The following is a 109,769-nucleotide window of genomic DNA, read 5'->3' as shown; positions in this document are numbered from 1 at the left end:
AACGCGATCAGCGCGCGGTCGGCAAGCTGCTCGATCACGCAGGCGTCGGACAGGTTCGCGCGCAGATGCGCCTCGTCCTGGGCTTTGCAGGCGGCGTTGACGACCAGGAACAGGTGATCGCCGAAATTGGCGACCATCAGGTCGTCGAGAATGCCGCCGTCGTCATTGGTGAACTGGGCGTAGCGCTGCCGCCCTGCGGCGATCGCCACGATGTCCTGCGGCACCAGCCGCTCCAGCGCGCGGGCGGCGTCCTCCACATTGCCGGATTTCGGCCGGAGCGCGAGCTGGCCCATGTGGGAGACGTCGAACAGGCCCGCTTTGGTGCGGGTATGGAGGTGCTCTTTCAAGACGCCCGCGGGGTACTGCACGGGCATGTCATAGCCCGCGAACGGCACCATCTTGCCCCCTAGGGACACATGAAGGTCGTAGAGGGGGGTGCGTTTCAGGGAGTCTTGGTCGTGCGCTAGCATCTTGAGGGCCCTCGGCGGTTCCCCCGGGGAGGATTCCCCGATGGACACCAGTCGAAGCCCCATCTGTCGCTGTGCCTGAGAGTATTATCCCGTCGGCGGACGCTGTCCGGGCCTAGACCCGTCGGCGCCTCTTTCCAGATGCTGTCAAAGCCACGCGGTCCTTTTGCCTGAGAGTTTCCGGGGCGGTTGCTCCTTCGGCGCCGGCTACCAAGTGCCGGTCTCTCCCGACGTGGCCGTACGATACAGATGGGTAGAGACCACAGGGGAGCCAAGCCTGTCAACGCGTCCGCGCGCCCTATCCAACGGGATTGCAAGGGGATTGAGCGCCTGCGGCAACCCTCTGATCTCTCTGCACAGTTTCTGGACAGCGAAGCTGGCCTTGTCTAAAAGCGCTTTGGCCCGCAGATATCAGCCTTAACGGTCCGGTTTGGACCGCGAAAAGCGGGCCCAAGCATACCCGATTGGATGAACATGAGCGGCGTCAACGAGATCAGGTCGACCTTTCTGAACTTCTTTGCCGAGAACGGCCACGAGATCGTGCCGTCCTCGCCACTCGTGCCGCGCAACGACCCGACGTTGATGTTCACCAATGCCGGCATGGTGCAGTTCAAGAACGTCTTCACCGGCGTCGAGAAGCGGCCCTATCAGCGCGCCACCACCTCGCAGAAATGCGTGCGCGCCGGCGGCAAGCACAACGACCTCGACAATGTCGGCTACACCGCGCGCCATCTCACCTTCTTCGAGATGCTCGGCAATTTCTCGTTCGGCGATTACTTCAAGGAGCGCGCGATCGAGCTCGCCTGGAAGCTGATCACGAGCGAGTTCGGGCTGAAGAAGGACAAGCTGCTCGTCACCGTCTACCACACCGACGACGAGGCGGCCGGCCTGTGGAAGAAGATCGCCGGCTTCTCCGACGACCGCATCATCCGCATCCCGACCTCGGACAATTTCTGGGCGATGGGCGACACCGGGCCGTGCGGCCCGTGCTCGGAGATCTTCATCGACCGCGGCGAGCACATCTGGGGCGGTCCTCCGGGATCGCCGGAAGAGGACGGCGACCGCTTCCTCGAATTCTGGAATCTCGTGTTCATGCAATACGAGCAGGTGACGAAGGAGGAGCGCGTGAATCTGCCGCGTCCCTCGATCGACACCGGCATGGGCCTGGAGCGCATGGCCTGCATCCTCCAGGGCGTCGAGAGCGTGTTCGAGACCGACCTGTTCAAGAACCTGATCGACGCGACCTCGTCCGCGCTCGGCAGCGGACCGAACGAGCAGAACGTCGGCTCGTTCCGCGTCATCGCCGATCACTTGCGCTCGTCCGCCTTCCTGGTCTCGGACGGCGTGCTGCCCTCGAACGAGGGCCGCGGCTATGTGCTGCGCCGCATCATGCGCCGCGCGATGCGCCATGCCCAGCTCTTGGGCGCCAAGGAGCCGTTGATGCACCGGCTGGTCTGGGCGCTGGTGCGCGAGATGGGACAGGCCTATCCGGAATTGATGCGCGCGGAAAAGCTGATCGAGGAAACGCTGCGGCTGGAAGAGACCCGCTTCCGCAAGACGCTGTCGCGCGGCCTTGCCATCCTCGACGAGAAGAGCGCCGGTCTGAAGAAGGGCGACATGTTCGACGGCGACGTCGCCTTCACGCTGTACGACACCTACGGCTTCCCGCTCGACCTGACCCAGGACGCGCTGAAGTCGCGCGGCATCGGCGTCGACCAGGCGGCGTTCACCGACGCGATGGAGCGTCAGAAGGCCAAGGCGCGCGAGTCCTGGAAGGGCTCGGGTGAGGCGGCATCCGAGGCGATCTGGTTCCCGCTGCGCGAGAAGCTCGGCGCCACCGAATTCCTGGGCTACGAGACCGAGAGCGCCGAAGGCGTGGTCTCGGCGCTGGTCAAGGACGGCGCCGAGGTCACGAGCCTCAAGGCCGGCGAGACGGGCGCGATCGTGCTGAACCAGACGCCGTTCTATGCGGAGTCCGGCGGCCAGGTCGGCGACACCGGCGTGCTCTCGGGCGAGGGCGGCATCAAGGTCCGCGTCACCGACACGCAAAAGAAGCTCGGCGATCTCTTCGTCCATATCGGCACGGTCGAGAGTGGCGAAGTGAAGCTCGGCACCGCGCTGCAGCTCGAGGTGGATCACGCACGCCGCTCAACCATCCGCGCCCATCACTCGGCGACCCACATCATCCACGAGGCGCTGCGCCAGGTGCTCGGCGATCACATCGCCCAGCGCGGCTCGATGGTCGCGCCGGACCGGCTGCGCTTCGACTTCGTGCATCCGAAGCCGATCACGGCTGAGGAGCTCGCCCGGGTCGAGGACATCGCCAACGACGTGGTGTTGGAGAACGACGAGGTCACCACGCGCGTCATGGGCGTCGACGAGGCCCGCGAGGCCGGCGCGCGCGCGCTGTTCGGCGAGAAGTATGGCGACGAGGTCCGCGTCGTCTCGATGGGCAGGACCGCGCGCGAGCGCGGCGCCAACGCGCTCGGCTGGTCGGTCGAGCTCTGCGGCGGCACCCATGTGAAGCGCACCGGCGATATCGGCCTGATCACGGTCACGAGCGAGAGCGCGGTCGCCTCCGGCGTGCGCCGGATCGAGGCGCTGACGGGCAACTACGCGCGAAAACATGCCAACGACACCATGGCGCTGGCGAAGATCGCGGCGAACGAGCTGCGCACCTCGCTCGACGACGTGCCGGCGCGCATCTCGGCGCTGATGGAGGAGCGCAAGAAGCTCGAGCGCGAACTCTCCGATGCCCGCAAGAAGCTCGCAATGGGCGGTGGCGCCTCCGCCGGCAACGGCGCAGCGTCGGGCGTGCGCGAGGCCGGCGGCGTCAAGCTGATGGCGCGCGCGGTCGAAGGCATCGAGATGAAGGATCTCAAGAGTCTCGCCGACGACGGCAAGAAGCAGATCGGCTCGGGCGTCGTCGCCATCGTCGGCGTCACCGGGGACGGCAAGGCCGGAATCGTGGTTGGCGTCACGCAGGACCTCACCGCGCGCTTCAACGCGGTCAATCTGGTCCGCATCGCCTCCGAGGCGCTCGGCGGCAAGGGCGGCGGCGGCCGGCCCGACATGGCCCAGGCCGGCGGCCCCGATGGCGCCAAGGCGTCCGAGGCCCTGAGCGCGATCGAAAAAGCGATGGCGGGCGCTTAGCTCAATGTCTACCGGACTGCTGAACGCTCAGCCCTTGTTCAGGAAGACGTAGTCGGCGGAGTAGGGCGCGCTCCTGAACTCGCCGGCCTTGTCGCAGGCACGTCGAGCTTGCCGCCATGGGTGTTGATGCGCTGGACCGTGGTCACGGGCGTGAGTGCGCCGCTGCCGCGATGCGAGGTGACGTCTAGTTTCAGCCAGGGAATGTCGGCTGCGGTCGCGCCCGGCGCATTGCCGGCGGCTTTACCCGTCACCGCGCTGCCGTCGGCGAGCTCCCAGTTCGGCCCGGCATAGTGTGATCGGCATGGTCGCATCTCCGCGCGAGGGCCACAGAATTGAAAAAGGGCCGCGCTTTGGCGCGGCCCTTGATCATGTCTGGCCCAGTCGGGCGAAATTGCGGACAGCTTACGCCGCCAGCTCTTTCGTCAGGTTCTCGGCGACCTTGTCGAGGAAGCCGGTGGTCGAGAGCCAGCGCTGGTCGGCGCCGACCAGCAGCGCGAGGTCCTTGGTCATATAGCCGGCCTCGACGGTGTCGACGCAGACCTTCTCCAGCGTGCTCGCGAACTTGGCGAGCTCGGGGTTGTTGTCGAGCTTGGCGCGGTGCGACAGGCCTCTCGTCCAGGCGAAGATCGAAGCGATCGAGTTGGTCGAGGTCTCCTTGCCCTTCTGGTGCTCGCGGTAGTGGCGGGTCACTGTGCCGTGGGCAGCTTCCGCCTCAACGGTCTTGCCGTCGGGGGTGAGCAGCACCGAGGTCATCAGGCCGAGCGAGCCGTAGCCCTGCGCGACCGTGTCGGACTGCACGTCGCCGTCGTAGTTCTTGCAGGCCCAGACATAGCCGCCGGACCATTTCAGCGCCGAAGCGACCATGTCGTCGATCAGGCGGTGCTCGTAGGTCAGGCCCTTGGCGTCGAACTCCTTCTTGAACTCGCGGTCGAAGATGTCCTGGAAGATGTCCTTGAAGCGGCCGTCATAGACCTTGAGGATCGTGTTCTTGGTCGACAGGTACACCGGGTAATTGCGGAGCAGGCCGTAATTGAAGGAGGCGCGGGCGAAGTCGATGATGGAATCGTCGAGATTGTACATCTCCATCGCGACGCCGGCGCCGGGCGCCTTGAACACTTCCTTCTCGATCACGGTGCCGTCCTCGCCGACGAACTTCAGCGAGAGGGTGCCCTTGCCGGGGAACTTGATGTCGGTGGCGCGGTACTGGTCGCCATAGGCGTGGCGGCCGATGATGATCGGCTTGGTCCAGCCGGGAACCAGGCGCGGCACGTTCTTGCAGATGATCGGCTCGCGGAAGATCACCCCGCCGAGGATGTTGCGGATGGTGCCGTTCGGCGACTTCCACATCTGCTTGAGATTGAACTCCTTCACCCGGGCTTCATCCGGGGTGATGGTGGCGCACTTGACGCCGACGCCGACCTTCTTGATCGCCTCGGCCGCGTCGATCGTCACCTGATCATTGGTGTGGTCGCGGTATTCCATGCCCAGGTCGAAATAGAGCAGCTCGACATCCAGGAACGGGTTGATCAGCTTGTCCTTGATGTACTGCCAGATGATCCGGGTCATCTCGTCGCCATCGAGCTCGACGACGGGATTGGATACCTTGATTTTTGCCATGATCGGGGAAGCCTCTTGGGAACGGCGCTTTCGGCGCGCCACGGGAATATCCGCCGCCTCTTAGCACCTGATAGCAGCGGGCGAAAGCCAAGGGATTATGCACTTTTAGCTCATCCAGCTTGCGCAGGCGGGAAGCGGCCGGCCGGCCCTCGGCCAGGCCTTCGGGGCACGTTCCAGGCGAGACTCAAAAGTCGAATCCAACCCGTTATTTCCCTTGAGAATTTTGTCAGGACAGGCAAACGACAGGCGGGCAGCGCCCGAGCCGGCCGGTCGCCGACTTGAATCGATTCCTAAGAACGGCCTCGCCAAGGCCTTGAGAGACAGTGTGAAAGCAAAGAGAGATGTCGGGGACTGACAAAAGCAAGGCCGGCCTTTCCCTCGACGGTCCCATCGTGATCCTGGTCGAGCCGCAGCTCGGCGAGAATATCGGCATGGCCGCGCGCGCCATGGGCAACTTCGCCCTCGACCGGATGCGCATCGTCAATCCCCGGGACGGCTGGCCCAACATCGCGGCCCAACGCGCCGCCGCCGGTGCGGACCATATCCTGGAGAAGGCGCAGCTGTTCGACACGGTCGAGCAGGCGGTTGCCGATCTCGACCTCCTGTTCGCCACCACCGCACGCCCCCACGACCAGGCCAAGCCCGTGGTGGGGCCGGAGGCGGCTGCCGCCGAGATCGCGGGGCACGTCGCGACGGGCGGCAAGGCCGGCATCCTGTTCGGCCGCGAGCGCTGGGGGTTGACCAACGAGGAGGTCGGGCTCTCCAACCGCATCATCACCTTCCCGGTCAATCCGGGCTTTGCCTCGCTCAACCTCGCCCAGGCCGTGCTCTTGGTCGGCTATGAATGGTTCAAGCGTGCGACGTCGGGCGCGCTGCCGCACGCCATGCCTGAAAGATCCGAGCGCGCCTCGCAGCACCAGGTGCAGGCCTTCTTCGACAATCTCGTGCGCGAGCTCGACAAGGTCGAGTTCCTGCGGCCGGCCGAGAAGCGCGACACCATGCTGGTGAACCTGCGCAACATCTTCACCCGGATGGAGCCGACCAAGCAGGACATGCACACGCTGCACGGCGTGATCATGGCGATCGCCGAGGGGCGCAAGGGTCCGGCCAAGGGCGGTGTACTCGACGGCGAGCAGGCCACGCGCCTGCGCGCGCTGCTGGCCGAGCACGGGCAGGGCCGCGGCGTCCCCGACAGCGGCTCGACCGTGCGGGGCCTTGCCCGCCTGCTCCGCCGCAACCCGACCGACGCCGAACGCCTGCTCTGGCAGGCGCTGACGCGTGATCGCCGCTTCGCAGGTGGGTTCAAGCGGCAGACTCCCGTGGGGCGCCACATCCCCGACTTCGTCTCATTCCCGCACCGGATCGCGATCGAGCTGGTGAACCCGGGCGAGGGGGAGGCGATTGCGGCCGATCGCGCGGGACGGCGGACTTGGCTCGAGGCGCGCGACTATCGGGTGCTCGACATCCGGGCAGTGGATGTGGAGCGCGATCTCGAGGCGGAGCTGGTGCGGCTTGCCGGGATGTTGGGACAGTAGAATCTCAGCGGGCTGGGGCGTCATCGAAGCGGGCGGATGCGGCGATGATGGCGGCAAGCAGCGCGGCGATCAGGATGATGGCCAGTGCGGCTGTCCACCCATAGGCTTCAACGGCACTTCCGACCGCGACAGGCCCGGCCACCTGGCCGAGATTGCTGCCCTGCATCACCAGACCGGTGACAACAGGAATGAGTGCGGCGGATGGCGCGAGCAACGGGATCGATGAGATCAGGACGGCCGGCATCAGGCCACCAACCGCCGCGAACAGGATGCACAGCAGAAGCGTCGGCGTATCGCTGAACATCTGCAAGAAGATGCCAGGACCTGAAAAGCCCATGGCCAGACAGGCCGCGACGAGCAGCACTGAACGCCGGGCGCCGCGCGCGAGCAGGTAGCCGGCAGCGACATTGCCGATGATGTTGCTTGCGGTGGCGAGAGCACTGAGCGTGCCGGCGGTGCCATGGGGGATGTTCATCCGCTCCATCAGCAGCACCGGGAGGAAGCTGAACAGCGCGAAGAACATCAGGCTGTAGAGGACAAAACATCCGGCCAGCAGAAGCGGGCCCTTGCTTGCCGCCACGCGCATGGCATCCGACATCGTGCGCCTCCACGATGCCGAGATGCGCCTCGGGGCAGCCGGAATACTTGTCCACGCGGCCACGATGGCGATCGCTGCAGGACCGGCGCTGCCCCACCACAGTGCGCGCCAGTCGCTGAAGAACGTCCCGACGAGCATCGCGAGCGCAATGCCGGCCGGCATGAAGCAGCTCCACAGGGCAAGCGGAACGTCTTGCTGCCCCGACGGGACGGCTCTGTTCAGGATCGCCGGACCCGCAACAATGATCAGAAGAAATCCTGAGCCTTCTACGATGCGCGATGCGAGAAGCACCGCATAGTCGGTTGCGAGCGCGCCGATGATGGCGCCAAGGATGAGCAGCCCGAGGCCGAGAATGAGACTTCGCCGATCTCCGGCGCGGGCGACGAGGGAGCCGGCAGGGATACCGCCCAAAAGGCCGAGAACAGCGATGATCCCGGTCAGCCAGCCGGCAGCGGCGAGGTCAAGGCCCAGATCCTTTTGCAGCATGGGCGTGGCGATCGCAGCCTTCCCCACCTGGATCGCGGCGACGGCGCCGGAGCCCACGACGATGCTCACCACATGCCAATGCCGATCTCGCAAGGACGAGGCAGGTGCTGCCGCCGCCATCAGGCCGCCTCCGTGAGCCGCCCAGCGGCCAGGGCGCGAGCGATCTCGGCGACATGGCGTCCCTGAAAGCGTGCCCCGGCCAGTTCGTTGGCGCTTGGACGACGATCCCCGCCGCTGCCGTCGTCGGCGAGGGTCGATGCGCCGTAGGGCGAGCATCCGGTGACCTCGTCCATGCGCATCTGTCCCTTGAATGTGTAGGGCAGCCCGACCACGACCATGCCGAGGTGCAGCAGCACGCTGTGCACGGACAGAATGGTGCTTTCCTGGCCGCCATGCTGGCTGCCCGTCGATGTGAAGACGCTGCCGACCTTGCCCACGAGCTTGTTCTCGAACCACAGGCCGCCGCACTGGTCGAGGAAGTTCTTCATCTGCGCGGCCATGTTCCCGAAACGCGTCGGGGTGCCAAGGATGATCGCGTCGTAGTCCGGCAATTCGGCCACGGCGGCGGTGTCGGCGCGTTGATCGACCTTGTATCCGGCCCTCTGCGCGACGTGGTCGGGAACAATTTCCGGCACGCGCTTGATGGCGACTTCGGCTTCGGCCTCCCGTGCACCCCGGGCCATCTCTTCAGCCATCGTCTCGATGTGACCGTAGGACGAGTAGTACAGCACCAGGACCTTCGTCATTTTGCTTCCTCGCTCTTAGGTGGGGGCTAGCAGCCAAAATAGGTCTGTGCTTGATCAGCGGTAGCGCGATAAGATCGATGAGTTCGATCGATTGGATAGATCATGCTGGACGTGCTGACGCTAGATCAGTTGCGAACATTCGTGACGGTGGCGGAATGCGGGAGCTTCCGGGCGGCCGCGGCTCGGCTGTCCCGTGTTCAGTCCGCCATCAGCCATGCCATCGCCAATCTGGAGGCCGAACTGGGTGTTGCGCTGTTCGATCGCACGGGTCATCGGCCGGTCCTGACGCCCGAGGGGCAGTCACTGCTCGCCAACGCGCGTGACATTCTCCTCAGGGTCGATGCGATGCGGGCGCGAGCCCGGGGCCTTGGCGAGGGAGTCGAACTCGAGCTTTCCCTGACAATCGACACGTTGTTTCCGATCGGCATGGTCGGCGCAGCATTGACGAAGATGCGCGCTGCCTATCCCTCGGTTTCAATCAGGCTTGCGGTCGAGCCGCTGGGTGGACCGATCGCCTCGCTGATCGACAAGCGCAGTTCGCTTGCGATCGTGGTCGGCGAGGATTTTCGCGATCCGCGGATCGCACTCGAGGCGATCTCGTCGGTCGAGCAGGTTGCCGTCGTTTCCGTCGATCACCCATTGGCGAGGCGGCAATCGCGCAACAGGATCAGCCTTCAGGATCTGGCCGATCATCTGCAGATCGTTCTGTCCGATCCGACGCCGCTGACGGAAGGGCGCATGTTCGGTGTGCTTTCGCCCCAGACCTGCCGGGTCACCAATCAGGACACCAAGCATGCGATGATTCTCGCCGGTCTCGGCTGGGGCCGCCTGCCGTTCTGGCTGGTGGAGCGCGATCTGAGGGAAAGGCGCCTCGTGCGCCTTGCCACCACCGCCCTCGGACGGCGCAGCCAGGTTGCCGCAGAAGCCTATCTCGCGCACCGGCTGGACCAGCCGCTCGGACCAGCCGCGCTGGCTTTTCGCGAGGCCTTGTTGCAGATCGTCGAGGCGTAGGCGGACACGGCTCGAGGCGCGTCGCGTGCTCGACATTAGGGCAGTGGATGTGGAGCGGTGATCTGGAGGCGGAACTGGTGCGGCTTCAGGGGATGATGGCCAAGTCGGCCTGAGCATCGGGCCGCACGGACCCGTCGCCTGCAAGTGCGCAACCAAGGGCTGTGCATAGACAAGATTGGTTGCTATGAAGTCTCTGGAAATTGAGTGGGGACTGCATGTTTGGAAGGATCGGCCGCGCAGGAGTTCGTGCGGCAGCAAGCGTTGGTGTTTTGGCGCTGACGGCCTTGCTCGAAATGTCAGGCGCTCGCGCGGAAATGCCGTTGGCTTCCAAGTGTAACGCGGTCGGCAATTTCAGCCTCGATGACAGGATCGCAGGCTGCACCGCGATCATTCAGGCGGCGGGGAAGGACATGCAGCAAGGTGTGGTCATGGCGCGCTTCCGCCGCGCCATGTTCTACCGCCAGAAGGGCGAGATCGACCTTGCGATAGCGGACTACAACGAGATCATCTCGCATTATCCAGACAATCCGAGCGCCCGATTCGAGAGGGCTTCTGCGTTTCTGCAAAAGCGAGATTCCGACGCCGCTCTATCGGATTACGACAAGGCGATTGTGCTCGATCCCAAAAATACCCAGGCATATCTGGGGCGCGCGCGAATCTACGGAGAGAGAGGCAACTTCATCCGCGCTATCGCAGACTACGATCAGGCCCTGCTGATCCATCCGGACAATGTCCAAGGGCGTGTCGAGCGAGGTCTTGCTCACCTCCGCAATGGGGATGCCGATCGTGCCATGGCCGACTGTGATCGAGTGGTCGGGATCAGCCCGCAAGACGGCGGTGGCCAGCTATGCCGCAGCCGAGTTTACTTCGCCAGGGGGCACAGAGAGCGGGCATTGGCCGAACTCGAACAAACCATCCAGAACAAGCCAAGGAACGATTCTTTCTATTACTTTCGTGCCGAATCCTTTCTTCAACTGGGCGAGTTCGACCGGGCCATTGCGGATTATGACGAGATCATTCGGCTGGCACCAAGAGAGCAGCGCGCATACTACAGTCGCGGGGTTGCGTACGTAAGAAAAGGCGATCTCGATCGCGCGATTGCCGACTATACCAAGACGATCGAGTTCAATTCCGATCCGTCCCAGCGGGCGCGTAGCACGGAAGCTCACTACAGGAGCGAGCTGGCTCCAGCCCCGTCCAATCAGGCTGTTCAGCTCAATCCAATGTACAAGGCCGCTTATCTGGCGCGCGGAGAAGCGCACAGCAGGAAGGGCAATGCCGATGGAGCAATGTCGGATTTTGCTCGGGCGATACAGATCGATCCGGCCTATCGGGCTGCGTACGTCTACCGTGCGGCCGAATACAGGGCCGCGCGTGATCTCACGCGGGCGATGGCCGATTGCGACCGCGCAGCGTCGCTTGACCCGAAGGATGTATATCCTTACGTCTGTCGTAGCTTGACCTACCTGGCTATGGGCGATTCGGAGCGCGCCGTTGCGGCGTGTGACCGGGCAATCGAGCTCGCTTCGAAGGCAGCCGGCATCTATCGTCCCTGTGCCATGGTACAGCTTCAAGCCGGTTTTCCGGCAAAGGCGGTCACCTATCTGGATCGGTCGAGGGAGATTGATCCCAAGGACAGCTACACCGCGTTGTGGCGCGAGATTGCGGCCCGGCGCGGGAATGCGGCGAGTACGCTCTCGGATGCGACTGGCAAGCTCGACATGACTAAATGGCCTGCGCCGATAATCCGACTATTCTTGGGAACGACTTCGGCCGACGACGTGCTGCACGTGGCCGACGATCCCGATCCGATTAAGAAGAAGGGCCAGATTTGCGAAGCGAATTTCTTCACCGCTGAACTCGCTTTGCAGCGTGGGTTGAAGGAGGAGGCGCGGCGGCTGTTCGGACTGGCGCTTGTAGATTGTCCGCCGATGTTCGTGGAAGCACAGGCGGCCGCAGCTGAGGTCAAGATGCTCGGTGGGAGCCCCTAGCAGCATTTGGGCACAATGTAGTCCAGTTTGAACGACATCTTAGGACGGACAAAGCGTAGCTTGCCGCCATGCTTTGAGCGATCAACTGAGGCGGTAATGGTGGGCACGGCGTTGCGCGCCTTTGCCCACGATATTTTCGTAGCCCGGATGGAGCGGAGCGCAATCCGGGACGGTGTCTCCGCATTCCGCTGCGCTCCATGCGGGCTACAAGAAAAGCGCGATCACACCGCCTCGAGCTGCTCCGCCGCGCGCTTCTTCTTCGCCTTGGCCTGGCCGAGCAGGGGGCCTGCCGTAAGCGCCGCGGTATCCGCGACGGCCGGGTCGCGCGAGATCATCGCGGCGACGATGGCGCCGTCGATGATGAGGCCGAGCTGGTGCGCCAGCACTGCAGGCTCGGCCGAGCCGAGCTCGCCGGCGAGCTTCTCGATGTGGCCGAGCACGATCTTCTTGTGCTTCAGCGCGATGTTGCGGAATTGCTTGGCATCCTTGTCGTGCTCGCCGACGGCGTTGATGAAGGGGCAGCCGTAGAAGCGCTCTTCGGCGAACCAGCTCTTCAGCGCGGGGAAGATGCGCGTGAGTTTCGCCTGCGCATCGCCGCCGCCTTGCTCCATGGCGCCGATGAACCATTCGCGCCATTGCTTGCCTTCGCTCTCCAGCACCGCGTTGACGAGGTTGGTCTTGGAGCCGAATAATTTGTAGAGCGTGGTCTTGGCGGTGCCGGCCTCTTCGATGATCGCATCGATGCCGGTGGCGTTGATGCCGTTCTTGCAGAACAGATGCGTTGCGGCGCTGAGCAGGCGCCCTCGTGCGGATTCGTCGTCGCCGGCAGCGGCGCGGGGCGGATTCTTCTTCGATGACGGCTTTGCCATGAGCGACAACTTAATCGCAGCCGCCTCGCATCAGCAAGCCGCATCTGTTCGGCGCCGAAAAGATTCGCATCCGCGCGCGCGTCTGCTCCGCCTTTGAGCAGGAGTGGGCTGACCAATCTGCAGGCAGCGACGCTTAAGCGGCTCCAAAGCCTCGCCTTTTGTTTTTCGCGAGATCTGGCACGCTCCATGCAAGGAAACAGACCGTTCGGTATCCTGCCGATTTCCACTTCTGCCAGGGAGAAGATTGATGACTGCCGTCGTTCAGAAGACAGTGCTGACGGGGTGCCTCGCGCCCATCGACAAGAACGGGCTCGAGCAACTGATTGCCAACGGCAAGGCAAACCCGAAGGTCATCAAGACCTTGAAGTGCAAGACGGTCGCGGAGGGCAAATTCCGCCACGCCAACTATATCCGCAACCTGCCGCCCTACATCGTCGACGAGCCGCCGGGGCTTTTGGGTGACGACACCGCGCCCAATCCGTCGGAAGCCTCGCTCGCCGCGCTCGGCTCGTGCCTTGCGGTCGGCCTGCATGCCAACGCCGTGCACCGCGGCTGGATCGTCAACAAGCTCGAGCTCGAGCTCGAAGGCGATCTCAACATCACCGCGGTCTGGGGCACCGGTGACACCTCCGACAAGCCGGTCGGCTTCACCGATGTCCGCGTCAAGGTGGACATGGAATGCGAGGGCATCTCGCCGGACGAGATCAACGCGCTGGTCGCCCATGTGAAGAAATGGTCGCCGGTCGCCAACACCTTCACGCGGCCGGTCAATCTCGAGGTCGGCATCTAGCAGACGGCAATCAGGACAGGGTGCGGGAGACGATCATGGGTTCACTGGCTTTATCGCGGGCCGACGTTCTGGATCAGCCCGCACCGTCCATTGCGGACGAGGTGGCGCGGATCGCGCGCCAAGAGCTCGCGCCGCTGGCCGCCGGCATCGACGACGGTTCGGTCTATCCAGCCGAGGTGCTGCGCAAGTTCGGCGCGGTCGGGGCGTGGGGCAGCCACGTGCCGCACGAAGGCCCCGCCGATTTGCGCTGCGCGATCCAGGCGATGGCGGCGATCGGCGAGGTCTGCGGTGCCACGGCCTTCATGGCGTGGTGCCAGAACACGCTGGTCTGGTACGCGGCGAACTCCACCAATGTGAAGCTCGCAAAGCGCTTCGGAGATGCCTTCTCGACCGGCCGCGTGCTTGGCGGCACCGGGCTCTCCAATCCCATGAAGAGCTTCTTCGGCATCGAGAAGCTCAAGCTGAAGGGCCGCAAGGTCGAGGGCGGCTATATCGTGCGCGGTGCGTTGCCCTGGGTCTCCAACCTCGGGCCTGATCACTACTTCGGCACCATCTTCGAGCGCGAGGATGATGCGGGCATCGCAAGTGGCGAGCCCGGCACTGTCATGTTCCTGGCCGATTGCTCCGACCCCGCGATCACGCTGACGCCCTGCAAGCCGTTCCTCGCGATGGACGGCACCGGCACCTATGGCGTGCAGTTCCGCGACGCTTTCGTGCCCGATGAGCTGATCCTGGCCGATCCCGCCGCGCCCTTCGTCAAGAAGATCCGCGCCGGCTTCATCCTGCTGCAGGCCGGCATGGCGCTGGGGGTGATCAAGGATTGCATCAACATCATGGACGAGGTCGACAATCCCCTCGGCCATATCAACCGCTATTTGCCGCAGCAGCCGGTGCATTTCCGCGAGCTCGCCGCCGAGCTCGAGGCCGAGACCATGGCGCTGGCGCGCGATCCCTACAACGAGGAGGAGACCTACTGGCGCAAGGTGATTGCGCTGCGGCTGCGCGCCGGCGAAGCCAGTGTCGCGGCGGCGCATGCGGCGATGCTGCATTGTGGTGCCCGCGGCTACCTCAAGAGCCACCGCGCGCAGCGGCGCCTGCGCGAGGCCTATTTCGTCGCGATCGTCACGCCGGCCACCAAGCAGCTGCGCAAGATGCTCGCCGATTTCTGAGTTCCAAGTTCTTGAGTTCTACGAGTCCACCCCCACCAACCTCAACGGAGAGGCTGCCATGACTGACGTTCTGATCACTGCCGTCGAACTCGCCGATCTCTTGAAGACCGAGCCGTGTGTCGTCATCGACACCCGCAATCCCGACGCCTACGCCGCCGGCCATCTGCCGGGCGCCGTCAACGTGCATGAGATCTTCACGTTCCTCGCGACCTCCACGCCCGAGGGCATGGCCGAGCTCAAGACCAAGTTCGCCGATGCGTTCGGCAGCGCCGGTCTCTCCGGCAAGGAGACGGCGGTGATCTACGAACAGTCGATGAACTCCGGCTTCGGCCAGTCCTGCCGCGGCTATTACCTGCTCACCATGCTCGGCTATCCCAAGGTGAAGGTGCTGCATGGCGGCTTCGACGCCTGGTCGGCCGCGGGCTTCCCGGTGACCAAGGATGTGCCCGCGCCTGAGAAGGCCTCGTTCTCGATCGTGCCTGAAGCGGGCGAGATCCTGATCGACGCCAAGACCATGCTCGCCGCCGTCGGCAAGCCCGGCATCGCGATCCTCGACGTCCGCGACGTCGACGAGTGGATTGGCGACAGCTCGTCCCCGTACGGCAAGGATTTCTGCCCGCGCAAGGGCCGCATTCCCGGCGCCGTGTGGCTGGAATGGTATCGCATGATGAAGCCGACCGCCGAAGGCCCGCGCTTCAAATCGAAGGATGAGATTCTGGCCGAATGCGCCACGGTCGGCATCTCGCAGACTACGCCGGTCTATCTCTACTGCTTCAAGGGGGCGCGCGCCTCGAACACCTTCCTGGCGCTGAAGAACGCCGGCGTAAAGGACGTGCGGATGTATTTCGGCTCCTGGAACGAATGGTCACGCGATCCGTCGCTGCCGATCGAGCAGGGCCTGCCGATCGCATCGGACGTCACCACCAAGGCAGCCTGAGCGCGCGCCTCGTCCTTCGAGACGACCGCTTCGCGGTCTCCTCAGGATGAGGCTAAGCGGCACCGGTGTCTGTCGATACTGTGGCCGCGCACTCCGACCTCATCCTGAGGAGCCCGCCTAAAGCGGGCGTCTCGAAGGATGGGCCCCTTGCGGACGATGTGCGATTCCCAGCGCCTTGATCCGTGAGGCCAGCGTGGTCGGCTTGATGTCGAGGATCTCGGCGGCGCCGCCGGGGCCGAAAACTTTTCCGGCACAGGCCTCGAGCGCGGCGAGAATGTTGGCGCGCTCGTGGTCGCGCATTTCCGACGACGTCATGATTGCGGGGCGCGCGTCGGGCCTATGGCGGGTGGCGCCGCTAGGCGCTTGTGCGCCTGAAGTATCGGGCAGATCGATGCGCAGGCGGCCGTTCTGCGCCAGGATCGCAGCGCGCTCGATCACGTTCTGCAGTTCGCGGACATTGCCGGGCCAGTCGTAGCGGGTCAGCCGCCGCGCATCGCCCTCCGACAGACGGAGGTTCGATTTCAGCGCCTTGCTCTCGCGCGTCAGGAAATGCTGGGCCAGCAGGGGAATGTCCTCGCGGCGTTCGCGCAAGGGGACGGTCTCAATCGGAAACACGTTGAGACGGAAGTAGAGATCCTCGCGAAAGCGGCCGCGCTGGACCTCCTGCTTGAGATCGCGATTGGTCGCGGCGATGACGCGAACGTCGACGGCGCGGGTGCGCGCCTCGCCGACACGCTCGAAATGGCCTTCCTGCAGCACGCGCAGCAGCTTGCCTTGCAGCTCGAGCGGGATCTCGCCGACCTCGTCGAGGAATAGCGTGCCGCCGTCGGCGAGCTCGAAGCGGCCGATGCGGTCGCGCGTTGCGCCGGTGAAGGCGCCGCGGACATGGCCGAAGAACTCGCTTTCGAACAATTCGCGCGGGATTGCGGCGCAGTTGACACGGATCAGCGGCCGGTCGCTGCGGGTGGAATCCTCGTGGATGGCGCGCGCGATCAGCTCCTTGCCGGTGCCGGATTCCCCGGTGATCATTACCGCCGCGGTGGTCGGCGCCACCAGCTTGACCTGGCGCAGCGTCTTCTGGATCGCCTCGCTGCCCCCGATGATGCCGCGCGGATTGGTCTCGATGCGGATTTCCTCCTGGAGATAGGCGTTCTCCAGCTCGAGCCGCTCGCGCAGACGGTCGACCTCGGCAAGCGCCGCGTGCAGCTTCTCGGCGGCCTCGCGGCGCTGGCTGACGTCGCGAAACACCACGACGGCGCCGACCACGACGCCGCGATCGCGGATCGGCGTCGATGTGTATTCGACCCAGGCGGGCGAGCCGTCCTTGCGCCAAAACACCTCGCCGTCGACCTGGTGCACGGCGCCGTCGCGGAACGCCGCATAGATCGGGCAATCGTGGTTGTGATAGTGCCGGCCATCGTGGTGGGTGTGGTGGACGATCGGGTGGATCTCCTTGCCGACCAGCTCCTCGGCGGTCCAGCCCAGCATGCGCTCGGCCGCGGGATTGACGAAGGTGGTCTTGCCTTCGGCGTTGACGCCATAGATGCCTTCGCCGGCGGCGCGCAGGATCAACTGGTTCTCGCGCTCGATGTCCTGGAACACGCGCTCGACCCGCTGCCAAGTCGAGATGCCGCCGCGCATATGGTCCTCGGCGGCGGCATCGACATTGCGCCGGCGGCGGGCTTCGAGATCGGTCAGCGTCAGCAGCAGCAGCGTGCGGCCGTCATGCGGCAGCAGGCAGCCGGCATATTCGAGCTTGAGATCTTGCCCGGTCGCATGGCGTGGATTGAGCGCCGTGGTCCAGTAGGCGCCCTTGTGCAGCACGGCCTGGGTGAAGACGGTGAGGGCGGCAAGCTCGCCGGCGTGGAGCGTGCTGGCCCTGGTCTGCCGCAGCAAAGCGCGGTCGTAGCCGAGCAGGGCGCAGGCGGCGGGATTGGCATCGACGATCTGGTCGCCGTAGGGATCGACCAGCAGCATCGCCTCGACCGAGGATTCGAAGGCCGCGATGCGCGGGTCGATGACGGAGGCCACCTCGTCGTGGACGGGCATTGGCGTCGTTGCCATTGCGAAATCTCGTAATTGAACTACGAAATCTCGTTTATCACGAGTTTTCGTAGCGGCCAAGCGCGGGTGAAAATGCTGCGTCATCAAGGCAATGCCTGCCTATTCGTCGGTGGCATGCTCCTTGCGTAATTCCTTCTCGCATTGACGCGCAGGAGGGCCGATGTCCACGTTCGACAATCCGTTTGATCCCGATCGCAAGCTTCGAGCCGGCTGTGTTTGCGGCCAGCATGGTTCCGACGCAGAGCATGAGCAGGCCACGGCGCTGTATTGCGAGCCGGTCGCAAGCGAAGAGAAGCGCTACGAGGGCGTGGTCGCCTCCGCATTGATGCGCGCAATGTTTCCGCAGGACGTGGCGCGGCGTGCGTTCTTGAAGTCGGTCGGCGCCTCGACGGCGCTGGCGGCGCTGTCGCAATTCTTCCCGATTCAGACGGCGACCGAGGTCTTCGCGCAAGCCGGCGCGCCCGAGAAGAAGGACCTTAAGGTCGGCTTCATCCCGATCACCTGCGCCACGCCGATCATCATGGCCGCGCCAATGGGCTTCTATGCCAAGCACGGCCTCAACGTCGAAGTGGTGAAGACCGCCGGCTGGGCCGTGATCCGCGACAAGACCATCAACAAGGAATACGACGCTGCGCACATGCTGGCACCGATGCCGATCGCGATCTCGCTCGGCCTCGGCGCCAACGCGATTCCCTTCACCGTCCCGGCCATCGAGAACATCAACGGGCAGGGCATCGTGCTGGCGAGCAAGCACAAGGACAAGCGCGATCCGAAGGACTGGAAGGGGCTGAAATTCGCCATCCCCTTCGACTACTCCATGCACAATTACCTCTTGCGCTATTACCTCGCCGAGCACGGTCTCGATCCCGATACCGACGTGCAGCTGCGCTCGGTGCCGCCGCCGGAGATGGTCGCGAACCTGCGTGCCGACAACATCGACGGCTTCCTCGCGCCCGACAACATCTGCCAGCGCGCAATCTATGACGGCGTCGGCTTCATGCATCTCCTCTCCAAGGAGATCTGGGACGGCCATCCCTGCTGCAGCTTTGCCGCCAGCCGCGAGTTCATCACGTCAGCGCCGAACAGCTTCGCGGCGCTGACGCGGGCGATCGTCGATGCCACCGCCTTCGCCTCGAAGGCCGAGAACCGCAAGCAGATCGCTGAGGCGATCGCGCCTGCGAACTACATCAACGCGCCTGTCACCGTGCTGGAGCAGGTCCTGACCGGCACCTATGCCGACGGCCTCGGCGGGGTGAAGACCGATCCCAAGCGCGTCGATTTCGATCCATTCCCCTGGCAGTCCTTTGCGGTTTGGATGCTGACGCAGATGAAGCGCTGGGGCCAGATCAAGGGCGACGTCGACTACAAGGCGGTGGCCGAGCAGGTGTATCTGGCAACCGATACCAAGAAGCTGATGACCGAGATGGGCCTCACGCCGCCGGCGAGTGCCTACAAGTCGTTCGCGGTGATGGGCAAGAATTTCGATCCGGCCAAGCCCGAGGACTATCTGGCGAGCTTCAAGATCAGGAAGGCGTCGTGATGGCCAGCGCTCTATCTTCACCTCGCCCAGCTTGCGGGGAGAGGTCGGGGGTACAGGTCCCTCGACAATCTCACGTGTCGAGGGAGGCCCCTCACCCCGACCCTCTCAGCGCGAGCGAAGCTCGTCGCGCCCCCGTAAGAACGGGGAGAGGGAGATGACCGCCTCCCTCCGCCTCCGCGCTGGCCTCGTCTCTCTCGTGCTGCTCGCCGCCTTCCTCGGCATCTGGCATCTCGCCACACGCTCGACTGGCACGACGGCGACGATGAGCCCGGAATACGCCAAGCTGATGGGGCTCACGGCGACGCAGGGCAAATCGGCGATGCCCGGGCCGCTCGATGTCGGCGCAAAGCTCTGGGAGCATCTGAAGCGGCCGTTCTACGACAACGGGCCGAACGACAAGGGGCTCGGCATCCAGCTCGGCTATTCCATTGCGCGCGTCGGCACCGGCTATCTGCTGGCCGTGCTGGTGGCGATCCCGCTCGGCTTCCTGATCGGCATGTCGCCGCTGCTGAGCAAGGCGCTCGATCCGTTCATCCAGGTCTTGAAGCCGATCTCGCCGCTCGCCTGGATGCCGCTCGCGCTCTACACCATCAAGGATTCCTCGGTCTCCGCGATCTTCGTCATCTTCATCTGCTCGATTTGGCCGATGCTGCTCAACACGGTGTTCGGCGTCGCGAGCGTGCGCAAGGAATGGATCAACGTCGCGCGGACGCTCGAGGTCGGCACCGTCAGGCGGGCCTTCACCGTGATCCTGCCGGCAGCGGCCCCGACCATCCTGACGGGCATGCGCATCTCGATCGGCATCGCTTGGCTCGTGATCGTCGCCGCCGAGATGCTCGTCGGCGGCACCGGCATCGGCTACTTCGTCTGGAACGAGTGGAATAATTTGTCGATCACCAACGTCATCATCGCGATCCTCCTGATCGGGGTCGTCGGCATGCTGCTCGACCAGATCCTGGCGCGCTTCACGCGCATGGTCACGTTTCCGGAGTAGAGGCGATGACCGACAAGTTCATCTCGATCGAAGGCATCGCCAAGCGCTATCCAGGTGCGGGCGGCGCGACGACCACCATCTTCGAGAACCTCTGGCTCTCGATGGCGCGCGGCGAGTTTTGTTGCGTGATCGGCCATTCCGGCTGCGGCAAGACCACGGTGCTCAACATCCTCGCCGGGCTCGATGCGCCGAGCGAGGGCGCGGTCATCGTCGACGGTCAGGCGATCTCGGGCACCAGCCTCGACCGCGCCGTGATCTTCCAGAGCCATGCGCTGCTGCCCTGGCGCACGGTGCTCGGCAACGTCGCCTATGCCGTCAGCTCGAAATGGCGCAGCTGGGACCGCGCCAAGGTAAGGGCGCATGCGCAGAAATTCATCGATCTGGTCGGCCTCTCCGGCGCCGAGCACAAGCGTCCCTCAGAGCTGTCGGGCGGCATGAAGCAGCGCGTCGGCATCGCACGGGCGCTGTCGATCACGCCGAAGATGATGCTGATGGACGAGCCGTTCTCGGCGCTGGACGCGCTGACGCGCGGCACGCTGCAGGACGAGGTGCGGCGGATTTGCCTGGAGACCGGGCAGACCGCGTTCATGATCACCCACGACGTCGACGAGGCGATCTATCTCGCCGACAAGATCTTCCTGATGACCAACGGTCCCGGCGCGGTGCTGGCGGAGGTGGTCGAGAACCCGCTGCCGCGGGACCGCGGCCGCACCGACCTGCACCGCCATCCGCTGTACTACGCGCTGCGCAACCACATCATCGATTTCCTGGTGACGCGCAGCAAGACTTTTACCACTGAAAAGCCGGATCACGATCCGCGCAATGTGCCGACGGTGCAGATCGGCAAGCCCGGGCTCTCGATCGCATCAAGCGGCGAAGAGCCGCGACAGACCTGGATGCCGGGGACAAACCCCGGATTGAGCGCCTAGCAAGGAGACCCTAATGAAACGCGAAGACCTCACCGAAAAACTGCTCGACATCAAGCGCGAGAAGGGCTGGAGCTGGAAGCACATCTGCGAAAAGATCGGCGGCTATTCCGAGGTGCTGATCGTCGGTGCGATCATGGGCCAGATGAAGCTGACGAAGCCGCAGGCTGCCAATGCCGGCGAGCTGTTCGGCCTGTCGAAGGCGGAAGTTGCCATGCTCAACGAGGTGCCGATGCGCGGCACCGGCACGCCGATGCCGCCGACCGACCCGCTGATCTACCGCTTCTACGAGATGGTTATGGTGAACGGTCCGGCCTGGAAGGCGCTGATCGAGGAGGAGTTCGGCGACGGCATCATGTCGGCGATCGACTTCGACATGGGCATCGAGCGCGTCGCCAACCCCAAGGGCGACCGCGTCAAGATCACCATGAGCGGCAAGTTCCTGCCGTATAAATATTACGGCGCCAGCGGCAACGTGCCGGAGTACGGCTTCAAGGAGGAGTGACCGCGGCGAAGGCGGCGCGCAGCTCGCCGACCGGCGCCATCTCGCGGATGTAGGTGAAGGACCCCTTGTCCTTCATCTCGCGCGCGCAGTTCAGGAACGCTGCGAGCGCGTAGCGCGACATGGCTCCGCCGACGCTGATGCGCTTGACGCCAGCGGCGGACAATTGGTCGACGGTTAGCGTCGGGTCGGCAAAGCCCATCACGTGGTTGAAGGGCTTGCCCAGCGAGGACACCACCGTCCTGATCGTGGCGAGATCGTACAGGCCCGGCGCATAGAGGACGTCGGCGCCAGCGGCCTCGAAGGCCTGCAGGCGGCGGATCGTATCGTCGATGTCCTTGCGGCCGTGCAGGAAGTTCTCGGCCCGCGCCGTCAGCGTGAACGGAATGGGCAGCGCGCGTGCCACCTCCACCGCGGCCTGGACGCGCTCGACGGCGTGGGAGAAGTCGTAGATCGGGCGATCGCGATCGCCGCTGAAATCCTCGATCGAGCCGCCCACCGCGCCAGTGTCTGCGGCACGCCGAATAGCTTCGGCGGCGCGTCTCGGCTCATGTGCGCCGCAATTCTCGAGGTCGACGCTGACGGGCAGGTCGGTCGCTTCCACGATCGTGCGTGCGTTGGCGAGGATGACGTCGAGGCTGACGCCGCTGCTGCCGAGCATGTTGGCGACCCCGAGGCTCGTAGTGGCCAGGGCTTCGAAGCCCATCGCCGCGAGCAGCTTCGCGGTGCCGGCATCCCATGGATTGGGAATGATGAAGGCACCGGGCCGCTCGTGCAACGCGCGAAAGGCTCTCGCCTTGTCCAACTGGCTCGTCATGGCTCGTCTCCATTGTCTGTCCCAACGAGCTTTAGGCGCACTTCCGTCATCCGCCAAATTTGTTATTCTGTGAGATATCATCAGCTTTTTGCATGAGGTCGCGATGGACAGTGACGCCCTCAACACCTTCCTGACGGTTCATCGCAGAGGCGGGATTTCGCATGCCGCGAAATTCCTGCACCGCTCGCAGCCGGCGATTTCGCGCCGTATCGCTCTATTGGAGCAGGAGCTCGGCGTTCCCCTGTTCGAGCGGGTGGCAGGCCGCACGCGACTCAGCGATGCCGGGCGCGTGCTGATCCCCTATGCCGAGCGCGCAGTGGCCGCGGCGCAGGATGCCGAACAGGCGATCCGCGCACTGACCAAGCAGAATGCAGGGCCGGTTTCGCTGGCCGTGACCGGGACGCTCGCTGACAGCCGCCTCTCGACCATCATGAAGCGGTTTACCAAGGAGCATCCCGCCGTCGTGCTGAGCTTGCGGACGGCGACCAGCGCGGAGGTCAGCGATCTCATCCGGCGCGGCGAGGCCACGATTGGCCTGCGCTACAACGCCGACCGCTCCGGCGATCTCGCCTGCGAGCAGATCCTGCGCGAATCGTTGCAAGTGGTCTGTGCGCCCGACCATCCTCGCGCCGGACAGCGGGTGAAACGCCTCGCCGAGCTTGATGGCGAGCGCTGGATCGCATTCCCCGAGATTCGCGGCCGCCGCGAGATTGCCGCGGCTCACGTGTTCGCGCTGTTTCTGACGCGGGGACTTGGCGAGGTGGAATGGACGGCCGTGGACAGCCTCACTGCGCAGAAGCGGCTGGTGGAATCGGGCTTCGGTCTTGCACTGCTGGCAAAAAGCCACGTGGCTGAGGAGCTGCGTGCGGGCTCGATCGCGACCGTCGCCGTGGGCGACCTTGATGCGCACCAGGATATCGTCCTCGTCACGCGTCGTGGCGGGTTTTTGAGCGCTGCCGCAGAGCGCCTGCTCGAAACCATCCGCCGCAACTATGCCGGGCCGAATGTCTCGACCACGCGGGAAGGCAGAAGAAGAACGCCGGCGCGCAAGGCTATTGCGCGCCAGCGGGTCGGTTGACTCGATTATTTCCCCGCCTTCACCTCGGCGGCGGCAACTGCGAGCAACTCGCTCATCTTGGCGCGAATCGCCTGCTCGGTGACGACAACGTTCTTGGCGGCGAAATCGGCCGTCAGCTTGCGCACGACGTCGGCATCGCCGGCCTCCTCGAAATCGGCCGCGACGACCTCCTTGGCATAGGCGATGGCGGCATCACCCGTGATGCCGAGCTTCTCGGCTGCCCACAGGCCGAGCAGCCGGTTGCGGCGGGCCTCCGCCTTGAACTTCTGCTCCTCGTCGAGGGCGTACTTCTTCTCAAAGCCTTCCTGGCGTTTGTCGAACTCGCTCATGCCTGTTCCAAATCCTCGCTGAATGGAGCGGGAGCCTTCCGTTGCGGCGACCCGGCTGCATGCCTACATAGATAGCACGAATCGGCAAAACAACGGGCCGTTAAGCCGCAGGCAAGACGGTATAAGTTGGTGCCGGACGGCCGGATCGATTGTGCTCGGACAGCCAATCGGATAGGTTGCCTAAGGCTTGGTTCCCGTTCTGTTTCCAACGGGTTATAGATGGGTTCCTGGCCGTTCACGGCAGCTCCGCTGTGGGTCGTAATCCTAGTCAACCGGAGCACACCAAATTCATGGATTTCAACAAAACACGGTACATCCCCATGAGCCGTCGGCGTCGCATTTATGAAGGCAAGGCAAAGGTTCTTTACGAAGGCCCCGAGCCCGGTACCCTGATCCAGCACTTCAAGGACGACGCCACCGCGTTCAATGCGAAAAAGCATCAGGTGATCGAGGGCAAGGGCGTCCTCAACAACCGGATCTCGGAGTACCTGTTTCAGCACCTCAACGACATCGGGGTGCCGACCCATTTCATCCGCCGCCTCAACATGCGCGAGCAGTTGATTCGCGAGGTCGAGATCGTGCCGCTGGAGGTGGTGGTGCGAAACGTCGCCGCTGGCTCGCTGTCGCAGCGCCTCGGCATCGAGGAGGGCACACAGCTGCCGCGCTCGATCATCGAGTTCTATTACAAGAACGACCAGCTCAACGACCCCATGGTGTCGGAAGAGCACATCACAGCCTTCGGCTGGGCGACGCCGCAGGAGATCGACGACATCATGGCGCTCGCCATCCGCGTCAACGACTTCCTCACCGGCCTCTTCCTCGGCATCGGCATCCGCCTCGTCGACTTCAAGATGGAGTGCGGGCGCCTGTTCGAGAACGAGATGATGCGCATCATCGTCGCCGACGAGATCTCGCCGGACAGCTGCCGGCTGTGGGACATCAAGTCGAACGAGAAGCTCGACAAGGATCGTTTCCGCAGGGATCTCGGCGGCCTGCTCGAGGCCTACACCGAAGTTGCAAAGCGTCTCGGCATCCTCATGGAGAACGAGCGTCCCCAGGGCACCGGCCCGGTGCTGGTGAAGAGCTGAAGAGGACTTTTGACGTGAAGGCACGTGTCACCGTTACCCTGAAGACGGGCATCCTCGACCCGCAGGGCAAGGCCATCGAAGGCGCGTTGAAGTCGCTCGGCGTCGACGGCGTCGCCAGCGTCCGCCAGGGCAAGGTGTTCGACATCGAGCTCGCCGGCGCCGACAAGGCCAAGGCGGAGGCGGCGCTGAAGGAGGCCGCCGACAAGCTCTTGGCGAACACCGTGATCGAGAATTATGCGATCGAGATGAAAGGCTGAGCGGAGTGGCGGATATCGGCAAAGAGCTGATTTTCGAGCTGCTGAATCAGGTCGAGCAAACGCTCGGTGATGTCGAATACAAGATCGACGAAATCAGGTCTGAGCTGAGCGCCTGTCGAGAAGAGCAGCTTCTCATGCTGCACGACCTTCAGGTGGCGCAGAGCACGTGGTCTGGCAGACGAGGCATGTAACCAGTCTGAGCGTCTGGACTCACAGCCACCCGGCCCGCCGAAAACGCCAGTACAGCGAGCCGCATGCCGTCAGCATCACGCCCAGCAGCATGAAATAGCCGTACTCCCATTCCAGCTCCGGCATGTGCTTGAAGTTCATGCCGTAGATGCCGGCGAGCGCGGTCGGGACCGCGATGATGGCGAGCCAGGATGCGAGCTTCTTGGATACCGCCGTCTCCTGGGCCTGGCCGACCAAAAGGCTTGCCTCGAAGGCGAACGCCAGCACCTCGCGCATGGAATCGATGCGCTCCTGGATGTTGCGGACGTGGTCGGTGACGTCGCGGAACAGCGGCTGCATGGCCTGCCGCACCATCGAGAGGTCGTCATGCTCCAGGCGGCGGCAGACCTCCACCAGCGGGCCGATCGCGGTCCTCAGCCGCAACAGGTCGCGGCGCAGCATGTAGAGCCGCTCGATCTGCGCCTTGCTGATCTGCTTGGAGAGCACGTCATCCTCGATGCTCTCGACCTCGTCGTGGATGCTCTCCAGCACGGGCGAGTAATTGTCGACGATGAAATCGAGGATGGCATAGAGGATGTAGTCCTCGCCGCGCGCGAGCGCCCGCGGACAGCTCTCGCAGCGCTCGCGCACCGGCGTGTAGGAGGTCGAGGCGCCGTGGCGCACCGAGACCAGATAGCCTTCGCCGACGAAGATGTGGGTCTCGCCGAAGGCAATGCGCCCCTCGATCAATTGCGCGGTGCGCGCGACGATGAACAGGGCCTCGCCATATTGCTCGATCTTGGGCCGTTGATGGGCGTGGTTGGCGTCCTCGATCGCGAGGTCGTGCAGGTCGAACTGCTTCTGCACCGCGCCGAGCAGCGCCATGTCGGGCTCGTGCAGCCCGATCCACACGACATGGCCGGGCTTGGCTCGCCAGCTCGAGGCCTCGCTGATGGCGATATTGGCGACCCGGCGGCCGTCGACATAAGCGCCGGCGGCGACCACGCCCTCGGCGGATACTGCTTCGGCGAGAGATGCGGGCAGCGACGGGACGTTCATGGCTTCAATCCCGGGCAAATCGAGCGGCCAAAGGCGCGTGGCTATGGCCTGTGTACAAGGGCGCTCCGCAACGCTAGCACTGGTAAAATCTCCGTCAAATGGTTATGTCTGTTCACGAATTGGCCCGTTGGCCAGCCTCGATTCCCAGCCGCGTCGGAACCTCTGCCATGAAAGCCGCCATCCTCGTCTTTCCCGGAATCAACCGCGAGCGCGACATGGCGCGCGCGTTGAGGCTGATCTCCGGCAGCGAGCCCGCGATGGTCTGGCACGCCGAGACCGCGCTGCCTGCGGGCACCGATCTCGTCGTCGTGCCCGGCGGCTTCTCCTACGGCGATTACCTGCGCTGCGGCGCGATTGCGGCGCGTGCACCGGTGATGGATGCGGTGCGCGACTATGCGGCCAAGGGCGGCCTCGTGCTCGGTGTCTGCAACGGTTTTCAGATCCTCTGCGAGTCCGGCCTCTTGCCGGGCGTGCTGATGCGCAACGCGCGGCTGAAATTCATCTGCCGCGACGTGCATCTGCGCGTCGAGCGTTCCGACACGCCGTTCACCCGCGGCTACAATGCCGGCCAGGTGATCCGCGTGCCGGTCGCCCATGGCGAGGGCAATTACGAGGCGGACGAAGAGACCATCAAGCGGCTCGAAGGCGAGGGGCGGGTGCTCTATCGCTATTGCTCCGCTGCCGGCGAAGTCGACGATTTCAACAACATCAACGGCGCCGCGCATTCGATCGCCGGCATCGTCAACGACCGGGGCAACGTGCTCGGCATGATGCCGCATCCGGAAAACCACGTCGAAGACATCATGGGCTGCACCGATGGTCGCGGCTTGTTCGCCGGTCTCGCCCAGCATCTGGAAAAAGCCGCGTGATCTCGTTCGTGGTGAAGCGTGCGCTCGCCGCGATCGCGGCGCTAGCGTTCGCGACATTTTCGATCGCCACTTGCGCATCCGCGCAGGATTATCCCAAGCGTCCCATCACCATGATCGTGCCGTTCGCGGCCGGCGGCACCTCAGACGTGATCGCGCGCGCGGTGGCCGAGCAGATGGGCATCGCGCTCGGCCAGACCATCGTGATCGAGAATGTTGCGGGGGCCGGCGGCTCGACCGCGCTGGCGCGGGCCTCCCGCGCCGAGCCGGATGGTTATACGATTGCGATCGGCAATGCCGGCACCAATGCCGCGACCTACACGATCTATCCAAAACTGCCGTTCACGCCTGATTCCTTCGTGCCGATCGCGATGGTGGCGAAGACGTTCGGCAGCATCGCGCTGCGCAAGGACTTTCCGGCGAAGGACCTGAAAGAGTTCATCGCCTATGCCAAGGCCAATCCGGGCAAGATCAATCTCGGCCATGCCGGCGTCGGCTCCTCGAACTACCTGATCTGCAAAAGCTTCGTCACATCAGGCGGGATCGACGCGACGCTGATCGGCTATCGCGGCGCCGCGCCGGCCCTGACTGACGCGGTCGGCGGCCAGATCGACGGCGTCTGCGACGCGGCCGCCTCGGTGTCGCAGTCGATTAACGACAAGCTGGTGAAGGGCCTCGTGGTCGGCTCGACCGTTCGGCTCTCAACGCTGCCGGATCTGCCGACCTCGGCAGAAGCGGGCCTGCCCGAGTTCGAGGCACAAGGCTGGAACGGCCTGTTCGCGCCCAAGGGCACGCCGCCGGCCGTGATCGCCAAGCTGAATGCCGCGGCGCGCACGGCCGTCGAGACCGAAGCGGTGAAGAAGCGCTTCGCCGACCTGTCGACCGTCGCGCCCGATGCCGACGAGCACGCGCCCGACGTGCTGCAAAAGCTCGTGACGCGCGACGTCGAAAAGTACCGCAAGATGCTGGCGGACGACGCCAACAAGTAGCCAGGCCAAGTTGTCTGCTGGCGGCCGGCGTATGGCCGCCCGGAAGCTTACTGGAGCACAGGAATGCGGGCGATGACCTTGATCTCGAAGTCGAAGCCGGCAAGCCAGTTCACGCCGACGGCCGTCCAGTTCGGATAGGGAGGATCGCCGATCTCCTCGGCGCGAACGGCCATCACCGTCTCGATCTGGCTCGCCGGATCGGTGTGGAACGTGGTGACATCGACGACATCGTCCAGCGTGCATCCACCAGCGGCGAGCACGGCACGCAAATTGGCGAACGCGCGCCGGACCTGGTCCTCGAACACCGGTTCGGGTGAGCCGTCCTCGCGGCTGCCGACCTGCCCCGACACGAACAGCAGGTCACCGGAGCGGATCGCTGCCGAGTAGCGATGCACTTTGTAGAGCGCGTGGCGGTTGGCGGGGAAGATTGCCTCTCGCTGGGGCATGGCAGGGCCTTTCGGTTGATGGGCGTGAGCGGATCGTGGGTGTTCCATGGCTGGCGCGTCACGGCAATTTCAGATACGTTTCGTATGTGAGATATCGCTCACATACGAGGCGTATGTCAAGGGGGCAGGGCATGGCAAAGGGGAAGCGCGCCGCGGCCATGGCGGAAAATCGGGCCAGCCTCATCCGCGCCGCACGCGCGGCATTTGCCACGCAGGGCTATGCAGACGCGTCGATGGACGAGCTCACTGCGGCCGTCGGTCTGACGCGGGGCGCGCTGTATCACAACTTCGAAGACAAGAAGGGGCTGCTCTGGGCCGTCGTCGAGCAGATCGACGGTGAAATGGCGGAGCGGCTTCGCATCGTTCGGGAGCAAGCGCCCAACCCGTGGCTGGGCCTGCTCGCCGAGGGAAGCGCCTATATCGAAATGGCGCTCGAACCTGAGATCCAGCGCATCATGCTCCTGGATGGACCTGCCGTGCTCGGCGATCCCTCCAAATGGCCCGGCGAGAACGCCTGTCTCGATATCACCATGCGAACGATCCGTGCGCTGATCGAGGAGGGAATCGTGAAGCCGGTCGATGTCGAAGCGGCGGGGCGGTTGCTGAACGGGGCTGCGCTCAGCGCCGCCTTGTGGGTCGCGGCGGCCGACGATCCCAAGAATGTGCTGAGCAAGGCCGTCGACGCGTTTCGAGTGCTGGCGAGTGGATTGCTACGCGAGGCGCGTGAACCTGCATAGGTTTTGCGGCGACTGACTCCTCGTCACCATTACGGCGCGCGTTCGGGTTCGCTGATTCTTGCCGGTTGCGGCAACTCAAAGTTGTTTCATCGGTTCGATTGCGATATCAGGAGGCCGGCTGTCGTTGTGCTTTCCGGATGTCACATGCCCGTTGCTTTGGTCGTTCTGCTGCTCGATATCACGCTGATCTATCACGCCTCGCGAACCGGACGGTTGCGGCCCTGGGCCTTCATCATCCTGCTGGTGCCGATGATGGGCGCGATCGCCTATATCGCGGTCGAGCTCATTCCTGAATGGTTTTCCAGCCCCGGTGCCCGGCAGGCGCGCCAGCGTGTCGCCAATCGCCTCGATCCCGAGAAGCGCTATCGCGAGCTGTCCGACCAACTCGCCGGCACCGACACCATCGCCAACCGCGCGGCGCTGGCGGAAGAGTGCGCGAATATCGGCCGGTTCGGCGAAGCTGAAGCGCACTATGATCACATCCTGAAGCTGCCGATGGGCCACGATCCTGCCTACGCGCTGCGCAGGGCGCAGGCGCAATTTGCCGCCAGCCGCCCGGCCGATGCGCTGGCGACGCTGGACGATCTGCAGAAGCAATGGCCCGATTTCGATTCCGCCGACGCGCATCTGCTCTATGCCCGCGCGCTCGCCGAGGTCGGACGTGTCGACGAGGCGCTGGAGGAATATCACGTGCTCGCCGGCTACTTCCCCGGCGCCGAGGCGCGTGTGCGCTACGGCATGCTGCTGCAAACGGTCGGCCGCACCGTAGAGGCGCGCATGGTCTTCAACGAGTTCCTGATCCAGATGCGGCGCGCGCCGAAATATCTGCGCAAGGCGCAGGCGGAGTGGCTGTCGATCGCGGAGAAGCAGTTGTCGGCGTGAGGAGTCCGGCCCGCGTGAGTTGTTTTGATGCCTTGGGCGCTTCCTTTTGATTGTTCGGCCCACGTTTGAGAGATACGTTCCTGCCCGTTGACGTCGCCGAGCGGCGTCGTCATTCGCAGCAACGCCAGGAAGCATGCCACATGGTGAGTGACACAAACGTCCGGGCTGGTCAGTGCCATTGCGGAGCGGTGCGTTTCGAGGCGTCGCTGAGCGACGGTTTCAATTCGATCCGCCGCTGCACTGCTCTTACTGCCGGATGCGCGGTGCGGTCGTCGTCATGGCGGAGATGGGCGGCATAAAGTTCCTGAAGGGCGAGGATGCGCTGACGAGCTACCGCTTCCATACCGGATCAGCGCAGCATTTCTTCTGTTCCCGCTGCGGAATCTACACGCATCATCAGCGTCGATCGGACCAGAATCTGTATGCTGTCAACGTGGCTTGCCTCGACGGGGTAAGTCCGTTCGATTTTCCTGAGGTGCCCGTCATGGACGGTGTCAATCACACCAACGACACAGGAAAACTGACGCGCCGTGCAGGTACCCTCCGCTTTATTTTGGCGGATTGACCATCGCCGTCGGCTACCGCCACTTCAACCGCTCCGCCGGCACCGTCATCGCCGCAACACCGGCCATCACCAGCAATAACCCCAGTGCGAGGTTCGACGGCACGCTCTCGCCGAGCAGCAGCACCGAGAGGCCGACGCCGATCGGAATGCGCAAATAGCCTTGGGCGTTGGTCGTCAGCGTGCCGAGCCGGCCGAGGCAGACGTAGAACAACATCAGGCCGAGCGCGCTCGAGACGATGCCCATGATGATGGTGGCGACGATCGCGGTCGGCGTTGGTTGCAGCGTCCAGGGCTGGTCGATCAGCAGTGAGGGCGGCAGCAGCACGAGGCCGCCGAACAGTAGCGATCCCGCCGCGACCACCATCGGATCGTATTCGGACAGGCGAAGGCCGAAGATCGTCGCGCAGGCAAAGGAGATGGTGGCGAGCAGGATCGCGATCTCTGCCACGATCTCGCTACCGAGCCCGCGCAGTGCGTCGAGGCCGACGATGGCGACGGTACCGGCAAGGCCGAGGATTGCACCGGTGAGCTTGAGCAGCGTCGCCGGCTCGTGCCGCGTGATCAGCGAGGTGATCAGGAAGGCGAAGATCGGCGTGGTCGAGGCCAGCACCACCGTGTTCGAGGCCGGCACATATTGCTGCGACCAGGTGATGATCAGGAACGGGAAGGTCGAGTTGATCAGCTGCTGGGTCGCGAACAGCTTCCATGCTTTCGCGTCGGTCGGGATCCTGGTGCCGCGCATCCACAGGATCGCGAACAGGAAGGCGGCGGCGATCAGCGAGCGCGCCGAGATGAAGGTGATGGGTGGGATCGTGGGAAGCGCCAGCTTGGTCAGCGGATAGGTCGAGCTCCAGCAGCAGGCGAGCGCCAGCAGCAGCGCATAATCGCGCCAGTTGCGTGCGCCGGTGGCGATGGACGGCAACGGCGTTGATGCGGCCGCCGTCGCGCGACCCGCCTCGGATGTGCTCTGCGGCACCTTGTTCTTGCTCCCCGGCGCCAAAGCGCTTGGTGGGAAGTCTGGGCGAGGGCGCGCGAAAAGGGAAGGCGTCGAGCTATGCGTTTGGCTGAGGGAGTGCCTTCCGCTTCATCCGCTTGATCGTTCCGGAAAAGGTCAGCAGCAGCCGCTCGCCCGACACCATCTTGCCGCGCAGGAAGATCAGCGAGCCGCCGGCGCGGGTGACCTCGCCGGTGCATTCGATCAGCTCGCCCTCGCGTGCCGCATCGAGGAATTCGCAGGCGAAATTGGTCGTCACCGCCCGGCTGTCCAGGACATGGGTGGCGATCGCAAACAGCGAATAGTCAGCAAAGGCCATGTAGCAGCCGCCATGGACGTTGCCGGAGCCGTTGAGGTGTTTCCTCTCGACGCGGAAGGCGCTGCGGACGCTGCCGTCGGCCTCGATCCGGTGCCAGAACGGGCCGACATGGGACTCAAAACTGTCGCGAATCCAGGTCCGCCAGCCCACAAATTCGCCCTCGGTGGCGACATGGAGGTCGGGGCGGCGGGGCGGGGGCGCTTTGGTCAATTCGTGCAAGGAAATAGGCCTTCAATTGCGGGTCTTTAGACCTTAAATCCGATCCGACCGCGCCGTGCAATTCCCGTTCCCGCCGGCCCTGCCGGCGCAAAACGTGGGACAGCGGGAAAATGCGCCATAAAGGGCTTTTCGAAGCCGTCCGATGTTCCTAAGAACGGCCAAACCGCCGCCGAAAGCCTCGAATCCATGAAGAACGAACCCAAGATCACCCCGGAACTGGTTGCCGCCCACGGGCTCAAGCCCGACGAGTATGAGCGCATCCTGAAGCTGATCGGGCGGGAGCCGACCTTCACCGAGCTCGGCATCTTCTCGGCGATGTGGAACGAGCATTGCTCGTACAAGTCCTCGCGCATCCATCTGCGCGGCCTGCCGACCAAGGCGCCCTGGGTGATCCAGGGCCCCGGCGAGAATGCCGGCGTGATCGACATCGGCGACGGCCAGGCCGTGGTCTTCAAGATGGAGAGCCACAACCATCCGAGCTATATCGAGCCTTATCAGGGCGCGACCACCGGCGTCGGCGGCATTTTGCGCGACGTCTTCACCATGGGCGCGCGCCCGATCGCCTGCCTCAATGCGCTGAGCTTCGGCGCGCCCGAGCATCCGAAGACGCGGCATCTCGTCTCCGGCGTCGTGGCGGGCGTCGGCGGCTACGGCAATTCCTTCGGCGTGCCGACGGTGGGCGGGCAGGTCCGCTTCCACACCCGCTACGACGGCAACATCCTCGTCAATGCCATGGCGGTCGGCCTCGCCGATGCCGACAAGATCTTCTATGCGGCGGCCTCCGGCGTGAACATGCCGATCGTCTATTTGGGCTCCAAGACCGGCCGCGACGGCATCCACGGCGCCTCGATGGCCTCGGCCGAGTTCGACGACAAGTCCGAGGAGAAGCGCCCGACCGTGCAGGTCGGCGATCCCTTCGCCGAGAAGCTGCTGTTAGAGGCCTGCCTCGAGATCATGGAGAAGGGCTGCGTCATCGCGATCCAGGACATGGGCGCGGCGGGCCTGACCTGCTCGGCGGTGGAGATGGGCGCCAAGGGCGACCTCGGCGTCGACCTCGACCTCGATGCGGTGCCGACCCGCGAGGCCGGCATGAGCGCCTACGAGATGATGCTCTCGGAGAGCCAGGAGCGCATGCTCATGGTGCTCAAGCCCGAGAAGGAGAAGGAAGCCGAGGCGATCTTCACTAAGTGGGGGCTGGATTTTGCGATTGTCGGCTACACCACGCCGAGCAAGCGCTTCGTGGTCAAGCATGGCGGCGACGTCATGGCCGATTTGCCGATCAAGGAGCTTGGCGACGAGGCGCCGGTCTATGACCGCCCGCACGTCCCGTCCACAGCGCTGCCGGTCGTGCATGCCCGCGACGTGCCGGCGCCGATGGGCCTTGGAGCTGCGCTGGAGAACCTGATCGGCACGCCGGACATGTGCTCGAAGCGCTGGGTCTGGGAGCAGTACGATCACGTCATCCTCGGCAACACCATGCAGCGTCCCGGCGGCGACGCCGCCGTCGTGCGCGTGCAGGACGGGCCGAAGGGCCTCGCGCTCACTGTCGACGTCACGCCGCGCTATTGCGAGGCCGATCCTTATCAAGGCGGGATGCAGGCGGTCGCGGAAGCCTGGCGTAACATCACCGCGGTCGGCGGCAAGCCGCTCGCGATCACCGACAATCTCAACTTCGGCAACCCTGAAAGGCCCGAGATCATGGGCCAGTTCGTCGGCTGCCTCAAGGGCATCTCGGAAGCCTGCCGCACGCTGGACTTCCCGGTCGTGTCCGGCAACGTCTCGCTCTACAACGAGACCAACGGCCGCGCGATCCTGCCGACGCCCTCGATCGGCGGTGTCGGCCTGCTCGACGATTTCACCAAGTCGGCGTCGCTCGCCTTCAAGGCCGAGGGCGAGGCGATCCTCTTAATCGGCGAGACCCATGGCTGGCTCGGCCAATCCGTCTATCTGCGCGACATCTGCGGCCGCGAGGAGGGCGCGCCGCCACCGGTCGATCTTGCGGCCGAGAAGCGCAACGGCGATTGCGTGCGCGGCATGATCCATGCGGGCACCGCGACCGCCGTGCATGATTTGTCGGACGGCGGCCTCCTGATCGCGCTCGCCGAGATGGCGATGGCGGGCGGCATCGGCGCCAAGCTGCTGGCGGCGCCGACTGCGCTGGTGCCGCAGGCCTACTGGTTCGGCGAGGACCAAGCGCGCTATCTCGTCACCGTGCCGGAAACCGAAGCCGGCCGCGTGCTCGCCAAGATGCGCGGCTGCGAGGTGCCCTGCGTGCGGATCGGCACCACCGGCGGCGATGCCATCGCGATCGCCGGCGAGGCGCCGGTTACGATCGACAGCTTGCGCAAGTCGTTCGAGCGCTGGCTGCCGGAATATATGAGCGGCAAGGCGGCGTAAGGCGCTGCCACAAATCAGATCTGTAGCCCGGATGGAGCGTAAGCGTAATCCGGGACCGCTATCACTTGTGGCGAGGTCCCGGATTGCGCTGCGCTCCATCCGGGCTACGGACCGAGGGACCGCGCCTCACAACACGCGTGACGCGCCCGGGATCTGCCGCAACGCGCGCGTCAGCGCCCAGCTCGCCGCGACAGTCAGTACAAAGCCGATCGTGGCCTTGACGATCGCCGGCAGGTCATAGTCGAACAGCCAGTATTGCAGCCACAGCGCGATCGGATAGTGCACAAGGAACATGCCGAACGCGTCGCCCTGCATTGGATCGAGCAGCCTGGCTGAGCCTGATTGCTTGAATCTCTGGAAAAGGGCCAGGATCAGAAACATGATGGCCACGCTGAAGACGGTGAAGCAGATGGCATAAAGCGCTTCATACCAGTCCGGCAACGGCGACGGGTTGCCCAGTATTTCGCGCTTGATGAAGATCAGCCCCCACAACAGGCAATACGGAACGATCGCCAGGACCATCCAGTCCCAGCTGACCTTCGCCATGCGGCCGTCGACAGAGAGCAGCCCACGATCCATTTGCGCAACGCCGATGCCGGCACCGAAAAAGAAATAGGTCGCGTACAGCATCACGCGCCCGTGCTGGACCGAGAACGGCCCGAACTCGAACCAGCTGCTGTGTCCGTAGTGAACCAGCCCGGGAATGTAGAACGCGGCGGTGACGGCCAGCATGACCGCGAAGAACACGGCGGGCCGGCGGCGACCGTGTAGCGAGAGGCGATTGATCGGATCGAGCAGGTTGGGTGACAGCCGGTACAAAAGACAGGCCACCAGGTCGAAGGCAAACAAGACCCAAAGGAACCAAATCGGTCCGCTCGGCCACGGGCCCTTCGTGACCATATTCCACCAGAATTCCGCAAAACCGATCTCGGGATGGTGCCGCAGAGAGATCGCGTAATAGGCGAGCGGAATGACTGTAAAGGCGCAGATCGCGAAGGGTAGGCCAAGCCGAAGCAGGCGATCTGCCAAATAGCTCCGCACTCCCTTCCGAGCGATGCCAGACCAGGCGAACAGTCCCGACAGGAAGAAGAACATCGCCATGAAGAAACTGTCGGTGGCGAGCACGATCATGTCGAAGCCGAAGAAATAACTCGGATCGGTATGACCGAAATAGGTATAGGGGATCACCGCGTGATGCAGCAGCACCACCAGAGTGAGGAAGGTGCGGGCGCGATCGATCGCCAGATTGCGCACCTTGCTCGTGGGCGCGGCATGCACCTCCGCGCCGATCGTCGCTGAATGTGACATCGTCATCGTGGCCGCCCCGATCCTGACCTCGGCTGGACTCTGCCGCCGGGAACTCGATTCAGCAAGGGCCGTTTGTTTCGGAGGTCGCCCCCGACCACCTCTAGGAACCAGTTCCTCGCAGCGATGTTAGCGTTCGCCGAAAACAGCGTAGGCCGTGAGACGCGGCAGTTCGGAGCTGGCGATGACGATCCTGAAATGGGCCCTGATCTTCCTACTTGTCTCGATCGTGGCCGGCGTGCTCGGCTTCACCGGAATCTCGGCCGCCTCCGCCGATATCGCGCGCTTCCTGTTCTACGTCTTCGTGGCGATCTTCCTGGTGCTGCTGATACTGGGACTCACGATCTTCAGGACGTAGCTGATTCAGCCCTCTCCGCCGTCATGGCCAGGCTTGACCCGGCCATCCACGCCTTACCGCGTACAGAACGTGGATGCCCGGGCCTTCGCCTCGCCGGAGCGGCTTCGACCGCGCAGGCGGGACAAGCCCGGGCATGACGGTCGTGGGTTGCGGCGCTTATCCCACTTCCTCGATCTTCACCTTGTCCGGATAGAACGCGAGATGGCCTGAAATCTCCGTCATCGCGGGGAAGGGTGTCTCGTAGGTCCAGATCGCGTTGTCCAGCGTCTTGCCGTCGGCCTTGACGCTGTAATAGTTCGCGTCCCCCTTGTAGGGGCAATGGGTGACGCGGTCGGTACGCTCCAACAGGGCCATGTTGGCGTCCTCCCGCGGTACATATTGCACTGCCGGATATCTGGCCTCCTTCAAGGTCAGCGCCTTGCTGGTCTCGGCGATCACGATGTCGCCCGCCGTGACGCGGACGCGCCGGGGATTTGGGGTGATGGTGATCGGGTGGTCGGGCCCTGGAAGCTTCATGATTTCACGCCTTTTCGATCAATCTGCCGCGCGCGGCACTTTGTCGTGCCTTTGTCCTGATGGGATCAGGGATATAGTGCCGGAAAGCGTGACGTAGAAGGCCGTTCACGCTAAGTTTGACCTTGCCGGCGAGGGGACCCCCGGCAGCGATTCGATGATGAGGCTGCTTTGCAGCCGAGATAAGGAGCAAGACCCGAATGCCCATGGACGCCCACGATATCGAGGCGATGATCAAGGCAGCGATCCCCGATGCCGAGGTGACCATCCGTGACCTCGCCGGCGACGGCGACCACTATGCCGCGACCGTGATCTCGGAATCCTTCCGTGGCAAATCGCGCGTCCAGCAGCACCAGATCGTCTACCAGTCCCTGCGCGGCCAGATGGGCGGCGTGCTGCACGCGCTGGCGCTGCAAACCGGTGTGCCAGGTACTTGACGAAGCTGCACCTGACCTGACCAGCGCCACGAGGGGACGATGATGGCTGCGGACAATCCGCACGGCGCGATGTTCCGCGTCATTGTGCCGAACCAGCACAGCCGCGTCACTTTCGTCGAGCTGTTCTTCGACCTTGTCTTCGTCTTCGCCGTCACGCAGATATCGCACACGCTGCTGCACCATTTCACGCCGCTCGGCGCCGTGCACGTCGCGGTGCTGTTTCTCGCGGTGTGGTGGCTGTGGGTTTTCACCGCCTGGGTTACCAACTGGCTCAATCCCGAGCTGACCCCGGTCCGGCTCCTGCTCTTTGCGATGATGTTGGGCGGCCTCGTGCTGTCGACCACGATCCCGACCGCCTTCGAGGGCCGTGGCCTGTGGTTCGCGATTGCCTATGCGGCCATGCAGGTGGGGCGTACCGCGTTCTGGCTGCTCGCAACGCCGCTGCATCGAACAGCGGTGCGGCATAACGCAATCCGCATCCTGACCTGGCTGTCGATCTCCGCGGCGTTGTGGATCGCGGGCGGCCTGGCCGAGGGCGAGAGGCGGCTATGGCTGTGGATCGCGGCGGTTACCTGGGAATACATCTCGCCGGCCGCGCGGTTCTGGGTGCCGAAGCTGGGCTTTTCTTCCGTTGAGGCCTGGGCGGTCGAAGGCGGCCATATGGCCGAGCGTTGCGGTCTATTCGTCATCATCGCGCTCGGCGAGGCCATTATCGTCAACGGCGCGACCTTCGCTGAACTGGAGTGGACCGCGAGCAACATTCTCGCCTTCGTCTCAGCGCTGGTCGGCGCCATCGCGATGTGGTGGATCTATTTCCACAAGGGCGCGGAGGCCGGCTTGGAGCGGATCTCGAAGTCAAGCGAGTCCGGCCGCCTGGCGCGGCTCGCCTACACCTATCTGCATATGCCGATCATCGCCGGCATCATCCTGACCGCGGTCTCGGACGAACTGGTGCTGAAGCATCCGTCCGGCCATTCCGACGCCCGCACGGTTCTGAGCACGATCGGCGGCCCGCTGGTGTTTCTGATCGGCACCATCCTGTTCAAGCACGCGGTCCGCGGCTTCCTCCAGCTCTCGCACGGCATCGGCATCATCCTGCTGCTGGTGCTGTGGTGGTTCGCGTCGGAACTGTCGCCGCTGTGGCTGTCAATGGCGACGAGCGCCATCTTAATCGTAGTGGCGGTGTGGGAGTCGGTGTCGCTGGGGTCGAAGGTGGAGGAGGCCGGGGAGCATTGAAGCCCGGCCTTACTCCGCGACCTCCAGCGCGTGCACCGAGAACATCTTCGCCGCATCCGTCCAGCTCTCGCGGACCCGCCAGCCCGCGCCCTGGGCCAGCGCGGCAAAACGCGCGATGCTGTATTTGTAGCTGTTCTCTGTGTGGATGCTTTCGCCCGGGCGGAACGAGAAGCTGGTGCCCAGCAGGCGCACGGTCTGGCTCTTCCTGCTGATCAGGTGCATCTCGATGCGGTGCCGCTCGCGGTTGTAGATCGCGCGATGGGTGAAGGCGGACAGGTCGAAATTGCCGCCGAGCTCGCGGTTGATGCGCACCAGCACATTGAGGTTGAAGCGCGCGGTGACGCCGGCCGCATCGTTATAGGCGTCGAAGAGGATCCGCTCGTCCTTCTCGAGATCGGCGCCGATGATCATCTGCGCGCCCTTGCCGAGGATCTTGCGCGCGCTTCTCAGGAAGGCCTGCGCTTCCTGCGGCTCGAAATTGCCGATGGTCGAGCCGGGGAAGAAGCCGACCTTCGGCATGGATGCAACCTGCTTGGGCAGCTCGAACGGCGTCGTGAAATCGGCCGCCACCGGATAGATGCCGAGCGCCGGGAAATCCCGCTTCAGGCCGCTCGCCTGTGCCTTCAGGAAGTCGCCGGAGATGTCGACGGGGACATAGGCTGCGAATTTGCAATGATCGAGCAGCAGGCGCACCTTCGTGGTCGCGCCGGCGCCGAACTCGACCAGCGCGGCGTGCTCCGGGATGATGCTTGCGATCTCGCTTCCGCGCTCCTTCAGGATCGATAGCTCGGTGCGCGTCGGATAATATTCCGGCAGAGTGGTGATCGCCTCGAACAGCTCCGATCCGGTCGCGTCGTAGAAGTATTTCGGCGACAGCTTTTTCGGCTGCTGCGAGAGGTCCTCGATGGCCTCGCGGGCAAAGGCGGTGGTCTGCTCGTCGGGAAGATGGGCCTCGGCCAAAGCGCTGGCGTGCACATTCATGATACTCTCCTGAACGCGCTGTCCGGCGCGCATCTGTCGTCGGAATACTTAGTCGTAATCGGCAAGCCGCAACCCGGTGAACTGCCAGCGGTGGTGCGGATAGAAGAAGTTGCGATAGGTGGTACGACTGTGGCCCTGCGGAGTTGCAAGCGAGGAGCCGCGCAGCACCAGCTGGTTGACCATGAACTTGCCGTTGTACTCGCCGAGCGCGCCTTCGACGGCGCGATAGCCGGGGTAGGGCGCGTAGGAGCTGCGGGTCCATTGCCAGACGAGGCCGAAGGCGTCGTTGAGCTGGCCAGCGCGGGCCGCGACCTCCCATTCCATCTCGGTCGGCAGGTGTTTTCCGGACCAGCGCGCGAACGCATCCGCTTCGTAATAGCTGATGTGGCAGACCGGCGCGTCCGGATCGACCGGCTTGAGGCCGGCCAGCGTCATCACCTGCCATGCGCCGTCGACCTCGCGCCAATAGCCGGGGGCTTGCCAGTCTTCCTTGCTGGCCGCGGCAAAGCCGTCCATCAGCCACAGGGTTGCGGTCCGGTAGCCGCCGTCCTGCATGAAGGCGAGCCACTCGGCATTGGTGACCAGATTGCGGGCGATCCTGACCGGACCGACCAGGGCGCGGTGCGCCGGCTTCTCGTTGTCGAAATGAAAGCCGTCGTCGACATGGCCGACGGTGTGGATGCCTTCGTTCAGCGTCAGCCAGTCATCGCCGCCGCGCGTTGCGGCCGGGAAGCGCCAGGCCGGGTCATACGCCGGATAGATCGGGTTCTGCGCAAAGGCATGCAGGATGTCGGTGAACATCAGCTCCTGATGCTGCTGCTCGTGATTGAGCCCGACCTCGACCAGCGGCGCGATTGCGCGGAGCTTGTCCGCGCCCGCCTCGCGGAAGAATTTGCTGACGGCCGTATCGACGTATTTGCGATAGGCGCCGACCTCGTCGGCGCTGGGGCGGGTGATGTCGCCGCGATGATTGCGAGCATGTCGCGGGCCGGCGCTGACGTAGTAGGAATTGAACAGGAACGCGAAATCGGGGTGGAAGGGCCGGTAGCCCGCAGCATGCTCGCCGAGCAGGAATTGCTCCCAGAACCAGGTCGTATGGGCCCGGTGCCATTTGGTCGGGCTGGCATCCGGCATGGACTGGATCTGCTGGTCCTCGGGCGATAGCGGTGCGGCCCGGCGTTCGGTCTCATTGCGGACAGTCGAGAACGCCGCTTCCAGCCGCTGGGCGAGTTCGTCCTCGCGGGAGGACGGTGACGAACGCAGGGAGGCCGTGGCTGAGGCTTGTTTCGTCACGTTTTTCTCCAGACAGGACAAGAGAACGTTGTTCGCACGACCCGGTTCCATGAACAGGGTTCGTCCTAGATAGGGGCTCCGTTACGGTATGAAAGTCCTCTGCGGCGATGATATTGATGTCATCAGCCTATGGACCCGGCTGGGGTCAATCCGGCCGCCGGGGACCCGTCGCCGCCATTTTACTTTGGATGCACAACGGTTTGGGCTACATATATGGGCAGGTATCGGGTTAAATCGGCTGAGCCCGCCCGAAGCAATTGGTGAGGGCTCTGCCCCAGAAGGACACGGATATGAGCATCGCGGAATTCATCGACAATGAAGTGAAGTCGAACGACGTGGTTCTGTTCATGAAGGGGACACCGCAATTTCCGCAGTGCGGTTTCTCCGGCCAGGTGGTCCAGATCCTCGACCATATCGGTGTCGGCTATAAGGGGCTCAACGTTCTCGAATCCGCCGAGCTGCGCAACGGCATCAAGGAATATTCGAACTGGCCGACCATCCCGCAGCTCTACGTGAAGGGCGAGTTCATCGGCGGTTGCGACATCGTCCGTGAGATGTTCCAGGCCGGCGAATTGCAGCAGCTCTTCTCCGAGAAGGGCGTCGTCGTCGCGGCCTGACACGTGACCGTGCTGACGCGCCGGATTGGCGGCGCGGAGCTCGAGGTCATCGTCGCCGATATCACCACACTCGGCGTTGACGCCATCGTCAACGCCGCGAACACGTCGCTCCTTGGCGGGGGCGGCGTGGATGGCGCGATCCATGACGCCGCTGGTCCCGAGCTTCTCGCCGAATGTCAGACGCTCGGGGGATGCCCGACCGGCGATGCCAAGATCACGAAGGGCTATCGTCTGCCCGCCCGATACGTGATCCATGCCGTCGGTCCGGTCTGGCACGGCGGCACTCGCGGCGAGGCGGCGGCACTTCGTTCCTGTTACCGCCGTGCGCTGGAGCTCTCCCAGGCCAATGGGCTGACTTCGCTGGCGTTCTCCGCGATCTCGACCGGCGTATATCGTTTTCCTGCCGACCAGGCGGCAAAGATCGCGGTCCATGCCGCCATCGAAGCCCTGCCTGCTGCGCCGCTGGTTGCGCACGTCATATTTTGTTGTTTCTCGGAGGCAAGCGCCGCCCTCCATTCGGATGTCTTGGCGCGGTACGGCAGCCCTTGTGCCTGATGACGCGGTCGGTACACTCCGAAGCGCCATGTTCCGGGGAGGGGATATGATTTCACAATTTGGACTGCGTGCGCTCGCCTGCGGCGTGTTGGTGTCGCTTGCCGCGATGTCGCCGGCGCACGCGGAGGGCACTTACGAGATTCCGGCCGGCGCGCATTTCAATCAGGAGAAGCTCGGCAGGATCACCGACTTCTTCAAGAACGAGGTCGCGACCGGCAAGATCGCCGGTGCAAACGTGCTGATCCAGCAGCATGGCAAGCCGGTCTATCACGAAGTCTTCGGCGTGCAGGACGTGGTCAGCAAGGCTCCGATCACGGACAAGACCATCTTCCGCCTGTCGTCGCTAACCAAGGTGATCACCTCCGTTGTGGCGATGCAACTGATCCAAGACGGAAAGATCAAGCTCGACGATCCCGTTTCGAAATACATTCCCTCCTTTGCAAATGTGAAGGTCGGTGAGGAGAAGAAGGCCGAGGACGGCACCAAGACGCTCGAGCTGGTACCACTGGCCCGGCCCATTACCATTCTCGATCTGATGCGCCATACCTCCGGGATAACCTACGGTTTCTACGGCGATAGTCTGGTTCGCAAGGCCTATCGCGACGCTAGCATCTACGCGGGCGAATTCGATCTCGCCGAGTTCGCCGAGCGGATCGCCAAGCTGCCGCTGCACAATCAACCCGGCGCACTCTGGCAGTACGGCCATTCCACTGACATTCTGGCGCGGATCATGGAAATCGTGTCCGGAAAGACATTGTTCGAACTCGAGAAGGAAAAGCTGCTCGATCCGCTCGGTATGACCGATACAGGCTTCTTCGTCACCGAACCGGAGAGACTGAAACGGCTCGCCCAGCCGCTGCCGAACGACAGCAATTTCCGGGTCGGCCGCGAGTACAGGACTGAGGTTCGCCAGAAGTGGGAATCCGCCAGCGGCGGCATGGTTTCGACTATGGCGGACTTTTCCCGCTTTGCGCAGATGCTGGTCAATGGAGGAACGTTCGAGGGCAAGACCTATCTCAGCCCGCAGACGTTTGAGCTAATGGCATCGGACCATGCAGGCAAGGACTCCGGCGTTGAGCGGGACTACTTCTATTTTCCCGGTGACGGTTTTGGCATGGGACTTGGGTTTGCCGTGCGCACCGATCCCGGTAATGCCAAACCTCCGCCGCCCGGAGATCTCGGGGAATTGAAATGGGACGGCGCCAGCGGTTGCTATTTGGTGGTTGATCGCAAGCAGGACATGTTCTTCCTGGTGCTGCAGCAGACCCCGAGCGAGCGCCAGCGCGTGCAGCGGACATTGAAGCAGCTGGTTTATGAAGCCATGGAGAAGTGACATGAACGGGCGCCGCGCGCTGTTCGCGGCGCTCGTTCTTTTGTTCGGCGCCGTAAGTGCGCGTGCGGGCTCGGAGGGCCGCGCGCACAGATTCACGCCCGAAGGCCTGGCAAAAGTCTCCGACTACATCAGGAACGAGATCGCGACCGGCAAATTTCCGGGGGCGATTCTGCTGCTCCAGCAACACGGCAAGCCGGTCTACTGCGAGAATTTCGGCGTCCGCGACATCGCGACCCAACTTTCAATGAGCGCGGACACGATCTTCCGCCTCTATTCGATGTCCAAGCCGATCACCTCGGTCCTGGCGATGATGCTGGTCGAGGAGGGTAGGCTTGCGCTCAGCGATCCCGTCTCGAAATACATTCCGGCCTTTGCCGGCATGAAGGTCGGCGTCGAGAAGAAGGCCGAAGACAACAAGGTCTCGCTGGAGCTGGAGCCGCTCAAACGTCCGGTGACGATCGAGGATTTGATGCGGCATACCGCCGGGATCCCTTACGGCTATTATGGCGGGGACCTGGTGAACAAGCTCTATGCCGACGCCGGACTGTTCGACAGGAATTCGACCAACGCCGAACTGGTCGCGAAGATCACCGCGCTGCCGCTCGCCGAACAGCCCGGAGCGATCTGGGACTACGGTCACTCCACGGACGTGCTCGGACGCATCATCGAACTGATCTCGGGGACATCGCTGCTCGAGTTCGCGAAGACGCGGCTGCTCGATCCACTCGGGATGAAGGACACGGCGTTCTACGTCGCCGATCCCGCCCAATGGCCGCGTATCGCCGAGCCGATGCCGCAGGATCGGGCGATCAGCCCGATCACGCAGGTTCGCGATATCAGGAAACCGCTGCGATGGGAGTCGGGCGGCGGCGGCCTCGTCGGCACGGTCGGCGATTATGCCCGCTTCTCGCAAATGCTGCTCAACGGCGGCACGCTTGAAGGTCGACGTTATCTGAAGCGGGAAACCATCGCCTTGATGGCGAGGGATCATATCGGTCCCGAAACCCGCGTCGAGCGCGACAAGCACTACTATCCGGGTGAGACCAGCGGCTACGGCCTCGGCTTCGCCGTGCGTATCGCGGTGCCGCCGGGCACGAACTGGCCGCTTGGCGAATATCGCTGGGACGGCGTTGGCGGCACCTTCTTCTTCATCGATCCCGAAGACGACCTGTTCGGAATCTTCATGGTGCAGACCCCCTCGCAGCGCGGCCGGATCCAGCTCGAGCTGAAGACGCTGATCTATCAGGCGATGGGGCGGTGAGACCTCGCCCCCTTTGCGTAGCCGGATGGAGCGAAGCGCAATCCGGGACGTCCTCACCGCGTGTATAGATCCCCGGATTTCGCTGCGCTCCATCCGGGCTACGGGGCTGAGCTTTACGCCCCGCGCACGATCTCTCGCACGTAGCCGATCGTCTCCTCGATCTGGCTCGCATTGACGTCCAGATGCGTGCAGGCGCGGATGCGGCCGTCCATCATCGCGAGCGTCACGCCGCGCTGACGGAGAGCGGCGACCATCTTGTCGCCGGGAATGCCGGCGCCGTCGGGCTTGAAGAACACGAGATTGGTCTCGGGCTCCTGCACCTCCATGCCCGAGATCTGCGACAGGCCGCGGGCGAGCGCGCGCGCATTGGCGTGGTCGTCGGCCAGGCGCTCGACGTGGTGGTCGAGCGCGTAGATGCAGGCTGCGGCGCAGATGCCGGCCTGCCGCATCGAGCCGCCGAGCCGCTGCTTCCACTGCCAGACCGCGTCGATGAAGGCGCGCGAGCCTGCGAGCACGCCGCCGATCGGTGCGCCCAGGCCCTTGGAGAAGTCGATCCAGGCCGAGTCCCAGCCTGCGGTCATGTGGCGTGGCGAGATGCCGCTCGCGACCGTGGCGTTGAGCAGGCGCGCGCCGTCCATATGGGTGACGAGGTCGTGCTGCCTGGCGATCGCGACGATCTCGTCGAGCACCGCCTTCTTCCAGATCGTGCCGCCGCCGATATTGGCGGTCTGCTCGACGCTGACGACGGTCTGCGGCGGCTGGTACCGCGTGCGCGGATGCAGCGCCTTGCGAAGAGTCTCCGGCGTGAACTGGCCATCGGGGCCCTTGAGCTGGGTGACCTGGAAACCGCCGATCGCGGCATGCGCGCCGCCTTCGCGCGCGATGATATGCGCGGTCTCATGGGCGAGGATCTCGTCGCCGGGGCGGCAATGCACCAGCGTGGCGGTGACGTTGCACATCGTGCCCGAGGGCATGTAGACCGCAGCTTCCTTGCCGAGCAGATCGGCCACGCGCTCGCACAGCGCGTTCACGGTCGGATCGTCGCCGACCTGTTCGTCGCCGACTTCCGCCCGCGCCATCGCCTCCCGCATCCCTGCCGTCGGCTTGGTCTGCGTGTCCGAGAGCAGATTGATGCGCACCGGCGGCGCCTTGGGATCGACGGGGGGAGGGGTGTAGAGCATGGCGTGTCTCATCTCTAGTCGAACAATTGCGACGTATTGCGTGCGTGCCCCGATGACCTGTACTAGCCACGAGAACGTTGAGCGACGCGCTGTCGCGCGGCGAGGAGGATGTCGTCTGGCGTGTCTGCTGTGAAGATATTGCAATCGGGCAGAGCGAACAGCCCCTGATATCGGCAGATCTGCTCGGCGCGGGAGAGGGCCTCCCACGCGCGAAGCGCCGCTTCAGTCGGCGTTGCAGAAGGCAGAGTGTTGGCGAACTGGTCGGCCGCGCGAGACATCGATGACATGCTACCAAACAAAAAGGCCCCGGAGAACCGGAGCCTTTTGAATGTCGATCTGCCGAAACTTATCAGCGCGAATAGAATTCGACGACCAGATGCGGCTCCATCTGCACCGGGAACGGCACGTCGGAGAGGCCGGGGATGCGGGCGTACTTCGCGGTCATCTTGCCGTGGTCGACTTCGAGATAGTCGGGGACCTCGCGCTCGGGAAGCTGGCTGGCTTCGAGCACGTGGGCGAGCTGCTTGGAGGCTTCCTTGACCTCGACCACGTCGCCGACCTTGAGCTGATAGCTCGAAATGTTGACCTTGCGGCCGTTCACCTTGATGTGGCCGTGGTTGATGAACTGGCGTGCGGCGAAGATCGTGGAGACGAACTTGGCGCGGTACACGACCGCGTCGAGACGACGCTCCAGCAGGCCGATCAGGTTCTCGCCGGTGTCACCCTTGAGGCGGCTGGCCTCGACATAGATGCCGTGGAACTGACGCTCGGAGATGTTGGCGTAATAGCCCTTCAGCTTCTGCTTGGCGCGCAGCTGCACGCCGAAGTCGGAGAGCTTGCCCTTGCGGCGCTGGCCATGCTGGCCGGGGCCGTATTCGCGGCGGTTGACGGGACTCTTCGGGCGGCCCCAGATGTTCTGGCCCATACGGCGATCGATCTTGTACTTCGCCTCACTGCGCTTAGTCATCGCGTCCTCTTCAGGTCATGGTTTGAGGAAACGCGCCCTCCTGTGTGACGGGATGATCCCGGCACCGACAGGTCCGATCCCCAAAGCTTAAGGGAGAGGACCACGGGTCGCGAAACGCTTCGCGGGCCGAAATCGGCCCGCGAGCAGGCGGCTTTTAGGGGACTTTGGGGTTGGCTGTCAATTCTTTAGCCTGTCATTCCGGGACCTGCGACGACGGTATTGTTATGTCCTGACCGCCCGGACCGGCTTTGACCCCGCCGCCCGCAATTCGGCAGCAATTTCAGTGTTCAGGACCTGTTCCAGCCGGGTCAGGACCCGCGCGATCGGGGCGGCGTCGGTGACGCGGTGGTCCCAGCGGATCACGACATGGATGGTCTGATCTGGCTCGACCAGCCCATAGCTCAGGACAAAGGGGCCCGGCGTGATCGGGTGGAGCTCGCCGCCGCCGTAGGCGGCGACCGAGCTTACCGCAAAGCTGCCGAACCAGTTACCGCGCTGACGGCCGAAATTCAGACCGATGGCCAAGGACAGGCGCCGCAATGGCAACGGCAGGCGGGTCGCCCGCATGATCTTGCGGTACATCGGAACATCCTCGATCGGGGCCGTCTTGCCGCGTCGGATTTCCGCATCGACTTCTGCCAGCGAAAGAGCCTCGGGACCCGCGATTCGCTGCAGCAGCACGCATTCCTCGCCATCCTCGACCCGCGCGATCGCGACCGTCGCCACGCTCTTTGGAAGCTCATACAGAGCCGGCCAGGGCCATTTGACGTAAAGGGTGCGCAGGATCGGCTCGTCCTTTGCAACCAGGGCGAAAGCCTTGACGAACATCGCGGCCCAGCCGGCGGGCGCGGCCGCGTCCGCGCGGGCCTCCAGCAGGGGGCGGATATTGAGCGAACGGGCCAATGAAACGAAAGGTACGCCCTTCGAGGCGTGCATGAGGTCGCAGATCACACGACGACGCAGCGAAATGGTCTTGGGCGTCCCGCGCATAGGCCTCCGGTTCCAAATCAAAAGATCAAAATATGTGCAACGAGCGGGGCCCGCCTGCTCGCTCTAGCACGAACCAACCCGCTTGGGGCCGGTCGGTTCGCCGCACCGAGCAGCGCCAAAGATGGACCCCCTTTAGACCAAAAAATCATCCATTTTCAATGATTTATATCTCGATCAGGCGCTCTTGGTCGCGTCGGTCGGTCATGCGTCGATCGGCCCGATCAGCGCCTGACCCCCTCGTAGGCCGCCATGATGCCGCGCTGGAACAGCGACCAGTCGAAGCCCAGCGCAATCGCGCGGTAGCCGCGGTCGATCAGCGCATTGGCCTGATCGGCGGTGCGCGCCACCCCGCCGATCGGCACCCCGCTCTTGAGGATGCCCGCCTCGGCGCGCGCGATCAGGTCCAGCAATTGCGGATCATCCATCTGGCCGCGCTTGTTGATGGAGGTGGCGAGATCGCCGGGACCGATGACCGCGACGTCGATACCGGGCGTTGCCATGATCTCGTCGATGCGATCGACCGCATCGACGTGCTCGATCGTGATCATACAGATCATCTCGTCGTCGGCAGAGGCCATGTAATCAGGCATCGACTGGCCCCAGCGGAACGGCGCGTGGAAGGGACCCCAGAGCCGATCGCCGCGCGGCGGGTAACGCACGCTGCGCACCGCTTTCTCGGCATCCGCGCGGCTCGTGATCATCGGGAAGTTGATGCCGAAGGCACCGATGTCCATCGGCGCTTTCGCCAGCCACGGCTCGTTGGCGGCGATCCGCACCAGAGGCGTGCACGGCGTGCCCGTGGTCGCGGCGATCATCGCGTGGGCTTCGGTCAATCCGATCGGGCCGTGCTCGAGATCGACGATGATCCAGTCGAGCGAGCGCGCCATGATCTGCACCATCTGCACGCTCGGGATGGTCGCGATCGCACCGAAGGCGGGGCGACCCTCGCGCCAGAGCTGGCGGAGGCGGTTCAGCGGCTTTGCGGGGACCGACATGGAAAATCTTGCGGGACGATGGCGACGGCAAAGCCTAGCAGCGCGCCGCCAGTGCGCAAGCTCAGGCCACCGCGCGTCCGCCGAAGAACGGCGTCAGCGTGGCGCTGAGACCATGCACGCGGTTCGATGTAAAAATCATCTCGGCGCCGGACTGCGCGATGCCGCCGGTCGGCGGGCCGAGCAGGTCGGAGACGCGACGGGCGATCGCGGGCGCCGGATCGATCCAGTCGACCGGCCAGGGCGCGAGCTTCTTCATCCGGTCCAGCAGAAGCGGGTAGTGCGTGCAGGCGAGCACCACAGTGTCGGTGCGCGCGCTCGCATCCGAGGCGTCGCCGACGAAGCAGGGAGCGAGCTCGGCGAGGATGGCTTCGTCGCTGATCGGGCTACCGCCGAGCGCGGCTTCGGCCAGCGAAGCGAGCTCGGGCGAGCCGACCAGCGTCACCTCGCATCCTTGTGCGAAATCGCGGATCAGCGCCTTGGTGTACTCGCGCTTCACCGTGCCCTTGGTGCCGAGCACCGAAACGCGGCGGGTCCTGGACTGCGCACAGGCCGGCTTGATCGCCGGCACCGTGCCGACGAAGGCTACGGAATAGGTGGCGCGCAAGTGAGACAGGACCAGGGTGGACGCCGTGTTGCAGGCGATGACGACGAGGTCTGGACTATGCCGGCCGATCAGCTCCCCCATCAGCGGCACGACGCGGGCGATGATCTCGTCCTCGCTGTGGTGGCCATAGGGGAAGAAGGCGTCGTCGGCGACGTAGACGTAATGCGCGTCGGGCCGCGCCGCCACGACCTCGCGGAGCACCGTGAGCCCGCCAAGGCCGGAATCGAACACCAGGATCGTCGGAGAATTGGTCACGTCGCCACCCTAGCCCGGCATGGTTACCATTCGGTTTTTAGGGCGATTTTGCGGCGATCCCGCAAAGACCCGGGGGCGTCTCGTGTCACGGACGCGCTGCGTCGTCATCCCCGGCGTCACATTGGCCGCGCGGCGCTCACGCGATCCTGTTGGTGGTGGTCCCGCGCTCGGTTGCCAGCTGCTTCTGCAGGCGATCGATGTTCTGCAACAGGCGCTGGCTGGTCAGCACCAGGAAGTAATAGCCGAATTGCGGATCCTGGAAGTAGATCTCGAGCAGCCGGTCATAGGTGATGGTCAGCACCTGGCCGTCCTCGATGCATTCGACCGTCCCCGTGCGCCGGTTGTCCGGCGTGAGGAAGCCGAGCTCGCCCATCAGCGCCCCGGGGCCGATCTCGACGTTGATCTCCTTGACCAGGAACTTGCCGGTGACGGTGAGGAACATTTCGTTGGCTGGGTCACGCATCTTGAAGAGGATGTCGCCGCGCCGGTATCTGCGCTCGGTCATGAATGGCTTGAGCCATTCGATCGACATGTCCCCTTCGGCCGCATGGCGCGCCTTCTTGACCAGCTTCAGCATCTGCCGCAGGCGCAGCGCGTTGATCGGAAGCATCAGGAGATAGAGCAGGAACGTCGCGACGTTGGCGGAGAGCGCGCCGAAGAGAGCGAAGAACGCGCAGCCGATCATGTTGGCGACGCGCAGCGGCACCATTGTCCGCATCAAGAGGGTGGCGACGAAGAAGACCGCCCCGACCACGGCGAACAGATTGGCGAGCGTGATGTTGTGGACGAAGATCTCCAGGAGCCGGTTGAAGATCGCCTCGTAGGTGACGCTGTCGGGATCGAGCCCCATCTGGACCAGGATTTTCGCGATCCTGAGGTTGTCCGTGGCCGCTTCGAGGATGCGGTCGAGGATCGACGAAACGTCTGCGCTGCCGGACGGCATGGTACTAACCCCACGTAAGGCATTCAGTCCTGGTCGGCACCCGTATAGCCGAAATCGAATGACGACCGCTTGAATGACGCTTCCGGCCATCGTGCCGCAAGGGGCAAATTTTAGCCTGATCGGGCGTTTCGGCAATTGCCCGTTGGTTGCGCGTCCGGCCGCGCAGGCCCGTGATTCGGGCCAGCCGTGCGGGCTTGAGCGTCGCTGACGGGCCCGAAGCGACCTTCGTTTACGGCTTGGCGGCGGGTTGCACGACCCGCTGCTCGACGAGGCCGAGCCGCCCCGGCAGAGAGCCGGCGCGCAGCAGCATGGCGACGCTGTTGGCCTCTTCCAGGGTGAAATTGCCGGAAATCTGGCCGGAGCCGCCGGTGATGGGCTCGCGGATCACGGGCGCGGAGATCACCTTGTCGTCGAGCACGATGGCAAAAGGCTTTCCGACATTCTCTGCCGTGATATGGGCGAAGCGCCGCGTGCCGCGGCCGTTGAAGCGGAACGATGCGATCGGCTCCTTGCTGTCGCCGGTCAATCCCGGGCCGGCATAGCTGATCTCGCCGCCCTCGAGGGCGCTGTCCTTGGCGACGAGATAAGGAAGCTTGTCCTTGAAGCCGAGCAGGACTTCCGTGCCCGCCGGCGGTGTGCCCGATTGCGCCTGCTCTGCGGACATCGAGAGGTCGATCAGGCGGAAGCCGACCTTGACCTTCCTGGCGAAGATCGCGGTGATTTGCTCGGGCTCCATCAATCCGGGCAGGAAGATGCGGATACGGTCCATTCCCTCGGGCTGGACGCTGGCGAGCTTGACGCCGGCGTCCTTGAGGCGCTGCTCGATCATGGCGATGGAATCTTCGACGAGATCGCGCAGCCGCGCGGCGGATGCGGCATCGGTCGGCGCGAGCCTGAGCAGCCCGTCGCCGGCGTCGGTGACGTTGAGCGCGTGTGTCGGCAACCCCTCCGCCGCCGCGACGAGCTTGCGCGTGAGCTGTTCGCGGCCTTTGCCGTCAGCGATCTTCACGTCGACGCCGCCGTCGCGGATCGCAAGTCCGGAGAACGCGATGCGGCCCTCGCGCAGAATCTTGTAGACGTCGTCGCGCCAATTCGTGACGACCGCCTCCCGCAAGGCATCGGTGTCGACCCTGTAGACGATCCGCGATCCGCCCAGCTTCTCCATCTTGTCGGCGATGAAGGCGGCGACCTTGACCCGCACCTTGTCGAGCTGGCTGTCGGCAAGCGAGGCACCGGGCAGGGCGATCGCGGATACCATAGTGAACGCAGCGACCAGCCGTGCGATCCGGTTCCGCAGGGGCGTCGTCATGATGACCTCGAGTCTTGCGGCAGGGCGCTGGCGAGTGAATTCAGTGGCAGTTCTTGGTCCCTCGATCAGGCGCAGAGGTTCAAGTGGCGCAGCCGGTAGGCAATGGACGAACGGCAAATCATCCATCATTCTGGTCCGGCTCGGCCGAACACGGCCGAGACCTCGCCGAACCAAACTGTCAAAAGATACGGCGGCGGGGACATGCATCTGAGGGAGGACGGAATTCATGGCGGGCATCCACGCGCTCGATCGGTTGATCGGCAACGACTATCCGGAACTGTTGACGGACGAGGAGGTCCGGGCGTTCGAGCAGGTCCCCTACGCCGACCGCGTCACGGCCGAGAGCACCTATGACGCCATCAGGCTTGGTGCCGAGCGCAATCCCGACGGGGCGGCGATCCAGTTCCTGCAAAATGCCGATCCCGCCGACGCGCCGCTGGTCGTCACGCACCGCGATTTCATCGCGCGCGTCACCCAGGCCGCCAACATGTTTCACGCGCTCGGCGCCGAGAAGGGCGACGTCATCAGCTTCATGCTGCCCTTGGTGCCGGATGCGTTCGTCACGCTGTTCGGCGCCGAGGCCGCCGGCATCGCCAATCCCGTCAATCCGCTGCTCGAGCCGCACCAGCTCGCCGAAATCCTGGAAGCTGCGAACACCAAGATCCTGGTGGCGCTCGGGCCGATGCCGGGCACCGACATCTGGCAGAAGGTCGAGCAGATCCGCCCGCATCTGAAGCATCTGAAAGCCATCGTGCAGGTGTTCGGCGGCGGCGATCCGGCCGATGGCATCTTCGCCTTCAGCGACCTGATCAAGCAGCAGCCGTCGGATCGGCTGGTCAGCGGGCGCAAGATTCGCGGCAGCGACATCGCAGCCTATTTCCACACCGGCGGCACCACGGGTAGGCCCAAGCTGGTGCGGCATACGCATGCCAACCAGGTCTATCAGGCCTGGGCACTCAATCTGCTGTTGAAGGGCAAGCCCGGCGCCAATCTGCTGTTCGGCATGCCGCTGTTTCACGTCGGCGGATCTCTGACGCAGGTGCTGACGACTTTGTCGGGCGGGGGTTCGCTGGTCGTGCTGTCGCCGAGCGGCTGGCGCAACCCGAATGCGGTGAAGAACATCTGGCAGCTCGTCGCGCGCTTCAAGCCTGAAGCTCTGTCGAGCGTGCCGACCGTGCTCGCAGCGACGCTCGCGGTGCCGCCTGGGAACGCGGATATCTCGAGCCTGAAATATGCGGCCGGCGGCGGCTCGGCGATTCCGGTCGCGGTCGGCTCGGCGATTCAGGAGACGCTGAAGCTGCCGGTGGTCGAGGTCTACGGCATGACCGAGACCTCGAGCGTGCACACGCTCGCTTATCCGGGCCGGCCGATCCGGCTCGGCTCGGTTGGCCTTCCCATGCCCTATGCGCGCGTGCGCATCGTGCAGCTCGACGCCGACGGCCGCCTGATCCGCGACTGCAAGCCGGACGAGATTGGTGTCGTCATCATGGCCGGGCCCGGCGTGTTCGGCGGCTATCTCAACGACGAGCACAACAAGGGTGCCTTCATCGACGGGGTCTGGGTCAATTCCGGCGATCTCGGGCGGCTCGATGCCGACGGCTATCTGTGGATCACCGGCCGCGCCAAGGATCTCGTGATCCGCGGCGGCCACAACATCGATCCGGCGCCGATCGAGGAGATCATGTTCCGCCATCCCGCCGTCGGCTTCGCCGCGGTGGTTGGCCAGCCCGACGCTTACGCCGGCGAATTGCCGGTAGGCTACGTGCAGTTGAAGCCCGGCGCAAAGGTTGAGCCGGGCGAGCTGGAAGCCTGGGTGCGCGAGCGCACGCCGGAGCGCGCCGCCGTTCCTGTGCAGGTCATTCCGATCGATCCAATGCCGGTGACGGGCGTCGGCAAGGTGTTCAAGCCGCAGCTGCGCTGGGACGCGGCCGAACGCGTGTTCACCAAGGTGCTGGCGCCGCTGGTCGAGCGCGGCATCGATTGCAAGGTGAAGGTCGGTCCGCACGGCAGCCACGGCTCGATCGCGACCGTGACGCTGACGGGCCTGCCGGCTGGGCAGCGCGAAGCGGTGGAGGGGGAGGTGCACGCACTGCTCGCACCCTTCGTGATGCGCCACGAGGTGGTGCAGGCGTAGGTCCGCGCCTGCGGGGCGAGGGCTGACTGCATTAGCTATAAGCCGCGATCGAGGAGTTTATGTGATGGGCCTCACATAGAAAAATTTGGCTTTCATCGACGCTCCGAATAGTCTCAGGGAATTGCATCCGAGGGGGCTGCAGTGATTCCGTTTCGGCTATTTGGTTTATTGATTTTTGCGACCTTATTGGCCTGCGGATCGGCACACGCCGATCGGCGGGTCGCGCTCGTCATCGGCAATTCCGCCTACAAGAGCGCGCCCAAGCTCACCAATCCCGCGAACGATGCCACGCTGATTGGCGGCATGTTCAAGAAGGCGGGCTTCGATTCCGTCGACGTCAGGCTGGATCTCAGTGCGAGCGAGATGAGGCGCATGTTGCGCGAGTTCGCCGGCAGGTCACGCGATGCGGACATGGCGGTGATCTACTATGCCGGCCACGGCATCGAGCTCGACGGCAACAATTATCTCATTCCGACCGACGCGACGCTGGAGACGGATGGCGACGTTCTCGACGAAACCATTCCTGTCGAGCGCGCATTGTTCGCGGTCGAGCCGGCCAAACAGCTGCGCCTGATCATCCTCGATGCCTGCCGCGACAACCCCTTCGCGAAGACGATGAAGCGCACGCTGGCGTCGCGAGCGATCGGACGCGGCCTCGCCAAGGTCGAGCCAACCAGCCCGAATACGATGATTGCCTTCGCTGCGAAGGCCGGCTCGACCGCATCTGACGGCGATTCTCGCAACAGTCCGTTTGCTACGGCGCTGGTCGAGCACCTGCCGAAGCCAGGCCTCGATCTGCGCAAGGCGTTCGGCTTCGTGCGCGACGACGTGCTCAAGACAACCGGCTACAAGCAGGAGCCTTATGTCTATGGCTCGCTCGGCGGCGACGACGTGCCGCTCGTAATGAAGCCGGTCGCAACCGGTCCGCAGGCAAACCCGCAGGACGCGGTTCGCAGGGACTATGAGCTCGCGCTCCAGCTTGCGACGCGCGATGCCTGGGAAGCCTTTTTGGCGACCTATCCGGACGGCTTCTATGCCAGCCTCGCCAAGGGACAGTTGAACAAGATCGGCGCCGAAGAGACGCGCGTGGCTGCCGAGCAAAAGGCCAAGGCGGCCGAGCAGGAAAAGGCAAGGCTGATCGCCGAGCGCGCTCAGAAAGCCGAGCAGGAGAAGGCGGCTGCTGCTGCGAAGGCCGCTGAAGAGGCGCGAATCGCTGCGGAGAAGCAAAAGCAGATTGAACAGGCCAGGGCGGAAGCGGCCGAGCAGCAGCGCAAGGCTGCCGAGGCGGCGGCCGCGAAAGCGCTGGCCGAGAAACAGGCGGCAGAGAGGGCCAAGGCCGAGCTGGCGGCCAAGCAGGCCGCCGAGAAAGCGGAGCAGGCCGCCGATCGGCAGATGCCCGAAGTCGAGAACCAGAAAGTGGCTGCGCTCTCGCCCGGACCCACATCCACATTATCGGCGGCCGAGCTTTCCAAATCGGTACAAAGCGAACTGCGCCGCGTCGGTTGCCTGACCTCGTCTGCGGAAAGCGAGTGGAGCTCGGCCGCGCAGCGCTCGCTGACGCTGTTCAACAAATATTCCGGCACCAAGTTCGACGTGAAGCTGGCCAGCGTCGACGCACTCGATGCTTTGAAGGCCAAGCCGGGACGGGTCTGTCCGCTGGTGTGCAATTTCGGATTCAAGGCCGACGGCGACCAATGCGTGAAGATCACCTGCCGGGCCGGTTATCGTGTCAACGACGATAACGAATGCGAAAAGGTGCAGGAGAAGAAGCCGGTTGCGACGCGCGAGAATTCCAGACCGCGAGACCATGAGCGGAAGGCAAGCGAGTCCGCGCCGTCAAAACCGCAGGCGACCGGTCAGGTCTTTTGCAACAGTGCAGGATGCCGGCCGGTCCGGCAGGGTTGTCGGCTCGAGACGTGGGGCAATAGGACTGCCGGCCAAACGGCCGGCGGCGGCACCAGCATGGTCGAAGTCTGCAACTGAGCTGGTGATTGCCCGCCTGCTACCCCGCAGGCATTCGTGTTTCCACCAGCCGCGCCCAGAACGAGGCGCCGTGACCCAGAATGTTGTCGTTGAAGACGTAAGCCGGGTGGTGACACTCGTTGCCGTCGCCCATGCCGACCAGCACCATCGCGCCGGGGCGTGCTTCCAGCATGAACGAAAAGTCCTCGGCGCCCATCATCGGGACGAACTTGTCGTTGACGCGCTCAGTGCCGACGATGTCGCGCGCGACGTCGGCGGCGAGTGCGGCCTCGCGGGCATGGTTCATCGTCACCGGATACATCCGCGTGTATTTCGTTTCGGCCGAGCCACCATAGGCGCGGGCGATGCTGTCGGCGACTTCGCCGATGCGGCGTTCGACGAGATCGCGCACTTCGGGGTCGAGCGTGCGCACGGTGCCGGCGAGCTCGGCGACCTCCGGGATGATGTTGAAGGCGGTGCCGGAGTGGAATTGTGTGATCGAGATCACCGCCGATTTCAGCGGATCGACGTTGCGCGCCACGATCGATTGCAGCGCGTTCACGATTTGCGAGCCGATCAGCACGCTGTCGACCGACTTGTGCGGACCGGCGCCGGCGTGGCCACCCTTGCCGCGGACCGTGATCTGGATGTTGTCGGAGGAGGCGAGCATCGCACCCGGCGTGGTGGCGAAATGGCCCTCGGGCAGGTTCGGCATGTTGTGCATGCCGTAGACCTCCTGGATGTTCCAGCGCGTCATCAGTCCGTCCTCGACCATCGCCTTGCCGCCGCCGCCGCCTTCCTCGGCGGGCTGGAAGATCATCACGGCCGTGCCGTCGAAATTGCGCGTCTCGGCGAGATATTTGGCCGCGCCCAGCAGCATCGCGGTGTGGCCGTCATGGCCGCAGGCGTGCATCTTGCCGGGGACCTTCGAGGCATAAGACACGCCCGACGTCTCCATGATCGGCAGCGCGTCCATGTCGGCGCGCAGGCCGATGGTCTTGCCGGAGGCCGACTTGCGGCCGCGGATCACGCCGACCACGCCGGTGCGGCCGATGCCCGTCATCACCTCGTCGCAGCCGAATTCGCGCAAGCGATCGGCGACGATGCCGGCGGTGCGGTGGACTTCGTAGAGCAGCTCGGGGTTCTCGTGGAAGTCATGGCGCCAGGCGGCCATTTCGTCGGAGAGGGCGGCGACGCGATTGACGATGGGCATGAGGGAATCCGTTTTCTGGTTGTCGTTTGTAGGGTGGGTTAGCCCCGTGGATGCGCAAGCGCATCCACGGGGCGTAACCCACCACGGTTTCCGTGGGAGCGAAAGAGGTGGGTTACGCCCAGCGGACTGCGCTTCGCGCAGGCCGCAAGGCTAACCCACCCTACGATCCTACGCTTCCCCGAACACGCGCTTGAAGATCGCGTCGACGTGCTTGAGGTGATAGCCGAGGTCGAACTGCTCCTCGATCTCGGCGTCGGTGAGATATGTCTTCACCTCACTGTCCTTCTTCAGCAGCTGAAGGAAGTCGCCTTCGCCGCGCCAGACCGGCATGGCATTGCGCTGCACGAGCTTGTAGGCATCCTCGCGGCTGGCGCCCTTCTGGGTCAGTGCTAGCAGCACGCGCTGCGAATGCACGAGGCCGCCGAGGCGGTCGAGGTTCTTTTGCATGTTGGCGGGATAGACCAGCAGCTTGTCGATCAGGCCGGCGAGGCGCACCAGCGCGAAGTCGAGCGTCACGGTGGCGTCCGGGCCCATCATGCGTTCGGCCGAGGAGTGCGAGATGTCGCGCTCGTGCCAGAGCACGACGTTCTCCAGTGCCGGCGTCACATAGGCGCGCACCATGCGGGAGAGGCCGGTGAGGTTCTCCGACAGCACCGGGTTGCGCTTGTGTGGCATGGCGGACGAGCCCTTTTGTCCCTCCGAGAAGAACTCTTCGGCCTCCAGCACCTCGGTGCGCTGCATGTGGCGGATCTCCACGGCGATGCGCTCGATCGAGGAGGCGATCACGCCGAGGGTCGAGAAATACATCGCGTGACGGTCGCGCGGGATCACCTGGGTCGAGATCGGCTCCGGCACGAGTCCCATGGCCTTGGCGACATGCTCTTCGACGCGCGGATCGATCTGCGCGAAGGTGCCGACGGCTCCGGAGATCGCGCAGGTCGCGACCTCCTTGCGCGCCGCGATCAGACGGTCCTTGGCACGGGTGAATTCGGCATAGGCATAAGCGAGCTTGAGGCCGAAGGTGACGGGCTCGGCGTGGATGCCGTGGCTGCGGCCGATGGTCGGCGTCACTTTGTGCTCGAAGGCGCGCTTCTTCAGCGCGGCCAGCACCTTGTCGAGGTCGGCGAGCAGCAGGTCGGCGGCGCGGGTGAGCTGGACGTTCAAGCAGGTGTCGAGCACGTCGGAGGAGGTCATGCCCTGGTGCACGAAGCGCGCCTCGGGGCCGACGATCTCGGCGAGGTGGGTGAGGAACGCGATGACGTCGTGCTTGGTCTCGCGCTCGATCTCGTCGATGCGGGCGACGTCGAAGATGGCGTCCTTGGCCTTGGCCCAGACCGTCCGGGCGGCCTCCTTGGGGATGGTCCCGAGCTCGGCGAGGGCGTCCGCCGCATGCGCCTCGATCTCGAACCAGATCTTGAACCGGGTCTGCGGCTCCCAGATCGAGGCCATTTCCGGGCGGGTGTAGCGGGGGATCATGGGGCGGCTCCAGGAAGGTGGGCGGGCGGTCCCGAGAACGGCGGCGCCGGCCAAAATGCTTTTTACGCCGTGATGTAACAGAGCAGGCATGGCGAAACAAACGGTCTGGGCCCCGGAAGAAGGGCATCGCCGACCTTTCCACCGGACCGGCCGGCCGGGATGGCGGCGCCTGGCCGCAGATATTAACTGTCAATCACGGATCATTGACTGACAGATATTGAAATCTGTCAGCGGGACGTGTATATCCGTTCTCGGACGCTCCGATTGGGCGTCCCGCGACAAGCCCCGGGGAGCCCGACATCCGAGCCACGCTCGGATCGGAGGGCGGATTGAAGAGCGGGGACCGCGGACGAATGGAGACTTAGACAATGACGACCGAAATCCTCAATTTCACTGGCGTGATTGGGCATTGGCTCAATTTGCTGGTGGCGCGCCAGATCGCGGCGCAGGCTGCAAAACTGCCGCATTAAGGCATAGGCTTTCCGAAACGACCGGCCAGGGCGCTTCGGAAGCAGCCCTACTGTCGGAGTAAACTGAGCCCTGAACGGGAACATGGTGCTGGCATGAATGAAGCTGTTGTCTTGACGCCGGAGCGGATCCTCGAAGTCACCGAGGACGTGCTCAGGCGTTACGGACTTGCCAAGGCCACCGTGGTCGACGTTGCCCGTGCGCTCGATGTGAGCCACGGCAGCGTCTACCGTCATTTCCCCAGCAAGGCCTCGCTGCGCGAGGCCGTTGCCAAGCGCTGGCTGGACCGCATCGACGCCCCGCTGCTGGCGATCGCCAGGGAGCAGGGATCGGCGCCCGACAGGCTCGACCGCTGGCTGCGCACGCTGTTCGCGGCCAAGCGTTCGCGTGTGCTCGACGATCCTGAAATGTTCGAGACTTATCTGACTCTGGCGCGTGAGGCCTGCGCGGCCGTCAAGTGCCACAAGGACACTATGATCGACCAGATCGCCGCGATCCTGACCGACGGCGTGCAGCAGGGCGAGTTCGCCGTGGGCGACGTCAAGGTGACCGCGCGCGCGATCTTCGATGCGACCGTCCGCTTCCACCATCCGGCCCATGCCGAGGAATGGAAGGACGCCGATCTCCCCGCGCGCCTCGATGCGACGCTTGCGCTGCTGCTGCGTGGGCTGAAGGCGGCCTAAGGTCGCAGAACCCGTTCAGCCCTGGGTGCTGTCAATCAACCTCGCGTTTTCTGGAGAGCGGCGCCGTCGCGGGGCAAGGGTGCGGATGCCGAATGTCTGCGCGTGTGGAAGGCAGGATCGGACGATGGCACGACCGGCGGACTATCCGGATAAGCGTTGACCGCGATTTCGACGGCGTCCTTCGACCGCCTTCGAAGCCGGTAGAATGTCAGCTCCTGATCGAACATCGGACAGCGAAAGTGGACGATGGCGGTGTCCGGCAGGCGGCAAAGTTCGTCGATGAGCTCGCCTACTGTGATGATGGGGGGATGGTCGACTGCTTTGGGGTGACCCTTACTCATGACCCTTTACTCCTTGTCTGCCGTACTAACCGGAGCCGGATCGGAACCGTTCCAATTTCGTTCGGCAGATTGAGGATCGCGAGGGATGAGGCTGTGCGGCAGCTTTGCTGCTAGATCCTCGTCAGCCCGCAGGTCGCGGCGAGCCGCACCAGCTGCGCATCGGTGCGCGCGCCGGTCTTCGACTTGATCAGGTAGTGATAGTTCTGCACGGTCTTGACGCTGAGATTGAGATGCGCCGCGATCTCTTCGGTGGTGGCGCCGCCGGCGAACTGGCGCAAGATCTCGATCTCGCGCTCGCCCAGCTGGTCCAGCACCGAGCCGGTCGGGGACAGGCTGTCCTCCGCCAGCACATGCGCGATGTCATCGCTCATGGCGCGCTCGCCGCGGGCGACGCTGCGGATGGCATTCACGACCGCGGACGGCTCGCTGCTTTTGGTGACGAAGCCGGAGGCGCCAGCGCCAAAGGCCGACTTCACCAGCACGGCCTCATTGTGCATGGTGAAGACGAGAATGCGCGCACGCGGGCTGCGGGCGCGGATGTTGCGGATCGCCTCCAGCCCGCTCGCGCCGGGCATCGAAATGTCGAGCACCACCACGTCGGGGTCATGCGCCTTGAACGCGCCGTAGGCGTCGGCGGCGTTGTCGGCTTCCGCCACGACATGCAAATCGCCCTGGCTCTCCAGCACGCGCCGATAGCCTTGCCGCACGATCGGATGGTCGTCGACCAGCAGCACGGAGATGCCTGTTGCCGCCACCTCGTTCATTCCGGCCTCATGCAGCGAGCGGAATGGTGGCGGCGATGCTGAGGCCGCGGTTCGCGGGCAGGATCGACAGCGATCCGCCGGCGGCCGTGACGCGCTCGCGGATTCCGGTGAGGCCGAAGCCGGCCGATTGCGCGACACGCTCCGCATCGCCGCCGCCGTCGTCCTCGACGCGGATCAGCAGCGCATCGTCCTCGCCGGCGCGCCGCTCGACGCGGAGCGAGATCTCGCGCGCTGCACTGTGGCGCAGCGCGTTGGTCAGGCATTCCTGTGCGACTCGATAGGCGGTTGTGGCGGCCGGGCCGCTGATGTCGGTGAGGTCGCCCCTGAGATCGAGCTGGATCGCCGGCCGCGCGGCGCTGTGCGAGCGCCAGCTGTCGACGAGATTGACCAGGCTCGCCTCGAGCCCGAGCTCCTCCGGCAGCGGATTGCGCAGCCGGTTCAGCGCGTCGCGCAGCGAGGCCATCAGATGGTGCGTCGCCTGCGAGATCATGCGCGCGTCTTGCGCGATCCAATCATCCTTGTGCCGCTTCGTGCTCGCCGTCTCTATCGTGTTGGCGAAGGCGAGAATGGCGGACAGATTCTGCCCGAACTCGTCGTGCAGCTCGCGGGCGAGCGCGCGGCGCTCGTCGTCGCGGATCTCGATCAGGCGGCGCGTCAGCGCGGCGCGCTGCTCGGTCGCTTCCTCCAGCCGGCCGCCGAGCTCGCCGACGGCGCTGCCGATCATCGCCAGCTCCATCGAGCGGAAGCGCGGCAGCCTGGTGCGATATTGGCCGCGCGCCATGCGCTGAAGCGCGGTGACGATCGCGCGCGCCGGCGCCAGCGCGTGCGCGATGGCGAGCGAAGCAAGCAGGGCGATCGCCGCCGCCATCAGCAGCGCGACGTCGATGACGTTGAGGACGTAGTCCCAGGCGAGCGCGATCGCGGCGGCCGCATGGGGCGTCGCAACGACGGCGCCGGCGGCTGCGGCGCGGGGACTGACGGGCCGCACCACCTCGGCGTGGCTGCCGAGGAAGCTCGGCACGATGGCGGCGAACCAGCGCGGCGGCGTCTTGCCCAGCCCCTCGCTCTGGCCGCAGAGCGGCTTCTCGAAGGCCGCCGCGGGCTGGAACTCGACGCAGACGCCGGGCGAGATCAGCTTCATCGTCTCCAGCGTGCGCCACTCCGGAACCGGCAGGAGATGCTCGCGCGCCCTGCTGCTGCGCAACAACAGCTCGCGCCAATACAGCGCCTGAAGCGCCTGCGCGACCCGCTGCGCCGACGCCGCCGTCGCCCGATCGACGCTGCGATAGGCATCGAACGTGGCCCATACGGTCGCGGCTCCCAGGCACAGCGCTACGATTAGAAGCAGGCGGGCTACAAGCTGAAGCACGAGGCGCATGCGATCACCCCCGACGTTTGCTAAGGTCAGCCTAACAACGCCGCCGTGCCTTGCCAATCGCAGAACGCTAGGGATTGCAGCTCGGGCAAATTTCCCAAGCCGGATTGGGCATGGGTCTTTGGACCTGAAACGGCGGCTTTGATCTAATCGGTGAGGACACGTTGCAGGCCGGCGCCTGCAAGCCAGGAGCGGTGCAGCATGAGTTCGATGACGATTGGACCAATCGCAAGCCAGGCTGCCGATCCATCCGAGCGCAGCGCGCTGCTGTTCTGGATGATCTTCACCGGGCTGTCGATCTTCGCTGTCGTGCTGCTGTGGCGCTTCGGCCTGATTCACCTGATGCTGACCTCGGACCGCACCTACATTTCAGCGGTGATCGCGGCGCTCTACGTCCTCACCTGCGGCCACTGCTTCCTGCGGACCCGGGCCATCGCGCGGGAAGGGGCGGCGACGCGGCGCTGCCGCGCGGTGCTGTCGGCAGCGGGCGGCAGCAAGGCGCTCGATGCGAGCGCCGTGGCGCTGCCGCGCGGTCTGGTGCGCGACCACATCGAAAGCCTGGTGATCAAGGCCGCGGCGCAGGACTACCGGCCGGTCGACCAGACGCTGCTGCTACGTAATCTCGCCGATCGCTTGCGCGGCTCCAACGGGTTCGGCGCCTTCGTCTCCGATACGCTGATGAAGCTCGGTCTGCTCGGCACCATCATCGGCTTCATCATCATGCTGGCGCCGATCGCGGGGCTGGACGCCGCCGACAAGGTCGCGATGCGCTCCTCGATGGGCTTGATGAGCGACGGCATGGCGATCGCGATGTACACGACGCTGGCCGGCCTTGTCGGCTCGATCCTGATCCGCATCCAGTACTACATGCTCGACGCCGCGACCCAGCGGGTGTTCTCGGACGCGGTGGTGCTGACCGAGACCTATGTGACGCCGGTGCTGGAGCGCAAGGGTTCGGGAACGCCGTCATGATGGATGATTTCGGTCTCTATCCGCGCGAGGAGCCGTTCGACCCGCTGGGCGTGATGCTGTTCAAGGCGCTCCAGGTGATCGCCTTCCTGTTCTTCCTGGCGCTGCTGGCGGTCTCCCCCGACGCCAAGGACGGCAAGATCGATTCCAAGGCGGAGTTCATGATCACGCTGGACTGGCCGGACAACCACCCCGACGATCTCGACCTGTTCGTGCAGGATCCCGCCGGCAACATCGCCTGGTATCGCCACCGCGAGGCCGGCTTCCTCACGCTCGACCGCGACGACCGCGGCGGGGCCAACAATTTCATCATCGTCAACGGCAAGAAGATCGCCTCGCCGATCCGCGAGGAGATCGTCACCGTGCGTGGCATCCTCGCCGGCGAGTACGTCGTGAACGTCTCGCATTTCGTCGCCACCACCGGCGAGCCTGTGACGGCCGGTGTGAAGGTGCAGAAGCTCAATCCGACCGCGCAGGTGATCTTCGACAACAAGTTCACGCTCGACCACACCGGCGACGAGAAGACCGCGGTCCGATTCCGGATCGATGCGGAAGGCAAGGTCGTCGATGTCGATCAGCGGCCGAAATCGCTGTTGGAGACGTTCCGCAGCAGTTGGCGCAACGGCGGCGATCTCGATGCCAGGACCGGTGTGAGCAGGAACGCTACGAGGGTACGCCGTGAGTAACCTGCAAACGGTCATCCTGACGCTATCGGTCGCGTATGCCGTCATCGGCGCGCTGCTGCTGGTCGTTCTGGTCTATGCGCGGCTGCACTGGTCGCTGAAGGCGGTCGCCGTGGTCGTGACCAGCACCTTCTACATCGTCAGCTTCACCGAAATGCGCGGCCTGCTCGGTTGGGCCAGCACAGAGCGGCTGCCGACCACCTTCAAGCTGCTGAAGGCCCGCATCGTCGAGCCGCATTCGCTTGAGGGCGATCCCGGCTCGATCTATCTCTGGGTCGAGGCGCTGGACGAGGACAATCGCCCGAGCGGCATCCCGCGCGCTTTTCGTGTGCCGTACAATGACCGGCTGGCCGACAAGACCCACGCCGCCGAGAACGAGATCGCGGCCGGACATCCGCAAGGAGGGCGCGCGGCGGATTTCGGCGGCGGCGACGGCAGCCTGATCGACCTGGTTCGAGAATATGTGACGCCGAAGACCATCCTGGAGACCAGCGGCGGCGATTCCTCGACCGGCGAGTTCACTGCGCCGCCGGCCGGTGCCCAGGACGCGGTGTTCACGCCGATTCCGCCGCCCCGGATGCCGCCCAAGGACGAGCAATAGGCCCATCACCATCACCGCAGAGCAGCGCTGGCAAACGGCCCAGTGCTGGCGCATCCTGTTGACCTCCCTCAATTTGGCCTCATCGGCCCCGAATAAGAATCTGAGGGGTGGAGGGTGCGTGCTTCTCGCTGTCTTCTCGGATATCCATGGCAACAGGCAGGCGTTCGAGGCCTGCCTGAAGATCGCGCGTGCGAAGGGCGCGGAGGGCATCGTCCTGCTCGGCGACTTCGTCGGCTATGGCGCCGATCCGGAATGGGTGGTGGACACCGCGATGGAGCTGGTCGCGCAGGGCGCCGTCGCGGTGCGCGGCAATCATGACCAGGCGATCAATTCCACGGCCGAGACGATGAACGCCGAGGCGCAGATCGCGATCGAATGGACCCGCGGCCGCCTCGACGCGGCGCAGCGGCGGTTTCTGGCCGAATTGCCGATGCAGGTGGAGGACGATGGCCGCCTGTTCGTGCATGCGGAAGCCTCGCATCCCCAGCGCTGGCACTATGTCCGCTCGACCGTGGACGCCGCCAAGAGCCTGATTGCGACACGGGCCCACGTCACCTTTTGCGGCCACATCCACAGGCCGGCGCTCTATTCGATGTCGGTCACGGCGAAGATGACGAGCTTCGTGCCGAAGACCGACGTCCCCGTGCAGCTCCTGCGCGGACGGCAATGGCTCGCCGTGCTCGGCTCGGTCGGCCAGCCCCGCGACGGCGATCCGTCGGCGGCCTTCGTGCTGTTCGACACCGAGTCGTGCCAGATCACCTATTGCCGCGCGCCCTATGACGTCGAGACCGCAGCGAGCAGGATCCGCGACAACGGTCTGCCGCCTTGGCTTGCCGACCGCTTGTTGCAGGGGCGCTGACGGATGCCCAAACCCCTGGTCAAGTCGGGCGCGGAGATCGACGGTTTTACGATCGGCGAATGCGTTCATGCCGGCGGCATGGCGACGCTGTGGACCGTCACCCATCCCGGCATCGACGTGCCCTTGCTGATGAAGATCCCGCGGGTGTCGGAGGGCGAGGACGCCGCCGCGATCGTCTCCTTCGAGATGGAGATGATGATCCTGCCGCGGCTGGCGGGGCCGCACGTGCCGGCCTGCTTCGGCACCGGTGATTTCGCCCGCCAAGCCTATGTCGTGATCGAGCGCATTCCAGGTGCCACGCTGTACAAGCGGCTCCCCGACCTGCCGCTGCCCTATAACGAGGCGCGGCAGCTCGTCGCCAGGATCGCCACGGCGCTTGCGGATCTGCACCGGCAGAACGTGATCCACCACGACATCAAGCCGAGCAGCATCATGTTCCGCGAGAGCGGCGAAGCGGTGCTGATCGACTACGGCCTGTCGCATCACAACCACCTGCCGGACCTGTTGCAGGAGGAATTCCGCCTGCCTTACGGCACCGCGCCCTATATGGCACCCGAGCGGCTGCTCGGGGTGCGCGACGATCCGCGCAGCGATGTGTTTTCGCTCGGCGTGCTGCTCTATTTCTTCACCACCGGCGAGCGGCCGTTCGGCGAGGGCGAGACGCTGCGGGCGATGCGGCGCCGGCTGTGGCGCGATCCGCATCCGCCGCGGAAGCTTCGTGCGGATTATCCGCCCTGGCTTCAGGAGGTGGTGTTGCGCTGTCTGGAGATCGAGCCGGTGTGGCGCTATCCGACCGCGGCCCAGCTTGCCTTCGATCTCGCTTATCCGGACCAGGTCAAGCTCACCGCGCGCTCGGAGCGGGTGAAGCGCGATTCCCTCGGCATCGCCTGGCGCCGGCGCTTCAACCAGGGTGTCATGGCGCCGCGCGCGAAATCGGATGTCGCAGCCCAGATCGCATCGAGCCCGATCCTCGCCGTTGCGCTCGACACGGCGGAGGGCGCTCCGGAGCTGAACGAGGCGCTGCGCGTGACCACCGAGCGCATCCTCGCCACTTTGCCCTCGGCGCGGCTTGCCTGCGTCAACGTGCTCAAGCTGAACCGGATTGCGATCGATCGGACGTTGGACGAGCAGGGCTCCAACAAGCATATCGATCGTCTGGTCGCGCTCAGGCATTGGGCAACGCCGCTCAAGCTGGACGAGAGCCGGCTGTCGGCTCATGTGCTGGAGGCGGTCGATCCCGCCGCCGCGATCCTGGAGTTTGCCAAGGCCAACCAGGTCGACCACGTCATCATCGGCGCGCGACAGAGCTCGTTCCGGCGCATGCTGCTCGGCAGCGTGTCGGCCAAGGTGGCCTCGGAGGCGAGCTGCACCGTCACCGTGGTGCGGCCGCCGCGATTGGCGGGGGACGGCGGCGGGCCGGAGGCCGGCGAAGGTTAGGCCGGCCGGGGCGATTTGCGGGCCGGATCAGGCCGCGTGGACGGCAAGCGCGCGCTTGCGGCGGATCGGCCAGGAGAATTGCGGTCCCGGCTCGCCGTGATCGGCGCTGCCGCCGAAATACTGGATGATCTCGCGGCAGGGCTCGCAATTGAACAGGTTACGCGACGCGGACGCCTTGGTCATTTCCTTCAGGCAGTTCGGGCAATGCGGTTTCATGGGTGGTCCGGAAAAGAGGTCTTAGTGTCGGCGCGGCGAGCCAAGCGAACGGTCGAGGTCCGAATTGTCGAGCCCGGCATCGTCGTCCAGCGTGCCATCGCCGCGCTCGAGGCGGCCGAAGAAATAATCGAGGCTCGGATGCGGGCGCCGTGGAATCCGGCACCGGCGCTTCGGCTGACGCCTCACGAGTGCGATCTGCATGACGTCAGCCTCTGGTGCGGTCGCGGCGGATGCTGCGGGCCGGACGTGCCGGGGCCTCGACCGGTCCGGCCGAGGGACCGAACACCACAAACGCACTGAAACCAATCCACAACGCCACGCCAGTCCAAACCAGGGTCGTCGTCATGATGTGCTCCCGCGAAAACAGGCAGGAATCACTTGCAGTGATTTGCGCGAATCAGGGAAGTCCGGATGAGTACGGACCAAGGCTACAATTTTAAGCTTTGCGCCTTGCAGAACCCGTGGAAGCCGCAGTTCTTCCCGCGTGCGACCGACGTACTTTGCCGGTGCGCGCATGATCGAGGATATCCCGGATGCGCCTTGCGTCTCGAACACAGCGAAACCCATAGCGCCCGGTGTAGTCGGTATCGGGCGAACGGGTCGAGCGCCCTGACGCAAAGTTCAGGTGGCCGACGCCGCCGCCGATGTCGAGGATTTCGAACACTTCATCCATGGCGTCGAACGAAGTAGCGGTCACGCTGCGTCTGCTCCAGGCCGTGCGCACGATCAGCGCGCGGCGGTCGGTGATCACATAAAGCGTCTGCAGGTCTTGCAGCAGCATCACGAACGGAGCTGCAATCATCCCAACTCCAATCATTGCCAGAGGTTGGGTCGCTTGGTCGATCCAATCGTTGCTGACGGCGATGACGGTCAGCAACAACCAGGGAAATCCGATCCACCAGAGAAATCGCCACATTGTCGCGTTGGCGATGGCGTCGGGCTGCCCCTGCCAGACCACTTGCTCTCCATCATGAAGGGACTCGGCGAGAAGACGAAGCAGGCCGGCAGTAAACGGAGTGGCGCGGAGTTTATCCATTCCACTTGGTCGTAGCGGCCGCGGCTCCGGTTCGGATAGCGATGGTCTCAGATCGCCTCGCCGCGTGCCCCAAGTGCCGCGTTGCGGATCGCGGCGATGTTGGTCTTGTAGGCCTCCTGCGTGCCGCCTTTGAACACCGAGGTGCCCGCGACGAAAGCGTTGGCGCCGGCTGCGGCGAGCGCACCCACAACATCGGGGCCGACGCCGCCGTCGACCTCGATATCGATCGGGCGGCCCGCAACCATCGCGCGGATGTCCCGGATCTTGTTGATCGCGGAGGGGATGAAGGCCTGGCCGCCGAAGCCGGGATTGACCGACATCACCAGCACGAGGTCGACGAGGTCGAGGACGTATTCGAGCGCGCTGATCGGCGTCGCCGGATTGAGCGAGACGCCGGCCTTCTTGCCGAGCGCGCGGATCGCCTGGAGCGAGCGGTGCAAATGGGGACCTGCCTCCGCGTGCACGGTGACGTGGTCGCAGCCGGCCTTCGCGAAGGCCTCGAGATAGGGATCGCAGGGCGAGATCATCAGATGCGCGTCGAAGATCTTCTTGGTGTGCGGGCGCATCGCCCTGATGACGTCAGGGCCGTAGGAGATGTTCGGAACGAAGTGCCCGTCCATCACGTCGAGATGGATCCAGTCGGCGCCGGCGGCGTCGACGCTGCGCACCTCCTCGCCGAGCTTCGAGAAATCCGAGGCCAGGATCGAGGGCGCGATGGCCAGGGGGCGGGGGGCGAAAGCTTGGGTCATGGCGCGTTTTCCCGGGGGCGGACGGACGACGAATGGCCTCGCCTAACATGGGCTCTTGTGGCGGGCAATGCAGGAGGGGCGCCCTTCCTGTGGGCGGAAATTTCTGCCGCCGGCGGCATGAATTGCCGATGTTCCCGCGGCCTGCACGACCCGACGGATGCGGAATTCGTTGAGCTTTTCGCGATGGCACGGCGCTTGCTGAGTTCAGCCGCAGAACATTGGTCGCGGCATGCCGCATCCTGTTGGAGTTGTGCAATGTTGTTCGCCCTTGGTGCGGTATCGAGCGCGCTCGACGCGATCCAGTCGCTGACAAACGCGAAATCGTCGTCGGCGGCGCACAAGACCGGCTCCTCGCAGAGCGCGCCGACCAATCCGTTCGCAATCGACAGCGGCAGCAGCAGCACGACCGGCGCGACCTCGTCGGTCAATGCAGGTAAATATCCGCAGATCTCGGCGGAGACGATGAATGCGCTGTTCGCGGCGCAGGGCCAGTCGGCCAACGGCACATCCTCGTCGTCGAAGGGCCGGGAGGCTGCGCTGAAGGATCTGTTCTCGCAGATCGACGCTGACGCCGACGGCAAGATCACCAAGTCCGAGTTCGAGGACGCGCTCGGCGCGGGCGGCACCAACCTGGCCCAGGCCGACGACGTGTTCTCGAAGATGGACGCGAATGCGGATGGCAGCGTCAATCTCGGCGAGATGACGAAGGCGCTGAGGGGCGGTCACGGCCGTGATCACGCGGAAGGCGCGGACGATGGCTCGGATTCCTCGTCGCAATCCAGCCGCGGCTCGACGTCGACCACGACGACCAATGCCGACGGCTCGACCACCACCACCGTCACCTATGCCGACGGCTTCAAGATGTCGACCACGGTGCCGGGCGCCGCCAGCTCGTCGAATGCGAAAAGTGGCGGCAATTCGCCTTATGATTGGTTCGGGCAGATGATGCAGCGCCAGGCGCAGGCCACTGCGGGATCAGCAGCTTCATCGATGTCGATCAGCGTGTGAGCGCGTCCCGAAGTTACCCGGCAAGTTCGTGCGTGATGTCACGACAGGCATAGCGGTCGCGGATCTCGCGATTGAAGAACGTTCCTTTTGCGCGCGCATCCCTGAACGCAGCAGCGATCTCGGGCGGAACATCCTCATAGACATAGAGGCGCCCGCTGACGAACGTCACCTTCAGTTCGCGTCTCTCTGGCGCATAGCGAAAAAAGCGGATCACGGAAGAGGGCATGGCCGCACACCTTGTCCGCCGGGTAACGCTTGGGTGACGGTTTCGTTTCTAGCCGAACCGGTCCTTCCAAGCCGCCTGCGCGCCCGGAAACGGTAGGGCCGTCGCGCTGTAGACGCCGCGGGCGATCGCGCGGGCGACCACGTTGGCGGCGATCGTGCCGAGCTCGGTGAGGCCAACCAGCGGCTCGATCGGCGTTTCGCAGGTGGCGGCGGCGAACAGCACGTCGCCGTCGGTCGGCGCATGCACCGGATAGATCGCGCGGGCGAAGCCGGTATGCGCGATCATCGCCAGCCGCTTGGCCTGGGGCTTGGTCAGCACCGCGTTGGTCACGACGGCGCCGATGGTGGTGTTCTCGCGCGCGCTCGCGGCAGGACCGCCCTTGATGCGCATGCGGAGCATGTCCTCGGTGAACTTGTCCGGCAGGCCGCGTCCACCGAATTCGCCGTCCACCTCGAACGGCGCCGCCCAGAACCACGGGCCATTGCCGACGGTGACGCTGCCCACGGCGTTGACGGCGACGATCGCCGCGACCTTGATTCCGCTCGGCGTCACGGCCGATGCCGAGCCAAGCCCGCCCTTGAACGTCGCGGTGGTGGCGCCGAAACCGGCGCCGGCGCTGCCAAGCGCGAAATCCGCGCTGGTGGCGGCAGTCGCCGCGGCATAGCCGAGGTCGCGATACGGCGAGAAGCGTCCCCAGGCCTTGTCGCCGCCATTGAGCAGGTCGAACAGGATCGCCCCCGGCACGATCGGGATCAGCGCTTCGCGAACCCGGTGGCCGCGGCCCTGCTCGGCGAGCCAGGCCTGCACGCCGCCGCCGGTGTCGAGGCCGAAGGCCGAGCCGCCCGACAGCGCGATGGCGTCGACGCGCTCGACCGTGTTGGCGAGATCGAGCAGTGCATCCTCGCGCGTGCCGGGGCCGCCGCCGCGCACGTCGATCGCGGCGATCGCAGGAGAATCGAAGATGATCGCGGTCGCACCGGAACCGACTTTCGGATCTTCGGCGTGGCCGACCCGGACGCCGGCGATATCGGTGAGAAGGTTCTTCAAGGCGGCCTCGTGTTTGAGAATTCACGATCTGCGATAGCGCAGCAATGCCGCAGGCTCAACCGGCGAGCGCGGTCCTCAGCATCTTGGCGAGCTCGGACTTGCGGTAGGGCTTGGCCAGCAGCAGCACGCCGGAATCGAGCCGGCCGTGATGGACGATGGCGTTCTCGGTGTAGCCCGAGGTGAACAGCGTCTTCAGGTCGGGGCGGCGCTTGTGGGCTTCGTCGGCCAGCTGGCGGCCATTCATGTTGCCGGGCATGATGATGTCGGTGAACAGCAGGTCGATGGTCTCGTCGCTGTCGATGATATTGAGCGCCTCGGCGCCGTTGGCGGCCTCGAGCGCGGTATAGCCGAGGCTCTTGACCTGCGTCACGACATACTGCCGCACCAAGGCATCGTCCTCGACGATCAGGATCTTCTCGTTACCGCCGGTGATTGGCGCATTCTGGAGCGATTCGAACTCGGTCTCCTGCACACCGGTCGAGCGCGGCAGGTAGATCTTCACGCTCGTGCCGTGGCCTTCCTCACTGTAGATCTTGATGTGCCCGCCCGATTGCTTGACGAAGCCAAACACCATGCTGAGGCCGAGGCCAGTGCCCTTGCCAACCTCCTTGGTCGTGAAGAAGGGATCGAACACCCGGTCGATCAGCTCGGCAGGAATTCCGGTGCCGGTGTCGCTGACCGCGATCATGACGTAATTGCCGGCAACGACGTCGGGGTTCATGCTGGCATAGCCGTCGTCGAGGAAGATGTTGCGGGTCTCCAGCACCAGGGTGCCGCCCTCGGGCATGGCGTCGCGCGCGTTCAGCGCGAGATTGAGGATCGCGGTGGAGAGCTGGCCCGGGTCGACCAGTGTCGGCCAGGCATCCTCGGTGAGCTGCGGCATGATGGTGATCTGCTCGCCGAGCGTCGGATGCAAGAGCTTGGCGGCTTCGAGCGCCAGTGCGTTGACGTCGATCTCGCGCGGCTGCAGCGGCTGCTTGCGGGCGAAGGCGAGCAGGTGCTTGGTCAGCTGCGCGCCGCGCTCGGCGGCGTCGTCGATCAGCTTGGTGATCGCGGCAAGATCGGGCCGGTCGGCGACCGCGTCGCTGAGAATGCCGATCGTGCCCGTGATCACGGTCAGCACGTTGTTGAAGTCGTGGGCGACGCCGCCGGTCAATTGGCCGATCGAGTCCATTTTCTGGACCTGCCGGAGCTGGGCTTCGGCGGCCTGCTTGTCGGTGAGGTCGCGGCCGATGAAGAAGTGGCGTTTCACCGGCTCGGACCAGGTGCCCATCCAGTTCAGCGTGACCTCGTGACCGTCGTAATGGTAGTAGCGCGCCTCGAAGCTGCGCTTGACCGCGCCGCGACGGGCCGCGCGCATCTCGCTCCGCGTCTTCTCGAGATCGTCGGGATGGATGAACTCGATCGCGCTGTGCCCGACCATGTCCTCGGGGCTGTAGCCGAGAATGTTCTGCACGCTCGGGCTGACCTGGACGAAATTGCCGTAGCCGTCGGTGACCAGGATCAGGTCCTGCGATGTCTCGAAAATCCGCTGGCGTTCCTCGGTCTCGCGGCGCAGCTTCTCTCTAGCCTGCTTTTCTTCCGTGATGTCATGGGCGATCTTGGAAGCGCCGATGATCTCTCCATCGTCGGTCCGCAGCGGCGAGACGTTCAGGACGACGTCGAGCGGGCGGCCGTCTTTGCGGATTCGGACCGTCTCGTGCTGGGCGATCGATTCATTGCTGGCGATCTGGTTGAGGGTGCTTCTGATCTCGCCCTTGCGATCCGGCGGCACGATGATGTCGATCGGCTTGCCGACGGCCTCGGCGGCGGAGTAGCCGAATAGGTTTTCGGCGGCCTTGTTCCAGCTGGTGATGATGCCGTCGAGCGACTTGGTGATGATCGCGTCATTGGAGGATTCGACCACGGCGCCGTACAGCGCGAGGCGCTTGCCGAAATAGTCGCGTTGCGAGGCCGATTGCTGGCGCAGCTTTCCGACGAGGCCCACTGTATGCGCCTGGAGGCGGACATTCTCGATCAGAAGCACCGCGAGCACGAAGGTCGCCGCGGCGAGGCCGTAGAGCCGGCCGGCATAGAATCCGAGATCGAAGCGCGCGACGTTGACGATCGCCGACAGGGCGATGTCGAACAGCCAGGCGCACATGACCACCATGAGCCAGATGTCGATTACCGTATGCGGCCTGCGGAACCAGAGCGAGACCAGCGCGGCAAAGCTCAGCGACCACACGAAGGACACGACGCCGATCATGGTCGCCGTGTAGCGGCCCTCGCTCAACAGGACCGGCAACAGATCGTGCTGCGCGGTGACGATCCAGGCGAAGACCGCCATCGCGGCGACGACGCCGAGCCCGCAGGCATAAATCGCGGTGCTTACCGCGCCGCGGATCCGGGGCCCACCGTCTTTCTCCTTCAGCCAGGCATATGCCATCACGCAGAGCGGAAAGCCGGCGTGCCAGATCATGTAGAGCCACACCGTGGTCTGTCGGCCCGCGCCCAGGAGTCCGGTCGGGGTGAACAGCCCTGGGAAGGTGAGGGCATGAACCAGCGCCGCCGCGGCGGTGAAGAGATAGCCGCTGGCGAGCCACAGCAGCGCGCGGGTGCGCAGGATCGCAAATTGCGACAGCAGCAGCACTGCCGTGACGATGTCGCTCACGGCCAGCGCGGATTGATAGCTGGCGACGAAGGCTGGCACCGGCAGGAGCGGGGTACCGGCGAAGGGCACGGCTGCGGCGAACAGGAGCGAGGACAGACCGACAATCGTCAATGCTGCAGTGCGGTCGGCCGACGTGGCCGGCAGGGTCGACAGAAATGTGCTTCGGTCGATCGGTGCAGGCACGTCCATTTCGCGCGAGTCGATGGGCTTGAGCATCTCCGCTAGTCTCATTCGCCGGCAGTCCGTTCATCGTAGCGGGTTCTGGGCGCAGGTGGTCACGGAACCGGTTTACGACTCAACCGAGGGTTACAGCTTACCTAATTTCGGTGAGAGCACGGAACAGGGATTGGTAAGGGGCACTTTACTGGGCGGTGTCATAATGCCCTGCCGCTGCGGCCGGTTCCAGGCTTGAAACAGGCGATTTTGATTTCGAGATCGGGAGTTTGCCCATGCCCCGCGTTCTCATCATCGACGACCAGAAGGACGTCCGCGCGATGGTGGCGATCGTGCTTCGGGTCAACCATTTCGAGGTCGTGGAGGCCGAAAGCGGCGCGGCGGGGCTGAAGGCCTTTGCGGAAAGCCGCTTTGACGCGGCGATTGTGGACATCTTCCTCGGTGATACCAGCGGCGTCGACGTCATCACCGCCTTGCGCGAACGCGCGCCGGCGCTGCCGGTGATTGCGGTATCCGGGATGACGGCACTCGATTTCATGGACCAATCGCCCCACCTCGCCAACGTGGTCGGCCTGCAAAAGCCGTTTCGGCCGAACGATCTGCTGCAGGCCCTGCGGAAGGCCCAGGCCGCGGCCGGCGGCGAGATTTCGGCCGCGGTCTGACCGGCAAAAGAACGCCCCGGCAAGCCGGGGCGTGGTCGCGATGGCGAGAGCCTTCGGGGGATCGCTGATCGGGATCCCCGAAGAGCATTCTGGATCAAGAGCCCTTGGCGCCGAGCTCGGCGTAATTGCCCTTGGCGTCCCACTTGTAGACGACATAGTCGATCTGCTTGAGGTCGCCCTTGGCGTCAATTTCGATCGGGCCGAGCACCGTGTCCCACTTGCCGGCCTTGATGGTCTCCATGACCTTCTTGGCGTCGGTGGTGCCGGCCTTCTTGACCGCCTGCGTCCAGACCTGCAGCGCAGCGTAGGTATAGAGCGTATAGCCTTCCGGATCGATGCCCTTGGCCTTGAACGCCTCGACGATCTTCTTCGCGGTCGGCTTGTTGCGCGGGTCGGGACCGAAGGTGAACAGCGTGCCTTCGCCGGCGGGACCGGTGATGGAGGCGTACTCCTTGTCGGCGAGCGCGTCGCCCGACATCAGCACCGTCTTCATGCCCTGATCGCGCATCTGGCGGAGGATGAGGCCGGCTTCCTGATGGTAACCGCCGACATAGACGAGCTCGACATTGTCCTTCTTCAGGCGCGAGACGATCGCGTTGAAGTCCTTGTCGCCCTTGTTGTAGGATTCGTACATCTTCTCGGTGATGCCGGCCTTGTTGAGCGCCTTCTTGGTCTCGTCGGCAAGACCCTTGCCGTAAGTGGTCTTGTCGTTGAGGATCGCGATGTTCTTGCCCTTGTAGTTCTTGGCGATGTACTGCGCGGCGATCAGGCCCTGCTGGTCGTCGCGGCCGCAGACTCGCGCCACGTTCCACAGCTTGCGCTCGGTGAAGAGCGGGTTGGTCGAAGCCGGGGTGATTTGCAGGACGTTGCCGTCCGCATAGGCTTCAGAGGCCGGAATCGAAGACGACGAGCAGAAATGGCCGGCGACGAACGGGATCTTGGCGCCGGCGATCTTTTCCGCGATCGAGCGGGCCTGTTTCGGATCGCAGGCGTCGTCCTCGGCGTTGAGCGCGAGCTTCTTGCCGTTGACGCCACCGGCGGCGTTGATGTCGGCGACGGCCATCTCGGCGCCGTTCTTCATCTGGCGGCCGAAGGCGGACTCGCCGCCGGTCATCGGGCCTGCGACTGCGACGGTGACATCCTGCGCGAATGCCGCGCTCGATAGCGCGAGCGATGCGCCGAATGCCAGACCGATGAGCTTCAGTGATTTCATGAGATACCTCGCGGGTGGTCGCCTGTGGAAGTTGCCGGGCATGCCCGGTTCAAACCGGCGCCATTCTTGAATGAATTCGAGGAGAAGTCACCGGCAAAATACGGGCATACGCCAAGATATCTAGCCGCATTCTCGCGCAGGCGGGGCCGGTCAGTGCCGGCCGCCTTCCAGATAAGCGGCGCGGATTTCGGGGCGCTGCAGCAATTCGGCGCCGCTGCCGGCCAGCGTGATCAGGCCGTTGACCATGACATAGCCGCGATGCGCCAGCTTGAGGGCGTGGTTGGCGTTCTGCTCGACGATCAGCACGGTCAGGCCGTCCTGCCGGTTCAGTGTGCGGATGGCGTCGAAAATCTGCCGCGCGATGAGCGGGGCGAGCCCCAGCGAGGGTTCATCGAGCAGAAGCAGGCGAGGGCGGCTCATCAAGGCGCGGCCGATGGCCAGCATCTGCTGCTCGCCGCCGGACAGGGTTCCGCCGCGCTGGGCGAAACGTTCCTTCAGGCGGGGAAACAGGGCGAACACGCGCTCGAGTGTGCTCTCCCGTTCCGCCGGCGTGCTCTCGGTGACGTCGGCCCCCATCTGGAGGTTCTCGGCGACGCTCATGCGCGGGAAGATGCGGCGGCCTTCGGGCGACTGCGCGATGCGCAAATGGGCGATCTCGTGGGTCGGGACGGCCGTGATGTCCTTGCCCTCGTACAGGATCTGCCCGGCGCGGGCGCGCGGCTTGCCGAAGATCGTCATCATCAGCGTCGACTTGCCGGCGCCGTTGGCGCCGATCAGCGCCACGATCTCGCCGGAATTGATGTCGACGTCGACGCCCTTCAAGGCCTCGATCTTGCCGTAGGCCGCGCGCAGGCCCCGGATCGCGAGCAGGGGGGATGCCGCCGTCACGATCCGCTCTCCATGACGGCCATGGCCTCTTCCTCGTCGGCGCCGAGATAGGCGGCGATCACCTTGGGATCGTCGCGCACCTCGCGCGGCGTGCCTTGTGCGATCTTCACCCCGTGATCCATCACCACGATGTGGTCGGAGATCTCCATCACCACCGACATGTCATGCTCGATCAGGAGGATCGACGTTCCCAGGTCGTTGCGGATCGAAAGCAGGAGCTCGTTCAACGCGGCGCTCTCTCGCGCGTTGAGGCCGGCAGCCGGTTCGTCGAGGCACAGCAGTGCGGGCTCGGTGCACATCGCGCGCGCGATCTCGAGGCGGCGCTGATCGCCATAGGCGAGATTGCCGGCCGCGTCGTCGGCGCGGTCCAGCAGGTTGACCCGCTTCAGCCAGTCGGAGGCGAGATCAATCGCGCGCTTTTCTGCGTCGCGATAGGCGGGCGCGCCGACAAGGCCGAGCAAGGTGAAGCCCGAGGCGCGCATCAGCATATTGTGCTGCGCCACCATCAGGTTTTCGAGCACCGTCATCCCGGGAAACAGGCGGATGTTCTGGAACGTGCGCGCGACCTTAGCCTGCTTGGCGATACGGAAGTCGTTGAGCCGCTGGAGCGCGATTTCCTTGCCGTCATCGTGGGTGAGGCGGATGGCGCCGCCGGTCGGCTTGTAGAAGCCGGTGATGCAGTTGAACACCGTGGTCTTGCCGGCGCCGTTCGGCCCGATCAGCGCGGTGATCTTCTTCCGCTCGGCGGCGAACGAGAGATCCTGCACGGCGACGATGCCGCCGAAGCGCATGGTCAGCCGGTCGACGCTGAGGATCTTGTCGCCGCTCATCCGTGTCCTTCCTTGACGAGGTCGGAGGAGATGGCCTGCGCCTTCTTCAGATAAACGGTCGGCGCGCGATGGCCGACCAGGCCGCGTGGCCGCCAGATCATGATCAGCACCATGGCCCAGCCGAACACCAGCATACGATAGGTCTCGAGGCCGCGGAACAGCTCGAAGCCGCCGATCATCGCCAGCGCGGCGAGCGCGACGCCCAGCTGCGAGCCCATGCCGCCGAGCACGACGATGGCGAGCACCAGCGCCGATTCCTGGAAGGTAAAGGATTCCGGGCTGATGAAGCCCTGGCGGGTGGCGAAGAACGCACCGGCGAAGCCGCCGAACATGGCGCCGGTCGCAAATGCCGTGAGCTTGGTCGTCGTGGTGTTGATGCCGAGCGCGCGGCAGGCGACCTCGTCCTCGCGCAAGGCTTCCCAGGCACGCCCGATCGGCAGCCGGCGCAGGCGGATCGTCGCCCAATTGGTGAGCAGCGCCAGCGCCAGGATCAGATAGAACAGGAAGACGATACGGTGGGTCGCCGAGTACTCGATGCCGAGCTTGTTGGCCAGCCCATCGTCAGTGTTGCTCAGCGGAATGCCGAACAGGGTCGGACGCGGAATACCTGACACGCCGTTCGGTCCCCCGGTCAGATCCTGCCAGTTGATCAGGACGAGGCGGATGATCTCGCCGAAGGCGAGCGTCACGATGGCGAGGTAGTCGCCGCGCAGGCGCAGCACGGGGAACCCGAGCAGCACGCCCCAGAATGCAGCGAGGATGCCGGCGAGCGGCAGGCAAATCCAGAACGACCAGCCGAAATTGGTGGCGAGCAGCGCGTAGGAATAGGCGCCGACGGCATAGAACGCGACGTAGCCGAGATCGAGCAGGCCGGCGAGCCCGACCACGACGTTGAGGCCCCAGCCGAGCATCACATAAGTGAGCACGAGAATGGCGAGGTCGAGGATGTAGCGCTGGTTATAGAAGATCACGGGCACCAGCAGCGTGAAGATCAGCAGCGCGGGCGCAAGGTAGCGGCCGACCAGCGACACGCCCTTCTGCAACGCTGGCGGCACCAGCCTCTCGGTGCCGGCCGGGCCGATCCATTGCCTGAGCAGCTCGATCACGATCGAGCCGCCGAACACCGCGGCAACGAGGGAGGCGAGCTCGCCGAATCGCGTCCAATAGGTGAGCTGGCCGTCGGAGCCCGCCTCGGTGCGGATGCCGACCATCAGCGAGAACAGCACCAGCGCGATGAGGGCGTTGACGACGGCGGTCTTCAGGAGGGCGGCGATGCCCGTTGCAGGTTTGGTCGTGTGGGTCGAGGGAGCTGTCACGCGCGTCAGACTTTTTCGACTTCGGGACGGCCGAGCAGGCCGGTCGGCATGAAGATCAGCACGACGATCAGGATCGAGAACGCCGCGACGTCCTTGTACTCGACCGAGAAATAGGCCGACCAGAACGTCTCGATCAGGCCGATCGCAAGGCCGCCGAGCATGGCGCCGGGCAGCGAGCCGATGCCGCCGAGCACCGCGGCGGTGAAGGCCTTGATCCCGGCGACGAAGCCCATGAAGAAGTCGACCAGGCCGTAATAGAGCAGGTACATCAGGCCCGCGACGGCGGCGAGCGCCGCGCCGATCACGAAGGTCATGGAGATGGTGCGGTCGACGTTGACGCCGAGCAGCGCCGCCATGGTCTGATCCTGCTCGCAGGCGCGCATGTCGCGCCCGAGCCGGGTGCTTGACACCAGCCAGGTGAAGATCGCCAGCAGCACGATGGTGGTGATGACCACCATGATCTGGATGTTGGAGAGCTGGATCACGAACCCGTCCGGGCTCTCATGCAGCGTGTGGCCGCCGGTGATGAAGGGTGGGATCGGCTTGACGCGGGCGCCTTGCGCCACTTGGGAATAATTCGTCAGAACGAACGACATGCCGATGGCCGACAGCATCGGGGCGAGGCGGAAGGAATGGCGCAGCGGCCGGTAGGCGATGCGCTCGATGGTCCAGCCATAGAGCGCCGTGATCGCCATCGAGACCAGCAGCACCACGAGCAGGATCAGGGGAATGGCCGTGAGGCCGAGCGAGATCAGGATCAGGAAGGTGATGAGGGCGATGAAGCCGCCGATCATGAAGACGTCGCCATGGGCGAAGTTGATCATGCCGACGATGCCGTAGACCATCGTGTAGCCGATCGCGATCAGGCCGTAGATCGAGCCGAGCACGAGGCCGTTGATGAGCTGCTGGGCGAAATAATCCATAAGCTGCCGTACCCAAACTTGACGCGGCTCAAAGGGAGCTCTTGCAGAGAGTTCTTGGGCCCCGGCAGCCCTTGAGCGTTTGGGTTTTGTAACAGGAGGGAACTGGCGGCTGCAACTGGCCCGGTCTCCACCTTAAGGCTTGTACAGAGAATCATTTCGGCGCCGGGTTCCCTGAGGTCCTGCGAGGAACCCGGTTCCCGAGGCAACCAAAGTGGATGCCGGCCGTTGTCTCCCCTCTGACGTCCAACAAGGGAGTTTCCCCGAATGACGAAGCAGCAGAACCAGAATCCGGGTCAGCAGAATCAGAATCCCGGCCAGCGCAATCCGCAGCAGGGTGGTGGCCAGAAACCCGGACAGCAGCAGCAGGACCCGCGCCAGGGCGATCGCCCGGGCCAGCAGCAGGGCGGCCAGCGCGACCAGGAATAGCGAGTTTGGGAGCCCAGGAGTGAGGAGAGGCCCCGCCGGAAGGCGGGGCCTTTTTTCTTGGGGCAATCGTTTGCCCGTCATTCCGGGATGGTGCGTCAGCAGCAGGCCCGGAATCTCGAGATTCTCAGATGCGCAATTGCGCACCATAGTTCGGCTCCTGCGAGCCGCCCCGGAATGACGAAAGCGGGCGGGCAGTTAAGGTAAACAAAGGGTTTAAATTGCCGCCACAGTCTGATGCGAGTTAGCTCCGGCATGGCCGCCGCCTTCCATCGAAGGCTCGGCAAACCAGGCGGGAAGCGGCATGTTTAGGAATTGGCGGATCGGCTCGGTCAACGGCGCGCTGCTGGCGGCCTATTTCATTCCCGTCTGGAGCCTCATAGCCTTCAGCATCATCGTCGCGCCCGTGCGCGGCCTCTACGAGCGGCCGAGCGTCGCGGTGGCGCTGTACCTGAGCGACCATCTGCAGATGGCGGGCATGGACACGGTGCGTGCCGCCTGGCTGCTGGCGCTCGGAAGGCTGACCGTGGTGGCGTTCTTTGCAATCTACCTCGTGCTGCTCTGTATTCCCCGCACCCGTAAGGGCGGCGGCAGTGACGAGGCGCTCGGGATTGCGCTGGCGATCGGCAGCCTGATCTCCTTTGCCAGCATGGTGATGGCCTCGAAGGTCGGCGAGATGGCCGCGCTTCGGCTCCACGCCACCGAGCTCCTGATGCTGCTCGGTGCCGCCGTCGTGCTCGTGATCGAGAAGCCGGAGGCAGCGCCAAAGACCGCCGATGTCACCGCGCCGCCGAATATTCAGCCTCTAGGTCTCGAGCAGGCCGAGCTCCTGCACAATCGCTGAGGCTTCCTTGACGGCGTGGTTCGCCGCCGGCACGCCGCAATAGATCGCCTGCTGCAGCAGGATCTCCTTGATGTCATCGGGCGTGAAGCCGCCCTCGGCCAGTGCCGCACGCACGTGCAGGCGGAATTCGTCCCATTGCCCGAGCGCGACCATGGTGCCGATCACCAGCACCCGCCGCGTGCGCTCGTCGAAATGCGGCCGCGTCCAGATCTCGCCCCAGGCGTAGCGGGTGATCAGGTCCTGGAAGTCGGTGTTGAAGGCATTGCGGTTCGCGATCGACTTGTCGACCCAGGCATTGCCCAGCACCTTGCGGCGCACATTCATGCCGGCATCGCGGCGCTTCTGGTCGTCCATTCTGTTCCTCCTCTTTCGTCATTGCGAGCGCAGCGAAGCAATCCAGACATGTGTCCGCGGAGACGGACTGGATTGCTTCGTCGCTACGCTCCTCGCAATGACGGTTGTTGCTAGCGCTGCGTCAGGAACCCCACCACCGCATCCGTGAACGCATGCGGCTGCTCGACGTTCGAAATGTGCGCGGCGTCGATGATCGTCATGCTGGCGCCGGGAATGCTGGAGCGGATCAATTCGGCCGCCGAGATCGGCGTCGCCACGTCGTGGCGGCCGGCGATCACCAGCGTCGGGCTCTTGATTTTCGGCAGCAGCGCGCGCTGGTCGAGCGTCGACAGCGCCTCGCAGCAGGCGAGATAGCCCTCGACAGGCGAGGCGAGCAGCATCGACTTCATCTTCGCGGTGATCGCAGGCTCGCGCTCGCGGAAATCCTGGGTGAGCCAGCCCGCGATCACGGCATCCGCGACCGCGGCGATGCCTCCCTCCTTTACCGCCTTGATGCGGTTGTGCCAGTTTGTTGGATCGGGATAGTAGCAGGACGTGTTGGCGAGGATCAGCTTGCCAAACCGTTCGGGCGCATTGGCGCCGAGCCATTGCCCGACCATGCCGCCCATCGACAGGCCGCACCAATGCACCTTCTCGATGTTGAGGTCGTCGAGGATCGCGAGCACGTCGCGGCCGAACCGCTCCATCGTGTAGGGGCCAGGCGGGACGTTCGACTTGCCGTGGCCGCGGCGATCGTAGCGGATGACACGGAACACCTGCGTCAGCGCCTTCATCTGCGGCTCCCACATCTGCAGCGTGCAGCCGAGCGAGTTCGACAGCATCAAGGTCGGCCCGCCGTCGCGGCCCTCGACGGAGACGTTGAGCAGGCATCCGTCGGCATCGATCATGGGCATGCGGCGTCTCCGTTCTTAATCTTGATCGAGGTTGTCGAGCAGCCGGTCGATCAGCGCCTGTGACGCCCCTTGATAGGCCATCGGCTCGAACAATGCCGCAATTTTTTCCGGCGAAAGGTGCGCGATGACTTGCGAATCGGCCGACAGCACCTCGCGCAGATGCTTCTTCTCGGCGACGGCACGCTTGCTCGCGGCCTCGACGAGATGATGCGCGTTGCTCTTGCCGATGGCTTCGGCGAGCGCGAAGGTGACGGCCTCGGCCATGATCAAGCCATGCGTCGCATCGAGATTGCGGAGCATGCGCGCTGCATCGATCTCGAGACCCTCGGCGATGTCGACGACGGCAGCTAGCGCGCCTGATGTAACCAGCATCAATTGCGGCAGCGTCGGCCATTCCGCGTGCCAGGGACCGGCACTGCGTTCGTGGTCCTGCACCTGGGCGGCGAAGATCGTCGCGGCGAGCTGCGGGGCCATGGTGGCAGCGCCCAGCGCGCTTGCGGCGGCGACCGGGTTGCGCTTGTGCGGCATGGTCGAGGAGCCGCCGCGGCCTTCGCCGGCGGGCTCGAACGCTTCGGCGACGTCGGTCTGCATCAGCAGCGAGACGTCGCGCGCGATCTTGCCGCAGCTGCCGGCGAGAATGGCAAAGCAGGATGCGGCCTCGGCGATGCGGTCGCGATGGGTATGCCAGGGCGCCTCGGGCAGCGGCAGGTCGAGCTCCTGCGCCAGCCGTTCGGCCACCGCGAGCCCGTTATCGCCGAGCGCAGCGAGCGTGCCGGCGGCGCCGCCGAATTGCAGCGCGAGGCCCTCGCGGGAGAGCCGCCGCAGGCGGCAGCGGGCGCGGGCAAGGCTCGAGGCGTATTCGGCGGTCTTCAGCCCGAACGGCATCGGCAGCGCATGCTGGAGCCAGGTCCGCGCCACCATCGCGGTGTTGCGATGGCTGCGCGCCATCGCGGCAAAGCCCCTGATGGCACGGCTGAGGTCGGCATCCAGCGCCGCGATGCCGGCGCGCAGCATCAGCATGGTCGCGGTGTCGATGACGTCCTGGCTGGTCGCGCCCCAATGCACGTAGCGCGCGGCCTCCGCGTCATTCTTGCCGACATTGGCGGTTAGCATCTTGACCAGGGGAATCGCGAGATTGCCCGACCGCGTCGCGGCCTCGGCCAGTGCGGCCATGTCGAAGCCATCGGCCTTGCACGCCGCCTCGATTGGTCCGATGGCGGATGCGGGAATCACGGCGGTGGCCGCCTCGGCCCGTGCCAAGGCTGCCTCGAAATCGAGCATGTTCTGCAAGGTCGACCGATCGTCGCAGACCACGCGCATGGCGGCGCTCGACAGCATCGGTGCGAGCAGGGGGGAGAGGGATGTGCTCATGTTGCGCGCGACCTAATCATCATGGCCCGGCCGTGCCAATCCCCCACCGCCCGCACACGTCATTTTGCAGTTGCGAATATGCATTGCACGTGACCGGGCGCCGGCCTTTTCTTTGCCGCGCCGCTGCGTTACTTGATCAGCACTATAGTTACGCGATCCGGGAGGCACCCTCATGGCCATGACGATGAACGGCGAAGTCCAGCTTGCAGCGCCGCGCGAGGCCGTGTGGGCCAAGCTCAACGATCCCGAGGTGCTGAAGGCCTGCATCCCCGGCTGCGAGGAGCTGGAGAAGACCGACGACGGCGGCTTCCGCGCGACGGCGAAGATGAAGGTCGGCCCGGTGTCGGCGCGCTTCAAGGGCAAGGTCACGCTGTCCGATCTCGACCCGCCGAACGGCTACAAGATCTCCGGTGAGGGCGAAGGCGGGGTGGCCGGATTCGCCAAGGGCGGTGCGGCCGTCAAGCTCGCCGAGAAGGACGGCGGCACGCTGCTCTCCTACGACGTCGAGGCGCAGATCGGCGGCAAGTTGGCGCAGCTCGGCCAGCGCCTCATCAACGGCGCCGCCAAGAAGCTTGCCGATGAGTTTTTCGCGAACTTCGCCAAGGCCGTACAGGGCTGAAGGTCCAATACCTTTAGGGTAGCGCCTTCGGCATGGCGCCTTGCGCCCGGGGCGATGTTGCCCCGGGGCATAATGGCCCATATGATGGGTTGGAATAATTATAAGAACCGCTTCGACGGGACCCGTCGGGGTGCTGACAGAGAGTGCTTATGGCAAAAATCTCCCTCATCGTGAACGGCAATCCAGTCACCGCCAATGTCGATCCCCGCACGCTCCTGGTGCAATTCCTGCGCGAGAATCTGCGGCTGACCGGCACCCATGTCGGCTGCGACACCTCGCAGTGCGGCGCCTGCGTCGTGCATCTCGACGGCAAGGCCGTGAAGTCCTGCACCACGCTTGCGGTGATGGCCGATGGCCACGAGGTCAAGACGATCGAGGGGCTGGCTGCGGACGGCGCGCCGCTGCATCCGATGCAGGAGGCCTTCCGCGAGCACCATGGCCTGCAGTGCGGCTTCTGCACGCCCGGCATGATCATGACCGCGATCGACATCGTGCACCGCAAGGGCCACGAGCTCGACGACCACACCATTCGCGAGGAGCTCGAAGGCAATCTCTGCCGCTGCACGGGCTACCAGAACATCGTCGCCTCGATCTCCGCCGGCGCGAAGGCGATGGCCAAATCCGACCTCGCGTAACGCGCCTCCCGCGATCAGGACATACAGATGTACGAATTCAAATATCATCGCCCTGGGACCGTTCGCCAGGCGGCCAACCTCCTGGTGAAGAACGAGGACGCCAAGGTGATCGCCGGCGGCCACACGCTGATTCCCGTCATGAAGCAGCGCCTCGCGAGCCCCCCGCATCTGGTCGACCTCTCCCACATCGAGGGGCTCAATGCGATCGAGATGAAGGGCCGCTCGCTGGTGATCGGCGCCACCGCCAAGCATGCCGAGGTCGCGACGTCCGCCGTCGTCGGTGAAGCCATTCCGGCGCTGGCGAATCTCGCCGGCGGCATTGGCGATCCCGCCGTGCGTCACAAGGGCACGATCGGCGGCTCGCTCGCCAACAACGATCCGACTGCCGATTATCCGGCCGCGGTGCTCGCGCTCGGGGCCACCATCGTCACCAACAAGCGCCGCCTCAAGGCGGAAGAGTTCTTCCAGGGCCTGTTCACGACCGCGCTCGAGGCGGATGAGATCATCACCAAGGTGATGTTCCCGCTGCCGAAGAAGGCCGCTTACGTCAAGTTCCGCAACCAGGCCTCGCGCTATGCGCTTGTCGGGGTGTTCGTGGCGCGGCGTCCTTCGGACGTGCGCGTTGCCGTCACCGGTGCGGGCTCCGAAGGCGTGTTCCGCGTCACCGCATTCGAGGAAGCCTTGAAGAAGCGCTTCGCCTCGAAGGCGCTGGAGGGCATCGCGGTACCGGCCGAAGGCCTCAACAGCGACATCCACGGCAGCGCCGAATACCGTGCGCATCTCATCGGCGTGCTGACGCGGCGCGCGGTCGATGCCGCCAATGCCAAGGAATGAGCTGACCTCATTCCTCGGTCCAGACCTGTCCCCGGTGAGGGCGTAGCGAGACTGGCTTTTTCATGACTTCAGCGGCTACTTCTTCCGGTGCTTTGCCGGCATCGGTCGATGCGATGCTCGAACTCCTGACGTCGCGCGGCTATCTCGCTGAGCGCTCGCTGGCGACGGTGACGTATCTGTCGCTGCGCATGGGCCGACCGCTGTTCCTGGAAGGCGAGGCCGGCGTCGGCAAGACCGAGATCGCTAAGGTGCTCTCGGCGGCGCTGGGGCGGAAGCTGATCCGCCTGCAGTGCTATGAAGGCCTCGACGTCTCCTCCGCGGTGTATGAGTGGAACAGCGCGTCGCAGATGATCGCGATCCGGATGGCGGAAGCCGCGGGCGACACTGATCGCGATCAGCTTTCGAGCGATATCTTCGCCGACCGCTACATGATCAAGCGGCCGCTGCTCCAGGCGCTGGAGCCTGATGTCGCCGGTCCGCCGGTGCTGCTGATCGACGAGCTCGACCGTGCCGACGAGGCGTTCGAAGCCTACCTGCTCGAAATCCTCAGTGACTTCCAGGTGACCATCCCCGAATTCGGCACCGTGAAGGCGCCGCATCCGCCGATCGTCATCATCACCTCCAACCGTACCCGCGAGATCCACGACGCGCTGAAGCGGCGCTGCCTCTATCACTGGGTCGACTATCCCGCTGCCGAGCGCGAGCTCGCGATCGTCAAGACACGTGTGCCCGGCATCTCCGCCAAGCTGTCGCAGCAGGTCGTGCGCTTCGTGCAGGCACTGCGCAACCAGGACTTCTACAAGTCGCCGGGCGTTGCCGAGACCATCGACTGGGCCACCGCGCTGTCGGAGCTCGATGCCCGCTCACTGACCCCGCAAGTGGTCGGCGACACGCTGGGCGCGCTGCTCAAGTACCAGGACGACATCACCCGCATGCAGGGCGACACGCTGCAGAAGGTGCTGAAGGACGCGACGAGCGAGAATTGACGCGTCGTAACTAGCTCGTCATTCCGGGGCGCGACGAAGTCGCGAGCCCGGAATCCATCGGGCAGCGGCGACGGTGGATGAATGGATTCCGGGCTCGCGCCAAGTGGCGCGCCCCGGAATGACGGTGCGAGGATAGACCATGGCCATCAACCACCTTGCCCCCGAAAAGACCGAGCAATTCGCCGACAACATCGTGGGCTTCGCACGCGCGCTGCGTGCGGCCGGCCTGCCGGTCGGGCCGGGCGCTGTCATCGATGCCATGAGCGCGCTGCAGGTGATCGACATCGGCAGCCGATCCGACGTCTTCACCACGCTGGAGGCGATCTTCGTCAAGCGCCATGAGCATGCGCAGATCTTCAAGCAGGCTTTCAACCTGTTCTTCCGCGTCTCGGAAGAATGGAAGCACATGCTGGATTCGGTGCCGCTGCCGGACGAGGCCAAGAAGAAGCCCCAGGCCGGCGCCCGCCGCGTCCAGGAGGCGATGGCGCAGCCCCGTATGACCGAGACGCCGCAGCACCAGGAGCAGGATCTGCGCCTGTCGGTCTCCGACAAGGAGATCCTGCAGAAGAAGGATTTTGCGCAGATGAGCGCGGCGGAGATCGCCGAGGCGCTCCGTGCCATCGAGCGGATGCATCTGCCGCAGGCCGAGCTCCTGACGCGCCGGCGCCGGCCCGATGCGCGCGGCCTGCGCCTCGACCTCCGCCGCACGCTGCGCGCCTCCTTGCGCACCGGCGGTGACATCATCGACATTCATCGCCTCGGACGGATCGAGAAGCCGGCGCCGATCGTGGCACTGCTCGACATCTCGGGCTCGATGAGCGAATACACCCGCCTGTTCCTGCATTTCCTGCATGCGATCACGGATGCGCGAAAGCGCGTCTCGGTGTTCCTGTTCGGCACCCGCCTGACGAATGTCACCCGTGCGCTGCGCCAGCGCGATCCCGACGAGGCGCTGGCGAGCTGCTCGGCCTCGGTCGAGGACTGGGCCGGCGGCACCCGTATCTCGGCCTCGCTGCACAACTTCAACAAATTGTGGGCGCGCCGGGTGCTGAGCCAGGGCGCCATCGTGCTCCTGATCTCCGACGGGCTGGAGCGGGAGGCCGATTCCAAGCTCGCCTTCGAGATGGACCGGCTGCACCGGTCCTGCCGGCGGCTGATCTGGCTGAACCCGCTGCTGCGGTTTGGCGGCTTCGAGGCCAAGGCGCAGGGCATCAAAATGATGCTCCCCCACGTTGACGAATTCCGCCCGGTACATAATTTGAGTTCGATCCAGGAGCTGATCACGACGCTCTCCCAGCCGCTGCCGCCGCATCACCGCAGCCTGATCCGCTCCGCAGCTTGAGAGGCCAGCCATGCTCGATCGCGACGAGGACATCCTGAAGGCGGCGGAGGACTGGCAGAAGGCCGGCCGTGGCGTCGCACTGGCGACGGTGGTGGAAACCTGGGGCTCGGCGCCGCGCCCGGCGGGCTCGAGCCTCGTCATCAACGACGAAGGCACGTTCTTGGGGTCCGTCTCCGGCGGCTGCGTCGAGGGCGCGGTGGTTACGGAGGCCATGGATGTGATCCAGAGCGGCAAGCCGAAGATGCTGGAATTCGGCGTCGCCGACGAGACCGCCTGGAACGTTGGGCTGTCCTGCGGCGGCACCATCCGCGTCTTCGTCGAGAAGGTCGGTTAGCCGTGAAGCTCGACATCCTGCACGAACTCAATGCCGAACGCGCCGCGCGCCGGCCGGTCATCCTGGTGACGGACACCGAGAGCGGCGAGCAGCGCCTGGTGAAGGCGAAGGATTTCGCCGGGGATCCGCTGCGCGCCGAGCTGGAGAAGCAGCTTCGCATGGGCAAGAGCGCCAGTGTCGAGGCCGGCGGCAAGAAGCTGTTTCTCAACGTCTACGCACCGACGGCAAAGCTCGTCATCGTCGGTGCGGTCCATATCAGCCAGGCGCTCGCGCCGCTGGCGCGCTCGCTCGGCTATGACGTCACCGTGGTCGATCCGCGCACGGCCTTTGCGAGCCCCGAGCGCTTTCCCGACATTCCGTTGATCGCCGACTGGCCTGATACTGCGCTGCCGCCGCTCAATGTCGATGCCTACACCGCGTTCGTGGCGGTGACGCACGATCCCAAGATCGACGACCCCGCGCTGCTGCACGCCTTCGAGCGCAACTGCTTCTACATCGGCGCGCTCGGCTCGCGGAAGACGCATGCCAAGCGCGGCGACCGGCTGCGGGCGCAGGGCGCCAAGGAAAGCGACATCGCGCGCATCCACGCGCCCATCGGGCTAGCGATCGGCGCGGTCTCGCCGTCCGAGATCGCGGTGGCGATCATGGCCGAGATCACGGCCGTGCTTCGGCTGCCTCCCAAGGAAAAAGAAGAAGCGGCATGAAGTTCGGCCCGGCGAGCCCCAGGGATGCAATTGGCGGGGTGACCGTCCACACCCTGCGCCAGGGATCGCTGGTGCTGAAGAAGGGCACGACGATCGGACCTGCCGAGGTCGAGGCGCTGGAGCGCGCCGGCATCAAGGACATCGTCGTGGTGCGCATGGAGGCGGGCGACGTCTCCGAGGACGTTGCCGCCGCCAGCATCGCGCTCGCCATCGGCGGCGAGGGCATCCATGTCGAGCGCGCTTTCACCGGCCGTGCCAATCTGTTCGCCGCGCGAGCGGGCGTGCTGGTGATCGATCGCGCCGCGGTCGACCGCATCAACAACATCGACGAAGCCATCACCTTTGCCACGCTCGCCGCCTACAAGCCGGTGGTCGAGGGCGAGATGGTCGGTACCGTCAAGATCATCCCGTTCGGCGTCGAGGCGAGTTTGCGCGATGCCGCGGTGAAGGCGGCGGGCAAGGACGTGCTGAAGGTCGCGCCTTACGTGATCAAGCGCGTCGGCGTGGTCTCGACGCTGCTGCCGGGCCTGTCCACCAAGGTGATCGACAAGACCCTGCGCGTCACTGCCGAACGGCTGGCGCCAGCCGGCGCCAGCATCATCGCCGAGCGCCGGGTCCCGCACGAGGAGCAGGCGCTGTCGGCCGCGATCAAGGAATTGCTCGGCCTGGGCGCCGAGCTCGTGATCGTGTTCGGTGCATCCGCGATCGCTGACCGCCGCGACGTGATTCCGGCGGCCGTCACCGGAATCGGCGGCGAGATCGAGCATTTCGGCATGCCGGTCGACCCCGGAAATCTCCTGCTGATCGCCCGCGCCGGCGAGGTGCCGGTGCTGGGCGCGCCGGGCTGCGCGCGCTCGCCGGTCGAGAACGGTTTTGACTGGGTCTTGATGCGGCTTCTCGCCGGCATCAAGGTGACCCGCTCCGAGCTGATGGGCATGGGCGTCGGCGGCCTCTTGATGGAGATCGTGACGCGGCCGCAGCCGCGCGCCAAGCCGGAGACCGAGGGCAACCGCCAGGTCGCGGCCATCGTGCTCGCGGCGGGACGCTCGACCCGGATGGGCGGGCCGAACAAGCTGCTCGCCGAGCTCGACGGCAAGAAGCTGGTGCGCCTCGCGACCGAGCAGGCGCTGGCCTCTAGGGCATCCGAGGTGATCGTCGTCACCGGCCATCAGGCCGAGCTCGTCGAGCAGGCGCTGCAAGGCCTGAAGGTGACATTCGTCCGCAATCCGGACTTCGCCGGCGGCATCGCCAGTTCGGTGAAGGCCGGCATCGCCGCCGTTCCCGAGACCTGCGATGGCACCGTCGTGTGTCTCGGTGACATGCCGCTGATCGACGCCGGCCTGATCGACAGGCTGATCGACAGTTTCGCGCCCGACCGCGGCAATCTCATCGTCGTTCCCGTCAGCGAGGGCCGCCGCGGCAACCCCGTGCTGTGGTCGCGCCGCTTCTTCAAGGAGCTGATGACGCTCGACGGCGACGTCGGCGCGCGGCATCTGATCGCCAAGCACACCGAGGCGGTCGCCGAAGTGCCCGTGGACGGCGAGAGCGCCTTCCTCGACATCGACACGCCGCAGGCGCTGGAGGCGGCACGGCGGGGCTGAAGGTGCGTAGGGCGGATTAGCCGAAGGCGTAATCCGCCGCTGTGTTTCTCCGCGGAAACAAAAGAGGCGGATTACGCTTCGCTAATCCGCCCTACGGGACTACGGCATCCTGCAAGCCTGCCGATTTCAACCCCCCGTTCACCATCTGGAAACGACCGCCGCTTAGAGTTGCCGCCACCTGCCTTGGGGGGAGGGGTTTTTCCATGGCTTCGAACGTCGTCGCGCGCCGTTGCGCGATGTTTTTCCTTGCGCTGTCCGTTTTTGCATCCGGCGCGCGCCATATGACAGAAGCCCAGGCCGCCGGCGCTTTCGCGGTCGGCAAGTGCGGCGCTTATGGCCAGGCCTATGATTATGGCCACGAGCACGAGGCCCGCGCCGCCGCGCAGAAGCAATGCAAGGGCGATTGCACCACCGTGACGATGAAGCGCGCCTGTGCCGCGATGTCGGTCGATATGACAAATCCCTGCGGCGCCTACGGCTATGCCGTCAAGCCGAACATTTCCGCCTCGCTCAACGCCGCCACGCGTGAATGCTACAAATACGGCGGCAAGGAATGCGTGATCCGCGCCTGGGCCTGCGACGCGAAAGGGTGATTCCGTCGAACGTTGATTCCTCTTGCTGTCATTCCGGGGTGATGCGTAGCATCGAGCCCGGAATCCATAACCACTATCGGGAGTATGGATTCTCAGGTGCGCAATTGCGCACCATAGCTCGCGCTAAGCGGCGCGCCCCGGAATGACAATCGAGGAAACACATGCAGTTCGACACCAAGATCGCGGTCGTGATCCGTACCGATCTTCAGGCCTGGCAGAAGCTGAACGTAGCCTCCTTCCTCACCAGCGGCATCGCCGCGGCTTTTCAGGATTGCATCGGCGAAGCCTATGAGGACGCCTCGGGCACGAAGTATCATGCACTGATCGGCCAACCGATCCTGATCTATGGCGCCGACGGTCCGGCGCTGTCGCGCGCGCTGGACCGCGCGCTCACCCGCAACGTCAAGGCGGCGGTCTATACCGAGGAAATGTTCAAGACGACGCATGATGCCGCCAACCGCGAGGCGGTTAGGGCGGTTGCGCGCACCGATCTCAATCTCGTCGGCATTGCGATACGCGCCGAGCGGAAGGTGATCGACAAGATCGTCGACGGTCTCAAGTTCCATAGCTGACAGATCGAGAGCATCGCGCGGCGTCATCGGGGTGTCATGATGGACCCGCCCTTGCGCAAACATTGTGCTTTTTGACTCTCCTCAAGGGTGCGCCGGGCGGCGTCGCTATTCTGCTTCACAAAGCACAAGGAGCAGACCGATGCCGACCATGAAAGCCGCAATCGTCAAGCAATTCGGCAAGCCGCTGGTGATCGAGGACGTGCCGGTGCCGCAGCCCGGTCCGGGCGAGGTTCTGGTCAAGGTCAAGGCCTGCGGCGTCTGTCACACCGATCTGCACGCCGCCTCCGGCGACTGGCCGGTGAAGCCGGTGCCGCCCTTCATCCCCGGCCATGAAGCCGCCGGCATCGTCGCCGCGCTCGGGCCCGGCGTGAAGAATCTGAAAGTCGGCGATGCCGTCGGCGTCGCCTGGCTGCACGACGCCTGCATGTCGTGCGAATATTGCGAGACCGGCTGGGAGACGCTGTGCGAGCACCAGCACAACACCGGCTACAGCGTCAACGGCGGCTTTGCCGAATATGTCATCGCTTCGGCCGCGTTCGCCGCCAAGCTGCCGGCGACGATCGATTTCGCGGCCATCGCGCCGATCCTCTGCGCTGGGGTCACCACCTACAAGGGATTGAAGGAAACCGAGGCCAAGCCCGGCGAGTGGGTCGTGATCTCCGGAATCGGCGGGCTCGGCCATGTCGCGATCCAATACGCCAAGGCGATGGGGCTGAAGGTCGCCGCGGTTGATATCGCCGAGGACAAGTTGGAGCTGGCGCGTGAAACCGGTGCCGATCTCGCGGTCAACGCGCTGGCGGATGGTGCAGTGGAGAAGGTGCTGACGGCGAGTGGGGGAGGCGCGCATGGCGTGCTGGTGACGGCGGTGTCGACTGCTGCATTCGCTCAGGCGCTCAAGATGGTGCGTCGCAAGGGCACTGTCAGCCTCGTCGGCCTGCCGCCGGGCGAATTCCCGACACCGATCTTCGACGTCGTGCTCAAGCGCATCACCGTGCGCGGCTCCATCGTCGGCACGAGGCGTGACCTCGACGAAGCCATCGCGTTCGCCGCCGACGGCAAGGTCAAGGCCGAGGTGACCAAGGTGCCGCTCGCAGCGATCAACGACGTCTTCGACCGGATGAGGGCGGGCAAGATCGACGGTCGCATGGTGCTGGATTTTGGCTAAAGCGTTTTCGAGCGAAGTGGACACCGGTTCGCGTTAAGAAAACGCGTCAAAACAAGAATCTGGCGCTTTGCCCCGGCGGCATGCCGTCGAACTTCACCAGGCCAGGGTCGAGAGGATCCCACTCATGGCCGCGCGCGGCGAAGGTCACCGCCTGCGGCCTGTAGCGGGCGGGCTCGTCGAGGCTTGCCGCCCGGATCGTGAACACGTCAGGCTGCGCCGCGAAGGTCATGTAGACGGCTACGCCGCATTGTGTGCAGAAGCCGCGAGTCTTTACCTTGCCGTTGTCGGCGACCATGTCCCAGTGCCTGGCCTCGCCCGTCAGCGTGACGCCGGCGCGCGCGAAGGTCGCGTACGAGCCATGGCCGCTGCCGCTTTCCCGCTGGCAGTCGCGGCATTGGCAGTGATTGCTGAAGAGGGGCTCTCCTTTGATCGAATAGCGGATCGCGCCGCAGGCGCAGCCGCCGGTATAGGGCTTCTCCATCGCGATATCTCCCACTCAACCTTCGCCGCTGATCTCGTCGAGCTTGCGAACGACCTTCTTCCAGCCGCCGCTCATCACCGTGTAGGCCGACTCGTTCCTGGGCAGGACGAAGCCCGCATGCACGAGGCGGATCCGCGTGCCGGCTTCGACCGGGGTGAGGGACCAGGTCACGACGGTGTCGAGCGGGGCGCCATAGCCGGTGTTGCGCTCGTCGCCGCCTTTCCAGGCGTAGACGAGGCGGCGATGCGCCACGACCTCGAGAACCCGGCAATGGATCACGCCGTCCCAGTTGCCGCCGGGGGTGGTCTGGAAGGTGAAGGCCTTGCCTTCGACGGCTTCGAAGCCGGTCGGCTGCATCAGCCAGCGCCCGATCAGCTGTCCGCTGGTCAGCGCCTTCCAGATCGTCTGGGCTGTGTGAGGGAAGACCTCGTCGATGACGATGTCTCTTGTGTCGGCTTTCAACGCGGCAGCACTCACGGGTCGATCTCCTTCAAGAGGTCACGCAGGTTCCGGAAACGCTCGCGCCAGAAGACGCCGTAATGGTCCATCCAGGTGACCAGCGGCTCGAGTCCCTGCGGCGCGGCGCGGTAATAGACGTTGCGGCCCTCGGCGCGCTCGGCGACGAGGCCCGCTTGCTTCAACGATTTCAGGTGTTGCGAGACGGCTCCTTGCGTGACGCCGCTGCCGCGCGTCAGCTCGGCGACGCTGATCTCTTTGCTCTCGAACACACGCTCGAACACGGCGCGGCGGGTCGGATCGGCAAGGGCGCGCATCACGGTGGTGACGGGGTTTGGGGTGGCTTCGATCATGCCATCAAATTAGCGGATACTAATGCATTAGTCAACACTAATTCGTCTGGGCAGTCGCCGCCCCCGCGCGATCTTGACTATGACTGACCAGTCAGTCATATATATCGAATGACGAAGAAGCCGACCAAAGCCGCCTTGCCCTCCGCCGCTCCCACCGGAGCGAACGACCCTGGGACTGCTGGCCCCGATGCGGCGCCTGCCTCGAACCGCGCCTCGCGCGCGGCGGAGCGGCGTGCGGCGATCGTGGAGGCGGCGATGGAGGAGTTCATCGCGCGCGGCTTTGCCGCCACCAGGCTCGACGACATCGCCAAGCGCGCCGGCGTCGCCAAGGGCACGATCTACCTGCACTTCAAGGACAAGGAATCGATGTTCGAGGAGCTGGTGCGCATCGTCATCGTTCCCGTGGTCGCACGGCTGACCACGCTGCCGCCGCCGGCAGGCTCGGTGCGCGACCTCATCGAGACGTTCGCCGGCAACTTCCTGAAGGAGGTGATCGGCACGAGACGGGGCGATCTGGTGCGTCTGATCGTGGCGGAGGGGCCGCGCTTTCCGTCCGTCGCCGATTTCTACTACCGCGAGGTGGTCTCGCGCGGGATCACTGCCATGCGCGCGCTGATCGAGCTCGGCATCGCCCGCGGCGAGATCCGGCAGAAGGACCTCGCGCACTATCCACAGATCCTGGTCGCGCCCGCGATGATCGCCGTGATCTGGCAGAGCCTGTTTGCGCGGCATGCGCCGCTCGACGCGCAGGAGATGCTGCGCGTTCATCTCGATTTGATTTTTGGCGAACGGAGGACGACATGAGGTCGTCGCAAGTAATTTCTTTCTTGGCATTGGTCCTTGTGCTCGCAACCGGGCTTGCGGGGTGCAAGGAGAAGCGCGATCCCGGCTTCCAGGGCTGGGTCGAGGCCGACATGATCTTCGTCAGTCCGGACGAAGCCGGGCGCGTCACCAAGCTCAACGTCCGCGAAGGCGACGAGGTCAAGGTCGGCGATCACCTCTATTCCGTCGATGACGATCTCCAGCTTGCCGACCTCAACCAGCAGAAGGCGACGCTTGCGAATGCGCAGCAGACCTATGACCGTGCGGCCTCGCTGAACAAGACCGGTTCGGGCACGCAGGCCAATCTCGATTCCGCCGTGTCCGCCTTGCGCGTCGCGGAGGCGCGGGTGGCGACCTCGGAGACGCGGATGGCGCGGCGCAAGGGCTTTGCGCCGGTCGCCGGCACCATCCAGCAGATCTATTTCCGCGAAGGCGAGATGGTGGCGGCGCAGCGGCCGGTGCTCTCGATCATGCCGCCCGGCAACATGAAGCTGCGCTTCTTCGTGCCGGAGACCGAGCTGCCGAAGCTCGCGATCGGCGACACGGTGCGTGTCTCCTGTGACAATTGCGCCGCCGACCTCACCGCGAAGATCTACTTCATCGCGACCTCGGCCGAATACACGCCGCCCGTTATCTACAGCCTCGAAGAGCGCAACAAGCTGGTCTATCTGATCCAGGCGCGACCCTCGCGGCCCGATGCCTTGCGCGTCGGACAGCCGATCGACATCCACCTCAATCCCAAAACTCCTGAGACCAAGACACCGGTGGCGGACAAGCGATGAGCAACGGCAACGGCATCGCAATCGACGTCAAGGGCCTGACCAAGTCATTCGGCGGCCGCGAGGTCGTGCACGATCTGTCGATGCAGGTGAAGCGCGGCTCGATCTACGGCTTCCTCGGTCCCAACGGCTCGGGCAAGACCACCACCATCCGCATCCTCTGCGGCCTGCTGACGCCCGACAGCGGCGAGGGCACCTGTCTCGGCTATGACATCCGCCGCGATGCCGAGAAGATCAAGCGCCAGGTCGGCTACATGACCCAGCGCTTCAGCCTGTACCAGGACCTCTCGGTGCGTGAGAACCTCGAATTCGTGGCGCGGCTCTATGGCCTCGCTGACGCGCGCGGCGCCGCGCGCGACATGATCAAGCGGCTCGGGCTCTCGGGGCGGGAGGAGCAGCTCGCCGGCGAGCTCTCGGGCGGCTGGAAGCAGCGGCTGGCGCTCGGGGCCTGCACGCTGCCCAATCCACAATTGTTGCTGCTGGACGAGCCGACCGCCGGCGTCGATCCCAAGGCGCGGCGCGATTTCTGGAACGAGATCCATGCGCTGGCCGCCGAGGGCCTCACGGTGCTGGTCTCGACCCATTACATGGACGAGGCCGAGCGCTGCCACGAGATCGCCTACATCGCCTACGGCTATCTGCTGGCGCACGGCACGGTGGAGGAGGTCATCGCGAAATCCGCGCTGACGACCTATACCGTCACGGGCGACGACCTGAACGAGCTTGGCGCGGCGCTCACGGGCAAGCCCGGCATCGACATGGTGGCGCCGTTCGGCACCTCGCTGCATGTTTCTGGCCGCGACGTCCCGGCGCTCGAAGCCAGCATCGCGCCCTGGCGCGAGAGAGGCGGCCTGCACTGGCAGAAGTCCAAGCCCTCGCTCGAAGACGTGTTCATCGAGCTGATGGGACGTTCCAAGGACAATTTCCAATGACCGCGGTAGAACATCCCGAACCACGGCGCGACACCCGCGAGCGTTTCGGTTTCCTGCGGCGCTCCTACGCGATGCTGGTCAAGGAGTTCATCCAGCTGAGGCGCGACCGCGTCTCGTTCGCGATGATCGTGATGCTGCCGGTGATGCAGCTGATGCTGTTCGGCTATGCCATCAACACCACGCCGCGTCATCTGCCGAGCGCGGTGCTGCTCCAGGAGGATTCCGATCTCGCCCGCTCGGTGCTGAAGGCGCTGGAGAACACCAAATATTTCCGCTTCCTCCACGAGGTTCACGACGTCGACGATTTCGACAACCTCCTGAAGTCCGGCAAGGTGCTGTTCGGGGTCGAGATCCCGCGCGGCTTCGAGCGGGCGGTGCGGCGCGGCGACAGGCCGGCGCTGCTGGTCGCGGCCGACGCCACCGATCCGGTCGCCGCAAGCGCTGCGCTCGGCTCGCTCGGCATGATCGTGCAGACCGCGCTCGCGCACGATCTCTATATCGGCGAGCCCCCGGAGATGCCGTTCGAGATCCGTGCCCACGCCCGCTACAATCCGGCCGCGAATTCCAGCCTCAATATCGTGCCAGGCCTCGTCGGCACCATCCTCACCATGACCATGCTGATCTTCACCGCGCTCTCGGTCACGCGCGAGGTCGAACGCGGCACCATGGAGAGCCTGTTGTCGATGCCGATCAAGCCGATCGAGGTGATGTTCGGCAAGATCGTGCCCTACGTGCTGGTCGGCTTCGTCCAGGCCTTCCTGATCATCAGCATCGGTGTCGGCCTGTTCGGCGTGCCCGTGCTCGGCAATCTCGTCCTGCTGGCGCTGCTGTCGACGCTGTTCATCACCACCAATCTGGCGGTCGGCTACACCATCTCGACGCTGGTTCAGAACCAGCTCCAGGCCATGCAGATGTCGATGATGTTCTTCCTGCCGAGCATTCTGCTCTCCGGCTTCATGTTCCCCTTCGCAGGCATGCCGGCCTGGGCGCAATATCTCGGCGAATGCCTGCCGCTGACCCATTATTTGCGGATCGTCCGCGCCATCATGCTGAAGGGCGCGACCATGGAGAATTTGCGCTTCGATACGCTGGCTCTGGCGGCCCTGATGCTGCTCGCCATGACCGTCGCGGTGACGCGCTTCCGCCGCACGCTGGATTGAGGCACAATACCCCGGAATCGAGGGGCGGGATGGCCAAGTTTGCGAGCAGGAAAGCGCGGCAGCATGCCGTCTTGTCGGAGGACTTCGAGCGCGAGCTGACGCGGGAGGTGCTGCGCACCGAGCTGTTGCGGGTCCGGGCGCTGATTGCGACCGGCTGCGTCATGACGCTGTTCCTCACCGCAATCTATCTGATCGACCCCGCCGTGGTGAACCGGGTCTGGCGCGGCACCGAAGGGCTCGCCGAAGTCTACGGCCTGCTCGTCGGGTTCATTTTGTTCGAGGCCTGGGTCCACACCCAGATCAGGAAGAACCTCCGCCTCGACCGCGACGTGCCGGTGGCCAGGCGCTATATCGGCACGCTGATCGAGACGTCGCTGCCAACCGTGATCCTCATCCTGCAGATCCGGTCCATGGGCGCGACCCAGGCCCTCGGCTTCGCCGTGCCGCTGATGTATTTCATTTTCGTCATCCTCTCGACGCTGCGGCTCGATTTCTGGCTCTCGACCTTCACCGGCTTCGTCGCTGCTGCCGAGCTGTTCGTGGTCGCACGGGTCTACGATCCCTCGAGCAGCGTCGGCGAGCCCCAGCTCTATTTTCACGCGGTGCGCAGCGCCATCATCCTGATCTGCGGCGTGCTCGCCGGCGCCGTCGGCGCGCAATTGCGCCGGCAGTTCGCCGCGAGCATCGCGGCCGCCACCGCGCGTGACCGGGTCACCAATCTGTTCGGCCAGCACGTCTCGCCGCAGGTGGTGGAGCGGCTGATGACGGCGGGAACGGGCGCTAGCGGCGACGTCCGCCGCGTCGCGGTGATGTTCGTCGATTTCCGCGGCTTCACGGCCGGTGCGCAGTCGCGCAGTCCGCAGGAGGTGGTCGACCGGCTCGACGGCGCCTTCGCCGTCCTGGTCGACATTCTCGACCGCCAGGGCGGCATCGTGAACAAGTTTCTCGGTGACGGTTTCCTCGCGCTGTTCGGCGCGCCGCTGGAAGCATCCGACGCCGCGCACCGCGCGGTCGCCGCCGGCCGCGAGATGCTCCGGGCAATGGACCGCATCAACGCAGAGAGCAGCTGGCCGCTGCGGATCGGCATTGGCATCCATTTCGGCGAGGTCGTCGCCGGCAATATCGGCTCGCCCCGGCGCAAGGAATACACGGTCATCGGCGACACCGTGAACTTCGCCTCGCGACTCGAGGCGCTGAACAAGGATTTCGGCTCGCAGCTCTTGATCTCGGCGTCCGTGCGCGAGGCGCTGGGAGCCGACGGCAGCGATGCCGTCGCGCTCGGCGAGGTCGAAGTGCGCGGCTACGAGCAGAAAGTACCGGTGTTTCAGCTGGGGTAATGTGCATCACACATCGGCGCGCGCAGTTCACTTTCATCCAAGCGATTGCTCCGATTGCACTCAATTTTGGGGCATGACGAGCGATGTTTTCGGCTTGTAGAGTGCTGCGCGATGCGGCCGGTCGCGGCCGCGACTTGCATGAGGAAGTGACGATGCAGCGCCGCTACATCACCGTCGACGTGTTCACCGACCGCGCCTTCGGCGGCAACCAGCTCGCGGTGGTGCTCGATGCCGGCGGGCTGACGACGCAGCAGATGCAGGCGATCGCGACCGAGTTCAATTATTCCGAGACCACTTTCGTGCTGCCGCCGCGCGACAGGGCCAACGACGCCGAGGTGCGCATCTTCACGCCGGTGCAGGAGATCGCCTTTGCGGGCCATCCCAATGTCGGCACCGCCTTCGTGCTGGCCTCGATGGCGAAGGAGCCGAAGCCACGCCTGCTGTTCGAGGAGAAGGCCGGGTTGGTCCCGGTCGAGATCGTGCGAGAGCAGGGCAGGGTGATCAGAACCGAGCTCACCGCGCCGCAGCCGCTGCAGCGGCTCTCAACGCTGTCAACAGCGGAAGCCGCGAGCTGCATCTCGCTCGTTGCCGACGACATCAAGACCGACAATCACGAGCCGCAGATTGTCACCGTCGGAAACGCGTTTCTGGTGATGGAGCTGCATTCGCGCGAGGCGCTGAAGCGGGCCCGGCCCGATGCTGCGGCCTTTGGCAAGGTCTTGCCGCGCGATGGTGCCCGCGCGGTGTGGTTCTATACGCGCGATGTGCCGGCGGCGGAGGCGCCTTGCGAGCGACAGGCGCGCATGTTCATGCGCGGTGCCAGCGGCCTCGTCGAGGATCCCGCCACCGGCAGCGCCACGGTTGCCGCCGCCGCGCTGTTCGCCGATCTCGATCCCGCGCGCGATGGTGAGCTCAAGCTCACACTCGGCCAGGGTTTTGACATGGGTCGTCCAAGCATCCTCTCGACCCGCGTACGCAAGCAGGACGGCAAAATTGTATCCGCTCACGTCGGCGGCGCTTGCGTGCAGATGATGGAGGGGACGTTCCAGCTGGCGGGGGAGGGGTAACTTCTCATTCCGGGGCGCGCGTAGCGCGAACCCGGAATCCATCTAGCCGCAGTGTTGGTGGAGGAATGGATTCTCAGGTGCGCAATTGCGCACCCTAGCTCGCGCTGCGCGCGCCCCGGAATGACGGCGACAACTACACCTGCCGCCCCGCCAAATTCTTCACCGCAACCCCATCGCGCTCCTCGATGATCTCCGCGATCATCTGGCGGTGGCAGTGGGTGTGGTCGCGCTCGTAGCAGAGCAGGCACACCGGGCCGGCCTTTTTCACCAGCGCAGAAAGCTCGTCCATCTCTTCCCTCGCCTGCGGCGTCTTCAGGTGCTTGGAGAAGATCTTCTCCAGCACGTCGTATTGACCGCTGCGGGCGGCGAGGCGGCCTTCCTTCGGCGTGCCGAGCGCGGCGAGATGGACATAGCCGATGCCGCGCTCGTCGAGGCCCGCCGAAAGCTGCTTCTTGGAAAAGCCTGGCCGGCGCGACGAGGTCACCGCGCGCACGTCGACCACGAGCTTGACGCCGGCCTGTTCCAGCTCGTCCAGCACGGCCTTCGGCGGTGTCTGCTCATAGCCGATGGTGAAGAGCTTCTTCGCCTTTGCCATGGGACCCTCAACTCACCCGTGCGATCAGTTCCATGGCGCCGTGCGGTGCGCGCACCTTGCCCTCGTGGATGACGTAAGCGAACACGTCGCGCGGCTCCTTCTTCGGCTTGGCCTTGTCAACCTTCGGGAGATCGTCGGGTTCACCGCCCGAAGCCCAGTCCTGGAAGCGCTCGGCCCAGGCGTCGAGCTGCTTTGGCGGATAGCAGGTCTTGATCTCGTCATTGCCCTTCTGCAGCCGCGCGTAGATGAAATCGCCGGCGACATCTGCGATGGCGGGATATTTGCCGTGCTCGGCGAAAACCACGGGCGTCTCGAACTCGCGGATCAGCGCCACGAAGTCCGGCGTGCAGAAGCTGTCATGGCGCACTTCCACGACATGGCGCAGCGCGCGCCCCTCGAGCTTGCGCGGCAACAGCTCCAGGAACTTGCCGAAATCGGCGCCATCGAACTTCTTCGTCGGCGCAAACTGCCACAGCACCGGCCCGAGATGATCGCCGAGTTCCAGCACGCCGGAATCGTAGAACCGCTTGATGGAATCACCGGCCTCGGCGAGCACGCGGCGGTTGGTCGCAAAGCGCGGTCCCTTCACGGAGAACACGAAACCGTCAGGCACCTCGCTCGCCCATTTGCGAAAGCTCTCCGGCTTCTGCGAGCCGTAATAGGTGCCGTTGATCTCGATCGAGGTCAGCTTCGAGGCGGCATAGGACAGCTCCTTCGCCTGCGCGAGCTTCTCCGGATAGAACACGCCGCGCCAGGGCTCGAAGGTCCAGCCGCCGATACCGATGAAGATGTTGCCGGATTTTTTGGACGCAGTTTTTACTTTGGCCACGGGAGGATCTCGCATCGACGGGGAGGGATCTCATCCTAATCAAACCAGATGTGATTGGCCAGTTGGCCGGTCCGGTCTAAGCTCGCGACGGGCCCGCGAAGAAGGAGAACAAGATGCGGATGCTGCTGGTGGGGGGCGCGCTCGTCATGATGACATCTGCTGCCATGACAAGTTCTGCCGTGGCGGATGACGACGACACGAAGGGCGCGCAGAAGCTCGCTCAGCAGGGCCGCGACGACTATTGGCATTGCCTCGCGCGGGAATATTCGCGCGAGTCCAATCAGGGCCTGTCGGAGCAGGATTTCGGCCGCTCGGTTGCCGGAGCCTGTCCGTCGGAGCGGCAATATTACCGGGTCACGCTGCTCGATTATCTCACCACGCAATATCCTGATATCGATGCCGGCGCTCATCTCGCCACCGCGAACAGAGCGGTGGAGGCGGCGCAGAAGGACATCGTGATGGCCTTCGTCAAGCACCGGCCGCCCCAGAAGTAGGGGAGTGGCGAATCGCGAATAGGGCGACAAGGCATGCCATGCTCATTCGCCACTCGCCATTCGCGATTCGCCCTGGGCCTTCCAGTCGCGCGCTCATCCATGGTATCACTGAGCCCGTCTGGAGCAGGAACTTGCATGTCGTCTGAGTCGGTGGGTGGCATTCTGGGGGCGATCGTCGCGGCGGTCGTCCTTGCGGTTGCCGTCGTGTTCGGGCCGATCGGCCAGTACGGCAAGCCGCCCAAGCCGGCGAAGGCCGAGCCGGCGGCGGCGGCACCCGCAGCCCCGGTCGCGCCCGCGCCGCGCGGGCCGGTCATCCGGGAAGTGCCCAACCAATAGGGTTTGAAAATCGGATTTCCGCCCCCTTGCGGAACGCTTTTGCCATTCCCATCTAGCTTCTAACGGCGACGTTGAGCGTAAAGACCTCCGTCGCTGGAACGACCTTGGAATTGCTTAAGGCTTGCGCCGGATGTACGCGCGGCCGCCGTTCCGGGGTCGTTGGCATTTTAGGCCCCTTTTCGGCCCTTCCCCAGACCCCCGGCTTGGCAGCGCAGGATGCGGCGGATATACGCTGCCGTCATGAACGAAGCGATCAGACCGGGCATCGACAACCAAGCCCACGAGGGGCCGGAACTGTCGGTTATCGTCCCAACTTTCAACGAGCGCGACAACGTCACCGTGCTGTACCGGCGCCTCGAGGCGACGCTCGCCAACGTCGTCTGGGAAGTCGTGTTCGTCGACGACAATTCGCCCGACGGCACCTGGGATGTCGTGCGCGAGTTGGCGCAGCGCGACAGCCGGGTGCGCTGCGTCCGCCGCATCGGCCGCCGCGGCCTGTCGGGCGCCTGCATCGAGGGCATCCTTGCCTCCAGCGCGCCCTATGTGGCCGTGATCGATGCCGACCTCCAGCACGACGAGACGCAGTTGCCCAAGATGCTGCTCTTGCTCGCGAGCGATCAGGCCGACCTCGTCGTCGGCAGCCGCTACATCGAGGGCTACAAGAGCGAAGGCTTCAACAGGCAGCGCGCCGGCGCCAGCGCGCTCGCGACCGAGGTCGCCAAGAAGATGCTGCGGGTCGAGATTGCCGACCCCATGAGCGGCTTCTTCATGATCCGCCGCGACCGCTTCGAGCAGCTCGCGCCAAAACTCTCCGTGCACGGCTTCAAGATCCTGCTCGACATCGTCGCGACCGCGCATGGCAGCTTGCGGGCGGTCGAGATTCCCTACACCTTCGGCGCCCGCCAGCACGGCGAGAGCAAGCTCGATTCCATGGTCGCGCTCGACTTCCTCGGCCTCGTCTTCGCCAAGCTGACCAACGACATCGTCTCGCTGCGCTTCATCCTGTTCGCGATGGTCGGCGGCATCGGCCTCGTCGTGCACCTGACCACGCTGTTCATCGCGCTTCGCCTGTTCAACGCGCCGTTCCCGGAGGCGCAGGCCGCGGGCGCCATCGTCGCCATGACCAGCAATTTCGTCCTCAACAACTTTCTCACCTATCGCGACCAGCGGCTGAAGGGCTTTGCGCTGCTGCGCGGCCTGATCGCCTTCTACATCGTGTGCAGCGTCGGCCTGCTCGCCAATGTCGGCGTCGCCTTCTCGGTCTACGACCAGGAGCCGATCTGGTGGCTGGCCGGCCTGGCCGGCGCGTTGATGGGCGTGGTGTGGAACTACGCGATGTCCGGACTGTTCGTCTGGCGCAAGAAATAGCGCGTGATGGGCGGGGCCGACGCGCGGATCGTCCGCAACACCGCGCTGCTGATTGTCGCGCTGGTGGGATTGCGGCTCGTCGCAGCCGCCTTCACGCCGATCACGTTCGACGAAGCCTATTACTGGATGTGGTCGAAGAGCCTCGCCGGGGGCTATTACGACCACCCGCCCATGGTCGCCTATGTGATCCGCGCCGGCACCATGATCGCGGGCGATACCGAGCTCGGCGTCCGCCTCGTCTCGATCCTGCTCGCGCTGCCGATGAGCTATGCGGTCTATCGCTCCGCCGCAATTCTGTTCGGCGGGGTGCGTGTGGCCGCGACCAGCGCCATCCTGCTCAACGTGACGCTGCTGGCTTCCGTCGGCACGCTGATCGTCACGCCCGATGCGCCGCTGCTGGTCGCCTCCAGCTTCGTGCTGTTCTTTCTCGCCAAGGTGCTGGAGACCGGACGCGGCGCCTGGTGGCTCGCAGTCGGCGCCGCCGTCGGCGCGGCGCTATTGTCGAAATACACCGCGATGTTCTTTGGCGCCGCGATCCTGATCTGGCTCGCTTGCGTGCCGAAGCTGCGGCGCTGGTTCCTCTCGCCGTGGCCCTATCTCGGCGGCCTCGTGGCGCTGGCACTGTTCTCGCCGGTGATCCTCTGGAACGCCGACCATCAATGGCTCTCGTTCGCAAAGCAGCTCGGGCGTGCCAAGATCGAGGACTTCCGCCCGGTCTTCATCGCCGAACTGATCCCGACCCAGATCGCGTTCGCAACCCCGCTGGTCTTCATCCTCGGCGCCATGGGCCTGCATGCGCTGACCTGGCAGCGCGTCGGCGCGCTGCCCTCGCGCGTGCTGATCGAGACGATGTTCTGGACCATCGTCGTCTATTTCGTCTGGCATTCGCTGCATGCGCGCGTCGAGGCCAACTGGTTCGCGCCGGTGTATCCGCCGTTCGTCATAGCCGCGGCCGCCGCGGCCAATCTTGCGCAATGGAAGCCGCGTCAGCGGCGCCTCGTCGACGTTTGCCTGCGCTGGGCCGCGCCTGTGGGCATCGTCATGTTTGCAGCCTTGATCGTGCAGGCCAATACCGGCTGGTTGTCCGGATATCGCCGCGATGCCACCGTGCGCAGTGTCGGTGTCGGCTGGCGCGAGCTGGCGGCCGGAATCGAAGCGGTGCGCGTGCGCAGTGGCGCCACCTGCGTGCTGGCGCAGGATTACGGCACGACGAGCTGGCTCGCATTCTATCTGCCGCGCGGCACCTGCGTCGCGCAGCAAAGCCAGCGCATCCGCTGGATCAACATGGCCGAGCCCGATCCCAAGCTGCTCGCCGGCAAGCTGCTCTATGTCGACGAGCTGCGCGCCGACGGTCATCCTGCCCTCAATGCTCTCTTTGCAAAGGTGACGCAGGTGGCGCAATTGCAGCGCAAGCGCGGGCCGCTCGTGATCGAGACCTACGGCATCGACCTGCTGGAAGTCGCCAAGGGCGAGGTGCTGGACCGTTCGCCGCCGCCGGAAGCGCGCTAAAGCGCGATGCGATTAGGATGAATCATCGTCGCGCTTTAGGTTTTCCGGATCATCTCTAGCGGCTTAATCGATCATCTCGGCCTTGTCAGCATCCTGTCCCGGCCCATCGCGATCGCGCCAGAACCAGACAGTCACGACGCCGGAACGGCCGCGGACCCGGGCGAGCAGGGGGCCGGACAGAACGCCGTCGGGCGCGCCCTGGAAGTCGGCCGCATCCAGCAGCGTGTCGCTCAGCGCAAGGCGCGCATCGTTCTGGGCGGCAATCTCCATCAGCCGGCTTGCGACGTTGACGGTGTCGCCCGTCGCCGTGATGTGCTGATGGCTTTCGCCGAGTCGCGAGGCGACGATCGGGCCGCAATGTGCGCCGATCTTGTAGCCAAGCTGACCTGCGATCGCCGGCGGCAGCGAGGCGATCCAGCGTGCGAGGCCGCGATGCAGATCGACCGCACATTTCAGCGCGCGCGCCGAATCGTCGGGCATCGCGCGCGGCAGCCCGAACAGGATCATGGCGCCGTCGCCGAGAAAGCCCGTGATCATGCCGCCGCAATCGATCGCGATCCGGTCGATCAGCGCATGAAACGCCTTCAGAATATCCGTGAGCTCGTCCGGATCGATCCGCTCGCTCAAACCGGTGAAACCGGAGAGATCGACGAACACCACGGCTGCATCCTGCCGCACCGGCTTCGACAGGAAGTTCGGATCTCGCGAGAGCCAATCCCGCAGCGCCGGAGCCTGGAATTGCGCAAGCGACCTGCTCTTAGCGGCGAAATATTGCGTGCGGCGGCCTCCGGCCCACAGCTGCACGCCGGCAAAGACCGCAACCGGCGGCACGGCGGCGGCGAGCGTGGTCGCGGCGTTCAGCCAGACGCCGTGCGTGAACGCGAACAGGTTGAGCCCGGCCCAGGCGATCATCACCGCGGCCGCCGCCATGGTGCCGAGCGCGATGCGCCGCCAGGCGAGCAGGCCGACCAGCAGCACCGGCAGCAGGATCGCCGTGAGCGCGTCGGCAATGCGGACCCGGTGGTCACGCAGGATGGCGTCGCCGGCGACGAGATGCGTGATTGCGGTCGAGACCACCTCGACGCCGGGCATCAGGGAATCGAACGGCGTCGGATAGAAGTCGCCGCCGCCGGCGACGGAGGCGCCGATCACGACGATCCGGTTCTCGATGGCCGCGCGATCGAGCGTGCCGTCGAAGATGCTCTGTGCGCTGACGGTACGGATGGTGCGGCGCGGGCCGTAATAGGTGATCGGCAATGCCAGATTGCTGTCGGTCGGCACCACGCGATCGCCGAGCATGAGATGGCCCGGCGCGACGGTCAGCGGCTGGTCGAGCGCGCGGGCCGCGACGCGCAACGGAAACGACAGCTCGACCTTGTCGCGGGTCCGAAACAGCATCGGCACCGAGAGCGGCGAGCCTGATTGCCCTGTCGCGACATTGACGATGCCAACCTCGGCGTGATCGGCGAATGCGGGCAATGGCTGCAGGAAGCGCTCGGCCTCCGGCAGCACGGCCAGCGGTCCTTCGCGGCTGGGTGCCACGGTTTCGCTCGCGGAGGGGAAGATCGCGGCGGCGGCAAGCACCATGGGACCGGTGGCCAATGTGTTGGCCAGCGTCGCATCGCCGATCGCGGCGCTGCGGTCGACCAGCAGCAGGTCGATCGCCACGACCTTCGGCTTGAACTGCACGATGGTATCGACCACGCGGGCAAGATCGGCGCGCGGCAGCGGATAGGTGCCGCCGCGCTTCACCACGGTGTCGTCGATCGCCACGATGGTGACGAGATCCGGCGGACGCCGCACGCCGCGCGCCTGCGTCCGCCAATCCGTCAACGTGGCTTCGAGGCGGTCCAGGAAGCGCAGATGGCCGTGGGCGTGCGTGGCATAGATGCCCGCGCCCCACAGCGCGGTGAGGACGAGTGCCACCAGGATCTGAACGCGTCGGCTGCGCATGCGGTCTTGCAATCGTATAATCCAAATCTCATGGGCCGGGCCTTGCCGGCCCCGGCTCATTGCCCGAGTCTGGCCATGAGCGCGTCGACGCGCGGCTGGCCCCAGGTCTTGACGGTCAACGGGCCGGTTGGCTCGACATCGACGCCTTCCCCGGGTCCAAGCACGACACCGCGTCCACGAGCCCTGCGGCTCACGCCGACCCGGCCGTCTGCGACGAACACGGAAGTCTTGGTGTCGGCGACATCGACCGCCCATTTCGTGCCGCGTACTGCGGCAATCGCTTGCGGCGTCAGCACCTTGAAGGGATTGCCGCGCGGCTTCTTGGGCACCTCGATCAGCAGCGCTTTGCTGCTCAACTCCACGGAGTCTATATGTCCGTCGCGGTTGGCGTCCTTAAGTTCAAATCTGGCGCCGTTTTCCGCAACGATGGTAATGCCGTTGTCGCAGCGCCAGGTCTGCGTCCCGGCAGCCGACGGCGATGCCGTGCAGCCCGCATTCGCCGCAGGCTGCGCAGTCGCAGATCCGATCAACAGAAACGACCCCGCCAGGGCGAAAAACCCCGCGCGCGCGATCCCTCTCATGCCAGCCTCCGTTTGCGTGCTCGGCACAGCTCAGGGCAGGATGATACGGTACCGTATCACGAGCGGAGGCTGCTGAAAAGTGCCGAAGTGGGAGCTATTTTCTCGCACCCGCGATGTCCAGAACCGTGGCGATCAACTTTCAATCACGGCGCCGTGCCGCGTGAGGTCGCCCGGCGCGACATAAGCATGCAACATTCCCGCGCGGCCGACGAGGCCAATCCGACGCGTCGTCCACCAGCCTCGCGCAACGCTGGCGCGTTACGTTCGGGGGCAGTGGAGGGCCACGAAAATGACGTTCTCAAGTGCGTCATGGATGTGGGCGCAAACGTCCGCAGAGCGTGCTGAACCGGCCGAGAATTATAGTTAACAGACCCGACTAAGTCCGTAGTTCTGCGGGCGTTTTTCTCAAAACGGGACAGCGTTAACGAGTCGCCGCAGATCCGCCCGAACTTAATCCGCATTTAACTAAAAGTCGCCTTAATGACGCTCCGACCCTCTGCGAGATGCTGTTCCCGGATCGTGACCAGCGGCACTTCGAAGGGGGACTGAGTGACACCGTCCTGGACGCAAGGCGAATGAGTACGAGTATCGCTGCGCAGAGTAACGCGGCACGGAAGTCCAAGAATTTCTCGAAGACCAATTCGCGGAAATCTTCCCGGAAAATGATCACGATCAATTGGCTTGGCGCCGCGGCGATCGGCTGCGCCGTGGTGGGCGCCGGCTGGACCATCCACAGCAACATCTTCGGCGCGAGTGTCTATCCGACCGTCGGCAGCAGCGGCTACGACGAGCCGGTGATCAAGCGCGCGCCCAGGGTGGCGCTGCGCGAGGCCGGCGAGGCCATCAAGGAAACCTTCGCGCTGCTGCCCGACCGCCTCCAGGTCGCAGCTCCAATCTCGCGCGAGATGTTCAACGAGCGCTTTGCGGCGGCCGCAACGCAGGGCGTGCCATCGAATGCCACAAGCGCCGCACCCCCGGCGCAGGTCGTTGCGGTGGCCAAAGACGCCCCAAAGCAGGGCGTGATCGCGAAGGTCGCGGAGGCGCTGAAGCCGGCAGCCAAGGGCGCCGACAACGCCGCGGACAAGACCAAGCGCGCGCCGGCTGCCCAGCTGCAACTCGCCTCGGCCGACCCGGCCGAGATCGTGCCGGCGCCCGAAGCCAAGCAAAAATCCTTTGCCGATCGCGCCAAGGCCGCGGTGATGTCGATCACCGCTCCGCGCCAGGCGATGGTGGAAAAGCTGTGGGGCAAGCGCGAAGCGTCCAGCGGGCTGCTCGCTTACGCCTCGGCCGATGCCAGCATCACTGCGTCCATCGCCCCGAAGGAGCAGAACCCGATGTTCGGCGGCGCTCCGCCTTATGAGCGGGACACCGCGGTCTACGACATCACGGCCAAGATGGTGTATCTGCCCGACGGCACCAGGCTCGAGGCGCATTCCGGCCTTGGCGCCAACCGCGACGATCCGGACTCCCGCCGCCTGCGCATGCGCGGCGTGACGCCGCCGCACATCTATACGCTGAAGCCGCGCGAGGCGCTGTTCCACGGCGTGCCGGCGCTGCGCCTCACCCCGATCGGCGGCGAGAGCGCGATCTACGGCCGTGACGGCCTGCTCGCCCACACCTTCATGCTCGGGCCGGGCGGCGATTCCAACGGCTGCGTGTCGTTCAAGGATTACTACGCGTTCCTCGACGCCTACCGCAACAAGGGCATCCGCAAGCTCGCGGTGCTGGCGCGGGTGGAGTGAGGCGAGCTCAGGCCGCAACGGTCTTGCGCAGCGCCATCTCGGTCGCGATCGCGCGCCGGAC

114 protein-coding genes, 2 pseudogenes and 1 riboswitch (2 of these 117 only partly in view) are annotated in these 109,769 nt (G+C 64.9%); of the genes and pseudogenes, 62 read left to right on the top strand and 54 right to left on the bottom strand.

Features of this window, described 5'->3' with window-relative positions; genetic code table 11:
- Window positions 1–470 carry the beginning of a glycine cleavage system aminomethyltransferase GcvT gene (gene gcvT / locus I6F36_RS05270; RefSeq protein ID WP_225132745.1) on the bottom strand. The gene continues 676 nt to the left of window position 1, outside the view, so the window shows 470 of its 1,146 coding nt (coding positions 1–470); it begins with the start codon at window positions 468–470; the stop codon falls past the left edge of the window.
- Window positions 471–616: 146 nt separating this feature from the next.
- Window positions 617–707: riboswitch (glycine riboswitch) on the bottom strand.
- Window positions 708–941: 234 nt separating this feature from the next.
- Between gcvT and alaS the strand changes: the two genes are divergently transcribed.
- Complete coding sequence (gene alaS / locus I6F36_RS05265) at window positions 942–3,620, top strand: alanine--tRNA ligase (RefSeq protein ID WP_225171064.1); 2,679 nt, start codon at window positions 942–944, stop codon at window positions 3,618–3,620.
- A 27-nt stretch (window positions 3,621–3,647) separates the two neighbouring features.
- Here the strand turns inward: alaS and I6F36_RS05260 are convergent.
- Window positions 3,648–3,913 (bottom strand): annotated as a pseudogene (locus tag I6F36_RS05260) (DUF3455 domain-containing protein); the annotation flags it as partial.
- A 109-nt stretch (window positions 3,914–4,022) separates the two neighbouring features.
- Window positions 4,023–5,237 (bottom strand): NADP-dependent isocitrate dehydrogenase, encoded by a 1,215-nt coding sequence (locus I6F36_RS05255; protein WP_128264522.1) that lies wholly within the window; start codon window positions 5,235–5,237, stop codon window positions 4,023–4,025.
- A 341-nt stretch (window positions 5,238–5,578) separates the two neighbouring features.
- Here I6F36_RS05255 and I6F36_RS05250 point away from each other — a divergent pair, with 341 nt between their 5' ends.
- Window positions 5,579–6,772 carry a TrmJ/YjtD family RNA methyltransferase gene (locus I6F36_RS05250; RefSeq protein WP_225132743.1) on the top strand — a complete coding sequence of 398 codons (1,194 nt, stop codon included), beginning with the start codon at window positions 5,579–5,581 and terminating at the stop codon, window positions 6,770–6,772.
- Window positions 6,773–6,776: 4 nt separating this feature from the next.
- Here I6F36_RS05250 and I6F36_RS05245 read toward each other — a convergent pair whose 3' ends face one another.
- Window positions 6,777–7,976 carry a CynX/NimT family MFS transporter gene (locus I6F36_RS05245; RefSeq protein WP_225132742.1) on the bottom strand — a complete coding sequence of 400 codons (1,200 nt, stop codon included), beginning with the start codon at window positions 7,974–7,976 and terminating at the stop codon, window positions 6,777–6,779.
- Window positions 7,976–8,602 carry an NAD(P)H:quinone oxidoreductase gene (gene wrbA, locus I6F36_RS05240; protein WP_036012985.1) on the bottom strand — a complete coding sequence of 209 codons (627 nt, stop codon included), beginning with the start codon at window positions 8,600–8,602 and terminating at the stop codon, window positions 7,976–7,978. The genes I6F36_RS05245 and wrbA overlap by 1 nt, the downstream gene beginning before the upstream one ends.
- A 102-nt stretch (window positions 8,603–8,704) precedes the next feature.
- Between wrbA and I6F36_RS05235 the strand changes: the two genes are divergently transcribed.
- A complete protein-coding gene (locus tag I6F36_RS05235; protein ID WP_225132741.1) occupies window positions 8,705–9,613 on the top strand; it encodes a LysR family transcriptional regulator in 909 nt (302 codons plus the stop codon).
- Window positions 9,614–9,828: 215 nt separating this feature from the next.
- On the top strand, window positions 9,829–11,604 hold the full coding sequence (locus I6F36_RS05230; RefSeq protein WP_225132740.1) for a lipopolysaccharide assembly protein LapB: 1,776 nt from the start codon (window positions 9,829–9,831) through the stop codon (window positions 11,602–11,604).
- A gap of 221 nt (window positions 11,605–11,825) precedes the next feature.
- Here the strand turns inward: I6F36_RS05230 and I6F36_RS05225 are convergent, their stop codons facing one another.
- Window positions 11,826–12,473: a TetR/AcrR family transcriptional regulator gene (locus I6F36_RS05225; RefSeq protein WP_225132739.1), complete on the bottom strand. Its 648-nt coding sequence runs from the start codon at window positions 12,471–12,473 to the stop codon at window positions 11,826–11,828.
- Window positions 12,474–12,720: 247 nt separating this feature from the next.
- Here I6F36_RS05225 and I6F36_RS05220 point away from each other — a divergent pair, with 247 nt between their 5' ends.
- From I6F36_RS05220 to I6F36_RS05210, 3 genes are read left to right on the top strand one after another with little or no spacing between them, the layout of a single operon-like run.
- Window positions 12,721–13,263 (top strand): OsmC family protein, encoded by a 543-nt coding sequence (locus tag I6F36_RS05220; protein WP_027576569.1) that lies wholly within the window; start codon window positions 12,721–12,723, stop codon window positions 13,261–13,263.
- Window positions 13,264–13,298: 35 nt separating this feature from the next.
- Window positions 13,299–14,432 (top strand): acyl-CoA dehydrogenase family protein, encoded by a 1,134-nt coding sequence (locus tag I6F36_RS05215; RefSeq protein ID WP_225132738.1) that lies wholly within the window; start codon window positions 13,299–13,301, stop codon window positions 14,430–14,432.
- Between the two features lie 58 nt (window positions 14,433–14,490).
- Window positions 14,491–15,369 (top strand): sulfurtransferase, encoded by an 879-nt coding sequence (locus tag I6F36_RS05210; protein WP_036027857.1) that lies wholly within the window; start codon window positions 14,491–14,493, stop codon window positions 15,367–15,369.
- A 117-nt stretch (window positions 15,370–15,486) separates the two neighbouring features.
- On the opposite strand, the gene I6F36_RS05205 is transcribed toward I6F36_RS05210, so the two are convergent.
- Window positions 15,487–17,433 carry a sigma 54-interacting transcriptional regulator gene (locus I6F36_RS05205; RefSeq protein WP_225132737.1) on the bottom strand — a complete coding sequence of 649 codons (1,947 nt, stop codon included), beginning with the start codon at window positions 17,431–17,433 and terminating at the stop codon, window positions 15,487–15,489.
- A 160-nt stretch (window positions 17,434–17,593) separates the two neighbouring features.
- On the opposite strand from I6F36_RS05205, the gene I6F36_RS05200 reads away from it, so the two are divergent.
- The 4 genes from I6F36_RS05200 (at window position 17,594) to cynS (ending at window position 21,398) form a co-directional block, all read left to right on the top strand.
- Window positions 17,594–18,973, top strand: a complete 1,380-nt coding sequence (locus tag I6F36_RS05200) for a CmpA/NrtA family ABC transporter substrate-binding protein (RefSeq protein WP_225132736.1) — start codon at window positions 17,594–17,596, stop codon at window positions 18,971–18,973.
- A 154-nt stretch (window positions 18,974–19,127) separates the two neighbouring features.
- Complete coding sequence (ntrB, locus tag I6F36_RS05195) at window positions 19,128–19,967, top strand: nitrate ABC transporter permease (protein ID WP_225132735.1); 840 nt, start codon at window positions 19,128–19,130, stop codon at window positions 19,965–19,967.
- Window positions 19,968–19,972: 5 nt separating this feature from the next.
- The gene (locus tag I6F36_RS05190; protein ID WP_225132734.1) at window positions 19,973–20,896 is read left to right on the top strand and encodes an ABC transporter ATP-binding protein; all 924 of its coding nucleotides are present in this window, start codon (window positions 19,973–19,975) and stop codon (window positions 20,894–20,896) included.
- A 13-nt stretch (window positions 20,897–20,909) separates the two neighbouring features.
- Entirely contained in the window at window positions 20,910–21,398 is a 489-nt protein-coding gene (gene cynS / locus I6F36_RS05185) for a cyanase (protein WP_025037304.1), read from the top strand.
- On the opposite strand, the gene I6F36_RS05180 is transcribed toward cynS, so the two are convergent.
- Window positions 21,385–22,212, bottom strand: a complete 828-nt coding sequence (locus I6F36_RS05180; RefSeq protein WP_225132733.1) for an oxaloacetate decarboxylase — start codon at window positions 22,210–22,212, stop codon at window positions 21,385–21,387. The genes cynS and I6F36_RS05180 overlap by 14 nt on opposite strands.
- Before the next feature lie 103 nt (window positions 22,213–22,315).
- Here I6F36_RS05180 and I6F36_RS05175 point away from each other — a divergent pair, with 103 nt between their 5' ends.
- Complete coding sequence (locus tag I6F36_RS05175; RefSeq protein WP_225132732.1) at window positions 22,316–23,290, top strand: LysR family transcriptional regulator; 975 nt, start codon at window positions 22,316–22,318, stop codon at window positions 23,288–23,290.
- A gap of 5 nt (window positions 23,291–23,295) precedes the next feature.
- Here I6F36_RS05175 and I6F36_RS05170 read toward each other — a convergent pair whose 3' ends face one another.
- Window positions 23,296–23,619, bottom strand: a complete 324-nt coding sequence (locus I6F36_RS05170; RefSeq protein WP_225132731.1) for a DUF1476 domain-containing protein — start codon at window positions 23,617–23,619, stop codon at window positions 23,296–23,298.
- 320 nt (window positions 23,620–23,939) lie between these two features.
- Here I6F36_RS05170 and purC point away from each other — a divergent pair, with 320 nt between their 5' ends.
- From purC to I6F36_RS05155, 3 genes are read left to right on the top strand one after another with little or no spacing between them, the layout of a single operon-like run.
- Window positions 23,940–24,707 carry a phosphoribosylaminoimidazolesuccinocarboxamide synthase gene (purC, locus tag I6F36_RS05165; protein WP_172782948.1) on the top strand — a complete coding sequence of 256 codons (768 nt, stop codon included), beginning with the start codon at window positions 23,940–23,942 and terminating at the stop codon, window positions 24,705–24,707.
- A gap of 14 nt (window positions 24,708–24,721) precedes the next feature.
- A complete protein-coding gene (gene purS / locus I6F36_RS05160; RefSeq protein ID WP_027548637.1) occupies window positions 24,722–24,964 on the top strand; it encodes a phosphoribosylformylglycinamidine synthase subunit PurS in 243 nt (80 codons plus the stop codon).
- Between the two features lie 5 nt (window positions 24,965–24,969).
- A complete protein-coding gene (locus I6F36_RS05155; protein ID WP_225132730.1) occupies window positions 24,970–25,155 on the top strand; it encodes a hypothetical protein in 186 nt (61 codons plus the stop codon).
- A gap of 19 nt (window positions 25,156–25,174) precedes the next feature.
- Here I6F36_RS05155 and I6F36_RS05150 read toward each other — a convergent pair whose 3' ends face one another.
- Entirely contained in the window at window positions 25,175–26,191 is a 1,017-nt protein-coding gene (locus I6F36_RS05150; protein ID WP_225171063.1) for a magnesium and cobalt transport protein CorA, read from the bottom strand.
- Window positions 26,192–26,358: 167 nt separating this feature from the next.
- Here I6F36_RS05150 and purQ point away from each other — a divergent pair, with 167 nt between their 5' ends.
- Entirely contained in the window at window positions 26,359–27,060 is a 702-nt protein-coding gene (gene purQ, locus I6F36_RS05145; RefSeq protein ID WP_036027846.1) for a phosphoribosylformylglycinamidine synthase subunit PurQ, read from the top strand.
- Window positions 27,057–28,046 carry a tripartite tricarboxylate transporter substrate binding protein BugD gene (locus I6F36_RS05140; protein ID WP_225132729.1) on the top strand — a complete coding sequence of 330 codons (990 nt, stop codon included), beginning with the start codon at window positions 27,057–27,059 and terminating at the stop codon, window positions 28,044–28,046. Before purQ ends, I6F36_RS05140 begins: the two co-directional genes overlap by 4 nt.
- Window positions 28,047–28,093: 47 nt before the next feature.
- Here I6F36_RS05140 and I6F36_RS05135 read toward each other — a convergent pair whose 3' ends face one another.
- Window positions 28,094–28,492: a RidA family protein gene (locus I6F36_RS05135; RefSeq protein ID WP_036012940.1), complete on the bottom strand. Its 399-nt coding sequence runs from the start codon at window positions 28,490–28,492 to the stop codon at window positions 28,094–28,096.
- A gap of 131 nt (window positions 28,493–28,623) precedes the next feature.
- Between I6F36_RS05135 and I6F36_RS05130 the strand changes: the two genes are divergently transcribed.
- The 3 genes and pseudogenes from I6F36_RS05130 (at window position 28,624) to I6F36_RS05120 (ending at window position 30,676) form a co-directional block, all read left to right on the top strand.
- Entirely contained in the window at window positions 28,624–29,229 is a 606-nt protein-coding gene (locus tag I6F36_RS05130; RefSeq protein WP_225132728.1) for a TetR/AcrR family transcriptional regulator, read from the top strand.
- A 144-nt stretch (window positions 29,230–29,373) separates the two neighbouring features.
- Window positions 29,374–30,111: a tetratricopeptide repeat protein gene (locus I6F36_RS05125; protein ID WP_225132727.1), complete on the top strand. Its 738-nt coding sequence runs from the start codon at window positions 29,374–29,376 to the stop codon at window positions 30,109–30,111.
- A gap of 140 nt (window positions 30,112–30,251) precedes the next feature.
- A pseudogene (locus tag I6F36_RS05120) lies at window positions 30,252–30,676 on the top strand (GFA family protein).
- A gap of 13 nt (window positions 30,677–30,689) precedes the next feature.
- Here the strand turns inward: I6F36_RS05120 and I6F36_RS05115 are convergent.
- Window positions 30,690–31,652: a DMT family transporter gene (locus I6F36_RS05115; RefSeq protein WP_225132726.1), complete on the bottom strand. Its 963-nt coding sequence runs from the start codon at window positions 31,650–31,652 to the stop codon at window positions 30,690–30,692.
- Window positions 31,653–31,728: 76 nt separating this feature from the next.
- The gene (locus I6F36_RS05110) at window positions 31,729–32,208 is read right to left on the bottom strand and encodes a PaaI family thioesterase (RefSeq protein ID WP_057029481.1); all 480 of its coding nucleotides are present in this window, start codon (window positions 32,206–32,208) and stop codon (window positions 31,729–31,731) included.
- A gap of 186 nt (window positions 32,209–32,394) precedes the next feature.
- Between I6F36_RS05110 and purL the strand changes: the two genes are divergently transcribed.
- A complete protein-coding gene (purL, locus tag I6F36_RS05105; protein WP_225132725.1) occupies window positions 32,395–34,605 on the top strand; it encodes a phosphoribosylformylglycinamidine synthase subunit PurL in 2,211 nt (736 codons plus the stop codon).
- 126 nt (window positions 34,606–34,731) lie between these two features.
- Here the strand turns inward: purL and I6F36_RS05100 are convergent, their stop codons facing one another.
- Window positions 34,732–35,919 carry an acyltransferase gene (locus I6F36_RS05100; protein ID WP_085972307.1) on the bottom strand — a complete coding sequence of 396 codons (1,188 nt, stop codon included), beginning with the start codon at window positions 35,917–35,919 and terminating at the stop codon, window positions 34,732–34,734.
- 175 nt (window positions 35,920–36,094) lie between these two features.
- Here I6F36_RS05100 and I6F36_RS05095 point away from each other — a divergent pair, with 175 nt between their 5' ends.
- Window positions 36,095–36,268 (top strand): DUF1328 domain-containing protein, encoded by a 174-nt coding sequence (locus I6F36_RS05095; RefSeq protein ID WP_225132724.1) that lies wholly within the window; start codon window positions 36,095–36,097, stop codon window positions 36,266–36,268.
- Between the two features lie 156 nt (window positions 36,269–36,424).
- On the opposite strand, the gene I6F36_RS05090 is transcribed toward I6F36_RS05095, so the two are convergent.
- Window positions 36,425–36,784 carry a DUF427 domain-containing protein gene (locus tag I6F36_RS05090; protein ID WP_036043505.1) on the bottom strand — a complete coding sequence of 120 codons (360 nt, stop codon included), beginning with the start codon at window positions 36,782–36,784 and terminating at the stop codon, window positions 36,425–36,427.
- Window positions 36,785–36,981: 197 nt separating this feature from the next.
- Here I6F36_RS05090 and I6F36_RS05085 point away from each other — a divergent pair, with 197 nt between their 5' ends.
- Together I6F36_RS05085 and I6F36_RS05080 are read left to right on the top strand one after the other, a co-directional pair.
- On the top strand, window positions 36,982–37,218 hold the full coding sequence (locus I6F36_RS05085) for a BolA family protein (RefSeq protein WP_011088461.1): 237 nt from the start codon (window positions 36,982–36,984) through the stop codon (window positions 37,216–37,218).
- 42 nt (window positions 37,219–37,260) lie between these two features.
- Window positions 37,261–38,454 (top strand): low temperature requirement protein A, encoded by a 1,194-nt coding sequence (locus I6F36_RS05080; protein ID WP_192893417.1) that lies wholly within the window; start codon window positions 37,261–37,263, stop codon window positions 38,452–38,454.
- Between the two features lie 9 nt (window positions 38,455–38,463).
- Here I6F36_RS05080 and egtD read toward each other — a convergent pair whose 3' ends face one another.
- Together egtD and egtB are read right to left on the bottom strand one after the other, a co-directional pair.
- Window positions 38,464–39,435 (bottom strand): L-histidine N(alpha)-methyltransferase, encoded by a 972-nt coding sequence (egtD, locus tag I6F36_RS05075; protein ID WP_225132723.1) that lies wholly within the window; start codon window positions 39,433–39,435, stop codon window positions 38,464–38,466.
- Between the two features lie 48 nt (window positions 39,436–39,483).
- Complete coding sequence (egtB, locus tag I6F36_RS05070; protein ID WP_192893155.1) at window positions 39,484–40,779, bottom strand: ergothioneine biosynthesis protein EgtB; 1,296 nt, start codon at window positions 40,777–40,779, stop codon at window positions 39,484–39,486.
- Window positions 40,780–41,018: 239 nt separating this feature from the next.
- On the opposite strand from egtB, the gene grxD reads away from it, so the two are divergent.
- The 4 genes from grxD to I6F36_RS05050 are packed head-to-tail and all read left to right on the top strand — an operon-like array spanning window position 41,019 to window position 44,494.
- Window positions 41,019–41,345, top strand: coding sequence for a Grx4 family monothiol glutaredoxin (grxD, locus tag I6F36_RS05065; RefSeq protein WP_018647423.1), 327 nt, complete (start codon window positions 41,019–41,021; stop codon window positions 41,343–41,345).
- Between the two features lie 3 nt (window positions 41,346–41,348).
- Entirely contained in the window at window positions 41,349–41,900 is a 552-nt protein-coding gene (locus I6F36_RS05060; RefSeq protein WP_109143232.1) for an O-acetyl-ADP-ribose deacetylase, read from the top strand.
- 46 nt (window positions 41,901–41,946) lie between these two features.
- The gene (locus tag I6F36_RS05055) at window positions 41,947–43,233 is read left to right on the top strand and encodes a serine hydrolase (protein WP_074448243.1); all 1,287 of its coding nucleotides are present in this window, start codon (window positions 41,947–41,949) and stop codon (window positions 43,231–43,233) included.
- A gap of 1 nt (window position 43,234) precedes the next feature.
- The gene (locus tag I6F36_RS05050; protein ID WP_225171062.1) at window positions 43,235–44,494 is read left to right on the top strand and encodes a serine hydrolase; all 1,260 of its coding nucleotides are present in this window, start codon (window positions 43,235–43,237) and stop codon (window positions 44,492–44,494) included.
- A 113-nt stretch (window positions 44,495–44,607) separates the two neighbouring features.
- On the opposite strand, the gene I6F36_RS05045 is transcribed toward I6F36_RS05050, so the two are convergent.
- The 8 genes from I6F36_RS05045 to I6F36_RS05010 all read right to left on the bottom strand — a co-directional run bounded on the left by I6F36_RS05045 (window position 44,608) and on the right by I6F36_RS05010 (window position 51,738).
- A complete protein-coding gene (locus I6F36_RS05045) occupies window positions 44,608–45,675 on the bottom strand; it encodes a low specificity L-threonine aldolase (RefSeq protein WP_225132720.1) in 1,068 nt (355 codons plus the stop codon).
- Between the two features lie 62 nt (window positions 45,676–45,737).
- Window positions 45,738–45,953 carry a hypothetical protein gene (locus I6F36_RS05040; protein WP_225132719.1) on the bottom strand — a complete coding sequence of 72 codons (216 nt, stop codon included), beginning with the start codon at window positions 45,951–45,953 and terminating at the stop codon, window positions 45,738–45,740.
- Window positions 45,954–46,024: 71 nt separating this feature from the next.
- A complete protein-coding gene (gene rpsD, locus I6F36_RS05035; protein WP_036012915.1) occupies window positions 46,025–46,642 on the bottom strand; it encodes a 30S ribosomal protein S4 in 618 nt (205 codons plus the stop codon).
- A 222-nt stretch (window positions 46,643–46,864) separates the two neighbouring features.
- Entirely contained in the window at window positions 46,865–47,632 is a 768-nt protein-coding gene (locus I6F36_RS05030) for an acyltransferase (RefSeq protein ID WP_036012914.1), read from the bottom strand.
- Between the two features lie 221 nt (window positions 47,633–47,853).
- Window positions 47,854–48,627: an HpcH/HpaI aldolase/citrate lyase family protein gene (locus I6F36_RS05025; protein WP_109143236.1), complete on the bottom strand. Its 774-nt coding sequence runs from the start codon at window positions 48,625–48,627 to the stop codon at window positions 47,854–47,856.
- 61 nt (window positions 48,628–48,688) lie between these two features.
- Entirely contained in the window at window positions 48,689–49,486 is a 798-nt protein-coding gene (gene murI, locus I6F36_RS05020) for a glutamate racemase (protein ID WP_225132718.1), read from the bottom strand.
- A gap of 136 nt (window positions 49,487–49,622) precedes the next feature.
- A complete protein-coding gene (locus tag I6F36_RS05015; protein WP_036012905.1) occupies window positions 49,623–50,429 on the bottom strand; it encodes a Crp/Fnr family transcriptional regulator in 807 nt (268 codons plus the stop codon).
- 229 nt (window positions 50,430–50,658) lie between these two features.
- Entirely contained in the window at window positions 50,659–51,738 is a 1,080-nt protein-coding gene (locus I6F36_RS05010; protein WP_225171061.1) for a preprotein translocase subunit SecD, read from the bottom strand.
- A gap of 226 nt (window positions 51,739–51,964) precedes the next feature.
- Here I6F36_RS05010 and I6F36_RS05005 point away from each other — a divergent pair, with 226 nt between their 5' ends.
- A complete protein-coding gene (locus I6F36_RS05005; protein ID WP_225171060.1) occupies window positions 51,965–53,872 on the top strand; it encodes an acyl-CoA synthetase in 1,908 nt (635 codons plus the stop codon).
- 141 nt (window positions 53,873–54,013) lie between these two features.
- Entirely contained in the window at window positions 54,014–55,855 is a 1,842-nt protein-coding gene (locus I6F36_RS05000; RefSeq protein ID WP_225132715.1) for a caspase family protein, read from the top strand.
- 19 nt (window positions 55,856–55,874) lie between these two features.
- Here I6F36_RS05000 and I6F36_RS04995 read toward each other — a convergent pair whose 3' ends face one another.
- Window positions 55,875–57,047, bottom strand: coding sequence for a M20 aminoacylase family protein (locus I6F36_RS04995; RefSeq protein WP_225132714.1), 1,173 nt, complete (start codon window positions 57,045–57,047; stop codon window positions 55,875–55,877).
- 168 nt (window positions 57,048–57,215) lie between these two features.
- Entirely contained in the window at window positions 57,216–58,523 is a 1,308-nt protein-coding gene (purB, locus tag I6F36_RS04990; RefSeq protein WP_225171059.1) for an adenylosuccinate lyase, read from the bottom strand.
- Window positions 58,524–59,086: 563 nt separating this feature from the next.
- Here purB and I6F36_RS04985 point away from each other — a divergent pair.
- Entirely contained in the window at window positions 59,087–59,674 is a 588-nt protein-coding gene (locus I6F36_RS04985) for a TetR family transcriptional regulator (protein ID WP_036012895.1), read from the top strand.
- A gap of 35 nt (window positions 59,675–59,709) precedes the next feature.
- Here I6F36_RS04985 and I6F36_RS04980 read toward each other — a convergent pair whose 3' ends face one another.
- From I6F36_RS04980 to I6F36_RS04970, 3 genes are all read right to left on the bottom strand, one after another.
- A complete protein-coding gene (locus tag I6F36_RS04980) occupies window positions 59,710–60,015 on the bottom strand; it encodes a hypothetical protein (protein ID WP_074448241.1) in 306 nt (101 codons plus the stop codon).
- 110 nt (window positions 60,016–60,125) lie between these two features.
- The gene (locus I6F36_RS04975; protein WP_036012892.1) at window positions 60,126–60,779 is read right to left on the bottom strand and encodes a response regulator transcription factor; all 654 of its coding nucleotides are present in this window, start codon (window positions 60,777–60,779) and stop codon (window positions 60,126–60,128) included.
- A 7-nt stretch (window positions 60,780–60,786) separates the two neighbouring features.
- On the bottom strand, window positions 60,787–62,157 hold the full coding sequence (locus tag I6F36_RS04970) for a sensor histidine kinase (protein ID WP_225132712.1): 1,371 nt from the start codon (window positions 62,155–62,157) through the stop codon (window positions 60,787–60,789).
- Window positions 62,158–62,355: 198 nt separating this feature from the next.
- Between I6F36_RS04970 and I6F36_RS04965 the strand changes: the two genes are divergently transcribed.
- From I6F36_RS04965 to I6F36_RS04945, 5 genes are all read left to right on the top strand, one after another.
- Window positions 62,356–63,126, top strand: a complete 771-nt coding sequence (locus I6F36_RS04965; RefSeq protein ID WP_225114377.1) for a MotA/TolQ/ExbB proton channel family protein — start codon at window positions 62,356–62,358, stop codon at window positions 63,124–63,126.
- Entirely contained in the window at window positions 63,123–63,809 is a 687-nt protein-coding gene (locus I6F36_RS04960; protein WP_036012886.1) for a hypothetical protein, read from the top strand. The genes I6F36_RS04965 and I6F36_RS04960 overlap by 4 nt, the downstream gene beginning before the upstream one ends.
- Window positions 63,802–64,407 (top strand): hypothetical protein, encoded by a 606-nt coding sequence (locus tag I6F36_RS04955; protein ID WP_036027815.1) that lies wholly within the window; start codon window positions 63,802–63,804, stop codon window positions 64,405–64,407. Before I6F36_RS04960 ends, I6F36_RS04955 begins: the two co-directional genes overlap by 8 nt.
- Before the next feature lie 118 nt (window positions 64,408–64,525).
- Window positions 64,526–65,266, top strand: coding sequence for a metallophosphoesterase family protein (locus I6F36_RS04950; protein ID WP_225132711.1), 741 nt, complete (start codon window positions 64,526–64,528; stop codon window positions 65,264–65,266).
- A gap of 3 nt (window positions 65,267–65,269) precedes the next feature.
- Window positions 65,270–66,703 (top strand): bifunctional serine/threonine-protein kinase/universal stress protein, encoded by a 1,434-nt coding sequence (locus I6F36_RS04945; protein WP_225132710.1) that lies wholly within the window; start codon window positions 65,270–65,272, stop codon window positions 66,701–66,703.
- Between the two features lie 27 nt (window positions 66,704–66,730).
- Here the strand turns inward: I6F36_RS04945 and I6F36_RS04940 are convergent, their stop codons facing one another.
- From I6F36_RS04940 to rpe, 5 genes are all read right to left on the bottom strand, one after another.
- Window positions 66,731–66,919, bottom strand: a complete 189-nt coding sequence (locus I6F36_RS04940; protein ID WP_225132709.1) for a hypothetical protein — start codon at window positions 66,917–66,919, stop codon at window positions 66,731–66,733.
- A 21-nt stretch (window positions 66,920–66,940) separates the two neighbouring features.
- On the bottom strand, window positions 66,941–67,120 hold the full coding sequence (locus I6F36_RS04935; RefSeq protein WP_225132708.1) for a hypothetical protein: 180 nt from the start codon (window positions 67,118–67,120) through the stop codon (window positions 66,941–66,943).
- 4 nt (window positions 67,121–67,124) lie between these two features.
- Window positions 67,125–67,265 (bottom strand): hypothetical protein, encoded by a 141-nt coding sequence (locus I6F36_RS04930; protein WP_225132707.1) that lies wholly within the window; start codon window positions 67,263–67,265, stop codon window positions 67,125–67,127.
- 90 nt (window positions 67,266–67,355) lie between these two features.
- A complete protein-coding gene (locus I6F36_RS04925; RefSeq protein WP_109143247.1) occupies window positions 67,356–67,955 on the bottom strand; it encodes a hypothetical protein in 600 nt (199 codons plus the stop codon).
- Between the two features lie 47 nt (window positions 67,956–68,002).
- Window positions 68,003–68,704 carry a ribulose-phosphate 3-epimerase gene (rpe, locus tag I6F36_RS04920; RefSeq protein ID WP_225132706.1) on the bottom strand — a complete coding sequence of 234 codons (702 nt, stop codon included), beginning with the start codon at window positions 68,702–68,704 and terminating at the stop codon, window positions 68,003–68,005.
- Between the two features lie 255 nt (window positions 68,705–68,959).
- On the opposite strand from rpe, the gene I6F36_RS04915 reads away from it, so the two are divergent.
- A complete protein-coding gene (locus I6F36_RS04915; RefSeq protein WP_225132705.1) occupies window positions 68,960–69,712 on the top strand; it encodes an EF-hand domain-containing protein in 753 nt (250 codons plus the stop codon).
- Between the two features lie 13 nt (window positions 69,713–69,725).
- Here the strand turns inward: I6F36_RS04915 and I6F36_RS04910 are convergent, their stop codons facing one another.
- From I6F36_RS04910 to I6F36_RS04900, 3 genes are read right to left on the bottom strand one after another with little or no spacing between them, the layout of a single operon-like run.
- A complete protein-coding gene (locus tag I6F36_RS04910; RefSeq protein ID WP_036027804.1) occupies window positions 69,726–69,938 on the bottom strand; it encodes a KTSC domain-containing protein in 213 nt (70 codons plus the stop codon).
- A gap of 48 nt (window positions 69,939–69,986) precedes the next feature.
- Window positions 69,987–70,985, bottom strand: a complete 999-nt coding sequence (locus I6F36_RS04905; protein WP_036043568.1) for a P1 family peptidase — start codon at window positions 70,983–70,985, stop codon at window positions 69,987–69,989.
- 55 nt (window positions 70,986–71,040) lie between these two features.
- Complete coding sequence (locus I6F36_RS04900) at window positions 71,041–73,854, bottom strand: PAS domain S-box protein (RefSeq protein WP_225132704.1); 2,814 nt, start codon at window positions 73,852–73,854, stop codon at window positions 71,041–71,043.
- A gap of 233 nt (window positions 73,855–74,087) precedes the next feature.
- Here I6F36_RS04900 and I6F36_RS04895 point away from each other — a divergent pair, with 233 nt between their 5' ends.
- Window positions 74,088–74,474, top strand: a complete 387-nt coding sequence (locus I6F36_RS04895) for a response regulator (protein ID WP_109143252.1) — start codon at window positions 74,088–74,090, stop codon at window positions 74,472–74,474.
- A 94-nt stretch (window positions 74,475–74,568) separates the two neighbouring features.
- Here the strand turns inward: I6F36_RS04895 and I6F36_RS04890 are convergent, their stop codons facing one another.
- The 5 genes from I6F36_RS04890 to I6F36_RS04870 all read right to left on the bottom strand — a co-directional run bounded on the left by I6F36_RS04890 (window position 74,569) and on the right by I6F36_RS04870 (window position 79,644).
- On the bottom strand, window positions 74,569–75,687 hold the full coding sequence (locus I6F36_RS04890; protein ID WP_036012868.1) for a branched-chain amino acid ABC transporter substrate-binding protein: 1,119 nt from the start codon (window positions 75,685–75,687) through the stop codon (window positions 74,569–74,571).
- Window positions 75,688–75,837: 150 nt separating this feature from the next.
- Window positions 75,838–76,575: an ABC transporter ATP-binding protein gene (locus I6F36_RS04885; protein ID WP_025037253.1), complete on the bottom strand. Its 738-nt coding sequence runs from the start codon at window positions 76,573–76,575 to the stop codon at window positions 75,838–75,840.
- Complete coding sequence (locus I6F36_RS04880; protein ID WP_036012867.1) at window positions 76,572–77,405, bottom strand: ABC transporter ATP-binding protein; 834 nt, start codon at window positions 77,403–77,405, stop codon at window positions 76,572–76,574. The genes I6F36_RS04885 and I6F36_RS04880 overlap by 4 nt, the downstream gene beginning before the upstream one ends.
- Complete coding sequence (gene livM / locus I6F36_RS04875) at window positions 77,402–78,721, bottom strand: high-affinity branched-chain amino acid ABC transporter permease LivM (RefSeq protein WP_057029506.1); 1,320 nt, start codon at window positions 78,719–78,721, stop codon at window positions 77,402–77,404. The genes I6F36_RS04880 and livM overlap by 4 nt, the downstream gene beginning before the upstream one ends.
- A gap of 5 nt (window positions 78,722–78,726) precedes the next feature.
- Complete coding sequence (locus I6F36_RS04870; protein ID WP_036043577.1) at window positions 78,727–79,644, bottom strand: branched-chain amino acid ABC transporter permease; 918 nt, start codon at window positions 79,642–79,644, stop codon at window positions 78,727–78,729.
- A 264-nt stretch (window positions 79,645–79,908) separates the two neighbouring features.
- Between I6F36_RS04870 and I6F36_RS04865 the strand changes: the two genes are divergently transcribed.
- On the top strand, window positions 79,909–80,070 hold the full coding sequence (locus tag I6F36_RS04865) for a hypothetical protein (protein ID WP_192893160.1): 162 nt from the start codon (window positions 79,909–79,911) through the stop codon (window positions 80,068–80,070).
- A gap of 301 nt (window positions 80,071–80,371) precedes the next feature.
- Window positions 80,372–80,911, top strand: a complete 540-nt coding sequence (locus I6F36_RS04860; protein ID WP_225132703.1) for a hypothetical protein — start codon at window positions 80,372–80,374, stop codon at window positions 80,909–80,911.
- Here I6F36_RS04860 and I6F36_RS04855 read toward each other — a convergent pair.
- The 3 genes from I6F36_RS04855 to I6F36_RS04845 form a co-directional block, all read right to left on the bottom strand.
- Window positions 80,873–81,265 carry a carboxymuconolactone decarboxylase family protein gene (locus tag I6F36_RS04855; protein WP_057029703.1) on the bottom strand — a complete coding sequence of 131 codons (393 nt, stop codon included), beginning with the start codon at window positions 81,263–81,265 and terminating at the stop codon, window positions 80,873–80,875. The two genes, I6F36_RS04860 and I6F36_RS04855, sit on opposite strands and share 39 nt — an antisense overlap.
- Window positions 81,266–81,375: 110 nt before the next feature.
- Complete coding sequence (gene pcaD / locus I6F36_RS04850) at window positions 81,376–82,158, bottom strand: 3-oxoadipate enol-lactonase (RefSeq protein WP_225124767.1); 783 nt, start codon at window positions 82,156–82,158, stop codon at window positions 81,376–81,378.
- Window positions 82,159–82,173: 15 nt separating this feature from the next.
- Complete coding sequence (locus I6F36_RS04845) at window positions 82,174–83,529, bottom strand: 3-carboxy-cis,cis-muconate cycloisomerase (protein ID WP_225132702.1); 1,356 nt, start codon at window positions 83,527–83,529, stop codon at window positions 82,174–82,176.
- Window positions 83,530–83,701: 172 nt separating this feature from the next.
- On the opposite strand from I6F36_RS04845, the gene I6F36_RS04840 reads away from it, so the two are divergent.
- The 11 genes from I6F36_RS04840 to adhP all read left to right on the top strand — a co-directional run bounded on the left by I6F36_RS04840 (window position 83,702) and on the right by adhP (window position 92,914).
- On the top strand, window positions 83,702–84,148 hold the full coding sequence (locus I6F36_RS04840) for a carbon monoxide dehydrogenase subunit G (RefSeq protein ID WP_036012850.1): 447 nt from the start codon (window positions 83,702–83,704) through the stop codon (window positions 84,146–84,148).
- Between the two features lie 149 nt (window positions 84,149–84,297).
- The gene (locus I6F36_RS04835; RefSeq protein WP_014494194.1) at window positions 84,298–84,783 is read left to right on the top strand and encodes a (2Fe-2S)-binding protein; all 486 of its coding nucleotides are present in this window, start codon (window positions 84,298–84,300) and stop codon (window positions 84,781–84,783) included.
- Between the two features lie 27 nt (window positions 84,784–84,810).
- Window positions 84,811–85,617, top strand: a complete 807-nt coding sequence (locus I6F36_RS04830) for a xanthine dehydrogenase family protein subunit M (RefSeq protein ID WP_225132701.1) — start codon at window positions 84,811–84,813, stop codon at window positions 85,615–85,617.
- 62 nt (window positions 85,618–85,679) lie between these two features.
- Window positions 85,680–86,603 (top strand): MoxR family ATPase, encoded by a 924-nt coding sequence (locus I6F36_RS04825; protein WP_036027789.1) that lies wholly within the window; start codon window positions 85,680–85,682, stop codon window positions 86,601–86,603.
- Between the two features lie 139 nt (window positions 86,604–86,742).
- A complete protein-coding gene (locus tag I6F36_RS04820; RefSeq protein ID WP_225132700.1) occupies window positions 86,743–87,945 on the top strand; it encodes a VWA domain-containing protein in 1,203 nt (400 codons plus the stop codon).
- Window positions 87,946–87,955: 10 nt separating this feature from the next.
- Entirely contained in the window at window positions 87,956–88,279 is a 324-nt protein-coding gene (locus I6F36_RS04815) for an XdhC family protein (RefSeq protein ID WP_025037240.1), read from the top strand.
- A 2-nt stretch (window positions 88,280–88,281) separates the two neighbouring features.
- Window positions 88,282–88,983, top strand: coding sequence for an XdhC family protein (locus I6F36_RS04810; RefSeq protein WP_225132699.1), 702 nt, complete (start codon window positions 88,282–88,284; stop codon window positions 88,981–88,983).
- Window positions 88,980–90,584, top strand: a complete 1,605-nt coding sequence (locus I6F36_RS04805; RefSeq protein WP_225130808.1) for an NTP transferase domain-containing protein — start codon at window positions 88,980–88,982, stop codon at window positions 90,582–90,584. Before I6F36_RS04810 ends, I6F36_RS04805 begins: the two co-directional genes overlap by 4 nt.
- A 203-nt stretch (window positions 90,585–90,787) precedes the next feature.
- Complete coding sequence (locus I6F36_RS04800; protein ID WP_225132698.1) at window positions 90,788–91,177, top strand: DUF4189 domain-containing protein; 390 nt, start codon at window positions 90,788–90,790, stop codon at window positions 91,175–91,177.
- A 161-nt stretch (window positions 91,178–91,338) separates the two neighbouring features.
- Window positions 91,339–91,749, top strand: a complete 411-nt coding sequence (locus I6F36_RS04795; protein ID WP_225132697.1) for a DUF2000 family protein — start codon at window positions 91,339–91,341, stop codon at window positions 91,747–91,749.
- A 139-nt stretch (window positions 91,750–91,888) separates the two neighbouring features.
- Window positions 91,889–92,914 carry an alcohol dehydrogenase AdhP gene (gene adhP, locus I6F36_RS04790; RefSeq protein WP_036027781.1) on the top strand — a complete coding sequence of 342 codons (1,026 nt, stop codon included), beginning with the start codon at window positions 91,889–91,891 and terminating at the stop codon, window positions 92,912–92,914.
- A 46-nt stretch (window positions 92,915–92,960) separates the two neighbouring features.
- Here the strand turns inward: adhP and I6F36_RS04785 are convergent, their stop codons facing one another.
- Genes I6F36_RS04785 through I6F36_RS04775 form a run of 3 tightly spaced genes read right to left on the bottom strand, consistent with a single transcriptional unit; the run spans window position 92,961 to window position 94,204 of the window.
- A complete protein-coding gene (locus I6F36_RS04785; RefSeq protein WP_225171058.1) occupies window positions 92,961–93,395 on the bottom strand; it encodes a GFA family protein in 435 nt (144 codons plus the stop codon).
- Between the two features lie 15 nt (window positions 93,396–93,410).
- Entirely contained in the window at window positions 93,411–93,872 is a 462-nt protein-coding gene (locus I6F36_RS04780) for an SRPBCC domain-containing protein (protein WP_036012826.1), read from the bottom strand.
- Entirely contained in the window at window positions 93,869–94,204 is a 336-nt protein-coding gene (locus I6F36_RS04775; RefSeq protein ID WP_036012825.1) for a helix-turn-helix transcriptional regulator, read from the bottom strand. The genes I6F36_RS04780 and I6F36_RS04775 overlap by 4 nt, the downstream gene beginning before the upstream one ends.
- Window positions 94,205–94,312: 108 nt before the next feature.
- On the opposite strand from I6F36_RS04775, the gene I6F36_RS04770 reads away from it, so the two are divergent.
- The 6 genes from I6F36_RS04770 to I6F36_RS04745 all read left to right on the top strand — a co-directional run bounded on the left by I6F36_RS04770 (window position 94,313) and on the right by I6F36_RS04745 (window position 100,301).
- Complete coding sequence (locus I6F36_RS04770; RefSeq protein ID WP_225124775.1) at window positions 94,313–95,008, top strand: TetR/AcrR family transcriptional regulator; 696 nt, start codon at window positions 94,313–94,315, stop codon at window positions 95,006–95,008.
- Entirely contained in the window at window positions 95,005–95,808 is an 804-nt protein-coding gene (locus I6F36_RS04765; RefSeq protein WP_036027776.1) for an HlyD family secretion protein, read from the top strand. Before I6F36_RS04770 ends, I6F36_RS04765 begins: the two co-directional genes overlap by 4 nt.
- Window positions 95,805–96,737, top strand: a complete 933-nt coding sequence (locus I6F36_RS04760; RefSeq protein WP_036027774.1) for an ABC transporter ATP-binding protein — start codon at window positions 95,805–95,807, stop codon at window positions 96,735–96,737. The genes I6F36_RS04765 and I6F36_RS04760 overlap by 4 nt, the downstream gene beginning before the upstream one ends.
- Window positions 96,734–97,897: an ABC transporter permease gene (locus tag I6F36_RS04755; protein ID WP_225132696.1), complete on the top strand. Its 1,164-nt coding sequence runs from the start codon at window positions 96,734–96,736 to the stop codon at window positions 97,895–97,897. Before I6F36_RS04760 ends, I6F36_RS04755 begins: the two co-directional genes overlap by 4 nt.
- A gap of 29 nt (window positions 97,898–97,926) precedes the next feature.
- Window positions 97,927–99,234 carry an adenylate/guanylate cyclase domain-containing protein gene (locus I6F36_RS04750; protein ID WP_225132695.1) on the top strand — a complete coding sequence of 436 codons (1,308 nt, stop codon included), beginning with the start codon at window positions 97,927–97,929 and terminating at the stop codon, window positions 99,232–99,234.
- A 152-nt stretch (window positions 99,235–99,386) separates the two neighbouring features.
- On the top strand, window positions 99,387–100,301 hold the full coding sequence (locus I6F36_RS04745) for a PhzF family phenazine biosynthesis protein (protein WP_225132694.1): 915 nt from the start codon (window positions 99,387–99,389) through the stop codon (window positions 100,299–100,301).
- A 133-nt stretch (window positions 100,302–100,434) separates the two neighbouring features.
- Here the strand turns inward: I6F36_RS04745 and I6F36_RS04740 are convergent, their stop codons facing one another.
- Together I6F36_RS04740 and I6F36_RS04735 are read right to left on the bottom strand one after the other, a co-directional pair.
- Complete coding sequence (locus tag I6F36_RS04740) at window positions 100,435–100,896, bottom strand: DUF488 family protein (RefSeq protein ID WP_109143263.1); 462 nt, start codon at window positions 100,894–100,896, stop codon at window positions 100,435–100,437.
- 7 nt (window positions 100,897–100,903) lie between these two features.
- Complete coding sequence (locus I6F36_RS04735; RefSeq protein ID WP_225132693.1) at window positions 100,904–101,740, bottom strand: DUF72 domain-containing protein; 837 nt, start codon at window positions 101,738–101,740, stop codon at window positions 100,904–100,906.
- A 98-nt stretch (window positions 101,741–101,838) separates the two neighbouring features.
- Between I6F36_RS04735 and I6F36_RS04730 the strand changes: the two genes are divergently transcribed.
- From I6F36_RS04730 to I6F36_RS04715, 4 genes are all read left to right on the top strand, one after another.
- Window positions 101,839–102,219, top strand: coding sequence for a hypothetical protein (locus tag I6F36_RS04730; RefSeq protein ID WP_036012816.1), 381 nt, complete (start codon window positions 101,839–101,841; stop codon window positions 102,217–102,219).
- 135 nt (window positions 102,220–102,354) lie between these two features.
- A complete protein-coding gene (locus I6F36_RS04725; RefSeq protein WP_036027765.1) occupies window positions 102,355–102,555 on the top strand; it encodes a hypothetical protein in 201 nt (66 codons plus the stop codon).
- A gap of 240 nt (window positions 102,556–102,795) precedes the next feature.
- A complete protein-coding gene (locus I6F36_RS04720) occupies window positions 102,796–103,923 on the top strand; it encodes a glycosyltransferase family 2 protein (protein WP_036012811.1) in 1,128 nt (375 codons plus the stop codon).
- Window positions 103,924–103,929: 6 nt separating this feature from the next.
- Window positions 103,930–105,432 carry a glycosyltransferase family 39 protein gene (locus tag I6F36_RS04715; protein WP_225132692.1) on the top strand — a complete coding sequence of 501 codons (1,503 nt, stop codon included), beginning with the start codon at window positions 103,930–103,932 and terminating at the stop codon, window positions 105,430–105,432.
- Window positions 105,433–105,495: 63 nt separating this feature from the next.
- Here I6F36_RS04715 and I6F36_RS04710 read toward each other — a convergent pair whose 3' ends face one another.
- Both I6F36_RS04710 and I6F36_RS04705 read right to left on the bottom strand, forming a co-directional pair.
- Window positions 105,496–107,385, bottom strand: a complete 1,890-nt coding sequence (locus I6F36_RS04710) for a CHASE2 domain-containing protein (protein WP_225132691.1) — start codon at window positions 107,383–107,385, stop codon at window positions 105,496–105,498.
- Between the two features lie 56 nt (window positions 107,386–107,441).
- Window positions 107,442–107,966, bottom strand: a complete 525-nt coding sequence (locus I6F36_RS04705; RefSeq protein ID WP_036043640.1) for a FecR domain-containing protein — start codon at window positions 107,964–107,966, stop codon at window positions 107,442–107,444.
- Between the two features lie 662 nt (window positions 107,967–108,628).
- Here I6F36_RS04705 and I6F36_RS04700 point away from each other — a divergent pair.
- Window positions 108,629–109,708 carry a DUF2778 domain-containing protein gene (locus I6F36_RS04700; RefSeq protein ID WP_225132690.1) on the top strand — a complete coding sequence of 360 codons (1,080 nt, stop codon included), beginning with the start codon at window positions 108,629–108,631 and terminating at the stop codon, window positions 109,706–109,708.
- Between the two features lie 7 nt (window positions 109,709–109,715).
- Here I6F36_RS04700 and I6F36_RS04695 read toward each other — a convergent pair whose 3' ends face one another.
- A protein-coding gene (locus I6F36_RS04695) for a glutathione binding-like protein (protein ID WP_225132689.1) crosses the window boundary here: on the bottom strand, window positions 109,716–109,769 show its 3' portion. 576 nt of this gene lie beyond the right edge of the window; the window shows 54 of its 630 coding nt (coding positions 577–630); its start codon lies off the right edge, out of view — the gene reads right to left on this strand; its stop codon occupies window positions 109,716–109,718.

The organism is Bradyrhizobium sp. BRP19, from assembly GCF_020194195.1.
Classification (GTDB): domain Bacteria; phylum Pseudomonadota; class Alphaproteobacteria; order Rhizobiales; family Xanthobacteraceae; genus Bradyrhizobium; species Bradyrhizobium yuanmingense.
This window is presented reverse-complemented; position numbering and strand designations above follow the sequence as displayed.

Bases quoted from the DNA above. Each gene is read 5' to 3' on its own strand.
- alaS (WP_225171064.1), top strand. From the start codon at position 942: ATGAGCGGCGTCAACGAGATCAGGTCGACCTTTCTGAACTTCTTTGCC.
- I6F36_RS05255 (WP_128264522.1), bottom strand. From the start codon at position 5,237: ATGGCAAAAATCAAGGTATCCAATCCCGTCGTCGAGCTCGATGGCGAC.
- I6F36_RS05250 (WP_225132743.1), top strand. From the start codon at position 5,579: ATGTCGGGGACTGACAAAAGCAAGGCCGGCCTTTCCCTCGACGGTCCC.
- I6F36_RS05245 (WP_225132742.1), bottom strand. From the start codon at position 7,976: ATGGCGGCGGCAGCACCTGCCTCGTCCTTGCGAGATCGGCATTGGCAT.
- wrbA (WP_036012985.1), bottom strand. From the start codon at position 8,602: ATGACGAAGGTCCTGGTGCTGTACTACTCGTCCTACGGTCACATCGAG.
- I6F36_RS05235 (WP_225132741.1), top strand. From the start codon at position 8,705: ATGCTGGACGTGCTGACGCTAGATCAGTTGCGAACATTCGTGACGGTG.
- I6F36_RS05230 (WP_225132740.1), top strand. From the start codon at position 9,829: ATGTTTGGAAGGATCGGCCGCGCAGGAGTTCGTGCGGCAGCAAGCGTT.
- I6F36_RS05225 (WP_225132739.1), bottom strand. From the start codon at position 12,473: ATGGCAAAGCCGTCATCGAAGAAGAATCCGCCCCGCGCCGCTGCCGGC.
- I6F36_RS05220 (WP_027576569.1), top strand. From the start codon at position 12,721: ATGACTGCCGTCGTTCAGAAGACAGTGCTGACGGGGTGCCTCGCGCCC.
- I6F36_RS05215 (WP_225132738.1), top strand. From the start codon at position 13,299: ATGGGTTCACTGGCTTTATCGCGGGCCGACGTTCTGGATCAGCCCGCA.
- I6F36_RS05210 (WP_036027857.1), top strand. From the start codon at position 14,491: ATGACTGACGTTCTGATCACTGCCGTCGAACTCGCCGATCTCTTGAAG.
- I6F36_RS05205 (WP_225132737.1), bottom strand. From the start codon at position 17,433: ATGGCAACGACGCCAATGCCCGTCCACGACGAGGTGGCCTCCGTCATC.
- I6F36_RS05200 (WP_225132736.1), top strand. From the start codon at position 17,594: ATGTCCACGTTCGACAATCCGTTTGATCCCGATCGCAAGCTTCGAGCC.
- ntrB (WP_225132735.1), top strand. From the start codon at position 19,128: ATGACCGCCTCCCTCCGCCTCCGCGCTGGCCTCGTCTCTCTCGTGCTG.
- I6F36_RS05190 (WP_225132734.1), top strand. From the start codon at position 19,973: ATGACCGACAAGTTCATCTCGATCGAAGGCATCGCCAAGCGCTATCCA.
- cynS (WP_025037304.1), top strand. From the start codon at position 20,910: ATGAAACGCGAAGACCTCACCGAAAAACTGCTCGACATCAAGCGCGAG.
- I6F36_RS05180 (WP_225132733.1), bottom strand. From the start codon at position 22,212: ATGACGAGCCAGTTGGACAAGGCGAGAGCCTTTCGCGCGTTGCACGAG.
- I6F36_RS05175 (WP_225132732.1), top strand. From the start codon at position 22,316: ATGGACAGTGACGCCCTCAACACCTTCCTGACGGTTCATCGCAGAGGC.
- I6F36_RS05170 (WP_225132731.1), bottom strand. From the start codon at position 23,619: ATGAGCGAGTTCGACAAACGCCAGGAAGGCTTTGAGAAGAAGTACGCC.
- purC (WP_172782948.1), top strand. From the start codon at position 23,940: ATGAGCCGTCGGCGTCGCATTTATGAAGGCAAGGCAAAGGTTCTTTAC.
- I6F36_RS05150 (WP_225171063.1), bottom strand. From the start codon at position 26,191: ATGAACGTCCCGTCGCTGCCCGCATCTCTCGCCGAAGCAGTATCCGCC.
- purQ (WP_036027846.1), top strand. From the start codon at position 26,359: ATGAAAGCCGCCATCCTCGTCTTTCCCGGAATCAACCGCGAGCGCGAC.
- I6F36_RS05135 (WP_036012940.1), bottom strand. From the start codon at position 28,492: ATGCCCCAGCGAGAGGCAATCTTCCCCGCCAACCGCCACGCGCTCTAC.
- I6F36_RS05130 (WP_225132728.1), top strand. From the start codon at position 28,624: ATGGCAAAGGGGAAGCGCGCCGCGGCCATGGCGGAAAATCGGGCCAGC.
- I6F36_RS05125 (WP_225132727.1), top strand. From the start codon at position 29,374: ATGCCCGTTGCTTTGGTCGTTCTGCTGCTCGATATCACGCTGATCTAT.
- purL (WP_225132725.1), top strand. From the start codon at position 32,395: ATGAAGAACGAACCCAAGATCACCCCGGAACTGGTTGCCGCCCACGGG.
- I6F36_RS05100 (WP_085972307.1), bottom strand. From the start codon at position 35,919: ATGACGATGTCACATTCAGCGACGATCGGCGCGGAGGTGCATGCCGCG.
- I6F36_RS05095 (WP_225132724.1), top strand. From the start codon at position 36,095: ATGACGATCCTGAAATGGGCCCTGATCTTCCTACTTGTCTCGATCGTG.
- I6F36_RS05090 (WP_036043505.1), bottom strand. From the start codon at position 36,784: ATGAAGCTTCCAGGGCCCGACCACCCGATCACCATCACCCCAAATCCC.
- I6F36_RS05085 (WP_011088461.1), top strand. From the start codon at position 36,982: ATGCCCATGGACGCCCACGATATCGAGGCGATGATCAAGGCAGCGATC.
- I6F36_RS05080 (WP_192893417.1), top strand. From the start codon at position 37,261: ATGGCTGCGGACAATCCGCACGGCGCGATGTTCCGCGTCATTGTGCCG.
- egtD (WP_225132723.1), bottom strand. From the start codon at position 39,435: ATGAATGTGCACGCCAGCGCTTTGGCCGAGGCCCATCTTCCCGACGAG.
- egtB (WP_192893155.1), bottom strand. From the start codon at position 40,779: ATGGAACCGGGTCGTGCGAACAACGTTCTCTTGTCCTGTCTGGAGAAA.
- grxD (WP_018647423.1), top strand. From the start codon at position 41,019: ATGAGCATCGCGGAATTCATCGACAATGAAGTGAAGTCGAACGACGTG.
- I6F36_RS05055 (WP_074448243.1), top strand. From the start codon at position 41,947: ATGATTTCACAATTTGGACTGCGTGCGCTCGCCTGCGGCGTGTTGGTG.
- I6F36_RS05050 (WP_225171062.1), top strand. From the start codon at position 43,235: ATGAACGGGCGCCGCGCGCTGTTCGCGGCGCTCGTTCTTTTGTTCGGC.
- I6F36_RS05045 (WP_225132720.1), bottom strand. From the start codon at position 45,675: ATGCTCTACACCCCTCCCCCCGTCGATCCCAAGGCGCCGCCGGTGCGC.
- I6F36_RS05040 (WP_225132719.1), bottom strand. From the start codon at position 45,953: ATGTCTCGCGCGGCCGACCAGTTCGCCAACACTCTGCCTTCTGCAACG.
- rpsD (WP_036012915.1), bottom strand. From the start codon at position 46,642: ATGACTAAGCGCAGTGAGGCGAAGTACAAGATCGATCGCCGTATGGGC.
- I6F36_RS05030 (WP_036012914.1), bottom strand. From the start codon at position 47,632: ATGCGCGGGACGCCCAAGACCATTTCGCTGCGTCGTCGTGTGATCTGC.
- I6F36_RS05025 (WP_109143236.1), bottom strand. From the start codon at position 48,627: ATGTCGGTCCCCGCAAAGCCGCTGAACCGCCTCCGCCAGCTCTGGCGC.
- I6F36_RS05015 (WP_036012905.1), bottom strand. From the start codon at position 50,429: ATGCCGTCCGGCAGCGCAGACGTTTCGTCGATCCTCGACCGCATCCTC.
- I6F36_RS05010 (WP_225171061.1), bottom strand. From the start codon at position 51,738: ATGACGACGCCCCTGCGGAACCGGATCGCACGGCTGGTCGCTGCGTTC.
- I6F36_RS05005 (WP_225171060.1), top strand. From the start codon at position 51,965: ATGGCGGGCATCCACGCGCTCGATCGGTTGATCGGCAACGACTATCCG.
- I6F36_RS04995 (WP_225132714.1), bottom strand. From the start codon at position 57,047: ATGCCCATCGTCAATCGCGTCGCCGCCCTCTCCGACGAAATGGCCGCC.
- purB (WP_225171059.1), bottom strand. From the start codon at position 58,523: ATGATCCCCCGCTACACCCGCCCGGAAATGGCCTCGATCTGGGAGCCG.
- I6F36_RS04985 (WP_036012895.1), top strand. From the start codon at position 59,087: ATGAATGAAGCTGTTGTCTTGACGCCGGAGCGGATCCTCGAAGTCACC.
- I6F36_RS04980 (WP_074448241.1), bottom strand. From the start codon at position 60,015: ATGAGTAAGGGTCACCCCAAAGCAGTCGACCATCCCCCCATCATCACA.
- I6F36_RS04975 (WP_036012892.1), bottom strand. From the start codon at position 60,779: ATGAACGAGGTGGCGGCAACAGGCATCTCCGTGCTGCTGGTCGACGAC.
- I6F36_RS04970 (WP_225132712.1), bottom strand. From the start codon at position 62,157: ATGCGCCTCGTGCTTCAGCTTGTAGCCCGCCTGCTTCTAATCGTAGCG.
- I6F36_RS04965 (WP_225114377.1), top strand. From the start codon at position 62,356: ATGAGTTCGATGACGATTGGACCAATCGCAAGCCAGGCTGCCGATCCA.
- I6F36_RS04960 (WP_036012886.1), top strand. From the start codon at position 63,123: ATGATGGATGATTTCGGTCTCTATCCGCGCGAGGAGCCGTTCGACCCG.
- I6F36_RS04945 (WP_225132710.1), top strand. From the start codon at position 65,270: ATGCCCAAACCCCTGGTCAAGTCGGGCGCGGAGATCGACGGTTTTACG.
- I6F36_RS04940 (WP_225132709.1), bottom strand. From the start codon at position 66,919: ATGAAACCGCATTGCCCGAACTGCCTGAAGGAAATGACCAAGGCGTCC.
- I6F36_RS04935 (WP_225132708.1), bottom strand. From the start codon at position 67,120: ATGCAGATCGCACTCGTGAGGCGTCAGCCGAAGCGCCGGTGCCGGATT.
- I6F36_RS04930 (WP_225132707.1), bottom strand. From the start codon at position 67,265: ATGACGACGACCCTGGTTTGGACTGGCGTGGCGTTGTGGATTGGTTTC.
- I6F36_RS04925 (WP_109143247.1), bottom strand. From the start codon at position 67,955: ATGGATAAACTCCGCGCCACTCCGTTTACTGCCGGCCTGCTTCGTCTT.
- rpe (WP_225132706.1), bottom strand. From the start codon at position 68,704: ATGACCCAAGCTTTCGCCCCCCGCCCCCTGGCCATCGCGCCCTCGATC.
- I6F36_RS04915 (WP_225132705.1), top strand. From the start codon at position 68,960: ATGTTGTTCGCCCTTGGTGCGGTATCGAGCGCGCTCGACGCGATCCAG.
- I6F36_RS04910 (WP_036027804.1), bottom strand. From the start codon at position 69,938: ATGCCCTCTTCCGTGATCCGCTTTTTTCGCTATGCGCCAGAGAGACGC.
- I6F36_RS04900 (WP_225132704.1), bottom strand. From the start codon at position 73,854: ATGCTCAAGCCCATCGACTCGCGCGAAATGGACGTGCCTGCACCGATC.
- I6F36_RS04895 (WP_109143252.1), top strand. From the start codon at position 74,088: ATGCCCCGCGTTCTCATCATCGACGACCAGAAGGACGTCCGCGCGATG.
- I6F36_RS04890 (WP_036012868.1), bottom strand. From the start codon at position 75,687: ATGAAATCACTGAAGCTCATCGGTCTGGCATTCGGCGCATCGCTCGCG.
- I6F36_RS04880 (WP_036012867.1), bottom strand. From the start codon at position 77,405: ATGAGCGGCGACAAGATCCTCAGCGTCGACCGGCTGACCATGCGCTTC.
- I6F36_RS04870 (WP_036043577.1), bottom strand. From the start codon at position 79,644: ATGGATTATTTCGCCCAGCAGCTCATCAACGGCCTCGTGCTCGGCTCG.
- I6F36_RS04865 (WP_192893160.1), top strand. From the start codon at position 79,909: ATGACGAAGCAGCAGAACCAGAATCCGGGTCAGCAGAATCAGAATCCC.
- I6F36_RS04860 (WP_225132703.1), top strand. From the start codon at position 80,372: ATGTTTAGGAATTGGCGGATCGGCTCGGTCAACGGCGCGCTGCTGGCG.
- I6F36_RS04855 (WP_057029703.1), bottom strand. From the start codon at position 81,265: ATGGACGACCAGAAGCGCCGCGATGCCGGCATGAATGTGCGCCGCAAG.
- pcaD (WP_225124767.1), bottom strand. From the start codon at position 82,158: ATGCCCATGATCGATGCCGACGGATGCCTGCTCAACGTCTCCGTCGAG.
- I6F36_RS04845 (WP_225132702.1), bottom strand. From the start codon at position 83,529: ATGAGCACATCCCTCTCCCCCCTGCTCGCACCGATGCTGTCGAGCGCC.
- I6F36_RS04840 (WP_036012850.1), top strand. From the start codon at position 83,702: ATGGCCATGACGATGAACGGCGAAGTCCAGCTTGCAGCGCCGCGCGAG.
- I6F36_RS04835 (WP_014494194.1), top strand. From the start codon at position 84,298: ATGGCAAAAATCTCCCTCATCGTGAACGGCAATCCAGTCACCGCCAAT.
- I6F36_RS04830 (WP_225132701.1), top strand. From the start codon at position 84,811: ATGTACGAATTCAAATATCATCGCCCTGGGACCGTTCGCCAGGCGGCC.
- I6F36_RS04825 (WP_036027789.1), top strand. From the start codon at position 85,680: ATGACTTCAGCGGCTACTTCTTCCGGTGCTTTGCCGGCATCGGTCGAT.
- I6F36_RS04820 (WP_225132700.1), top strand. From the start codon at position 86,743: ATGGCCATCAACCACCTTGCCCCCGAAAAGACCGAGCAATTCGCCGAC.
- I6F36_RS04815 (WP_025037240.1), top strand. From the start codon at position 87,956: ATGCTCGATCGCGACGAGGACATCCTGAAGGCGGCGGAGGACTGGCAG.
- I6F36_RS04805 (WP_225130808.1), top strand. From the start codon at position 88,980: ATGAAGTTCGGCCCGGCGAGCCCCAGGGATGCAATTGGCGGGGTGACC.
- I6F36_RS04800 (WP_225132698.1), top strand. From the start codon at position 90,788: ATGGCTTCGAACGTCGTCGCGCGCCGTTGCGCGATGTTTTTCCTTGCG.
- I6F36_RS04795 (WP_225132697.1), top strand. From the start codon at position 91,339: ATGCAGTTCGACACCAAGATCGCGGTCGTGATCCGTACCGATCTTCAG.
- adhP (WP_036027781.1), top strand. From the start codon at position 91,889: ATGCCGACCATGAAAGCCGCAATCGTCAAGCAATTCGGCAAGCCGCTG.
- I6F36_RS04785 (WP_225171058.1), bottom strand. From the start codon at position 93,395: ATGGAGAAGCCCTATACCGGCGGCTGCGCCTGCGGCGCGATCCGCTAT.
- I6F36_RS04775 (WP_036012825.1), bottom strand. From the start codon at position 94,204: ATGATCGAAGCCACCCCAAACCCCGTCACCACCGTGATGCGCGCCCTT.
- I6F36_RS04770 (WP_225124775.1), top strand. From the start codon at position 94,313: ATGACGAAGAAGCCGACCAAAGCCGCCTTGCCCTCCGCCGCTCCCACC.
- I6F36_RS04765 (WP_036027776.1), top strand. From the start codon at position 95,005: ATGAGGTCGTCGCAAGTAATTTCTTTCTTGGCATTGGTCCTTGTGCTC.
- I6F36_RS04760 (WP_036027774.1), top strand. From the start codon at position 95,805: ATGAGCAACGGCAACGGCATCGCAATCGACGTCAAGGGCCTGACCAAG.
- I6F36_RS04755 (WP_225132696.1), top strand. From the start codon at position 96,734: ATGACCGCGGTAGAACATCCCGAACCACGGCGCGACACCCGCGAGCGT.
- I6F36_RS04750 (WP_225132695.1), top strand. From the start codon at position 97,927: ATGGCCAAGTTTGCGAGCAGGAAAGCGCGGCAGCATGCCGTCTTGTCG.
- I6F36_RS04745 (WP_225132694.1), top strand. From the start codon at position 99,387: ATGCAGCGCCGCTACATCACCGTCGACGTGTTCACCGACCGCGCCTTC.
- I6F36_RS04740 (WP_109143263.1), bottom strand. From the start codon at position 100,896: ATGGCAAAGGCGAAGAAGCTCTTCACCATCGGCTATGAGCAGACACCG.
- I6F36_RS04735 (WP_225132693.1), bottom strand. From the start codon at position 101,740: ATGCGAGATCCTCCCGTGGCCAAAGTAAAAACTGCGTCCAAAAAATCC.
- I6F36_RS04730 (WP_036012816.1), top strand. From the start codon at position 101,839: ATGCGGATGCTGCTGGTGGGGGGCGCGCTCGTCATGATGACATCTGCT.
- I6F36_RS04725 (WP_036027765.1), top strand. From the start codon at position 102,355: ATGTCGTCTGAGTCGGTGGGTGGCATTCTGGGGGCGATCGTCGCGGCG.
- I6F36_RS04720 (WP_036012811.1), top strand. From the start codon at position 102,796: ATGAACGAAGCGATCAGACCGGGCATCGACAACCAAGCCCACGAGGGG.
- I6F36_RS04715 (WP_225132692.1), top strand. From the start codon at position 103,930: ATGGGCGGGGCCGACGCGCGGATCGTCCGCAACACCGCGCTGCTGATT.
- I6F36_RS04710 (WP_225132691.1), bottom strand. From the start codon at position 107,385: ATGCGCAGCCGACGCGTTCAGATCCTGGTGGCACTCGTCCTCACCGCG.
- I6F36_RS04705 (WP_036043640.1), bottom strand. From the start codon at position 107,966: ATGAGAGGGATCGCGCGCGCGGGGTTTTTCGCCCTGGCGGGGTCGTTT.
- I6F36_RS04700 (WP_225132690.1), top strand. From the start codon at position 108,629: ATGATCACGATCAATTGGCTTGGCGCCGCGGCGATCGGCTGCGCCGTG.